The following is a 99721-nucleotide window of genomic DNA, read 5'->3' on the forward strand; positions in this document are numbered from 1 at the left end:
CACCATTGATGAGCGCGCCTGGCAGGCCTATGACGCAGCGGTGTACTGCAACGGTAACGGCGCCTGCTACAACTACGACGTGGACGACCCCATGTGCCCGTCGTGGAAGGCGACCCGCAACCGTATTCACTCGCCCAAGGGGCGCGCCAGCCTGATGCGTGAATGGCTGCGCCTGCAGTCCCAGGCGGGCATCGACGTGGTCGAGGAGTCGCGCAAGAAAAAGGCGGAAGGCCAATGGGGCTTTGTTAAACACTTCCCGAAACGCCTGGCGAATACGTTCAGCCGCCAGCAGCATCACGATTACTCTCATCAGGTCTACGACGCCATGGCCGGCTGCCTGGCGTGCAAGTCCTGCGCGGGGCAGTGCCCCATCAAGGTCAACGTGCCGCAGTTCCGTTCGCAGTTCTTGGAGGTGTATCACGGACGCTATTTACGCCCCCTGCGCGACTACGTAATAGGCAGCACAGAATTCATGCTGCCCACTCTTGCCCGGGCAGCACCGCTGTATAACGCCGTGATGGGCCAGCGCTGGGTGGAAACGCTGATGCGCCGTAGCGTGGGCATGAGCGACTCGCCATTGCTCTCCCGCGCCAGCGTGAAAAAGCAGCTGCGTGCCTGGGGCGTGGCGGAAGCCACGCCTACCTCGCTTGCTCTGCTCACCGACCAGCAGCGCGCCAATAGCGTGATTGTGGTTCAGGATGCGTTCACCACGCACTTTGAAGCCAAACTGGTCATGGACGTGGTCGAACTGCTCTCACGGCTCAACCTGCGCGTGTTGGTGATGCCCTATAGCGCCAACGGCAAACCGCTACACGTCCAGGGCTTTTTAGGCGCATTTGAGCGTACGGCCGAAAAGCAGGCGAAACGCCTGCGGGCGTTGCGCGAGTTTGAGGTGCCCATGGTGGGGATCGACCCGGCGATGACCCTGACCTACCGCCAGGAGTACGTAAAAGCGCTGGGACCCGACGCCGTGCCCGAGGTATTGATGCTACAGGAGTGGCTGGCTATCCGGCTGCCCACCCTGGCACCCCGACAGCTAGCGCCCAATGCCCTTGGCTTTAAGCTGCTTTCGCACTGCACCGAAAAAACCAACGCGCCCGGAAGCCCGAAGGCGTGGCAGCAAGTATTTGCCGCATTTGGCCTACCGTTGGAGTTGGTTAATACCGGCTGCTGTGGAATGTCCGGCACCTACGGCCATGAAACGCGCAACGCCGAAACGTCCAAAACGATTTACGCCCAATCCTGGCAACCCCAGGTCGAGGCAGAGGAAAACACCGACAGGCTACTGGCCACGGGGTATTCGTGCCGCAGCCAGGTGAAGCGTTTTTCAGAACAAACGCTTCACCACCCGCTGCAAGCCTTGCTTTATGCCTTACGCAGCGCGGGCGAACACCCCAAGGATTAACAAGGCTTAGAAAAATAGCTTTTTAAGCGCCAGGCCAGGGTCGGCTTGGCGCATAAAAGCCTCCCCAACCAAAAACCCATTAACGTGGTGATCCCGCATTAACTGAACATCCGCCTGAGTATGGATACCCGACTCAGTAATAACGGTTACGTTTTCAGGAATATGCGCCAGTAAATCCAGCGTCGTGTTGAGGCTGGTATCGAACGTGTGCAGGTTACGGTTGTTAATGCCTACCAACGCCAAATCAAGCTTAAGCGCACGCGTTAGCTCATCGGCATCATGGACTTCCACCAACACATCCATTCCCAGTTGATTGGCCTGCTGATGCAAGTCAAGCAGCCTGGCATCATCCAGTGCGGCGACAATCAGCAAAATACAGTCGGCTCCAATGGCGCGCGCTTCAGAGACCTGGTAACCGTGGGTAATAAAGTCTTTGCGAATAACCGGCAGCTCGCAGACGTCCCGCGAGACGATCAAATAGTCTTCATGTCCCTGGAAAAAGTCCGCATCGGTCAGTACGGACAAGCAGGCTGCACCACCTTGAGCGTAGCTTTTGGCGATATCCGCCGGATGAAACTCTTCTCGAATGACGCCTTTGGAGGGCGACGCCTTTTTAACTTCTGCAATAATCGCCGGGTCACCGACCGCAATACGCTGATTAAGCGCGTTGATGAACCCGCGCGGAGCACTCTGCTGCTTGGCAAGCGCGAGCAAATCCGTCTCGGATACCGCCTGCTGGCGCTCGGCGACTTCCTCATCCTTGCGGGCAAGAATTCGCGTCAAAATAGTGGGTGTTGCCTGTTGGTTCATAGCGGTCACTTACTCTTTGAAAACGCTGGTGAAGTGTGAAAGCTCTCTGAGCTTCTCAAGCGGCAGTTTAGACCCCTGAGCGTCCTGAGCGATCAGAACGCCCTCTTTCAGGCTGTCAGCCACACCCGCACAGTAAAGGGCGGCACCTGCGTTCAAGGCCACCATGTCGGATGCGGGGCCTTCACCGCTCAATGCCGCCTTTACCAACCGCAGGCTATCTTCTGCGTTAGCGGCCTTCAGCGTTGCCAGGCTCTGGCGCTCAATGCCAAACGCTTCAGGGGAAACCGTGTACTGAGTAATCTCGCCCTCTTTAAGCTCCGCCACTTGCGTAGAAGCTGCCAGCGATATTTCGTCTAAACCATCTTCTGAATGAACCACCATGACATGGCGGCTGCCCAGCTTTTTAAGCACTTCGGCCATCAGCGGCACCAGTTCTGGCGAGTACACACCGACCACCTGGTTGGGCGCCCCAGCAGGGTTAGTCAGCGGGCCCAGAATATTGAAGAGCGTGCGCACGCCCATCTCACGGCGCGGGCCAATGGCATAACGCATCGCCGGGTGGTGATTCGGCGCAAACATAAAGCCAACCCCCACCTGCTCAATACAACGGGCGACCTGCTGAGGCTTAAGATCGAGGTAAATACCGGCAATATCAAAAAGATCGGCGCTGCCGGAAGACGACGATACGCTGCGATTACCGTGCTTTGCGACATGCGCACCCGCCGCTGCAGCCACAAAGCTGGACGCGGTGGATACGTTAAATAGATTAGCGCCATCGCCGCCGGTACCCACGATATCCACGACATTTTCAGCGTTTAGCTCAACACGGCGCATTAAATCGCGCATGACCTGGGCGGCAGCGCTAATTTCCACCGCGCTCTCCCCTTTCATGGCAAGCCCGACCAATAAGCCGCCTACTTGAGCATCGGACGCTTCACCCGTCATTATCTGGCGCATCAGGGCATGCATAACGTCAAAAGGGAGGTCTTCACGGTGTATCACCGCATTAATTGCATCTCGCATTTGCATGAACAGAGGAGCCTCTAAAGCGTGTGAACCAGGCAATCAGCCACGTTTTAAAAAATTTGCCAATAGCTCATGGCCTTGGCGAGTCAGTATTGATTCAGGGTGAAATTGCACCCCTTCTACATCCAGTGTGCTATGGCGCAGTCCCATGATCAAACCAGGCGTCACGTCATTGTCTATTGTCCAGGCCGTTATTTCCAGGCAGTTGGGGAGCGTTTCCCTTTCCACCACTAACGAGTGATAACGGGTTACTTCGAGGGGGTTATCCAACCCGTCAAAAACGCCCTGATGGGTATGTAAAACAGCCGATGTTTTACCATGCATCACCTGGGGTGCACGGACCACCCGAGCACCGTATACCTGACCAATCGCCTGATGCCCCAAACAAACACCCAATATAGGCAGTTTACCGGCAAAGTGACGAATAGCGGCCATTGAAACCCCCGATTCGTTGGGTGTGCATGGCCCCGGGGAAATAACCAGATGCGTAGGCGCCAGGGCTTCAATCTGTTCAAGGGTAATGGCATCGTTTCGGTGCGTTACCACCTCTGCACCCAATTCATTCAAGTATTGGACAATGTTAAAAGTGAAGCTGTCGTAATTGTCCAACATCAAGACTTTTTTCGGCATAGCCTATTGATTACCTTAATTATTGCATGGCAATCAGCGTATCGTTACCCAGACTATTAGCCAGGTATGCCATTGCTAGCGATTTTACGTAAGTGTGCTGGATTGTATCGCCAGACGAGGTTAATCGCCACGACAGTTGCGCGCAGTTACGTTTTCGTCGCACTGGGCTATGCTGGAAAATATGCAGGAAAGCATGCTGAAAAGTACGCTGAACAATATGCTCAACAGCATGTTCAACAAAATTGCGATCAAAAGGAGCGCGCCATGGATAAGGCCATCATTGACGTTATTCGAGAAAATGAACAGCTACCCGACCACATGACCGATAGCGAGATCGCCAAGCAGTACAAAGGCACCTATACCGCAGCGAGAGCCGCTATCAGCCTGGACCATACGCCGCTTGATCAGCAGCTCGCTGACGCCACGGCCAAGGTTCTCCCCTTTATGAAAAAAAAGAAGTAATACCAGGCACGGTATAACCTTATACAACAAGCCCCTAACAGCAAGCCTTTGGGCTTTCTGTTAGGGTACGAAACGATATTTCCTCAACCGTTAACCAAGTGAGTTTTCATTGAGGCGCTTTGCCTCGCTCTCGGCTTCCTGGCGGGTAGCGTAGGAGACAACAGAGGTGTTATCGGCCTGAGTGAGCCTTCCCAAGTGCTACTGTTAGCAACTTTCGCCGTTAAGGCTATATTTTGCTATTACAGCGCGAAAACGGTTGTAATGGTCAAGTAACACTGGCCAGCACTCTATTTTAACGTTAGTTATCTAAAGACAGCCGCACCGCTAGCGACATTGCGTTTGCACAATGCATACGCCAAAAAGAACAACAACTTATATCCATTTTTTTTAGCCGGGAGGAACTAGCCACAGAGCGTAGCAGTCTTTATTATCTTGAGCCTTCAAACGAGTGGGAGCGTGAAATGCAAAAGCAAGTGAGCTGGGTAAGCACGCTCTTGCTAGGAATTTTGGTAAGTGTGTCACCGCTAGCAGGCGCTTCGACACTCAACGTTATCGCTTCTTTTTCCATACTTGAAGACCTGGTCAAGCGCATTGCCGGCGAAGATATTGACGTAAACGTTATCGTTCCCCCCGGTGAGGATGTCCATACGTGGGAACTGACGCCGCCCAATGTGCTGTCCATCGAAGAAGCCGACATCATGTTTTATAACGGCTTTGGGCTAGAGCCTTGGCTACGCCATGTAGAGGCCATCGCAAATGATTCGCTTACCCTAAAGGCCGTGGCTGAAAACGCTGACTTTGCGCCGCTCCCTATTATTACAGGGCAGTATCAAGGCACAAATGACCCGCATATGTGGATGGATCCGAAAGGTGCGGCCGCCTACATCAAGGTGATTGCTGAAACGCTGGCCGAGCACTACCCCGAAAAAGCGGGGGCGTTTTATGCCCGTGCGGAGGACACCTATCGCGCGCTGGATACGTTAGACCAGGCCATCAACGAGCGCTTGGAAGGTATCCCCAAAACGAACCGCTCCCTGGTGACCAGCGAGGCCGGATTTAGCTACTTTGCGCACGCCTATGGTTTTGAGTACGACGCTATTTGGGGGCTGAATAACGAAACACAGGGTAACGCCCGGGCAATGGCCGAGATGAACGAATGCTTGGCCAAAACACGCCCCCCAGCGCTCTTTTATGAAAGCACTGTTCCCTGTATCCACATGGATGCGTTGTCACGCGCCACCGGCATCTCACTGGCTGGCCCGCTCTATATTGACTCGTTTAGCTCACAAGACGATCAAGCCGATGACTACCCCGCCATGCTGCACTATAACGCCGAGCTTATTCATGGTGCATTAGGTGGCGCTCGCCCGGAATAGCCTTTTTGCAGCCAGTCAGTCAATCTTAAGTGACAAGCGCCAGCAGCGACGCCATCACACAATCAGGCTGGCTGAGTTCAATAGGATCGCCATGGTTATAGCCATAAGGCAGTGCGAGGGTGGCAAACCCGGCTGCCTTGCCCGCGGCAATATCATGACGAGAATCGCCGACCATTAGGCACTCACTTGGCAAAAACTGGCGCGCCTGCGCGGCATGTAAAAGGGGTAAGGGGGAAGGCTTCTTCTCCGTCAAGGTGTCTCCTCCTACCCATAGCGTAAACCATTGACGAATCCCGAAGTGATCAAGAATGGGCACAATAAACCGCTCTGGCTTATTGGTGATGAGCACCAGCGTAAAGCCCGCGCCATGCAGCGCTTCAAGTGCTGTTTTTACACCGGGATAGAGCGTCGTTAACGCATTCGGTGCCGCACCGTAATACGCCATAAAAGCATCAAAGGCGCGCGCTTGAAGCGCTTCCTCAGGAGACCGGCCCAACGCCCAGGTAAGTGCACGCTCCACCAGGATCGGCGCACCATTGCCCACCCAGTCGCGCACCTGAATACCGTCAGGTGTGGGCAAATTAAGCTCGCCTAACATTTTCTGCACCGCAACGGCCAAGTCAGGTACGGAATCAACCAGCGTGCCGTCTAAATCGAACGCGACTAATCGTTTTCCCGTGAGTATTGAGTGCACTGCCCTGCTCCCTTAACGCTGACTTATGTAGGCATTGGCAATGACACGCCTACCATTTTCAATGTCTTAACCTGCCAAATTGCTCAGCATCTTACTGCGTCCATGGCGCTAGCGCATTAGTCAGAAGAGAGAGAAGCTTCTATGCTAAAGCCAGATTAGCCAAGGAGAAACTAATGGCCATACCCAGGATTGTTATTGTCGGTGGCGGCGCAGGCGGTTTAGCGCTTGCGACTCGGTTAGGGCATACGTTAGGAAAACGCAAGCGCGCTGAAATTGTATTGCTTGACCGCAATGCAACCCATGTATGGAAACCGCTGCTTCATGAGTTAGCGACGGGGGTTTTAAACTCCAGCATGGATGAGGTGGATTATCGCGGGCATTCATCTGCGCATTTCTACCGCTACCAACGCGGCTCACTGCATGGCCTGGATCGCGAACAGAAAGTACTACACTTATCGCCTATTTATGATGAAGACGGCAATGAAGTGCTTCCCGAGCGCGCGCTAAAATACGACTTCCTAGTGCTCGCCTTGGGCAGCGTTTCCAACGACTTTGGCACTCAAGGGGTGGCCGAGCACTGCCACTTCATCGACTCCCCCCAGCAGGCCAAGCTGTTTCAACGAGAGATGATCAATACGTTTTTGCGCTATACCGACCCCTCATTACGTCAGCATACCATGCTGACCATCGGCATTGTGGGCGGAGGCGCCACAGGGGTCGAGCTTGCTGCCGAGCTTTTCGACGCTTCGCGCTTACTTAACGCTTATGGGGTAACCGCGCTGGACCATCAGCAAATTAGCGTGCATATCCTTGAAGCGGCCCCTCGACTACTGCCTGGCCTTTCCGAACGTATTAGCCAGACCGTGCAACAAGAACTGGAGACAATGGGCGTAACGGTGCATATCGGCACGGCGATTAAAGAAGCCCACGCCAACCAACTCATTACAGCCGACGGCGACACCATTGAAACCGACTTAAACGTATGGGCGGCAGGCATTAAAGCCCCCGAGTTTTTAACCAAACTGGGGCTTTCAACCAACAAGAAAAATCAGATTAACGTTGAAAAAACACTGCAGAGTGTTGATGACCCCAGCATTTTTGCCTTGGGTGATTGCGCCAGCTGCCCGCAGGGTGAAGATGGCACCGTACCTCCACGCGCTCAAGCGGCTCATCAGCAGGCGAAACTGCTAGCCAAAAATATCAACCATTTGCTGGAAGGCAAAGCACTTAACGAATTTCACTACCGCGACCACGGCTCGCTTGTTTCGCTGGCACGCTACGACGCGGTGGGTAATCTGATGCGCAGCTCAGCGTCGCGTGGCCTCTTTTTAGAAGGCTGGTTTGCTCGCCAGTGCTACGCATCGCTTTATCGCATGCATCAAGTGTCGATCCATGGCGTCCCGAAAACCGGACTTACGTGGCTAGTCGATAAGATTAACCGCTACCTCAGGCCTCGCATGAAGCTACATTAAGCGTCTTAAACCTTGGCCAGCGCCGCACGCATTTTCTTGATAACCGAGTCATAGCCGTGTGGGTCGCTGGCCTGATGCGCGTTAAAAATAGCGGAGCCTGCCACAAAGGTATCCGCCCCTGCCGCTGCGATCTCGGCAATATTGTCGGCTTTTACGCCGCCGTCAATTTCCAAACGAATCGCTTTACCGGATGCATCAATACGAGCACGCGCCTCGCGCAGTTTATCCAGTGTGCCAGGAATAAACGACTGGCCACCAAACCCTGGGTTAACGCTCATTAGAAGCACCATATCGACCTTATCCATCACATAGTCAAGATAAGAGAGCGGCGTTGCCGGATTAAATACCAGCCCTGCCTTGCAGCCACCATCACGAATCAACTGAAGCGAGCGATCGACATGCTCAGACGCTTCCGGGTGAAACGTAATATAGCTGGCCCCTGCCTCAATAAAATCGCTAATCATGCGATCAACCGGCTTCACCATCAAATGGACATCAATAGGCGCCGTCACACCATGATGTCGCAATGCTTTACATACCATGGGACCAATCGTCAGGTTCGGTACGTAATGGTTGTCCATTACATCAAAGTGGACAATATCAGCGCCCGCGGCCAGCACGTTATCCACTTCCTCCCCTAGTCGTGCAAAATCAGCGGAGAGAATAGAAGGGGCAATTAAAAAATCATGCGCAGCGGTCATGGGCACTCCTGACTAGCCATTGAAATGAGGGATTACCAAGTGGCGCAGCGACAACCTGGTGATGCCCTTGGATAAAGGGCATTTTAACAGAGCAATTGAAAAAACGGCGCGGTTTTGGCTACCCATTGCAGTTAATCATTTCCAACCATGTGTCTGCCCCCTTTATCAATCAGGCACACCGTTATTTCCAAAAAGAATAACAATCGCAATTGTAATTCCACAATGTCAGGTTTAATCTTATGCCAATTGCGATCTATATCGTTTACCGCTTTAAGAAGGAGCTAGCCATGTCTCTGCCACTCTTTTTCCGTCGCAGCCTGCTTGCCATTACGCTAGGCGCTAGCATCGCTAGCCCTGTCATGGCGCAAGAGCGCGAAATGCTTAATTCCTCCTACGATATTGGGCGCGAGCTATTTAGCGCGATCAACCCTGAGTTTATCGCTTGGTGGCAAGAACAGAATGACGAACAAATCAGCGTTAACCAGTCCCACGGCGGCTCTTCTGCTCAGGCGCGTGCCATCCTGCAGGGTCTGCGAGCAGACGTCGTCACATTTAACCAGGTAACCGACGTTCAGGTACTAGCGGATGCTGGCTTGGCGAATGAGGATTGGCAGAGCGCGTTGGATAACAATGCATCGCCTTACTACTCCACGACGGCCTTTCTGGTTCGCAAGGACAACCCCAAAGGAATTGAAAACTGGGATGACCTGGTAAAAGAAGATGTTCAAGTCGTCTTCCCTAATCCAAAAACGTCCGGTAATGCGCGCTACACCTATTTAGCGGCATGGGGATTCGCCGACAAGGAATTTGACGGTGATGAAGAGCAGATCCAAGATTTTATGCGCACGTTCTTGGGCAATGTGGCCGTTTTTGACACTGGTGGCCGCGGCGCGACCACCAGCTTTATAGAGCGCGGTATCGGTGATGTGCTGATCAGTTTTGAATCCGAAGTGAATAACATTCGCCAGGAGTATGGCAGCGACGACTACGAAGTGGTCGTTCCTCCCATGAGCGTTTTAGCCGAATTCCCCGTCGCGGTCGTTACTGAAAATGCTGAGCGCAACGGCAATACCGATTTAGCGCAGGGATATCTTGAGTATCTCTACACTGAAGATGCCCAGCGACTGCTGGCGAACTTTAACTATCGCGTACATAACGAAACCGTGGTTGAAGAGTTTTCCGACCACTTCCCGGAAACTGAGCTGTTCAGCGTAGAAGACGTATTTGGTAGCTGGGACGAAGTAATGGAAACGCACTTCGAGGGTGGCGCGCTGCTCGATCAACTACAGCGCCGTTAACAGGACATCAGTCGTTATCAAAACATTATGAATCAACGCGCTTTACGACTAACCGGCAGCACGCGAGTGCTGCCGGGTTTTGGCCTTTCAATGGGCATCAGCGTGCTGTTTATCTCGTTGGTGCTGGTACTACCTATCACTGGGCTTTTCGGGCAGCTTGCCGAGCTAAGCCTTGCCCAATACTGGTCAATTATTACCGAAGGCCGAGTGGTCGCAAGCTATATGGTCACCATGGGCGCAGCGGCGGTGGCAGCATTAATTAATGCGGTCTTCGGTCTGCTACTCGCTTGGGTATTGGTGCGCTACGAGTTTCCCGGCAAGCGACTGCTGGATGCTTTAATGGACCTGCCGTTTGCTCTCCCCACAGCGGTGGCGGGCATTACGCTGGCCACTCTCTATGCCAGCAGTGGCTGGATGGGGCGCCTGCTTGAGCCTTTGGGGCTTCAAGTGGCCTACACCTGGGTCGGTATCGCGCTGGCCATGGCATTTACCAGTATCCCGTTTGTGGTACGCACCGTGCAGCCCGTACTGGAAGACTTACCCGCTGAGGTTGACGAAGCCGCCATGTCTCTGGGCGCAACCGACTGGGTGGCCTTTCGCCGGGTGATCATGCCGCACTTATGGCCCGCTCTGGTGACAGGAACAGGCCTTGCGTTTGTGCGCTCGCTTGGCGAGTTTGGCGCGATTATCTTTATCGCAGGCAATATGCCCTACGAAACGGAAATTACCGCGTTAATGATCTTCGTCAAGCTGCAGGAGTATGACTACGCAGGCGCCTCCGCAGTGGCCTCCGTGGTGCTGTTTGTTTCGCTCGCGCTGCTGCTTGCCATCAACATTTGGCAAGGCCGTTTTGTCCGCCGCCTGCATGGAGGTAAGGGATAATGCGTAGGATTGGTGATGCACCGGGCGTCAAGCGCCTGTTAATTGGCGCGGCGTTAATCCTTTCGGCACTGTTTTTATTGCTGCCGCTTGTCGCCATTTTCGCTCAGGCCTTTTCTCAGGGCGTTGCGACTTTCTGGGTCAATGTAAGCAATTACTTTACCCTGCATGCGATTGGTCTAACGCTGGTCATCGCCCTACTCACCATTCCTATCTGTCTGGTGTTTGGCGTGGCCCTGGCGTGGCTTGTTACGCGGTTTAGCTTTCCAGGTCGACGCATTCTGCAAACCTTGATTGATATCCCCTTTGCCGTTTCCCCTGTTGTTGCCGGGCTTATTTACCTGCTGCTTTACGGCCGCAATGGGTGGATCGGCAGTTGGCTGGATGGCCATGATATTCAGCTGATGTTTGCCTGGCCTGGAATTTTGATGGTGACCGTGTTTGTTACCTGTCCCTTCGTTGCCCGCGAGCTGATTCCGCTGATGCAGGCGCAGGGCTCGCGTGAGGAAGAGGCAGCCGCCACGCTAGGAGCCAAAGGGTGGGCAACCTTTTGGCGAGTCACACTGCCGAATATCCGCTGGGCACTGCTTTACGGGATTATTTTAACCAACGCCCGCGCCGTCGGTGAATTTGGCGCAGTATCGGTAGTCTCAGGCTCGATACGTGGTCAAACCAATACACTTCCTCTTCACCTTGAACAGCTTTACCAGGACTACAATGCGGTTGGTGCATTTGCATGCGCGGCACTGTTAGCACTGATTGCCCTGCTTACCCTGGCGGCCAAGGCTAGCCTGGAATGGCGCGCATCGCGCCGGGAGGCGCTCTTATGAGCATTCGCTTAGAAAATATTGCAAAACACTTTGGCAACACGCAGGCCCTTGAACCTGTCAATCTGGATATCCATGAGGGCGAATTAGTCGGCCTTCTGGGGCCCTCGGGGTCGGGCAAGACCACGCTTTTGCGGATTATTGCTGGCCTTGAAAGTGCTGACCACGCTACCCAGTCGGCCAGGATCATGTTCGGCGAACGCGATGTCACAAATGTGCATGTGCGCGACCGGCGTATCGGCTTCGTATTTCAGCACTATGCGCTGTTTCGTCATATGAGCGTTTACGATAACGTCGCGTTTGGCTTGACGGTGATGGCCAAAAAAGAGCGCCCTTCCAGCGGTGAAATTCGCGCACGCGTGTTTCGCCTGCTTGAAATGGTTCAGCTTGAACACCTGGCCAAGCGTTACCCCGCCCAGCTTTCAGGCGGCCAGCAGCAGCGTGTTTCTCTCGCCCGTGCGTTAGCGGTAAAACCCGACGTACTGCTACTTGATGAGCCGTTTGGCGCGCTGGATGCCAAGGTACGCCAGGACTTACGCCGCTGGCTTCGTCGCCTACACAGCGAGCTGAACTTTACCAGCGTTTTTGTTACCCATGACCAGGAAGAAGCGCTGGAGCTTTCCGACCGGGTCGTGGTGATGAGCAACGGGCGCATTGAGCAAATTGATGCTCCGGACACACTCTATCATTCGCCAAAAAATCGCTTTGTCTTCGAGTTTTTGGGTGACGTCAACCACTTGGAAGGCAGCGTTCGTAATGGCATTTTGACCTGCGGCGATGCCTATTTGCACGTTGACCTACCCGAAGGTAGCGAAGAACTGCTTTTGCGCCCTCACGAGGTACGCCTGGCAGAACAGCCCAGCGACACCTGCCATCTACCGGTAGTGATAACGGCGATCTCCCCCGTAGGTGCCGAAGTGCGTGTAGAGCTGGAAGCTGACTGGCTGGAGAAGCCCTGGCTTGCGACCGTGCGTCATGCGGATTTTGAACGTTTAGCGATGAAGCGCGGGCAACGCCTTTATGCCCACCCGCGCCAGTGGCACCGGTTTAAAGACGGGGTAACGGACTCAGCAAAACAGGCACGAGCCGCTTAACTAGCCAACAGCGCCCACCCTTTATCCTGCTGGCGTTTTGCGCATAACAGCGGCATAGTTATTCAGAGAGCTCTGTGAAACCAGCTCTTTGAAACAAGTGCTTTGAAACAAACTATCTGAAACAGGTTATTAGAACCAGTTATTGGAACAAACCGTTACTGCGGGGAATAAAATATGCTTCGGCGCCATTTTTTACGTCTTTCAGGAGTGCTGTTGGCAGGCCTCTGGTTAGCAGGCTGCTCAGGGCCTCAATACCTTCAGCTTAGCCCGGAGCGTAGTACGAATGTGCCGCAAGCCGGGTCAGGCCAACACGTCACGGTCGTCGCCGTTGATGCTCGAGAAAGCGAGGTTATTGGTACAAGGGCTGGCGGCAGTATGTCAACGGCTCAGATTACCGTTAGCAGCCATGAACTGATTCCCCAACTGCAAGCAGAAGCCGAGCGTGCGGTTCACGATATGGGCTTTAACCCCACCACCGAGCAGGCCCAAGGCCGACCTACCCTTACCCTGGAGCTTGTTAGCCTACAGTATGGGCGTGGCGACAGCGGTCAGCCTTTGGTAGACGAGGCGCGTATTGAGGGTGTTTTCCGGGCCATTGCCCAGAATAAAGGCACCACGTATACCGGCACCTACACCTCGCGCCGCACACAAGGCTATGCCGTTAGGCCGGGTGAAGACGCTAATACACGTATGCTGAATGACCTGCTCAGCGACGGCCTTAACCGGGCCTTCAACGACCCAGAGCTTGGTCAGCTACTCGCCCGCTGATATACATTGAGCACGCTGATACCGCGCTATTTGTGTGGTCCGCGCCGCTCTAATGACCAGACAGACTCCGTTCGGCCCCGTTCATCGGGGCTTCCTTGCTCAAGCAGCGTGACGCGAAAATTGGGTGTGAACAGTTGAGTCACTTCCTGGTCAGGCACGCTATACGGTGGGCCCGCACCCTCATCCTCGTGCGTTATGCTCACCAACAGCCCAGCGGCTCCGGGCGGAACCAGCTGGGCCAAGTGGAATGCATAGCGCTCGCGCGTGGCAGGCGGTAACGCAATCAGTGCTGCACGATCATAAAACGCGCCTACTTCGGCAGCTTGGCGTATGTGCAAATGAAAAAAATCCCCACACCAGAGTTCCACACTACCTTGACGTGATATTTCAAACCCTGCTTGGGTATAGCGCGATACAGGCGTCTGGCGTTGGGCCAGGAATTGCGCTATTGCCTCAGGCGCCAACTCAATGCCTAGCACCGGATGTCCCGCATCAGCCAACCAGCGCATGTCCAGGCTTTTACCACACAAGGGCACCAGCACTTTAGTGCCCTGCTCAACGCCCAATGTGGGCCAGTACTCAAGCAGCGCTGGATGCGGCTGAGACAGATGAAAACCAATCCGACCCTCTTGCCAGCGCTGCCGCCAGGAAGTGCTCATTAGACGCCCTTTTACCCTTGAATCCAGAACCTAAAAAACAGGTCCTGATGCTGAGAACCTAGAACTTAAAACCTGGAGTTTAAAACCTGAAGCTTAAAACCCGGAACCTAGAACCAGCGATCACGCTTTTTACGCCGACGCGGCAAGTGCGGAACGATAAGCCCCACTAACAGCCCGGCACCCGCCACACCGCCGCCATACATGAAGTAGCGCATTAACAGGTCTTCTTCCTGGGTATCCAGCCGAGCCTGGAGCGCGCGCACCTGCTGGCGCGACTGCTCGGCCTCGTTATCAAGCTCGTTATTGCGCGCTTCAAGGTCAGCAATGCGCTGCTCGCGCAGTTCAAGCGTCTCTGTCGTCGAGGAGGTGCGCTGCTCCCAGGTATCGTTAATACCATCAAGCTCTGCGGTGAGCTCATCGACCCGGGCCTGGAGCACCGGCAACTGCTCGCGAGCACTAGGCGTTTCCTGGATTTCGTTCGTCAATACCCACACGGTGTCGCCGCTTTGGCCGCGCACCCGGGTGTAATCACCGCTCTCTTCCAGTACCTCTACCTGCTCACCGGCATTTAACGTGCCAATAATGCGGTATCCATCCGTAGGCCCGCTGCGCACGTAAGTGCTCAACTCATCGCTCACCCACGCTTGACCGTCGGTTTGTGCCATTGCTTGTGCGCTGGCCACACTTAATAAAACACCGGCCGCGATATAAGAGAAACGAAATTTATCTGCTTGCATAACGTCATGTCCTGATTAAAAAAAACGCTGCATAGCGGACGAGGCCACCAGCGCTTACAGCGTCGCGCCTGTCTTGAGCGCTTATCCTTCGCTACGTGGTGGTAGGGGGAAGGGACGAGGAAACTCAGCAACGCGGGCATCGCTTTTTACTGCCTTCAAAGGGCCTTCACGCTCCACCTCATCAATACGCACAATCGCATTAAGAGGCAGGTAACTACGTTTGACACCCTCGAAGGTTCGCTGCAATTTTTCAGTTGCAGGATCAACAACTACCCGTGACGCGTCGTCAAAGACAAACTCCTCGACTTCAATAAAGCCCCAGAGTTCGCTTTGAAATATTTCTCGAACGTATAAATCCCAAATTTCACCCTGTTGGTGAACCACTACTCGATAAATCGGCTTGGCCGCCATTTTGGCCTATCCCTCTTGCCCTATGAACATAAAATTTTCCGGCCTAGCGTACCATAACCCTATCAGCAGAGCCTTAGCTGACCTGACTCAATGCGTTAATAAACGCTAACTGCCCACTCTACGATCTACTCATTAGCCGATATAGCGGGCGTCGTGTAGGGTGAAGAGAGCGAATGGGAATACTCTCACCCTACAGGAGTAACGGTCATGCAAAAGAAGAGGCCCACGATAAAGCAGGCCGCTTGGGGCACCCGTTATCCGCACCGCCTTTGGCACCCACTGGGGGCTGATTTATTTTAAAGGCGATGATGCCCATCCCCTGCGCGACCTTCTAAAACGACAGGAAGGCCTCGACTTCTATGTATAATCCCCGTGACCACCGGGACAAGGAGTCATTGTGACGCCTCATAATGGCGCTATTGTGAGTACCACAGGTATCGAATGAAGAGCTTGATAGCGTCAAACAGTCTTTATATCGCAGTTGGGGAGCCTCTCGCTTGCCCGATACCGAGTTACAGGCCCTTGAAGGGTCTCACTCGCCACTTAACCCGTTATAGCCACGTGTTTAATTAACCATGTCATCAATGTTAAGACTCGATCAACTACTGGTCAGCCAAGGGTTAGCCAGTTCGCGTACACGTGCCCAGCGGCTTATTCGCCATGGGCGTGTGCGTTTAGAGGCGCCTTCGCGCGTGCTTACCAAACCCTCTGAAAAGTGGCCTGAGGATACACCGCTATTGGTCGACGACGACCCTGAGGAGCGTTATGTCTCTCGCGCCGGTTTAAAACTTGAAAGCGTATTAACGGTTTTAAATAAGCGCCTGGATGACCATGTCATTTTGGATGTAGGACAGTCCACGGGGGGCTTTACCGATTGCGCGTTGCACTTTGGCGCACGCCACGTGATTGGCGTAGAAGTTGGCCATAGCCAGCTCGCGGAATCGCTACGTACCCACCCGCGTGTTATGTGCCTCGAAGGCCTTAACGCCAGGCACATGAGTTCATCCGTAGCACTGCAAGAAGCGATTACCGCGACTCCTATTGATACCGCAGTGATGGACGTCTCCTTTATTTCTCAGACCCTGATTTTGCCGGAGATCGCCGCACTGCTGCCAACAGGAGGAGAGCTAATTTCGTTGGTTAAACCTCAGTTTGAACTCACCCCTGGAGCGCTGGATAAGCGGGGCATCGTTCGACGCGCGGCCGACTACCACACAGTGGAAGAAAAGATTCGCAAGGCCTGTGACGCTTGTGGGTTAGCGGTGCAGCACTGGCAAGAGAGCCCGATTACCGGAGGAGACGGTAATCGGGAGTTTCTTCTTCATGCCCTTAAGCCTGCCCCCTGACATACGCCTAACTATGCGTAGACGGCGGTAACTTATTAATTGACTGCACTTTGACCGACTCCCCCCGGTCACGGTGCAGCCATACATCCATCTGCTCAAACGCCACACGAACACCTGCTTTTTGAAACAGCTCATTTACCCGACAATTGATTTCATCCGTCGCAGGCAAGCGCTCCTTGATGTCATCAACAAAAATGCGCAGCTCAAAATTGAAGCTATGGTTGCCATAGCTCAAACAGAACACCTGAGGCTCCGGGTCAATCAACACCCGCTCGTTTTCATCTGCCGCTTGGCGTAAAAGCTGATGCACTTTGGCCAGGTCCGAGTTATGCGCAACGCCATACGTCAGCACGACCCTGGTCACGTTATCTGAAAGAGACCAGTTAATAAGCTGATCCGTCACAAAGGTTTTATTGGGAATAATAATTTCTTTGCGATCGAAGTCAGTAACGGTTGTCGCTCGTATCCTTATACGGTTCACGGTCCCGTGCAAGTTGCCCAGCGTAATCGTATCCCCAATGCGGATAGGCCGTTCGAACAGGATAATCAAACCTGAAATGAAGTTGGCAAAGATTTCCTGTAACCCAAAGCCCAGCCCCACACTGAGCGCCGCCACCAGCCACTGTAACTTGTCCCAGGAAACGCCCAGGGTGGCCAGCGCAATCAGCATGCCTGTACCCACAATCGCATACGAGAGCAGCGAACTGATGGCATAGGCACTGCCCTGCTTTAGTGCCAAGCGAGACAAGACCATTACCTCTAAAAGGCCAGGCAGGTTACGCGCCATAATAAAGGTGACCGCGACCACCAGCAGCGCGGTAATAACATCCGTGACAGACAGTTCACTGCCAATCAAATCCTCGTCACCAGAATCCCACAGGGAAACGTGATCCAGATATCCCACCACGGATAAAAGATCCGACCAGACAAGATATAAAAGTAAGCTGAAGCCGATTAATAAAATCAGCTTGGAGAGGCGTAGCGACTGAGTATTGATTTTCTCCATATCCAGCGGCGGCTCTTCCACCACCTCAAGCCCCCCTTCAGCTTCCTCCTGCGCTTGAGCACGTCGGGCAAGCGCTCGTCGGTAAGCCAAGCGTCTGGCGGCCACAGCCAAACTACGTACTACCGTCGCCTCAACAACCACCCACAGCCCCAATAAATAAAGCGTGATCGCAAACCGCCCCGCCAAACGCAGTGCGGTGTATTCATACCCCCACACGATCAAGCCCACCAATACGAGCGGGATGGCGGCCATGGCGAGTCCCAGCACCAAACGGAATAAGCGAAGCCCAAAAAAAGGAACATGTGCCAAAATCAGCTTCGTTAGCCACCAGCTCATGGCTAACAGCCCCGCGACCATCAGGCCCAGTGCAATAGGACGCAAGGCTAGAGGTGCTTGCACCTGCCCCGATATTGTCGCAATCGCTATCACCGGCACCAGCGCAAACCCCAGCCAACGTAATAGCTTACGAATCTGGGCGTTATAACGAGCAGGCCAGGTAAAGTGCCGTTCGGCAACGCCATCAGGTGCGAGCAAACGTCGCCCCCACGCGACCACCCCCCAGCTTAACGCGAGCTGCATTAACGCAGGCGCAATACTGTGGGTTAATGCATCGTCTGTTTCGCGAAGCCCTACTCCAACACCGGCTAGCATCAACGGCCCCGGAATAGCCAATAGCGCGTTTAACAGCACTGCTTTTGGTGTGTGTAACTGAGTATCGCTTTTTAAACGACCAATCTGAGAATGGATAGTCGCCAAGCGCTCTTTTATCCGCGCGCGTAACCCGATGAGCAACAGGCCAAGTAGCATCCATGGCAGCCCAAACACTATTTTCCAGGAAAGCGCCTGCCAGTGGTTTGAAAAAATGACTCGCCACTCGCCTTCTCGCCACTCCAGGCGAATGTTGTTGGGCAACTGGCGCAGCCAGTTAATATCCACAGGCTGACTGTTAGCGACCCAAAATAACTGCTCATAAATGGTGGTACGTAGCTCGCGTGTCGTGGTGAGCAGCTGCTTCTGATTAAGCTGTAGCTCAATCGCAGAACTTAAAAGGCTGCTGTAGGATTGCTCCAACTGCTCTACCAGCTCACGACGCTCTCTATAAATCTGGTTCAATGCGTCGATCACACTTGGGGTTGCCTCAAGGCCTGCCTCCTCCACGCGCTGAATGGCTAACCGTCTGCCGTGGCGCAAATGGTCACTCTGGCGGGTTAAATCAAACTGTCTCAATCGAAGATCCGCAATTTCATCCTGCAAATGTCGATGCGGAACTGGCGTAGGCAATGATTGGCGCTGCTCATTTAAAATAAGTGATAACAAATGACTCCCACGCATGGCATCAATCTGTTCATTGAGGCTACGCTGCAATTGGAGTACATAGTCCAGATCACGCTGCGCCTCAAAATTCTCACGCAAGATAGTATTGCTGCGGTCAGTTGCCTGCAGCAGTTCCTGGCTTATGCGTTGATTAACTTGCTGGGCATCAAGTATGACAGGGTTGCCCTCAGCCAAAAGCGAATTATCCACGATGGCCTCGGCCGCCACTTGCTCAGACTCAAGGGTACGCTGAAGGTCAATGGCATCCTCAAGTAAACCCAAACGCTTTTCCTGGTAATCAATTTGCAACGAAAAGAGGTCGCGCCGTTGTTGCGCGAGTTCACGCAATCGGCTATTAACACTTAACTCTCGTTGGTTATAAGCGGCATCTCGTTCCGCCAAGAGTCGTGCCAAGCCAAGCTGTATGAGCTGCGCATCCTTTGAGAGTGAGAGCTGGCTATCCGTTAATAGCGCTTCGCGATCATCGTACTCGCGGCGTAGCGTTTCAGCACGTTGCAGGGCATTGGAGATTGCCTGCTGGGCTCGCTCGGGTAACGTAATCGAGGCCAGTAACTGCGAGTTCACATCGGTCAATTCCCCTTGCAGCTGCTGCAGTTCAAGGACAGCATCTGCCTGCTGTGACGTTAAATCGTCCAACGACATATCGGCGAATGTTTGGGCAGTTAACTGCTGAAAACTCTCCTCCACCTCACCCAACGCAAGCTCTAACTGGTACAACTGTTCAGGCGCCTCATCAACCCGCTGGTTAAGTACCTTTAAACGTTCATCATTAGCATCCAAACGTTGGTAAATTTCCAGCGCGGCCCTTAAATTGGTCTGCTCGCTAACCTGCTGCGCGGTTAGCTCACTGTCTACTGAATCGAGCGCTGCCAAGCGCGCCGCTATTGTCTCTTGTGAGGGTACTTGATCAACGTCAAAGGCGCCCTGAACGCTAACGCACACCGTCATCAAATAAAGCGCCAATAGCACCTTCAAGGTATAATTACAGATACATCTAACCACGGTTGATATACCCTCAGAAAAAAAAGATAGTGGTAAAAATTAAATACCAGCCATTGTCAGGGGTTCCATTGACCTGCGCAACGAAGAGGTTGACTTACTCTCTTGGCATGTATAGAAACGACTCTGATAATTGATCCTTCCCCTTTATTATTTGCGAGTCGCTTCAATGGTCACCCGAAAACTGCTGTATGCAAGCGTAATAGCCTTGCTAAGCACAGTAACGTACAGTAGCCCTGCCTTAGCCGACTCCCAGGAAGAAATTGAAGCGCGTATTCGTGAGCTCAATAGTGAACTCTACCAGCTTCAACAACAACTAAATAACCAGACAGCACTTGGCGACACGCCTGCAAAAGTGACGGTAAAGCAACCACCCGAAGTCGCCGCTCGTGAAGATATCATCGAACGCCGGCTGCTTGAGCAAGAATCGACACGCAATCCCTTTTCGATCACCACACACCGCCTTAACTATTTGTTCCCTGTCAGCTATAACGCAAAACCGAATGCCGAGAATTTTCGGGAAATCACCACTGATTCAGACGCGGATCGCTACGAAATCAAGTTCCAATTAAGCGTTAAAGCCAACCTGGTAGAAGGTGTTTTCGGCGATGCAGGGGATCTCTATTTTGGCTATACCCAGCGCAGCTGGTGGCAGGCTTACAATACCGATGCCTCCTCCCCGTTTAGAGAAACCAATTACGAACCCGAGCTGTTTATCGACTTCGATAACGCCTGGGATGCGCTTGGCTGGGTAAATACACGCAATCGCGTTGCATTTAATCACCAATCGAATGGCCGCTCAGACCCTCTCTCGCGCAGCTGGAACCGCGTCTACCTGGAAAGCACATTCCAACGTGGCGATTGGGCAGTGACGTTCGCTCCTTTTTGGCGCGTTCCTGAGTCTGCCAGTAATGATGATAATCCTGATATTGAACGTTATATGGGCTATGGCGATATCCATATTGCCAAGCGGCTCAATAACAATCATGAAATCAGCGCGTTATTTCGAGGTAACCCGGACGCAGGTAACTACGGCACTCAAATTGACTACAGCTGGCCTACGTTTGGCAACCTGCGCGGGCACATCCAGTATTACTATGGCTATGGTGAAAGCATGATTGACTACGATGATCGTGTTAACCGTCTAAGCATTGGTTTTAGTTTAAATCCCCTGTTTAGTGCGACGGGTTTGAACCGCTAAAAAATGGCCTTGTCTATCATGTGTCGGCTGCTATGCTGATATAGATTAATTATTTCATTCATTCGTCAAAGGAAGACAAAATGGCTAAGCGTCAATTCGATACTGAGCACCGCACTGACCAGTGGAAAGAAGATCTGCGCCACTTAAGCGACACCATAGAAGAACTGGTTAACGCAACGTCCAAGGATGCCAGCAGCGAAATGCACGACCTTCGTGCTCGTGCTGAAAGCCGCCTTAAAAACGCTCGTGAACGCCTGGAAGCTCGCGGCGAGCGAATTTATGATGAAACTCGTGAAACGCTTTCAAATCAAGTTGACTGCTGTGATCGTTATGTACGCGAAAACCCGTGGTCCAGCATCGGTATCGGCGCAGCCGTCGGTCTATTGGTAGGTATGCTGCTCGGACGCCGCTAATGTCTTTGGGGCCAACCCAACGCGTATTTTCTGCCTCCAAGCGCTTGGTAAGGTCACTGGTTGCTAACAGTGAAACCCGACTGCGTTTGGCGGTTTTAGAACTCGAAGAAGAGCGCGCTCGTTTAGTCACCCTGTTTCTTTTGACCGGCGCCAGCTTATTACTTTTATTGCTGGGTGTAATAACGCTTACCGCGCTAGTCATCGTGTTTTTTTGGGACTCTTACAGGCTGCTGGCGATTGGTGTCAGCGCGGGTGTTCTAATAGCAGCCAGTTTATTATTGGCAGCCATTGCTATTCGTCAGGCCAAACGGCATACGTTTTTAAAAGAAACGCTTAAACAACTAGCAGCTGATCGTGCTCTGCTTGAGGTGAAAGGCGATGAAGCAAACCAACAAGAGCGTTAAGCCGCCCAACCGCTCTGAGCGTATAAGCCGTGCTGAGCGCAAAGCAGCATTACTTGCACAGCTTGAGCAGCAGCGCATTGATATTCTGGTATGCAGCGACTATCTACAGCGTTCGGCCTCCCCACTTGATCAAAAGTGGCGCAGCATCAAGTTACCGCTTTACGCCGCTGGCGGTCTGCTCGCCTACAAATTTGTACGCAGGCCGGGCGGAGTAATGGCAGCCGGTAGAAAAGCGCTTGCAGGCTATATGCTATTTCGCAAACTGAAGCTGCTTTCTAACGTTGTTACTTAATTGCCGGGCCGCATCACGCGGCCTAGCAAGCTTGCCCACAAGCAACCCCACTCGCCCACGCCCACTGAAAGTTATACCCTCCAAGCTCGCCAGTCACGTCCAGCACTTCTCCTATAAAGCGCAGTTGAGGCACACCTTTCACCTCAAACGATTTCGATGAGATAGCGTCTGTATTGACCCCGCCCATGGTTACCTCTGCCGTACGCCACCCTTCAGTGCCCGCTGGTTTAAGCTGCCATTGGTTAAGCCGATAGGCCCATTGATCTACTTCATCGTTACTGTATTGAGCTAGCGGCGCTGCCTGATTCGAGTCTGGGTACCACTCTAAAAGTGCCTGAGCAAAGCGTTTGGGAAAGCGCTCTCCCAACCAGGTGGATAGCTGACGTTTGGGCGTTGTTTGACGCGCCTCACGCAGTGACGCGGCGGCATCCTCGCCCGGCAATGTATCAATTTCTATGGATGAGCCGGGTTGCCATACGCTGGATATCTGTAGCATAGAGGGGCCCGACAAGCCCCGGTGCGTGAACAGCATCGGCTCAACAAACCGCCGCCCTGCACAGCTCACCGCGACAGGCAAGCTGAGTCCGGAAAGCGCAGCACTGCGCTCCTTCCAGAAATCACTCAGGGCAAAAGGCACTAGCCCAGGCCGAGTAGGCAACACGTCCAAGCCAAACTGGCGTGCCAGTTCATAACCAAACCCGGTGGCGCCCATCGTGGGAATCGACAAGCCACCGCTCGCCACCACTACAATCCCAGCATCAATGCTCCCCATGGATGTCATCAGGCGCATGGCGTCGCCTTGCCTGGCGACTTTATTGATCTGGGTATTTAGCGCTATTTCCACACCCGCCCATTCGCACTCTGTCCATAGCACTCGCACAATCTCTTTAGCCGACGTTGCACAGAATAGCTGCCCAGGGGCTTTTTCCACGTACTCGACGCCATGCCGGTCAACCAGCTCTACAAAGTGTTCCGGCCGATAGCGCTTAAGCGCGGAAATACAAAAATACGGATTTTCAGAGTAAAAATGCTGAGGTGTGGTGCCAAGATTGGTAAAGTTGCAGCGGCCACCGCCGGACATCAGTATCTTCTTACCTGCCTTGTTGGCGTGGTCGAGTACCAGCACGCGTCGGCCTGCATAGCCAGCCTGTGCAGCGCACATTAGGCCTGCGGCACCGGCGCCGATAACCACGACATCATAAACCATAGAGAATTGCTCTTGGGGGGAGAAGACACGCATTTTAACAGTTCAAGACCAAGAGAAAATGTTTCTTCACGTTTCATGACATCATATAAGAGTGCTAACCAGGATTACCCCCACGCCTGATACCGAGAAACCCATGTCCGCGTATACCCGACCGTATTTGCTTGTTTTGCTCTTTGTTTTACTCTCAAGCCCCGCCCAAGGGCAAACCGCAGCGCAGCCTGCACCTTCTGTAATTGGCAGCCGCGCAGAAATAATGACGTGGTCTGACCCACTGGAAGCCTTGGGCACCCTGCGTGCCGATGAGAGCGTTACGCTTTCTGCGACGGTCACCGATATTGTGGCCGAGATCAATTTTGAGGATGGCGCCCAGGTTGAACAGGGGCAAGTACTGATTCGTCTGGACGATGCCGAAGAACAAGCCCAGTTGCGCTCAGCTCTAGCCATCAGTGACGAACGAAGTAACACGCTTGGTCGTACCATCCAGCTACAGGAACGCAACCTGGCCGCTCGGGCGGACCTCGAAGACTTTCAAGCACAGCTTCGTCAAGCGCAAGCCAATACACAGGTTATCGAAGCGCGGCTTACCAACTACCAAATCAAAGCGCCGTTCAGCGGCCGCGTGGGGTTGCGTACCCTTAGTACCGGCACACTGGTAACGCCCGGCATGGAATTGGTAACGCTCGACAAGCTGGATGTGATGAAGCTTGATTTTAGCGTTCCTGAACGCTTTCTAAGCCGCCTTTCAATTGGGCTACCGCTCAGTGCTACGACAGCCGCCTACCCCGACGATAGTTTTACTGGCGATATTGCCAGTATCGATACACCCATTGACCCTGTCTCGCGAAGCGTTAACGTGCGAGCCGTGCTTGAAAACCCCGATATGCGCCTTCGGCCGGGTATGTTGATGGAAGTGGTCGTTCAACAGCGCGTACGCGATGCCATCGTGCTGCCCGAAGCGGCACTCGAACCCAGTGGCGACCAACACTATGTCATGGTGATTGACCAAAGTGGCCCTACCCCGCGCCTTGAAAGGCACAGCGTAGTGATAGGTGAACGGCGCTACGGGCAGGTAGAAATTCTTGAAGGCATTGAAGCAGGCGACCTAGTGGTGGTTCACGGCTTGCAACTGGCAAGAGACGGGCTGGAAGTACGTTTACTGGGCATCGTGGACGATGAAACGAGTATTCGCGCCTTATTGGAGGCCGATCGCTAATGCGTCTATCGGACATTTCCGTACAACGACCCGTGCTTGCCATGGTCATCGCCGCACTGATCATTGCCTTTGGCTTGCTGGCGCTTAATCGGCTTCCTCTGCAAGAGTATCCCACCGTGGATCCTCCCATCGTCAGTATTGATACCCGCTATCCGGGCGCGTCCGCCGATGTCGTCGAAACGCGCATTACCCAAGTATTGGAAGACCGAATTGCAGGCGTCGAGGGCATTGAGTTAATTACCTCGCAAAGTGAGGATGGCCGATCACGCATTGAAATTGAGTTTGGCATTGAAATGGATATTAACGCGGCGGCGAACGATATCCGTGACCGAATTTCGGGTGCCTTGCGTAACCTGCCCGACGATGCCGACGCTCCGGAAGTCACCAAGGCCGATAGCAGCGAAGAGATCGTGGTATGGCTAAGCCTCTCGGGCGCCGACTACTCAATTACCGAGCTTACGGATTACGCCAACCGCTTTCTGGTTGACAGTTTGTCTGTGCAACCGGGCGTTGCCCGCGTTCGTATCGGCGGTGGCCGGGATTACGCCATGCGCGTATGGCTGGACCGCAATGCGCTTGCCGCTCGCGGCCTGACCGTCGGCGATATTGAAGATGCCCTGCGCGCCGAAAACGTTGAGCTACCGGCTGGCTCCATTGAATCACAAGACCGCCAGTTTATCGTTCGCCTCCCGCGCAGCTTTGCAACCGCCGATGACTTTAAACGCCTGGCTCTAAATCAACATGATAATGGCTATCTAGTACGACTGGACGACGTTGCTCGGGTTGAGGTCGGCTCGGTAGAAGATCGCTCCGTATTTCGCGCCAATGGTATTCCCATGGTCGGGCTTGGCATCGTGATGCAGTCGACCGCTAATGTCGTTGAGCTTTCAAGTGCAGTGCGGCATGAGTTGGAACGTCTTCAAGAGACGCTACCCGAGGGAATGACGCTTGGCCTAACCCATGATGCCTCGGTCTTTGTTTCCGGTGCCATTAAACAAGTCGTGATGACCCTGTTTATTGCCATGGGCCTGGTCGTCGTGGTGATCTTTTTATTCCTCGGTAACCTGCGGACCACGCTGGTGCCTGCCGTTACCGTTCCTATTGCGGTCATTGGGGCTTTTACCGCGCTTGCCGTAATGAACTTTTCAATCAACTTGCTCACTCTGCTGGCGTTGGTGTTGGCGATTGGTTTGATTGTTGATGATGCCATTGTGGTACTGGAAAATATCAATCGCCGCATGCACGACTATGGTGAAACGCCGCTGGTAGCCGCTTTTAGAGGAACACGCCAGATTGCGTTTGCGGTTATTGCCACCACGCTGGTGTTGGTCGCGGTATTTGTTCCGTTAAGCATGCTGCAGGGCGACATTGGTCGGCTCTTTTCTGAGTTTGCCCTCACGATGGCGGCAGCCGTTGTTTTCTCGACACTCCTAGCGCTTACCCTAACCCCCATGATGGCGTCCAAGATTCTTAAACCCGGCATGCACGACAGCGCTGTGGGTAAAGGTGTCCAGTGGCTACTGGGTATTACTCAGCGACGTTACCAGCGTATCCTTGAGTGGCTGCTTGCACGCAGTTGGATAGTTGTCGGGGTATTTGCGCTGTTGATCGCCATGACGGCATGGCTAACCACCGAGCTACCCAATGAGTACACCCCACAAGAGGATCGTGGCAACTTTATCGTATTGGTGAATGGCCCTGAAGGCGCCACCTTCGATTACATGATGGACTACATGGATGAAATCGAAGCACGACTGGCTCCCCTGATAGAAACGGGTGAGCTTGAACGTGTGGTCGTACGTGCGCCACGCGGCTTTGGCAATATCGAGAATTTTAACGGCGGTTTTGTCATCATCAATATGGCCGACTGGGGCAGCCGCCGCAGCGCATGGGAGGTGATGGATGACGTGCGAGCGCTGCTAAGGCCGCTGCCTGGCGTTCAAGCATTCCCCGTTATGCGTCAGGGCTTTGGCCAACGCACACAAAAGCCTGTGCAGTTTGTGATTGGCGGCGGTAATTACGCAGAGCTCGCTCGCTGGCGCACCCTGCTGATGGACTATGTGCGGGAGGATAACCCACGCATTACGGCGCTTGAAAGCAACTATAACGAGACCCAGCCACAGCTCAGTGTCGAGATTAACTATGAGCGGGCAGCAGCGTTGGGCGTAACGATTACCGAAATAGGCCGTACGCTTGAAGTGCTGTTAGGCGGTCGCAACGTTACCCGCTACGTGGATAACGGCGAAGAGTACGACGTGATTATCGAAGGTGATCGCGATCGGCAGAACAGCCCCCGCGCCCTGGATAATATACAGGTACGCTCGGCACGTTCTGGTGAACTAATCCCTCTCGCAAGCCTCGTGACGCTTACCGACGTTGCTGGCGCCAGCACGTTAAACCGCTTTGACCGTATTCGAGCCATTACCATCGAGGCCAACCTGGCTGACGGCTACCCGCTTGGGGAGGCGCTTACATATCTACAAGCTACCGCCGACACGCTGTTGCCCGAAGAAGCACAAACCAACGTGGCAGGCCCTTCACGTGATTTTCAGCAGGCAAGTGGCGCGACCACCTTTCTGCTGATATTAGGCGCTATCGTGGTATTTCTAGTGCTAGCCGCACAGTTTGAAAGCCTTATCCATCCCTTGGTCATTATGTTGACCGTACCGCTCGCGATGAGCGGCGCCCTATTGGCGCTTTTGCTAAGCGGGCAGTCGCTTAACATTTATAGTCAGGTTGGCCTGGTGCTATTGATTGGTCTGGCTGCTAAAAATGGTATTTTGATCGTCGAGTTTGCCAACCAGCTACGTGATGAGGGCAAAGCCTTTCGTACAGCGCTCATTGAAGCCTCCGTCACCCGGCTACGACCTATTTTGATGACCGCAATCACCACCATGGCCGGAGCCATACCACTGATTATTTCAAGCGGGCCAGGCGCTGAATCCCGCCTGGTGATTGGCACGGTGATAATGGCAGGCGTTGGTGCGGCGACACTGTTCACGCTGTTTGTAGTGCCGGTTGCATACGACCTTTTGGCACGTCATACCGGCTCCCCCGGTGCGGTTAAACGGCGTCTGGAAGAGGAAATTTCCGACTCCGCCGGTTAGCGACGTGTTGCTGCTTTTCTTTCTAGAGGTAAAGAAAGGCTATCGGTCAAAAAAAGGGCGCCTCTTCAAAAAGAGGCGCCCTTTTCAGGCATCAACGCAAGTGATTATTCACACTCACCTACACGCTGACCTTCAATAGCGGTATTCATGGTCAGCTCGCCCATTGGCGACTGAGTGAGAATATCAACGCTGCCGCTGATTTGCTCGCCCATAAAGCTCATATCGCCATCAATATTGGCTTCACCACCCTCTGCGCGACATACCATGCTGTAAGAGAGACCGTCAGCACTCATTTCCTGATTGAGAAGCTCGCAGCCATCTTCTTCTTCGATAAACCCAAACTCGGCGCCTTCAAGGTCATCCTGAGTAATACATTGACGCTCGGTTTCCGTTTGGTCCGGAATATCCATGTCGCCACTGATGCTGGTCACGCTGACGAACTCCCACTCGCCTGGGGTAACATTCGGTGTTTCCGCCAAGGCGACCATCGGGAAGGCCAAAGTGGCCGCTACTACCATGTTTCGTAACATCATCGTTTCTCTCTTTAGCACGTTGAAAAACAGTCCGTGGAAAACCGCGTATATCCTACCTGATTCATCACCGCCATGCCCGACTTCGCGCAGACTGCTACACTGCCGCCAAGCTCCAAACTTTTAAAGGTAGCTGCTTATGCACGATGATGCCCTGGTAAACCACGATTTTAACTGCCCCTATTGCGATGCGCCTCTGACGTTTGTCATCGACACCTCTCAAGGCAGCCACGCCACGTGGGAAGATTGCCATCAATGCTGTGCGCCTATTCAGCTTGAAATCATCATCTCGCCCATGACCGGCGAACTTGAAGCCGTGTTAACCGGCCGAGACGATGACGTTTTCTAGCCAAACGCCTCCTTGTTGCTAATTTATTTGCCGCTTGGCTTCGCTACGACGCATCAGGTACCACGCCAAAAACGTCACCAGCGATACCGTCAAAATAATCAGCGTCGCCAGCGCATTAATTTTAGGCGATACGCCCATGCGAACAGATGAAAACACCACCATGGGCAGCGTATTGGCGCCAGGACCAGACACGAAGCTTGCGATGACCAGGTCATCCAACGACAGCGTGAAGGCAAGCAGCCAGCCCGCCGCCAGCGCAGGGGCAATAATGGGTAGCGTGATAAAAAAGAATGTTTTAAGGGGTGGTGAACCTAAATCCATTGCCGCCTCTTCTATCGAGCTATCCAACTCGCGCAGCCGTGCCGCCACTACAATGGCAACGTAAGCGCTGCAAAAGGTGGTATGCGCAATCCAGATAGTGCCTACACCACGGTCGGCGGGCCAGCCTGTCAGCTGTGCCATTTGAACAAATAACAGTAGCAACGACAGCCCGGTAATGACCTCGGGCATGACAAGGGGTGCCGTTACCATGCTGGAAAGCGCCGTTTTTCCACGGAAGCGTCCAAATCGCGTCATTACAAACGCCGCGACCGTTCCCAAACATACCGCCATGCTCGCGGCAAAAAACGCGATTTTTAGACTCGTCCATACTGCCGAGAGAATTTGTTGGTCCTGGAACAGCGCCCCGTACCACTGGGTTGAAAAGCCCGCCCACACGGTAACGAGCCTGGAAGAGTTGAAGGAGTACACCACCAACACCGCCATCGGCAGATAGAGGAACACCAGGCCGAGTATCAGCATCAAGGTTGAAAAATGCGGCCGCCGTCGTACTACGCTCATTCTTCAAGCCCCCGAGACTGGTAACGGTGAAACCAAACAATCGGTATTAACAGCAGCAGTAACATCACCATTGCCAGCGCCGAGGCAACGGGCCAATCGCGATTAAGGAAAAACTCCTCCCAAAGTACCTTACCAATCATCAGCGTATCCGGGCCGCCCAATAGCTCGGGAATAACAAACTCGCCCACGGCCGGGATAAATACCAACATTGACCCCGCAATAATTCCCCCCATCGAAAGGGGCAGCGTTACCTTGATAAAAGTATTGAGTTTACGTGACCCAAGGTCCGAAGCGGCCTCCAGTAGTGAATTATCCAGCCGGGTTAGATGGGCATAAAGCGGCAACACCATAAAGGGAAGATAGGCATAGACAATACCTATCACCACGGCAAACTGCGTGTTCATCATTCGTAAAGGCGTATCGATCAGACCCAACCCTATCAGTAGATTATTGATAAGGCCGCTGTTACTTAAAATCCCCATCCAGGCATACACGCGAATCAAAAACGAGGTCCAGGAGGGCAACATTACCAGCAACAACAACAGAAGCTGCCAGTGTGCTGGGGCACGGGCCATGGCGTATGCCATCGGGTAGCCGATCAACAAACAGGCCACGGTTGAGATAAACGCCGTTTTTACAGACCCCCAATAGGCAGCTGCATACAGCGAATCGGAGAGCAAAAACAGATAGTTGCCCACGTTTAGAAAGATATGCAGGGTCTGGTTGGTATACTCAAGCAGCGGCCCATAAGGAGGGATCGCCACAACCCCTTCCGACAAACTGATCTTCAGTACCAGGGCAAAGGGCAGCAAAAAAAACAGCAGTAGCCATACAAGCGGCAAGGCAATCACCGCCCGACGCCCTAACTGTAAGCGTTTGAACAGGGCAGTGAGTTGAGATGGCATCATCGCAAGCAATCTCCCAAGTAGCCAGAAAGGGCCATTAGCGGTTCAACACGATGGCACTGTGGTCTTCCCAGTAGACATACACACTGTCTTCCCAGGTTGGCCGGTCACCTCGCCGTTCGGTATTCGCCATGCTGACCTTAATCAACTGACCCGAGGCGGTGCGTACGTAGTAAAGCGAAAAACCACCCAGGTAGGCGATATCGTGAACTTTACCCTCTGCCCAGTTGTAATCAGACGAGGGTTTCTCACGCGTTAGCCAGATTTTTTCCGGACGCAGCGCGGCCCACACCCGCCGATCAACCGCTTGAGTGGTAATGCCGTGGTCGATATAAATGGGGCGCTCAAGCTCAGGCGATACGATTTGGCAGTGGTCAGCGGCATCTTCCACAATCTCGCCTTCAAACAGGTTCACCGTACCGACAAATTCCGCCACCATACGGCTGGCTGGGCTTTCGTATACATCGACCGGCGAGCCAACCTGCTCAATCCAGCCATCGGCCATAATGGCGACACGATCCGCCATGGTCATGGCCTCTTCCTGATCGTGGGTCACCATAATGCAGGTCACGCCTACCTGCTCAATAATCTCGACCACTTCCAACTGCATTTCAGTACGCAGCTTTTTATCCAGCGCGCCCATGGGCTCATCAAGCAGCAACAGTTTTGGCCGTTTGGCGAGGGAGCGCGCCAGCGCCACCCGTTGACGCTGGCCACCGGAAAGCTGATGCGGCTTACGCTTGGCAAAGCGTTCCATATGCACCAGTTTCAGCATTTGCGCCACGCGCGCATCTACTTCCGCCTTGGCAAGCTTGTCCTGCTTTAGCCCAAAGGCAATATTTTGCGCCACCGTCATGTGTGGAAATAGCGCATAGGATTGAAACATCATGTTAATCGGGCGCTTGTAGGGCGGGATCGCAGTAATGTCTTGACCGCCCAGCAAAATATGCCCGTCCGTGGGAGTTTCAAACCCGGCGAGCATACGCAACAGCGTCGACTTCCCCGAACCCGACCCGCCTAAAAGCGCAAAAATCTCACCACGCTTCACCTGTAAATTTACATTATCTACCGCCAAGGCCTCGTCAAAGCGCTTACATAAGCCTTTAACTTCTAGCACGATGTCTTCTGCAAACCGCGGTGTCTTGCCTTGTGGGCGTTGTATCGCCAAGCCAGACGCTGCCGTTTCGTTCACTGAAGGTTCGTTTGCCGAGGGTTCGCTCGCCGAATTTCCGTCCGACAGGGGCGTAGTGACCATTCGCCACTCCCATCAAAAGACCCGGAAAACCGGGCATTAAAAGATGAACAGCGAGACAGGCAAAAGGCCTGGCTCGCTGTCGGATGAGGTTAGCTTAACGGCCAGACTTTACACGGTTCCACACACGTGTACGGATACGTTGTACCGGCTGTGGCATGTCAAGCGCCACATACAGGTTTTGCATAACCTCGGCTTCGGGATAGATCGCCGGGTCATTCAGAATTTCTTCCGGAAGGTAAGCATCGGCCGCCGCATTGGGGTTGGCGTAGCTGACGTAATCGGTAATTTCTGCGGCAATTTCCGGGTCCAGGATAAAGTTAATAAAGGCATGGGCGTTTTCAGCATTGGGCGCGTCCGCCGGGACCGCCATAACATCAAACCACAAGGCGGCGCCTTCTTTAGGAATGCTATAGCCAATGTCAAAATCACGCCCTGCTTCCTCGGCACGCTCAGCAGCCTGGAATACATCGCCTGAATATCCGCCTGCCACACAAATATCGCCATTGGCCAAGTCGGATACGTAGCGTGAAGAGTGGAAATAGGTAATATCATCGCGCACGGCGCTAATCACTTCACCGGCGGCTTCAAAGTCTTCCGCGTTTTCGCTTAGCGGGTTCAGGCCCAAGTAAGCCATGGCCGCGGGCAGCATTTCCTCACCCGTATCCAGCATTGAAATACCGCAACCCGCCTTTTTTAACGCGGAGGTAATTTCAGGGTCAAATAGCATTGCCCAACTATCGACCGGCGCATCATCGCCCAGGATCTCTTTCACGCGCTCAACATTGTAGCCAATACCGTTAGTGCCCCACATGTAAGGCACTGAGTAGTCGCCATCAGGGTCAATCGCGTCTAAATTTTCCATCAACTCGGTATTGAGATTTTCCAGGTTTGGTAACTGCTCTTTATCAAGCGCTTGATAAACGCCCGCTTGGCGTTGACGCGTAAAAAAGTGCGTAGAAGGCACCACTACGTCATACCCCGAACGGCCTGCCAGCAAGGCAGCGTCAAGCGTCTCATTACTATCATAAACATCGTAGGTAACATCAATGCCGGTACGCTCGGTAAATTTTTCAAGCGTTTCCGGTGCTATATAATCTGACCAGTTATATACCCGTACCTCATCGGCATGGGCGACTGTCGCCGCTGCGGCTAAAGAAACGGCCGCAACGGCCCCGGAAAGTTTGTGAATGTTCCCCATTTCGTGCTCCTCATTATCCAAAAACAGTTATTCAGCAACGGTTATTCAAAAACAGCTCTTCAAAACAGTACCATCTAGATTAACGCCAGCCATCAGCCACTCGCCGTTAGCGTGGGCTTTTCTACTGAACGCGAATTTTGCGGCGCAGCGGTCTCTATCGCAAGTCAATGTGAAAGATTCTTGCATTATAGTGGGCCTGCCCCCACTTCAAGGTCTGCGGAGCGTAGATAGGCTGCTGCATAATAGTAAAAGACTATACGCTAAATGGTGTTTTTCAATTTTAGCTATCAGGAAAATACCCCTACTATAGTCCTCAACATTTTCACCTTCATTCACAAGACACGGAGATAATCTGGATGTCCTTGATCAACACTGAAGTAAAACCGTTTAAAGCTACCGCCTATCTAGATGGCGAATTTATTGATGTCACCGAAGCTGACCTGAAGGGAAAATGGTCCATCTTCTTCTTCTACCCGGCTGACTTTACGTTTGTTTGCCCAACGGAGCTTGGCGACCTGGCCGACAACTACGAAGCCTTCAAAAAGCTGGGCGTTGAAATTTACAGCGTTTCAACCGATACCCACTTCACCCATAAAGCATGGCACGATAGCTCCGAAACGATCGGCAAGCTTCAGTACCCAATGCTGGCTGACCCCACGCTGCAAATCTCGCGTAACTTTGAAGTCCTGATTGAAGAAGCAGGCCTTGCAGAACGCGGCACGTTTGTTATCGATCCCGACGGTAAAGTTCAGATCGTTGAAATCAACGCGGGCAACATCGGCCGTAATGCCGAAGAGCTACTGCGCAAAGTTAAAGCTGCCCAGTATGTTCGTGAAAACCCCAACGAAGTATGCCCGGCCAAATGGAAAGAAGGCGAAGAAACACTCGCGCCCTCTTTAGACCTCGTTGGCAAAATCTAAACGGCGAGTGCTGCCATCTTCGTTATCTTAATCGCTCTTGAAGCGCCGCTTACGATAACGGCTTAACCAGATGGCAGCCTAACACCCGGGCTTTTTTCACCCGGGTGTTCTCTTTACATCGCGCTATATGTTCTCCCTTTTATACCGACTTCGCTGTGATTTTCACTAGCGAGGGCTAAATGTGGCTAAGGGTTGAGAACACCTTTTACAGATTACGAGGAATTCACTGTCATGTTGGACGCTAATTTAAAAAATCAGTTGAAAGCTTACTTGGAAAAAGTGACTCAACCGTTCGAGATCGTTGCGTCCCTTGATGACGGTGACAAGTCACGTGAACTTCACGGCCTGTTGGAAGATATCAACGGGCTGAGTGACATGATCACCCTGAAAACGGATGGTCAGGATAGCCGCACACCCTCTTTTGCGATCAACCGCACAGGTGAAGAGACGGGTGTTGTATTTGCCGGTATTCCCATGGGCCACGAGTTTACGTCGCTGGTTCTGGCACTGCTGCAAGTAGGTGGACACCCACCGAAAACCTCTGACGAGGTGCTTAACCAGATTAAAGCGCTCGAAGGCGATATGCTCTTTGAGACCTACTACTCGCTGTCCTGCCAGAACTGCCCCGATGTGGTTCAGGCGTTAAACCTGATGGCGATCTTTAATCCCAACGTCCGCCATGTGGCGATTGATGGGGCGCTCTTCCAGGACGAAGTTGAAGAGCGTGAAATTATGTCAGTGCCCAGTATTTATCTAAACGGTAAGCCGTTCGATCAGGGCCGCATGACCCTTGAGCAAATTCTGGCCAAAGTGGACACGGGCGCCGCCGACCGCGAAGCCAAAAAGCTAAGCACCAAAGCCGCATTCGATACACTGGTGATCGGCGGTGGCCCCGCGGGTGCTGCAGCTGCCATTTATTCTGCCCGCAAAGGCATTAATACCGGTGTTGCGGCTGAGCGTTTTGGTGGCCAGGTAGCGGATACCATGAGTATCGAAAACTTTATTTCGGTTACTCATACAGAAGGTCCCAAGCTTGTTAGCGCGCTTGAAGAGCACGTCAAGGATTACGACGTTGATATAATGAACTTGCAAACGGCAGCTGCCTTTAAAGCCGCTGAGGCCGAAGGTGGCTTGCACGAAGTGACCTTTGAGTCAGGTGCAAAACTCAAGAGCAAAACACTGGTTCTAGCGACCGGCGCCCGTTGGCGCGAAATGAATGTCCCCGGCGAGCAGCAATACCGCAACAAAGGCGTTGCTTACTGCCCGCACTGCGACGGCCCGCTATTTAAAGGCAAGCGCGTCGCGGTTATTGGCGGCGGCAACTCTGGCGTTGAAGCTGCCATTGACTTGGCGGGCATCGTTGCTCACGTCACCCTTTTCGAATTTATGGGTGAAATGCGTGCCGATGCAGTACTGCAGAAAAAACTTAAGAGCCTGCCCAACGTGGACATTATCTTAAATGCTCAAACCACCGAAGTAACCGGTGACGGCAGCCGCGTTAATGGCCTGACCTACAAAGACCGCAACACCGATGAGACTAAAAACATCGCGCTGGAAGGCATCTTTGTCCAGATTGGCCTGGTGCCAAATACCGAGTGGCTGAAAGGCTCGCCCATCGAAATGACGCCGCGCGGGGAGATCATTGTCGACTCTCACGGCATGACCTCGGTACCCGGCGTATTTGCCGCGGGTGATGTTACCACGGTGCCTTACAAACAGATTATTATTGCCATGGGCGAAGGCGCTAAAGCCTCACTTGGCGCGTTTGATTACCTGATCCGTAACTAATCGCCAAGCACCAACACCAAAAAGCGGGTAGTGGTTTTCCACTACCCGCCTCCCCTATCCCTTTGACGTATAAGACCGTGACGTCATAACCGCTGCTGGCGGTTTTTTTGTCTTCCCTTTACGCGTAATTTGCCCTTCGTCACTGCTCAACACTGAGCCGTCTGATAAACGTATAAGCCGTACAGTGTCTAGCGCCGTATGGTGAAATCTGCCCGCCATCAAAGCACGTGAACAATACTGCGTCATCCTGGTGATTGCCAGACTCAGCCTCTCTGTATATCTTAACCATTGTTAGCAGAAGGTAATGCTGTTCAATGAATCAAGGACTGCACACAATGACCTCAATGAAAAAGGCATCTGCTTCACCGGACCCATCATCCTCTTCTAAACCCCGCTGGCAGTGGGGCCGAGCAATCCGTGCTGCCGTCAGTATTTTTTTACCTCTTATGGCAGGACTCATGCTTGGCCATATCATGACGGGAATGTGGATAGCCATGGGATGCTTGATGATGGTTACCGGGGAGGTATCAGGCAGCTATCGTGACGTGTATCGAGCAATGTTTATTTCTGCTTGTATCGGATCAGTAGGATATTTAGCCGGGTATTTGCATATATTGCCCTGGAGCGCGGTTATTATCATAATGATGTGTGCAGGAGCTGTGGCCCAACTGCTTAGCAACGTTAGCCATACGTTATCAATTGCAATGTTACAGATTTTACTCTTGGCATCTATCGCCCTGGGCGTGCCTTCGATTAATAACTTCTGGATGCCCGCTCTTTTATATCTTGTAGGCATGGTTCTTTACGCGCTTTTACTGGGCATCGAAATTCTTTTCTGCCGCTATCTGGCAAAAAACAGAGATGCAACGCTTAACGCAGCCAGCCAAAGCACCCCAACCAAACCAGTAGCCATAGTAGCGAGCCACCACTACGCGCAAGCGTGCGCTCTGGCCGTATGCTTAGGCGTTGCCTATAGCGCACACCTGGTTGATGATAATCCGCACTGGTTTTGGATTCCGTTAACCGTCGGATTAATCATGAAGCCTGACTTGGGCTCAATCCACAAGCGAGCTCTTCAACGTATAACGGGCACACTGCTGGGCGTTATACTGGGTGTATTAATCTTGCTTTTTGTTCCTAAAAACGTTGCCTTTGTTCTGCTTATGGCTATTTTAGCGGGCATCCTACCTTGGGCAATGAAATACTCCTATGCGCTACAGGCAGTCTTTCTCACACCATTGATACTGATGCTCATTAACATCATTTTGCCTGGTAGTGCGGATATTAATTACGCCACACAGCGATTACTAGACACAGTCATTGGAAGTTTCATTGTTATTGTATTTGGCTACCTGCCATTAAAATACTATCAGTCGAAATATTTTAAAAATCAGCCAGACACTCTATAAGCGGTTACTTTTCAGGCAGGCTGGATAGATCTTTCTGCGAAACATCGCCCTATTTAGGTATCACACTGCACACAGTGCAAGCCGGATCACGCGGTACATTGAAGTGTCGCCACTGGCCTCGTAGGCCATCAAAGGTTGCAAGCCCTTGGTGGGCTTGCCCGGCGCCGCTTAGCAATTTGAACGCCTCAACTGCTTGAAAACATCCGATCAACCCCACCAACGGTGCCATCACACCACTTTCTGCGCAGCCAAGTGCCTCATCGCCCATATCGTCCGGTGGGTAAAGGCAAGCATAGCAGGGGCAGTTTGGGTCACGGGGGCTAAACACCGCAAGCTGACCAGAAAAGCGAATGGCAGCGCCTGACACCAACGGAACACCTACCTTTTGCGTGGCAGCATTGATGGCATAGCGGCTGGAAAAACGATCCGTACAATCCAGCACCACATCGGCAGCAGCAACGAGCTGCTCCAGGGCTTCACCCTCCGCATGCGTTTCAAGTGCTGTAATACGGCAATCCGGGTTTAGCGCCTGCATACTGGCCTTGGCAGAAGCCGCCTTATTCTGCCCAATGCTTGCCTGCTGATGAGCAATTTGACGCTGAAGGTTAGACAACTCGACATGATCAGCATCTACAATCGTTATCCGCCCGACACCCGCAGCGGCCAGGTAAAGTGCCGCCGGCGAGCCCAACCCACCCGCACCGATGATCAGAGCATGGGCACTACGCAAGCGCTCTTGCCCTTCAATATCCACTTCAGGCAGCATAATGTGACGGCTGTAGCGCAGCAGTGTCTGATCATCCATCATCGACTTATTTGTCCTCAAAGTGCTCAACGTCGGGTACATGCAGGCTAAAGCTTTCTTTCACCTCTTCCATAACCACGTAACTTTTAGACTCTTTGACGCCGGGGAGCGTAAGCACCACGTCGCCTAATAGCTGACGGTAGGCGGCCATTTCTGGAATGCGGCATTTCAAGATGTAATCAAACTGACCAGAGACCAGATGGCACTCCTGGATTTGCGGCAGCTTTTCAACGGCTCGACGAAATTCATCAAATACGGCTGGCGATTGAGTTTCCAGGCTAATTTCAACAAAGACCAGTAAATTGGCTTTTAGCGCCTGGGGGTCAAGAATCGCCTGGTAACCACGAATAATGCCCGCGCGCTCCAGGCGTTTGACACGCTCCAAACAAGGCGTTGTGGATAAACCAACCTCTGATGCCAAATCAACATAGGAAATACGTGCATTTTCCTGCAGGCAGCGCAGAATTTTAAGGTCGATACGGTCTAGCGTTCTATTTTTAGGTTTCATAGCAGGATCCACTACAGATAAGCCAGACGAGCTAGTAGCGCCCAAGGGTAATACGCTCATGCCCACCGAGGTCGCAAATACTTTCAACGTTTTGATAACCCGCATCCACCAGCGCTGCGCGCACTGAGGCTGCCTGACGATAGCCATGCTCTAGCAACAGCCATCCTGAGGCTGTTAAGTAGCGCCGCGCCGTGGCCACTAAATGTATCAAATCGGCCAGCCCATCGCCCCCTGCCACCAGCGCACTCAGCGGCTCAAAGCGCACATCCCCTTGGTGCAAATGCGGATCGTCAGCGGCAATATACGGCGGATTACTCACAATAAGATCAAACCGCTCTACGGGTGTCGCACCCTGCTCAAAGGCAGCAAACCAATTGCTTTGCATGAACGCTACGTTATTGATCCCTAACGCGGCTGCGTTTCGCTGTGCCAAAGAAACCGCTTCTGAGCGAAGGTCGACACCAACCACCTGCCAACCAGGCTGCTCACTGGCAAAGGCCAGTGCAATGGCTCCGGTGCCCGTACCTAAATCCAGCAAGCGCCCGACGGGAGAGGCAACGTGGTTGAGCGCTGTTTCTACCAGCGTTTCGGTATCCGGCCGTGGTATTAGCGTCTCTTTTGAAGTGACCAACCGCAACCCCCAAAACTCTCGCTCACCGGTCAGGTAGGCCACTGGCTGCCCCTGAGCACGCGCCGCCACTAGTGCATCAAAGCGCGCATGCTCCCACCCGGAACAAGCACGGTCGCCCCAGGTATACAGCCATGTGCGGTCCCGTTGAATTACGTGGGCAAGCAGGACGTCGGCATCCAGGCGCGGCGAGGCTGAGCCGGCGGCTTTTAAGCGCTCTGCTGCGGCCTGTAAAAGCGCATCAAACGTCATTACGTGTCCTGAAGCGCCGATAGCTGTTCGGCTTGATACTCGTGGATCAAGGGCTCAATGACCTCATCCAACTGCTCGCCGCTCACCACTTCATTGAGCTTATAAAGCGTCAGGTTGATACGATGATCGGTAATTCGCCCCTGAGGGAAGTTGTAGGTACGGATACGTTCGCTACGATCACCAGAGCCTACCAGCGAGCGACGGGCATCCGCCTGCTCCTGACGTTGGCTATCGACCGCATTACGCTTCAATTTCGCGGCAAGCAGCGACATCGCCTTGGCCCGGTTTTTATGCTGACTACGCTCTTCCTGGCACTCAACCACTACGCCTGTCGGTATGTGGGTAATACGAATCGCTGAGTCGGTGGTGTTAACGTGCTGGCCACCGGCTCCACTTGAACGGTAGGTATCGACGCGTAAATCCGATGAATTAATATCGATATCGCCAACATCATCAACTTCAGGCATCACCGCCACGGTACATGCCGAGGTATGAATACGCCCTTGAGATTCAGTAGCAGGAACGCGTTGCACTCGGTGAGCACCCGACTCAAATTTCAAACGCGCATAGACGCTATCCCCCTTAACGCGGGAAATAATCTCTTTATAGCCGCCCTGCTCGCCATGGTTGGTACTCACTACTTCGACGCGCCAGCCACGTTTTTCCGCATAGCGTGAGTACATACGAAACAGATCACCTGCAAAAATCGCGGCTTCATCACCACCGGTACCAGCACGTACTTCCAAAAACACGCCTCGACCATCATCGGGGTCTTTAGGCACCAGCAAACGCTTTAGCTCAGTATCCAGTAGGTCTAGCTGCTCGCGCCCTTCACTGACTTCCATCTCGGCAAGCTCACGCATATCAGGATCATCGTCCCGACTAAGCTGCTGGGCTGCCTCAATATCGTTTTCAACGCTGCGATAGCGCTGCCAAGCCGCTACCAGCTCATCCAGCTCGGCGTACTCACGTGAATAGTCGCGAAAGCGCTGCTGATTATTAATGACCTCAGGGTCAGACAGCAGCATCGCCAGCTCTTCAAAACGTTCGGTAAAGCTATCGAGGCGTTGGCGCAAGGTATCTTTCATGCGGGCGTATTATCCTTCTGGCGGTTAGCCGTGGGCGCGGGCTTTTCAAAGGCGGGTTTAACAGGCAATAGTAAGCGTGGCGCGGCCTCCAGCAAGTCATGCTGCTCTTGCGAGGCGGCATCGCGTATTGCTTGCGTGGGCTGGTGCATTAAGCGATTAGCCAGTTGGTGAGCCAGCCGTTCAATCACTTTGGTTGGGTCTTCACCGCGCGCCAAGCGCTCCAACGCCTGATCGCGCGATTGATCGCGCAGGGTTTCGGCGTGCTGACGGTAATCACGAATCAACTCGCCACCGTTACGAATACGTTTTTCATGCTGCCAACTACTGACACCGTGTTCAATCAGTGACTCGGCCTGGTCAGCAGCCACTTGGCGATAGCGACGATTCTCTTCGATCACCTCTTCCAGATCATCAACCGTATAAAGGAATACATCGGCAAGCTCGCCTACTTCGGATTCAATATCCCGCGGCACGGCGATATCCACCATAAAAACCGGGCGGTGGCGACGCTTTTTAAGTGCGCTTTCAACCATCCCCTTGCCTAAAATCGGCAGGGGTGATGCGGTGGAAGAAATAACGATATCGGCCTCTTCCAGCGCGGCCGGAATTTCAGACAGCGTAATCGCCTTACCACCCAATCGCGAGGAGACAAGCTCAGCACGCTCACGTGTGCGGTTAGCCACGGTTAATTGACGTACACCGGCTTCATGTAGATGACGCGCGACCAGCTCGATGGTTTCACCCGCACCGATTAACAACGCCCGCGAGCGACTAAAATCATCAAAAATTCGGCTTGCCATGCTCACCGCAGCATAGGCCACCGAAACCGGATTTTTGCCAATCCCGGTTTCGGTACGTACCTGCTTGGCAATTGCAAAGGTATATTGAAAAAGACGCTCAAGCTCGCCGCCTAACCCCTGCATTTGGCGCGCCTGTTGATAGGCATCTTTCAATTGCCCAAGTATTTGCGGCTCACCCAAGACCATCGAATCCAGACCAACGGCCACACGCATTAAATGGCGCGCAGCGTCGTTGTCTAAATAGTGGTACGCGCAGCGGGTCAGCTCCTCAACACTCAAGTTATGAAAACGCCCTAGCCACTCAAGCACGGCTTGCTCGCCAGCAGCGTCCGTTACGCAATATAGTTCAGTACGGTTGCAGGTGGAGAGCACCGCTGCTTCGCTAATATGTGACAGACCACGCAGTTGCTCCAGCGCGTGTTCTAACTGCGTCGGAGTAAAGGCTACCTGCTCGCGTACGGCCACACTGGCAGTACGGTGATTGATTCCCAAGGCAAGAAGCGTCATACGGTATGCGTCTTCGCTAGTGGTTCGGTCATCACGTTGCTATCGGTCTTGAAGTCTCAATGGTTTACGTCTTACGCTTAATTAGCGCAAGTCTGGGCAACGGCTGATCATTACTCAATTGCGCTTATCTGCCAGCCTTTCAAGGCCGACTATTCTATCACAGCAGACTAACATCTGGCGTACATCACTTTGCCGCAGCCAGCCAAGCCGCTATGCTGAACGCTCGGCCACTAAAATGAGAGACGCATGCCCCTTCGCTCACTACAATTGGGTTCATCCCTACTGCCCTTGGCCGCCACCGTGGTATTCCTGAGCGGCTGCCAGTCAGCACCCTCTTATAAAGGCGGCTTGCCAGACCTGATAGCTTCTGACCCCATGCAGTCGGCCCCACCTATTACCCGAGGCCTGGACGCCGATGGTCTACGTACGCTGCTTACGGCGGAATTAGCGGGCCAACGTGGCGATTACCGCTCTGCCAGCCAAGGTTACCTGGAGGCATCGCAACGCTATAGTGTTCCGGCGCTGGCTGAACGCGCCACTTTTGCGGCTCGGTTTGGTGACGATGTAGCGTTAATGGAGGCATCCGCACTGCGTTGGCGTGAGCTGGCCCCCTCGGCAGAATCACCCAACCAGCTACTGGCCGCGATCTCTTTGCAGCGCGGTGACTGGCTGGACAGCCTTGAACAGCGGCTAGCGATCACTCAAGCAGGCGGCAATGGCGAGCTTGCGGCCTTCGTCGACATCGCTATCACGGAAGGGAGCGCACCGCTCAACTTACTGGCCCAATTGATGCGCGCCCACCTGGCTCAGCCCAGTGCAGAGCAGCTTGAGTATCATAGCGATGCCTTGCTTGCCACTGCGCTACTTGAATCAGCGCTTGGCAATACCCGCCAAGCGCAAGCGTATCTGGACGACGTTGCAAAGCAAGCGCCAGAATCGGCGACGCTTTGGCTTGCCCAAGCACAACTGGCGCTCGAAGCTGGCGATCTACACACAGCCAGGCGAGCCGCGCAACACGGCGCCAGCATTGCCCCCGATGACGTACGGTTTACGCTGCTGCTGGCTCAAGCCGAAATTCGTTTGAATAATATTGCCGCCGCAGAAGCACAAACGGATGCGCTACTGGAAAGCCATGACGGAAACCAGCGCTTACGCTTGGCCCTAACGCAACTCTACCTTGAGGAAGGCTACAGCGAGCCTGCTTACCGCCTGCTGCAGCCACTCACAAGTCAGGACAATGTTCCCGACCTTGCCTACTACCTGCTGGGCGCTATTACGCAGTCCCAGGGCGATACCGATAACGCACTGCTTTACTACCGCCAGGTAGGCGAGGGAGAGGAGTTTTTACCCGCCCGTGCGGCAGCCGCTCGCATGTTGATTGACGATGACCGTGTAATGGATGCGCGGGCTTTTTTACGCATTGAGCGAATGCGCTATGAAAATTACTTTGACGACCTGGTCGCCCTTGAAGTGCAACTGCTGGACGAACTGAACGCGCCCGATGAAGCATTAGCGCTACTTGACCGCGAATTGGCGCGCACACCGGATGACGTTAACCTGCTTTATTTACGCGCCATGCGCTCCTGGCAGAGTGGCAACTTCCCAGGCATGGAGCAAGATTTACGTCAGCTTTTGCGTGTTGAACCCAACAACGCAAATGCCTTAAATGCACTGGGCTATACCTTGGCAGACCTTAACTTGCCAGGACGCATGGAAGAAGCCCGCGAGCTGATTGAGCGCGCCTACGAAGAAGACCCCAGCAACCCAGCGATACTTGATAGCATGGGCTGGGTATATTTCCGGCTGGGCCAAAATGAAGAAGCGCTTGTCTGGCTTGAAAGTGCCTATAACCAGATGCCCGACCAGGAAGTGGCCGCTCATTTGGCCGAAGTCTTACATGCCCTTGGTCGTAGCGATGAGGCTCGCATGTTAATCCAACGGGTGCTTGATAACACAACGCACCACCCCCAGGTTGACGAGTTACTTGAACGTCATCCTGGACTAACCCCGTCAGGTGCTCCCTAACGGGGCTGGCGCCTCTCTTTATGCTCGGTACGCCATTAAGACGCTGCCATTACCCTTTCAACACATTGACATGGAGCCTGTTATGTTGAACACACTGCCCACTTTTATGCGCTTTACCAGCACCGCACGCGCCCCTCGCCTCTTGCTTGCCAGCATAGCGTTACTGCTACTTGCCGGGTGCGCGACGCAAGGCCCGATGGAAGAAGGTGGCCGCCAAGCAGGTCAATGGGAACGCCAGCAAGCGGATGTTGAAGCCTTTGATACCTGGACGTTGATCGGCAAGGCAGGCCTTCGCACACCACAAGAGAATCAGAGCGCCAACCTGGACTGGAGCCAACACCCCCACTATTTCCGCATGCTGATCAGCGGGCCGTTTGGTGGGGGCCGCAGCGTACTTGAAGGTCGTGAAGGTCGCTTCTCGCTAACCACGGGTGATGGCCGCTTTGAAGCAGAAACACCGGAAGCACTGATGGAAGAGCAGTTAGGCTGGTCACTTCCGGTTAGCGCCATGCCTGACTGGGTGCGCGGCCTGCCCGGTGAACATGCAAGCTATCAGTTGGAAACCGACGAGCTGGGCTTTCCGCAGCACATGCAGCAGGATGGCTGGGAAATTGATTACCGCGACTGGGAAGAGGTTGAAGGTATGTGGCTACCTCGCCGCCTGGTGATGAACTATGACGATGTACGCATCACCCTGGTCGTTAACCAGTGGCGCTCTCAATAACGGTGTATGCGCCCGTTGAGTTGTCGCGCCTAATTCAAGTCACGTGAGAGCGTTAATGCCTGCTTCTTTAACACTACCCGCACCTGCGAAGCTCAATCGTATGCTGCACATTGTGGGCCGTCGTGACGACGGCTATCACGAACTACAAACCCTGTTTCAAATCGTTGATATCAGTGATCAGCTCACACTCACCCTGCGCGAAGACGGCGATATCACGCTCGCCACTCCGGTAAACGGTGTGGCTCACGATGACAACCTGATGGTTCGCGCAGCCCGCCTGCTTCAGCGCGCGGCAGGCACGTCACCAAAAGCCATGCCAGGGGCTACGCTAACCATTGAGAAGAAGCTTCCCATGGGAGGCGGACTGGGCGGGGGCAGCTCGAATGCTGCCACCGTATTACTGGGGTTAAACAAGCTGTGGCAATTAGGACTTTCAATGGAGGCATTAGCCAGGCTGGGCTTACAGCTTGGCGCCGATGTACCGGTCTTTATTTATGGACACAGCGCCTGGGCCGAAGGGATTGGTGAAAAGCTGACCTCCGTGACGCTGGATACGCCCTGGTTTGTGATTATTCACCCGAAAGTGAGCGTCTCAACCCCCCTAATCTTCCAGGACCCGGAATTGACACGCGACAGCCGCCCCATTACTATGGCGCGCGCACTGCAGGGGGGAGCGTCTGAGTGGCGTAACGACTGCGAGGCCATCGTAAAAAAACGCTATCCGCTGGTGGCGGAAGCGCTTGATTGGCTCGCGCAGTATGCACCTGTTCAGCTGACCGGTACTGGCGCTTGTCTGTTTGCGACGTTTGAGTCTGAACAAGCCGCACGTACAGTCGCTGAATTGGCAGGTCAACGCTGGCCGACATGGGTCGCACGCGGCCTGAACACCTCTCCCCTACAAGATGCTCTGGGCTGCTGAAAGCGCCCGGTCATCGCATTAGGTTATTGCTGGGGTATCGCCAAGTGGTAAGGCACCGGTTTTTGGTATCGGCATTCCCAGGTTCGAATCCTGGTACCCCAGCCAACCTGACATGATCTGCGTTTTCTCCCCTGATTCCAAACACTGCAAAGGTGGCTGCGCGTGTCAAAATTGATGGTTTTCACCGGGAACGCCAATCCCGAACTCGCTCAAAAGATTGCCGAGAGCTTGGACAGCCGTATGGGTAATGCCACGGTTGGCCAATTTAGCGACGGCGAAATCGCAGTCGAGATCAATGAGAACGTGCGCGGTAAGGACGTGTTTATCCTCCAGTCCACCTGTGCACCGACGAATGACAACCTGATGGAGCTGATCCTGATGGTTGATGCTCTGCGTCGTGCCTCAGCGGCGCGGATTACGGCGGTTGTGCCGTATTTCGGCTATGCCCGTCAGGATCGCCGCGTACGCTCTGCTCGTGTCCCTATTTCCGCTAAAGTGGTGGCGGACATGATGGTAAAAGCGGGTGTTGATCGCGTAATGACGATGGACCTGCACGCCGACCAAATCCAGGGGTTCTTCGATGTCCCGGTAGACAACGTCTACGGTTCGCCGATTCTTCTGGATGATATCGAGCGCCAAAACTACGCTGACTTGGTCGTGGTTTCACCCGACGTAGGCGGTGTCGTTCGTGCTCGTGCTATCGCCAAACAGCTGAATGCTGACCTTGCGATTATCGACAAGCGTCGCCCCCAAGCCAATCAGGCTCAGGTGATGCACATCATCGGTGAAATTGAAGGCCGTACTTGCGTAGTCGTTGACGACATGATCGACACCGCTGGTACGCTTTGCAAAGCCGGTGAAGCGCTGAAAGATCATGGCGCTGCACGCGTAGTGGCCTATGCGACACATCCGATCTTGTCCGGCCCTGCCGTTGACAACATCACCAACTCTGTACTGGACGAAGTTGTCGTGGCCGACACTATTCCGCTTGCTGACCATGCGCGTCGCAGTGGAAAAATTCGTCAGTTGAGCGTTGCCGGTTTGATTGCAGAAGCTATCCGTCGGGTTAGCAACGAAGAATCTGTTAGCGCGATGTTCCATTGATCGCCTAACGATATAGCCCCCTTCTGGGGCCTTGGAAACGTCGTCGTCTGGTCGCGGACAGCGGCGTTTTCTTACTTAAACCAAGAGGCAAATTACATGTCTGATTTTATCCTGAAAGCCAGCGTTCGTAACGACCTGGGGAAAGGTGCGAGCCGCCGCCTGCGTCGTGCGAACCAACAAGTACCGGCCGTTGTTTACGGCGGTGAAAAAGGCGCGCAATCAATCTCTGTAGAAAAAACTGCTTTCTACAAAGCGATTGAAGACGAAGTCTTCTTCTCCTCAGTAATCAAGCTGGTTATCGATGGTAAAGAAGAGCAAGTAGTGGTACGTGATCTTCAGCGTCACCCCTACAAGCCGCTTCTGACTCACGCTGACTTCCTGCGTGTTGACGCTACTCATGAAATCACCATGAACGTACCGCTTCACGTAATCAGCGAAGAAAAGTGTGTGGGCATCAAAGACCAGGGCGGCGAACTGCACGTACTGGCTAACGAAGTTGCCATCAGCTGCCTACCGAAAGACCTGCCTGACTACCTGGAAGTTGATATTTCCGAGGTTGAGCTGGGCACGATCCTGCACCTGTCTGACCTGACACTGCCGAAGGGCGTTTCCTCCGTTGACCTGTCTCACGGTGAAGAGCACAACCACGCCATTCTCAGCATTACGAAAGTTAAAGTACGTAATGACGAAGAAGCAGACGAAGGCGAAGAAGGCACCAGCGCTGAGTAAGGCCGATAAGGGTGCGCATCGCCTTAATGGCTGAATACGTACCTGGCCCGGGCCATGCTCGTATGGCCCGGGAATGATAAGATCAAGCGCTTCGGCGCTTGATTTTTTTTGCGACTTGCCTTTTTGCAACTGCACCTCAAGCCGCCAATGACGCACGACGTCAAGAATACGCCCGGATTTTTTTGGAGGTAGGTCAATGAGTCAGGTAACGGCCCTGATAGGACTAGGCAACCCCGGCGCCGAGTATGATACCACCCGGCACAATGCGGGTTTCTGGCTAGTCGATGCCATTGCGCGCAGCGCCCATACCGAACTGCGCCCGGAAAAGAAGTTCCTCGGCCTGTATGCCAAGGCCCGCGTGGGCGACCACGAGCTTCATCTGCTCAACCCTACCACCTTCATGAACCGAAGCGGCGCCTCTGTGGCAGCGCTTACCCAGTTTTTTAAACTTGCCCCCGAGAATTTACTGGTCGCTCATGATGAGCTAGACCTCCCCCCGGGGCAGGCGCGCTATAAAACAGGCGGTGGCCACGGTGGTCATAACGGCCTGCGCGATATCATCAGCGCACTTGGCAACCAAAAGCAGTTCCACCGTCTACGCATAGGCATCGGTCACCCAGGTGAGGCACGTCAGGTCACCCACTACGTGCTTGGTCGGCCCGGCAAAGACGAGCAGGCGGCCATTGATCATGTGCTTAACGAGTGCGAAGCCACACTCCCGCTTGTACTTGATGGCGATTGGGCGAAAGCCATGAATCGCCTGCATAGCGTAAAATAGTTACTATCGATTTTTTTTCACTTTAGACCCGCGCTGAACACATCCTTTCGTTAGCGCGCGCCTAGCGGCCAGGAATGAACTTATGGGCTTTAACTGCGGTATCGTCGGCCTACCCAACGTAGGCAAATCCACGCTCTTCAATGCGTTGACAAAATCAGGCATTGATGCGGAAAACTTCCCGTTTTGTACGATAGAACCCAACGTAGGCATCGTTCCCATGCCTGACCCGCGTTTGGACAAGCTGGCTGCGATCGTCAAGCCTGAACGAGTCCTGCCTACGACCATGGAGTTTGTCGATATCGCAGGCCTCGTAGCAGGCGCCTCCAAGGGTGAAGGTCTGGGCAATAAATTTCTTGCCAACATTCGCGAAACCCAAGCGATTGCCCACGTGGTGCGCTGCTTTGATAACGACAACGTTATCCATGTTGCCAACCAGGTTGACCCTCGCGCCGACATCGAAACGATCAACCTCGAGCTTGCCCTGGCGGACCTGGATACCGTTGAGAAGGCCAGCCAGCGGCTCTTGCGTTCGGTCAAAGGCGGCGATAAGGAGGCCATCGCGACCAAAGCCATCCTCGACAAGATTGAGCCACACCTGGCCGAAGGCCACCCATTGCGCAGTTTTGGTCTGGATGAGGACGAAAAGCGTCAGGTGAAAAGCTTTGGTTTTTTAACCCTAAAGCCCACCATGTACATCGCTAACGTCAATGAAGACGGGTTTGAGAACAACCCTTACCTGGACATCGTTAAAGAAATAGCTGCCGAAGAAGGCGCCGTCGTGGTGCCCGTCTGCAACCAGCTGGAAGCTGAAATCGCTGAGCTGGAAGATGAAGAACGCGCCATGTTCCTGGGTGAGATGGGCATGGAAGAGCCCGGCCTTGACCGCGTTATTCGCGCAGGTTATGCCCTACTGGGCCTGCAAACCTACTTCACTGCAGGTGTAAAAGAAGTCCGCGCATGGACAGTAAAACAGGGTGCTACGGCCCCAGAGTCTGCTGGCGCTATCCATACTGACTTCCAGAAAGGCTTTATCCGCGCAGAAGTGATCGCCTATGACGATTTTGTCTCACTGGGCGGTGAGCAAGGTGCTAAAGATGCGGGCAAATGGCGTCTGGAAGGCAAAGAGTACATTGTGAAAGATGGTGATGTGGTGCACTTCCGGTTTAACGTTTAATTGACCACCCCGTAATCTGCTAGCTCCTGCCATGGGCGCACCCCTGCGCTCATGGCAATTTGTCTCTTCATCTGCCACCTTCAGGCAACGCCCCTCCCCCTTTTTTCTTAATTTTTCAGTGGCATCCTACGCCCAGCCGACTAATACTGAGGCATCCGAGCTTATTCAACCGGAAGCTGATACCTATGGAAACACTGTACAAAGTGCTGTTACTTGGCAGCCTGATGCTTATGATCATTGCGCTGGTGCAACGGCTCTCTGCGCGTACGGCGTTTCCTGAAGCGACGCTGCTGGCGTTAACAGGCATCACCCTGGGGCTCTCTTACGCGACCCTGTCGACATTGTGGCCTGCCATAGATCTCTTTGATCCTCTCTTATCAGCATCCTTGCCTGCTGAAATATATCTGTGGATCTTTCTCCCCCCGCTGTTGTTCCAGGCAGCGCTTAGTGTCGATGTTCGTGAAATGGTGCCTGATGCAGCGCCTATTTTACTCCTTGCGGTAGTGGCTGTTTTCGTTGCTACAGGTATGGTGGGCCTGTCTATATGGCTGCTAGGCGCAGCAGCGCTGCCTGTTGGGCTGTTACTTGGCGCCGTCATCGCGACAACTGACCCATCCGCCGTCATTGCCATTTTCCGTAACGTTGGAGCACCTCCACGGCTAATCCGTCTAGTGGAAGGCGAGAGCCTGCTAAATGATGCGGCCGCAATCGCGATTGTCAGCGTGCTACTCGCCTCACTTACCGACCATGTCGCTACCACTGCGCTACAGGTGGCCGGAATGCTAGCGTTATCCCTGGGTGGCGGTTTGATCCTTGGCGCCATCATCGGGCGTATCGGTGCAGAGGCGCTCGCTCTTATCGGTAACGATGGCAAAGCGCAGATAGCCATCACGCTTTCTCTGCCATACCCCACCTACCTGCTGGGCGAAAGTTTCGGTGTTTCGGGGGTTGTCGCCGTCGTAGCCGCGGGCCTGGTGCTCAACGGTTTAGGCAGAACGCGGACGTCGCCCGCCAATTGGGAATACCTGCAACTTCTCTGGGTGCAAATTGCCTCCGTCGCGGGTGCCATGGTGTTTTTGCTCGCCATGCTGCAAGTGCCAAAAATGCTGGAAGGGATGACTCTTGCGTGGCTACCGTTACTCGTAGCGATTATTCTGGCGACCTTACTGGCACGCCTCCTCGTTCTATTTGGCTTTCTGCCACTGTTGAATCGACTCAAGCTTTCAACCCCGATCAGCGCAAGCTATAAGCTGGCTATCACCTGGGGAGGACTACGTGGCGCGGTCACACTCGTACTTGCGCTTGGCGTTGCAGAGCAAACAGCGCTTTCAGCAGACGTTCGCCATTTTGTCGCTATCCTGGCCACCGGCTTTGTACTATTCAGCCTACTGGTTAATGGAACCAGTCTTCAGGCGGTCATTCGCAAGCTAAAACTTGATCAGCTAAACCCTTACGATAAAGCGCTTCAGCAACAGGCTATTCATCTTTCGACCATTGAGGTTGAAAGCGCGCTACAACGCACAGCGCAAAACTTCAACATTGCCCCCTCCATCACCGATGATGTCATTGCTAAATTTCGTCGTGATATGGCCATCGAGACGGCCCCTTTCGCGCTTGACCAAGCGCTACCTGAGCGAGACCGTATGGCAATTGCGCTGGTGACGCTGGCTGTTCGAGAGCGCGATCTTATTCCGCGTTACGGAAACGGCGTCACCAGTATCCATAACCTGGATACGATGATGCGCGCCAGCGGCAGAACCATTGATGCGGCTCGCTCAGAGGGCCGCTTGGGTTATAACAGAGAAACACGGAAAATAACCTCACACACTCGCTGGATTAAGCTGTGCACCTTTCTTCACCAGCATATGAGGATTCGCTGGCCGCTGACACGTCTGCTATCTAACCGTTTTGAGCTATTAATTTGCCACAGGGCGGTACTAGAAGAGTTGCGCCATTACACGACACAGCGGCTAACCCCGCTATTCGGCCAGCGCATGGCTGAATTACTTGATGAGGTGCTCAATATAAGGATCAGCGCTGTCGATCAAGCAATACGTGAGACGGAAGCAAAGTTCGGTCGTCACGCCTACCAACTTGAGCAGCGCATGTTACGCCTTTATGCGTTGCGCCGAAGTGCTGAAAGCATGGAAGAAATGGTAAAAGACCGCTTAATCTCTCAACAGGTTTTCGACGATATACAGCGTGGTTTACATCGCATTTGGCACAAGGCAACTGACCGTCCCAGCCTTTCCGGGCACGATTACGAGCACTTTCCTAAACACTCTCCTAAGCACTCCCCCAAGCCCCCTCACAAGTTCACTGACAAACCACCTCAAAAAGGCAACGAGTAACTACCTGGGCATCGCGCTTATTACGTTAAAATATTGACGAGCGGAAAAAAGCTGTTAATATACGCCCCCGTTGAAAGGCTACGTAGCTCAGCTGGTTAGAGCACATCACTCATAATGATGGGGTCCCCTGTTCAAATCAGGGCGTAGCCACCAACACCGAATAGCGAAAGGCCCGCTGACTAAGTCAGCGGGCCTTTTTCGTTGTTGGGCGTTATCTAGTGCGCATCAACCAAGCGCCGGCCGATTCAGAAACACTTTCAATGCTCGGGTTAGGTATTCCACGTCACGCGTACCCGCCGTTTCACGGATAGAGTGCATGGCCCACTGTGGCACGCCGATATCCAGCGTAGGCACGCCAAGCTCCGTCGCCGTAATCGGTCCAATGGTACTACCGCAGCCCATATCCGCCCGCGTCACAAATGACTGTACCGGCACGTCGGCTTCGCGACACACATCACGAAATAGCGCACCGGTTACGCTATTGGTGGCGTAGCGCTGGCTGGCATTCACCTTGATAACCGGGCCGCCGTTAATGGCGGGGCCATGCTGCTCATCATGCTTATCGCGAAAGTTAGGATGCAACGCATGCGCATTGTCACAGGAAATCATCAGCGATGACTGAATCAACTGAATCAGCGACTCCTCGCTGCCCTCTCCTACCTGCGCATTGATGCGCTTAAGCACATCGCCCAGGAACGGCCCCTGCGCACCACAAGCGCTCGCACTACCCACCTCTTCGTGATCATTCGCCACTAACAACGCCCCCTGGCGACCATCACTTTCGAGCAAGGCCTCCATGCCAATAAAACAGGAGAGCAGATTGTCCAGCCGCGCACTGGCGATGAGCTCTTGCTTAACCCCTACGAGCGAAGGCGGCTGCACATCGTAAAAGCCCAGTTCAAAATCCACCACCTCAGCGGAGCGCACACCGTGCTGCTCCTCAAGCCAAGCGGCTAGCAATTCAGAAAGCTTGGTGCTATCGCTTTGCAGCAGTACCGGCGCCATTTGCGTTTGCGGATTAATAGCACGGCCCGAATTCACGTCGCGATCCAGATGGATGGCCAGGTTCGGCACCATCGCAATAGGCCGGTCAACATTCAGCAGCAGGCTTTCCAGCCGCCCGTCTGCATGGCGCACTTGTACGCGCCCGGCTAATCCTAAATCACGGTCAAACCAGGGCGCCAACAGTACGCCCCCATACACCTGCACGCCAAGCTGCAACCAACCTGCAGAGTGCTGAGTGGCGTTGGGCTTTAAGCGCAATCCGGGGCTATCCGTATGCGCGCCCAGCATACGCAAGCTTTTAAGCGTATCGCTTGGCAACTGAAAGGCGATAATGGAAGAATCATTGCGCGTAACGTAATAGCGCTGCCCAGGCGCCAGCTGCCAATTAGCTGTCTCGTGGAGGCGCTGAAAACCTGCTTTCTCCAAGCGTTCGGCCATTGCCTTCGTTGCATGCCAAGGTGTGGGCGACTGGCGCAGAAAATCACATAACCGCGTTAGCCGATCGGCGTTGAAAGCTTCGGACATGGAAATCCTCATAACAGTAATGATTGAGTCTCATAGAGCAAACGACCTGCTACAATGCCCCCTGGCCTATGCAACACATAGGTCACAAGCAGGTCTAGGGAAGAATGAGTGTACACAAATCCGGGAGAGCTTGACTGATGAGCTTGTTTGCAACGCTTTCGCGCTCGGTCGCCCTTGCCGTGATGCTGGTCGTTACCAGCCCGGCAGTTATGGCGCAAATTGCGCCGACCGACGAACAACGCCAAGCGGCAGTAGAAATTGCGGATGCGCTCCGCTACGGCCACTACGCCAACATAACGTTTGATGAGCAGTGGTCACAGGAGGCCTTCCAACGCTACCTGGATATCCTCGATGGTCAACGCGCTTATTTACTGAATCGCGATATAGAGCCCTACCGCCATTATGAAAATGATATGGCTGAAGCACTCTTTAACGGCGATTTGGATGATGCTTACGCGCTTTATAACCAGCTAAGCGAGCGTAATATTGCGCGGGTTGAATGGCTGCTTGCACGTCTTGATGAAGGCCTATCGTTTAGCTTTGATAGCGATGAGCGCCTGGAAGTTGATCGTGAAAATGCTCCCTGGGCCACCCGCGAGAGCGAACTTGATGAGCTATGGCGCAAGCGGTTAAAAAATGACGCGCTAACGCTCGCGCTTACCGACCAGGATGACGAGCAGATAGTCGACAACCTGCGCCAGCGCTATGAAGGCCAGCTTAGTCGCCTACGCCAAACCGAATCAGAAGATGTCTTCGGCTTGATAATGGCAGCGGTCACCAGCACGATTGATCCGCATACTGGCTACCTCTCACCACGCCAAAGCGAATCTTTTGACATCCAGATGAGCCTCTCGCTGGAAGGCATTGGCGCGCTGCTACAGGCCGATGGCGAATACGTGAAAGTAGCAAGCCTGGTGCCCGGCGGCCCTGCTGACCGTGCAGATGTCCTGGAACCTGCCGACCGCATCATTGCGGTTGGCCAGGAAGAGGGCGAAATGGTCAACGTTGTGGGCATGCGCCTGGACAACGTCGTTGACTTGATTCGTGGCCCCAAAGGCTCCGTCGTCCGCCTGGATATCGTGCCCGCCCAAGCGGTGGACATGACCCGCTCGCATATTGTCGAGATCACCCGCGATACCGTAAGCCTTGAAGACCAGGCGGCCCATGGCGAAGTGATCAACGTTGAGCGAGACGGCGAACCCCATCCCATTGGGGTCATTAACATTCCTACTTTCTATGTTGATTTTGACGCCTGGCAGGCGGGCGAAGAGGAGTATCGCAGCACCACACGCGATGTCGCCCGTGAAGTTGAGCGTTTAAAAGAGCAAGGCGTAGAAGGCATTGTGCTGGATCTGCGTAATAACGGCGGCGGCGCGCTTCAAGAGGCTAACTCGCTGATTGGCTTGTTTATTGACCGAGGCCCCACCGTACAGGTACGTGACGCTCAAGGGCGCATTCAGCTATACGGCGATACCGACGCAGGCACACTCTACGATGGTCCGCTGACCGTGCTGGTTAACCGCCTTTCCGCCTCTGCCTCAGAAATCTTTGCAGGCGCTATTCAGGATTATGGTCGCGGCCTGGTAGTAGGCTCATCAACCTTTGGCAAAGGTACCGTACAAACGCTGAACGACCTAAGCCATGGGCAGATCAAGCTGACCCGCGCCAAGTTTTACCGCATCACCGGTAAAAGCACGCAAAATCGTGGGGTTGAGCCTGACATTAGCTTCCCGAGCTTAATCGACCCAGAACGGATCGGTGAAAGCAGCCTGGATAACGCCCTTGGCTGGGATACTGTTCAAGATGTTCAGTATCGTCGCTACGGAACGCCGGAAACCTTTATAGACGCACTGAACACCCAACACGCAGCGCGCGCCAAAGAGAACCCCAACTTCCGCTATGTTGAGCGCCAATCCACGCTGGCCCGCCAGCTACGTGAGCAGCACACCAGCGTGAGCCTGAACCGCGAGCAGCGCCAGCGTGAGCTTGAAGCCCAAGAGGCCGAGCAGCTTTCGCTAGAGAACCAGCGTCGCCGGGCACTCAAACTGCCAGAACTAGACGAGTGGATGGATGCACGCCTGGAAAGCAGCGAACCCAGTGACGATGCTGACGAAAACGGAGAGGATGAAGGCATGCCCGCTGATCGCGCTCCCGTACTAGAAGCCGCAGAAATCCTGCTGGATTACGCGCAATTTCAACAGGCCCAGCGAATGGCGACACGCTAAATAACCATTGATCGCTGTATGACGCCGACCTTTTAGGTCGGCGTTTTTTTACGCGTGACTTTTGACCCGCCAGACACACGAAATCAACCCAATACCGTTAGGCAGCGGGGCCAATAATTTTACAGGGGTTAATAACGTCCTGGAGACGATAAAGGTTTGAAGAGGTAATAAAGGTTTGAAGAGGTAATAAAAATCAGGGGAGCTAGAAAGCAGCACGCTTTTCAGAACCAGGCACAGAAGCACACTGTGAATCTAAAAAGGCAAGTAGATGGCTCCTCGAACAGGACTCGAACCTGTGACCCAATGATTAACAGTCATTTGCTCTACCAACTGAGCTATCGAGGAATAACGCGCTACCTATAGCAGGCTATGCCGAAACAGGTAGTAAAATAGTCAGCTTGGCTCCTCGAACAGGACTCGAACCTGTGACCCAATGATTAACAGTCATTTGCTCTACCAACTGAGCTATCGAGGAACATCTTAAGCTATTGTGTTTTAAGCAGAACCAACCTGTAAAGTGTTGGCTCCTCGAACAGGACTCGAACCTGTGACCCAATGATTAACAGTCATTTGCTCTACCAACTGAGCTATCGAGGAACTTCTCAAACACGGTGCGTAGTATACTGATTTAGGGATTAAGGTCAAGTATCGATTATCGGGGAATGCTAGCCCCCGGTTTCTTGTGCCCGTATAATAGGATTATTCAACAGTAGCCTACGCTGCTAAAACGATACCCCATTCATTCCTCGTCCCCCGACGACCCATAGACGACAGGTACCGATGGCGAAGAAGCTCTTCATCAAAACGCACGGCTGCCAAATGAACGAGTACGACTCCTCCCGTATGGCGGATCTACTCGGTGAATCTCACCAGCTTGAACTCACCGACAATGAGAAGGAAGCCGATGTCATCCTTCTTAACACCTGTTCAATTCGTGAGAAGGCTCAGGAGAAAGTGTTTCATCAGCTGGGGCGCTGGAAAAAGCTAAAAGACGCCAACCCGGACCTGGTAATTGGCGTAGGCGGCTGCGTGGCAAGCCAGGAAGGCGATGCGCTGCGTAAGCGTGCGCCCTTCGTGGATATGATTTTCGGCCCGCAGACGCTGCACCGTGTGCCCTCCATGCTGGATGCGCGCAGCAACAATCAAATTGCCGCCGTAGACGTAACGTTCCCGGAAATCGAGAAGTTTGATCACCTGCCCCAGCCCAAGTCAGATGGCGCCACGGCCTTTGTCTCGATCATGGAAGGCTGCTCCAAATACTGCACCTTCTGCGTGGTGCCCTATACCCGCGGAGAAGAGGTCTCGCGTCCGTTTGAGAAGGTGATGGATGAAGTTATCCACCTGGCCGATCAAGGGGTGCGCGAAGTCAACCTGCTGGGCCAAAACGTTAACGCCTACCGAGGCGACAACGACGACGGTGATGAAATTGATCTTGCCGAGCTGATTGCCTGCATCGCTGCAGTAGATGGCATTGACCGCATACGCTTTACCACCTCGCATCCGGTTGAGTTCACCGACAGCCTGGTGGATGCATTTGCAGACATCCCGGAACTGGTCAGCCACCTGCACCTGCCGGTGCAATCGGGTTCCGACCGGATTCTCAGCGCCATGAAGCGTGGCCATACTGCCGAAGAGTACATTGAGAAGATGGAGCGCGTGCGCGCTAACCGTCCGGATATCAGCTTCTCATCGGACTTCATTATCGGCTTCCCAGGTGAAACCGAGGAAGACTTTGAAGCCACGATGAATCTGATCCACCGGATTGGCTTCGATCACTCGTTTAGTTTTGTGTACTCGGCGCGCCCGGGCACCCCCGCCTCAGGCCTGCCGGATGACACCCCAGAAAGCGTCAAGAAGCAGCGTCTGGCGATTCTGCAAGAGCGCATTCTGCAGAATGTGGCCCAGATCAGCCGCCGCATGGTGGGGTCTACCCAGCGCATTCTGGTCACCGGCTTTTCACCTAAAGACCCCGGCCAACTCTCTGGGCGTACGGAGAATAACCGCGTGGTTAACTTCCGTGCGGCTAACCCTACCGAGCTAATCGGCTACTTTGTGGATGTTGAGATCACTGAGGCATTCCCCAACTCGCTGCGCGGCGAGCTCGTCTCCCCCGAGCGTTACTGATCGCTATCTTATCTTAGGTAATTGCCCCAACCCCGGTTGGGGCAGTAAGCTGGGTGTCTACACACATTAACTGACGGATTTCCTACTCTTGAGCCAGCCATCACCTCAGGCCAACCGCATTATCACCCTAAGCCTTGAACCCAATGACCCACAGCGGCTTGCCAGCTTAAGTGGCCAGCAGGACGAGCATCTAAAGCTGATTGAGAGCCGCTTGGACGTGACTTTGCGCAACCGGGGCAATATGTTTCAGCTGGCCGGTGCTGCCAACCGCATCAAAGCGGCGGCTAACGTGCTTGAGCACCTCTACCGCGAAACGGCGGTGGATGATCTTTCGGCAGATACCGTGCACCTGTTCCTGCAAGAGTCTGGCCTGGAAGCACTAGAAGACGAGCAGGACGGAGAAGGCAGCCCCGATGACGTGGTAATGCGCACGCCGCGCACCATGATTAAGCCGCGCGGCTTGAACCAGCAGCGCTACGTCACCAGCATTCGCGAGCACGATATTAACTTCGGTATCGGGCCAGCCGGCACCGGCAAAACGTATCTGGCGGTAGCAGCAGCGGTTGAAGCGCTTAACCAACAGGAAGTGCGCCGCATCTTACTGGTACGCCCAGCGGTTGAAGCGGGTGAAAAACTCGGCTTTTTGCCTGGTGATCTAGCCCAAAAGATCGACCCGTACCTGCGCCCGCTGTACGACGCGCTGTACGAGATGATCGGTTTTGAACAAGTGGCCAAGCTCATCGAGCGCCAAGTGATTGAAATAGCGCCGCTGGCCTATATGCGCGGTCGCACGCTGAATAATTCGTACATCATTTTGGACGAAAGCCAGAACACCACGCCGGAGCAGATGAAAATGTTCCTGACCCGGATCGGTTTTGGCTCAACGGCCGTGATCACCGGGGATATCACCCAAGTCGACCTTCCTCGTGGGCAGCGCTCTGGCTTGTCCCAGGTACTTGACGTACTGAAAGATACGCCAGGCATCGGCGTTACCCACTTTGCCGCCAAGGATGTCGTACGCCACCCCTTGGTGCAGCGCATTATCGAAGCCTACGACGAATTCGAGTCGCAGCAGGAAGTGGAAGAGCGTGCCCGCCGTGAAGTACGCCAGCAAGAGCGCGAGGCACGCCTTCAGGGGCGCGAACAGTCTCAGGAACGATGGGGAGATACATCACGTTGAACAATATCGTGATTGATCGACAAGCCGCTATTGATGAACCGCTGCTGCCCACGCTTGAACAGCTCACCCACTGGGTGGGCTGTGTGTTTTCTCATTACCCGGATGATGAGCGCCAAGAGCTTACGATCCGCTTTGTGGACGAGCAAGAAAGCCAAGCCTTAAACCGCGATTATCGCGGCAAAGACAAGCCCACCAATGTGCTATCGTTCCCATTTGAAAACCCGCCGGGGCTCACGCTACCGCTGCTCGGCGATTTGATTATTTGTCATGCCGTTGTGGTAAAAGAGGCGGACGAGCAACAGAAGCCGTTAGCGCATCACTATGCGCACATGGTCGTCCATGGCACGCTTCATTTAATGGGCTATGACCATATTGAAGATGAGGAGGCAGAAGAGATGGAGCAGCTAGAGCGTACGTTGCTTGCTGAGCTGGGCATCTCTGACCCTTACCATGTGCCATGACACTGACAACGCGCAGGGAAGAAACCATTCATTGATGCAAGGCAAGAGGCATAGTGCAACATAGCGCCCCGTACCAGGGGGACACCGCCTTGTTGGCACCCTGTTTTTTGTTGATACTAGATTTTAGGCACGTTACGACACCTGTCTGCCCCGTAAACAAGAGATTTGACGCATGAGCGAAGACCGATCGAGCAATCCTAATCAAAAATCCTGGCTCGAGAAACTCTTTGGCGCCCTTACCGGAGATACCGACGAACCCAGTTCACGCGCTGAGCTGATGACGTTTTTACGCCATACCGCTGGGAAACTGAAGCTGGATCAGGACGCCATCATGATTATTGAAGGTGCGCTTGAAATTAGCGATCGACAGGTTCGAGAAGTATTAATACCCCGCTCTCAGGTATCAGCCATAACGCTGGACCAAACGCGTGATGGCTATTTACCGCTTATCCAGGAAACCGGTCACTCCCGCTATCCTGTGATTGGCGAGAATCTGGATGATGTTAAAGGGATATTGCTGGTAAAAGACCTGCTTCCTTTACTGTCGCAAACCCAGGAAAGCCGGGACGCCTTCAAACTGGAAGATGTTCTCCGTCCGGCCATGTTTATTCCAGAGTCGAAACGGCTTAACAGCCTGCTCAAAGAGTTTCGTGATACGCACAACCACATGGCCATTGTGGTAGATGAGTATGGCGGTACTGCCGGCATTATTACGATTGAAGACATTCTGGAACAAATCGTGGGTGATATTGAAGACGAGCACGATACCGACGAAGAGGACGATATCCGCACGCTGGAAAACGGCCACTTTGCTATTCGCGCCCTCACCCCCATCGAAGACTTTAACGAACGCTTTGGCACCGAATTCTCTGATGATGAATTCGATACCGTGGGCGGCCTGGTGATGCAGCAATTTGGTCATTTGCCCGGGCGCAGCGAGCATACTCGCTTCGGCGGCTGGCACTTTGTCATCTTGAATGCTGATAACCGGCGCATCCGCTTATTAGAGGCCTATCGTGAAAGCGATGGCGAGAGCCTCGAACCTCAAAAAAACGACTAGCAGCTTACCGATTAACCACGTATTGACAGGATATTTCATGGGGCCAATACCCGCCTTTATGCTTCAACTGTTACTGGCCCTGGTTGCGGGCGGCTTTACCACGCTAACCGCTTCACCATTTGAACTATGGTGGCTTGGCCCGGTAGCGATTGCCCTGCTTTACGTAGGGATTCATACCTTAACGCCCGCCCAGGCAGCGCTTAAAGGCTGGCTCTATGGCATTGCACTCTTTGGCAGCGGCGCCTCATGGGTCTATATCTCCATTCATGATTACGGCTATACCGGCGTGCCGCTGGCAGCGTTGCTGACCGCACTTTTTGTCGCCGTACTGGCCCTTTTTTATGCGGGCACCTTCTGGCTTTACCGGCGTTTTACCACCCCGCGATTGGCATGGCTAACGTTTGCCGGTGCCTGGGTGCTGGGTGAAGTGCTGCGCACCTACCTGTTCACAGGCTTCCCTTGGCTACTAATGGGCTCAGGCTATGTCGATTCACCCTTGGCAAGCTGGGCACCAATTGGCGGTGTCTACCTACTTTCCCTGCTGGTGGTGCTTAGCGGCACACTGGCAGCTAACGTGCTTCTGCGCCGCCAGTGGTGGGCACTGGCCCCGTTACTGGCAATCTGGCTGATACCGCTGGCCTTGCCTGCACAGTGGACCACCCCTTCCAGCACTCCGACTCGGGTTGCTTTACTTCAGGGCAACCTCCCGCAGTTGCTAAAGTGGACGCCAGACGGCCAGCGCATCGCAGCGAATACCTACAGCCGACTGACCGCTGAAGTCGCCGATGAGGCTGACATAATTATCTGGCCAGAAACCGCACTTCCCATGACGGAAACTCAGGCACGTCCGGTCCTGGAGCGCGTTCAGGCTAACCTTCCGCCAGGCGTTGCCTTGGTGACAGGCATCGTTCAATTGGATGTGGCTAACCGCTACTACAACAGCGTGGTGGGCATTGGCAACGTTGAAGGCAGTTATCAAAAAGAGCACCTGGTGCCCTTTGGCGAATACCTACCGCTTGAAAGCGTGCTGCGCGGTGCTATCGACTTTTTTGACCTGCCGATGTCGAGCTTTACCAAAGGCGCATCGCATCAGACGCCCATGCAGGCCTCCGGCATTCGCCTGGGCAACGCGATCTGTTATGAAATCATCTATCCGCAGCTTGTGGCGCGTCGCGCTCAGGACAGCGATGTGCTGCTGACGGTTTCCAACGACACCTGGTTTGGCGCCTCCATTGGCCCTTTCCAGCATTTGCAAATGGCACGACTTAGAGCACTTGAAAATGGTCGCTATGTAATACGCGCCACCAGTAACGGCGTTACAGCGATTATTGATGCCCACGGAAGCATCGTTGCTCAAGCGCCCCAGTTTGAAACGACAGCGTTAGTGGGTGAGTTCTATGCGATGGAGGGGTTAACACCTTTTACCCGCACCGGGAGCTGGCCTGCATGGCTACTAGCGGGGCTAATGCTGCTACCTGGCCTTCGCTTGACACGTTGTCGCGGTCGATAGGAACCTTCAACATGACACGCTACAATAGGGCACTTTTTTGATTCTGGCTGGCATAGGAGTACCACTATGTTAAAATCTCGTCCTTTTTTACTACTTGTCGTGATGCCGCTGGCGCTTACTGTCGTGTTGGCGGGCGCTATCTTCGGTGGCCAGGTTATGTCTGACAGCCATGTTGGCGATGACATTCAACACGCTCTGGCAAATAAGCTGGGGACATCCCATGATATTGAGCTCTCGCAGCTGCAGGAAGTGCAGTATGGTTATGGCATCTGCGGCCTCTATCGCACAGCCTCTTCTGACAATGGCTATGCCTCCTTTTTCTACGATAAAGACAGTGAGAATATCGAACTGGATATTAACTCTCGTCTGTACAAGTCGCGCTGCGGCCTCTCTGCCGTCTGCTAAATCGCTTTCGTTGCCAGGTATTAGCCAAGTAAACGGCATATAAAAAGGGGCGACTGATCATCAGTCGCCCCTTTTTTGCTACAGACTTTTTCTACCTACGTCTACTACCTGTTTAGCTCCCTGGGGCTACTCCAAGCGGCGTTAGCTTTTTTCTATCAGCCGTTTGATATCCGCCTGAACATCCGTTATCGGGTGGCTATCCCGCACCAGGAACTGTGCATTCCCCTCTCGATCAAAGGCAAAAACAGCGCTGGAGTGTGTTACCAGGTAGTCACCATTCTCATTCTCTTCACCGTATTCGTAAGCAACGCGGTAACGGTTGGTGATCGCATCAATGTCGGCTTTATCGCCGGTCAAGCCAGTAAACTCAGGGCCAAAGGCATTGGTATAGCGTTTTAGCACCTCGGGCGTGTCACGCGCCGGGTCGACCGAAATAAACAGCACCTGAACCTCGTCGCGCGTCTCATCATCCAGCTGTCTGATCGCATCGCCTAATCTTGCCAGGGTAATGGGGCAAACATCGGGGCAAAACGTGTAGCCAAAATAGACAAGCGCTGGCTTACCCAGATATTCATCCGCTTGGACGCTGTCGCCGTTATCATCCACCAGTGAAAAATCAAGCGACGGCATAATGTCGGCAACGTCGGTGGTACGCCAGCTCTGATCACTACAACCAGCCAGTAAAAGAGACGCCAACGCGGCGAACAACAACTTGTACATATAGGGTTCCTATTCCTGGCCTTTACATCGATGCTGGAGAGACAATATTAAAGGTAACGGGCAGTTGCTGTTCATCGCTAAACTCAAGCACCACGTCAACGTCATCACCTACGTTTAAGGGCTCAACGCGGCGCATAAACATCAGATGATGACCTTTGGGCGCAAACTCAAAACGCTCGCCTGAGGCAATTTCAAGCGATGTAAGCTCGTGCATATGGGCCATACCGTCGTGCTCGGAGCTAACATGTATTTCAACACTATCAAAGGCAGGGCTTTGAGCGCCCACCAGCGTGACGGTTTCATCTCCCGTATTATAAAGCTCAAAGTAACCCGCACCGGGCGTGTTACCAGGCAGCAGGCTTAACCGAGCATTGCTTACTTCAAGCGTCTGCGCCTGCGCAACACCTGCCGTTAATAGCAGTGCTAACGCGCTTAACGCCAGCCGCTGAGTCACTCGTTGGGCCATGACATTCAGTGCCTTGTTCGCCATTACTTCGATGCTCCCTTTAAATAAACACGGTTAAACGGCACACGCGCCAAGCTCGCACGTACTGGCCTATCGCATGTCGTTATGAATCTTTGGCTACCATAGCGCCATCCAGGTGTTCTACAACCCTCCTGCGACATTATGACAGCACCCTCGGCCTGCCGATATTAGGCGAGAACGCGGCGCGGTTTGTGTTTGCCACAAAGGGGGCGCCCAGAAGCATAGGAACGGCGGTTACGAATAGCCCCCTAAAAAGAGTTCAACGCCTATCTCCTTAAGCCCGGAAATAGACGTGGGGCCTGCTGAAATCCCAACTACCGCGTTAAAAACATTTAAACCAGCAAGGTTGTCCTAAAACCAACACTTCTATTAATGGCCGGAAAAGCGGTCAGTGCATGATTGATTCAACATAAACAAACAACCGATCAAGCACTTAAAATCGATATTTATAAACGATCTTGCCAAGCTATTGCTGCAAACAATCTTTATAAACACGCCCAGCTTTCATAATCATGCGCAAGTTACGCTCTGGATCTTTAAGAAAATCAAGATCTTTGCTTGGGTCACCATCAACGACCAGCAGGTCGGCTAGCGCACCAGGCTCAATACGCCCAAGCACTCCCGGATACGGGTTACGCGGCCCCGAGAGAGAAAGTAGCTCCCCGTTACGCCCCGTCGCCATTGCCAATGCGGTCAACGGGTCGTAGAAACGCGTTAGCTTAGCCAAGTGATGCAGCTGGTTGGGGGTATTTTGGGGATTAAAAAGAATATCCGTTCCCCAGCCAGTTTTAACGTTAAATCGCTGGGCCATTTCATACGCGCGAACCGTTCCTTCGGCAACTTGCCGCTGAGACTCTCGGCGTGCCGCATCCGGGTAAACGTTGGAATCTTCATCCTGCAGAAAAGGCTGAAGGCTCCACCACACATCTTCACCGGCCATCATTCGAACGGTCTCTTCATCTGCCAACTGACCATGTTCGATTGAGCGTACGCCTGCCCGCAGGGCACGCTGAATACCCCGGGAGGTGTAGACATGAACCATGACATACGTGCCCCAGTCACCGGCTGCCTCAACCGCTGCGCGAAGCTCGCGCTCGCTAAACTGCGTACTGTCGAGCGGATCATAAAATGACGCGACGCCACCACCCGCAATCAGCTTTATTTGAGAAGCCCCCAGCATCAACTGCTCACGCGTGCGCCTAAGCACTTCCGCTTCACCGTCAGCAATCATGGCTACCCCTTGCTGCTCCGTGTAACTTAGCGGGGTTGTACTACCACGAGGCAATTCGTGCCGCATTCGGAAATCACCGTGCCCGGATGTCTGGGAAATCATGGCGCCTGCGGGAAATATCCGCGGTCCGTTCACGATGCCTTCGTCAATGGCTCTCTTCAGTGCAAATGACGGCCCTCCCACATCCCTGACCGACGTAACCCCTCGCATCAGCGTTCGCTCGGCCTCTTTTGCGGCGACCAAATGGATATAACCAATATCCGCGCTCATGGCTTCCATCTGTGTAATAGCGGCTAGCGTGGAGTGCCAATGCGCATCGATTAAGCCAGGCATCAACACGCGCCCATCACAGTCGATAACGTCCCCGGACTCGGCGCCAGCATTACCTTCAAGAATAGCGCTGACCCGCCCATCCTCTACCTTAACGGATACGCCATCGCGCAACGGGCCACCACTTCCATCAAAAAGCGTTAAGTTGGTGAGTAGCACAGGGCCGTCATGCGCTTTTGAGGGCTGGTCAACCACGTGTGGCGTATGTACACCTGCAAACAGCGCCATGACCGCTGCCGGCCCACCCAGCATTTCGCGGCGAGCAATCTCTGCCATAACGCGCTCATGAAAATGCTGTAAGACGGGTGAACCACAGCAGCAAGCGCCATGGTTATTGCCAGGACTGTTTCCAGGACGGTGTTGTGCGCTAAACGCGGGGGCTAATGAGTAACGGGTAGTGGGCGGCATTGTTAGCACCTCGCTTAAACATGAGAAGGATAGTTTTTTTGTAGAATACCCGGATGATCGGAGCAGCCTTTACAGGCTGCCCTGTTCGCTTAGCACGTCAGGAATGGTCATTTTTACATAGCGCCCTGGTGCTGACTCAATCACCTCAAGCTTACCGTCGCCGGGTGTGCGCGAGGGCACCATTTTCTGGGTATCCGCATAACCATTCTGTGTCATCCATGCCTGCCAGTGCGGCCACCAGGACCCCTCATTAAACGCCGCTGTTTCAAGCCACGCTTCATGGCTTTCTGGCAGTGCGTCGTTACTCCAATAACCGTACTTGTTCTTTTGCGGTGGATTAACGATACCGGCGATATGCCCCGAGCCACCTAATACAAACGTGACGGGACCTTTAGGCAGCAACGCCCCATAATAGGTGCTGTTCCACTTGGCAATATGGTCCTCTTTGGTCGACACGAAATAACTAGGGGTGGAGATTTTGCGTAAATCAATTTTTACACCATCAAGCTCAATCCCCCCCGGCGCGACCAAACGGTTTTCAAGATACATGTGGCGTAAATACCAGGCATGCGTGCCCGCCGGTAGGTTCGTGCCATCCGTATTCCAGTGGAGAAGGTCAAAGGCGGCGGGCATCTCTCCTTTCAGGTAGTTATTGATATAAAACGACCAGAAAAGATCATTTTCACGCAGCAGGTTAAAGGTGTAAGCCATCGAGCGACCATCCAGATAGCCCTTTAGCTGCATGGTTTGCTCAAGTCCTTGCACCACGGCTTCGTTCAGGAAAACACCGATATCGCCGGGGTCACGAAAATCCTGCAGCGTGGCCATGTAGGTGACCGACTTCACCTTTCGCCCCTTGCGGGTACTCGTCAAATAAGCAACGGTCGAAGCCGTCAAGGTGCCGCCTACGCAGTAGCTCACCAGGTTGACCGACTTCTCACCGCAGGCATCCTCAATGGCGCTAATCGCGCTGATCGGCCCCATTTGCATGTAATCGGCCCAGGTAATGTCACGCTGTTCAGGGCCAGGATTGCGCCATGAAATTAAAAATACGGTGTGGCCCTGGTCCACCACCCACTTGACCATGGAATTGTCCTGGCGCAGGTCAAGGATGTAATACTTGTTGATCCAGGGCGGCACGATTAACAGCGGCGTTTTAAAGGTCTTCTCAGTGGTGGGCGTGTACTGAATCAGTTGAATTAACTCGTTTTCATACACGACAGCCCCAGGGGTAACCGCGATGTTTTCCCCGATGCCAAACGCATTGCGCTCGGTCATACACACATTGATGCCTTCCGCTGAGTTGGCAAGGTCTTCACGCAGCCGAGATAGCCCTTCTACCAGATTTTGCCCACGGGTTTGCAGCGTTCGCCGCATCACCTCAGGGTTAGTAGAAACGAAATTGGTGGGCGACATGGCATTGACGAGCTGACGGGCATAAAACCCCAGATTTCGTTTCTGGAGGTCATCCATACCTTCAAGGCTTTCGATCAGTTCTTCTACTACCTGCGAAAACAGCAGGTACTGCTGCATGATCGCCGCATAGTGAGGGTCTTGCGTCCAGGCATCGTCTTTAAAGCGCCGGTCGCTTTTGGAAGGAGTAATCAGCGGTGTGACCTGCTCACCAGACAAAGCACGCATGCTTTGCTGCCATAGCAGCCACTGATCTTGCAGCAGGCGCGCTTGGGTTTGCCACAGCAAGGTTGGGTTATTCATTAATGCCTGCGCACCCGCCTCGAAGCTTTTGCGCATATCGCTATAGACCGAGTCGGCCGCCTCGCTTGGGGCCATGCGTGCCAGCAGATCCTGCATAAGCCCCTGGTACTGCTCAGCGGCCTCTTTCAGTTGCGTATTCCATGCCTCAATGTCTTCTTGAGACACTCCCTGCTGAAACATGTCGTGCAATGGTCGTTTCCACCCCTGCATACTGAATCCCCTTATAACAATACGGCGCCTAGAGGCGCCGTGAGTTAGCCGACTTCTTATTTTTTCCGTGAAGACTGGCTCGAGGCGGATCCAGAAGCACCAGGCTGTTGGCCTTTTGCGGCGGCAGTCGCCTGCTCGGTCATTTGCTGCCCGGCATCACTGAAGAGTTTTTCCATTTCCGTTTTGAACTGCAGGCTCATCTCACCCATAGCACGGGCGTCTTCCTGCATTTGCTGGGAAAGCTCGTTCATGATTTCAGCCTGCTGGGTGCCGAAATCACGCAGGCTTTCTGCATCCTGAATGCTGGTGGCACTGCGGATGCGCTCGGTGCCCATTTGGCTATAGCGCTTCATGGCTTCCAGTTGATACTGGGTCATTTTTTCCATGTTGTTGAGCATCAGCGAGTTAATTTTGCGCATGGGCTCAAACATTTGGCGGGTCTGGGCGTTAAAAGCGTCCATCATATCGTCTTGCATAGTGTCCAATCCTCTTCCGTTTCAGAGTGTGGGCGCTTTCGCGCCCCCCCCTACGAACGTGATTTGCTGCACTGCAAAAAGAGTAATCCTTGACCGGGTGCTTTGCAATAACACTGTTTTCAAGAGCCTTGTTTTCAATAACACTGTTTTCAAGAGCCCTGGATGACGGCGCTCATTAACTGGCCGCTATGCACCTCGCCGCATTACTCGGTTTTTCCTTTACCACGCGAACGCGAGGACGCCGTTGCTTTGGCATTAGGCGCTCCCCCGCTGCTCGACGCATCACTGTCCGCCGCTTGATCATCAGGGGCGGTACTGCTGGCGTTGCCTGCCTGGCGCAACATATCCAACATCATCTGTTGGTAAGTTCCAAAGTTGGCCAACCCTTGAGAAAGCCCCTGCTGCATCATGGGCTGCTGCAAAAAGGGGCGCATCAAACTCATGGGGTCATACCCTTCTGCACCCGACTCCATTTGCCGCTGAATATTTTCCAGCAGGCTTTGCTGGAATGCCTCTACATCAGGAAGCCCCAATGCTTGACGAAATTCATCCGGGGTCAGATCAAACTCAACGTTAATCTTCATGGGTTACTCCTCAGCCATCTTCCTTGAGTGTAGCAGCGTTACGCCAAGCCGTACGCCGCTTTAACGCTGCGCTAAACGGGGTGTATCAACGCTAACCTCACCGTTTTGCCCACGCTGGCGCAGCCAGTGGTCAAGCAATGTAATCGCCATCATGGCTTCGGCAATCGGCGTGGCGCGAATCCCCACACAAGGGTCGTGGCGACCTTTGGTAATCACCTCGACCGGCTGGCCGTTAACATCAATGGAACGCCCAGGCGTCGTAATGCTGGAGGTCGGCTTAAGCGCCAGCCTGGCCACAATCGGTTGCCCACTGGAAATACCGCCCAATATGCCACCGGCATGATTGGACAAGAAGCCTTCCGGCGTCATCTCGTCGCGGTGTTCGCTACCGCGCTGGGCAACGGATTCAAAACCCGCACCAATCTCAATACCTTTTACCGCATTAATACTCATCAAACCGTGCGCCAGCTCAGCATCCAGGCGATCAAACACCGGCTCACCCAGCCCGACCGGAACGCCCTCAGCGACTACGGTAATCTCGGCACCGACGGAATCCTGGTCACGGCGTAGCTGATCCATATACGCTTCAAGCTCGGCTACTTTGGCGGGATCGGGGCAGAAAAACGCATTCTGCTCGACGGCCTCCCACTGCTTAAACTCAATCTTGATGGGGCCCAGCTGGCTCATATAGCCACGAATTTGTACGCCTTGGGCGGCCAAGTACTTCTTGGCGATAGCACCCGCGGCTACCCGCATGGCCGTTTCGCGGGCGCTTGAGCGGCCGCCGCCCCGATAGTCACGGTGGCCATATTTATGGTGGTACGTGTAGTCCGCATGGGCGGGGCGGAACTGCTCCTTGATTTTCGAGTAGTCCTTGGAGCGCTGGTCGGTATTCTCGATCAGTAGGCCAATCGAGGTGCCGGTGGTTTTTCCCTCAAACACGCCCGATAAAATCCTCACCTGATCAGGCTCTTTGCGCTGCGTGGTGTGGCGAGAGCTACCTGGGCGACGACGGTCCAGGTCGCGCTGTAAATCCTCTTCACACAGCGCAAGCCCCGGCGGGCAACCATCTACAATGGCGCCCAGCGCAATGCCGTGACTCTCTCCAAAGGTGGTAACGGTAAACAGCTTGCCAAAACTATTGCCAGACATGGGCGTTCATTCCTTACGCAAAAGACGCCGCATGGGCGTCGAGTTCATCGGCGCTCAAAGCAAATACGCCTTGGCCGCCGCGCTCGAAGTCAAGCCACAGGAAAGGCACGTCGGGAAACGCAGCCTCCACATGGCGGTCAGAATTGCCCACTTCGACAATCAGCCAACCTGTATCGCTCAAATGGCTGCGCGCCTCGCGCAAAATACGCCGCACAATATCCAGGCCATCTTTACCGGCACCCAGTGCCAGTGCGGGCTCATGGCGGAACTCGGCGGGCATGGTAGCCAAATCACGCGCATCGACGTAGGGCGGGTTGGAAACAATCAGGTCAAAGCGCTGGCCTTCCAGCCCGTCAAACACATCCGAGGCGACCGCCCGTATCCGGTCACCCACGTCATGGCGGGTAATGTTTTCTCGGGCGACGGCCAGTGCATCCTGGCTAATATCGGCAAGCGTCACTTCGCAGGTAGGCAAATAAAGGCCGGTTGCAATGCCGATACAACCAGAGCCGGTGCATAAATCCAGCACGCTCTCCGGCGGCTCTTCCGGGAACCAGGCCGAAAAACCGTCTTCGATCAGCTCGGCAATCGGCGAGCGCGGAATCAGCACTCGCTCATCAACATTGAAGGGGTGACCTGCAAAAAAGGCCTCGCCCAGCAGGTACGGCAATGGCTGGCGGCTGGCTACCCGCTTCCGGGTCAGGGCGATAATACGCTGGCGCTCAACAGGCAAAAGCCGTGCTTCCAAAACGGCGGGGTCGACGTTCCAGGGCAGGTGAAGTGCCCCCAGGCAGAGCGCAACGGCTTCATCCCAGGCAGACTCGGTGCCGTGGCCATAGTGCAGCCCAGCCAGATAGAACTCGCTGGATACCCAGCGCAGATAGTCGCGTAGTGTAAAAAGATCGCTCACCAACGCCGTATCCGGCAACGAAAGGGTTGAGTGAGAGGTCTCAGCATTGAGGTGCGTGGTCACAGCGACTCCTGATAAACGAAAACCATCCATGCAGCCACATGCGGCTACACTCATTGATAAAGAAAAGATTGTACCTGTAAAGATTGTACCTTTGACGCCGCCCGGTTCACAGCGCCGCTCAGCTCGCTATACTGTCGGCACTTTATATGCTTTCTTGTTTTACTCTTTCTTCCTTTTCACACTTTGAGCTTGATATGACGCGACGCCACCTGCCCAACGATGACGATATCAGCGCTTTTCGCCAGGCGCTGCAAGCAGCGGGCGTACGCCGTATTGCACATAATCAAGCCGACCCCGGCAAGCCCAAGCGCAATGATGAAGCCCAACAGGCACGGCGTAATGCGGCGGTTCAAAACAGCACAGTACAAGCCAGCGGCCGCACATCGGATGGCCGGGTCGAGGCCGTGCGCCCGTCTGAGTACCTTGAGTTTAGCGTGCCCGATTTACCCTGGCGTACCTTCAGCCAGTTAAAGCGTGGCCAAACCGAGTGGCAGGCGGGGCTTGACCTGCACGGCTACACGCTTGAAGAAGCCCGCGCGGAGCTTGAAAGCTTCTTGCGCGATGCATCAAGCCAAGGGCTACGCTGCGTGCTGGTGGTTCACGGCAAGGCGTGGGGCACCACTTCAGATTTTCCGGTGCTTAAGAGCCACACCAATACCTGGTTACGCGAATGGCCGGGGGTGCTGGCCTTTTGCTCGGCCATTGATATTGATGGCGGCACCGGAGCGGTCTATATATTGCTGCGTAAGCGCGGGGCGTAACGCCGCTCAACCGCTCTCTTCACTGCTCTACTGGCACTTTTCCAGTGGCTCGCTGCCTCACTCTGTCGCATCCGAGGCAATGCTGGGCATGCGCCGCTCCAGCGCCTCATCGGCCAAATGCCGCCCCAGGCGGATCAAGTCTTTGGCGCGATGAAACTCATACGTGCTGCATACCGTCTTGGGAATCTCGATCAATATATCTGGCGGATAACCGGCAATTTTGTATTTTGCCAGGGCCGCTTGGGTAATATCAAACGACTCTAAAATCATATCGAGCTTGCTCCACTCGCGCTTGCCTCGCGTCTCAACACTCTCTTCAGCGCCAGCTTCCACGCCGCTGTCTTCTTCACTGCTGCCAAGCCCCTCCCATAAACGCAGGGTGGCTTGGCGCACGTCGCTCATCCAGCCGCCAATTTTTTCATCACGGTCACGCTCTTGCGCCGTTCTGCTATCATTTTCCTCGTGCTCACGGGGCAGGAGTTCTTCCAGTGATACCGGCTGCGGGCTATGTGCCGTTACGTTAATCGCAATTACCAGGTCTGCTTCGTGGGCAGAAATAACCGGCATGATAGGCAGCGGGTTAAGCAGCCCGCCATCGACCAACACCTGGTCACCAACATTGACCGGCGTAATGACGCCTGGAATGGCGATAGAGGCGCGAATGGCGCGCAGTAACGGGCCATTTTGAAACCACACTTCGCGCTGGCGAACCAGGTCAGTCGCCACCGTCGTCACCGGAATAGGCAAATCCTCAATGAGCACATCGCCTACCAACGCCTCCAACTTACTCATCACCTTATTGGCACGCATGGCACCCATCGGGCTCCAGGTCACATCCACCAGCTTTAGCACATCCAGATAATCGAGATTACAGACCCACTCCCGATACTCGGGCAGTTTGCCAGAAGCGTAGATGCCACCAATCAGGGCGCCCATGGAGCATCCCGCCACTGAAATAATCTCAAAGCCTCGTGCCTCCAGGGCTTCAATGACACCGATATGGGCATAACCGCGCGCCCCGCCACTGCCCAACACCAAAGCCACTTTTTTCCCGCTACCCGCGTGCGTCAGTTGATTCATTGGCTATTCCTATTGCTCTTGAGCCGACCGTATAAGCGTTTTACACGGCTGCCTCCCAGTGAGCGGTGGCGAGTTCCGCCACAGCGGCAACCGCTTTAGATTCCAAATGTAGATGATGCCCACCAGGCAACACATGGCGGGTCAGATCATTAACCGCCAAGCGCGCCTGCTCGGCCCAGGCACGCTTTCCTAAAATACCCTGCTCGCCTTCAATCAGTAGTACCGGCGCCTGAATACACGCTAACAGAGCCAGTACCTGCTCAGGGGTAAAGCGCACCAGAGAGGGTTTTAGCAGTCGACTATCCGTACGCATTTGTAGATAGCCATCGGCAGTTGCTTGCGTATTACGCTCAACCAACGGCATCGCCGTTACGCTATCCAGCGTGGTGACGCCACCGGCTACCCGCGCGGCAACCGCACTTTCGATATCAGCATAGCGTGGTGGGCGGGAAAGCGGGCGACGATGGGCAATAAGCCCTTTGCGCAACTGGCTGGCGGTTTCTTCCGCAGGCGTATTCAATGCCCCCAGCCCGTCAATCAAGGTTAACCGGGCAATACGCTCCGGCATAGCAGCGGCCAATAGGCAGGCAACCGCTGCGCCCATGGAGTGGGCCAGTAAAGAAGCCTGTTCAATACCCAGTGCGTCCAGCGCATCAAGCACGTCGTGGCAGTAATCCCACAACGCATAGTCGCTTCCGAAAGCGGCATGCTGGGAGTGCCCATGGCCGCGAAAATCAATGGCTACCACGCGGATATCCAGCGCATCTGCCAAAAGCGGTGCCAAGCGGCTAAAGCTTGCCGCGTTATCCAGCCAGCCGTGTAGCGCCAGCCAGACAGGTGCATCCACGCGGCCCCAGCCCAGTGCGGCCAAGCGCCCTTGCGCAAGCACCAGCGGCTGCGCGAAGTGTCGAGACGCGGGTTGGAGGGTTGGTTCACACATAGGTTGTTTTCCTGATGAAGCGGCCATCTCGTTGGCAAATAACGCGACGCCTTTAATGTTCCTGAATTCAGCGTTCAGGCAATGTCTGGATGACGGTATCAGTAACAAACGTTACCATGCCAGGCGCAATTCTTCCGTCGCTTTTACCCAACTCTTGCTAATGGTGCTGCCATGAAACCACGCCGCGATACACGCGCCCGTAACCTTGTTTTTTTTATTGCTGTTGTTAGTGCCATCGTCGTGGGGTTGTGGCTAGCGCGCTAGGCTTGCCTAATCGCCGCTCAACGCTTGCAATTTAAACCTCACGAATAAATACTGTATATACATACACATTACATTCAGTGAGGATGCCGACGATGTCGTTGCCTCCATCGACGCTCGTGCCCACCTTGCCGTTAACGTCTCAGCCGTTGCCTTTTTCATCGTTACAAGGCCGTGCGGGCTTTAGCGGCTTTCCATCACCAGCGCAGGATTACGAACCGCGTACGCTCGATCTCAACACGCGGTTAATAAAAAACCCTACCCAGACGTTCTACCTTTCCGCCGCTGGTGACAGTATGGAAGGCTGGGGGATTTTTGATGGCGACCTGCTGGTCGTTGACCGCAGCATTAAGCCTCGGCTAGGGCACATTCTGGTTGCCATGTTTGAAGAGGAAGTGCTGATTAAGCGCTACGCCCTCTACCAAAATACGCCGCATCTCTGCTCCGCGCATCCTCACTACCCGCCGCTTCCTTTGGAAGGCACCGAGTGCCAGCTATGGGGAGTAGTGCGTGCCGTCATTCATGAGTATGTCCGATGATTGGCCTGGTCGATGCCAACAACTTTTACGTCAGTTGTGAGCGTGTGTTTGATCCTGCGCTGGAAGGCAAACCGGTTGGCGTTATGTCGAACAACGACGGCTGTATCATCGCCCGCTCTGCCGAGATGAAAGCCATGGACATCCCCATGGGCATGCCATCGTTTAAGCTCGAAAGCCTGCGTAAGCGTGGTGACATTTACCTCAAGTCATCCAACTATGAGCTGTATGGCGATATGTCGGCCAGGCTGTGCCAGCTACTGCGTGATACCTGCCCAGCCGTGTCGCCGTACTCCATTGATGAAATGTTTATTTACCTAGAGGCGTTCAGCAACCAGCAGTGCCAAACCCTGGGCGAATGGCTGCGTCGGCGGATTCGGCGTCATTTAGGCCTGCCGGTATGCGTCGGGCTGGCCCCTACGCATACGCTGGCGAAGCTTGCCAACCACTTGGCCAAGCAGGCGACTCACTATCAAGGCGTGTGCCTGCTGACGGGAAAAGATGCGGCAACGACCGCCCTGCTTAAACAGACACCGGTGGGCAGCGTATGGGGCGTTGGGCGCCGGATTGCTGAGCGGTTAGCGATCAGTAATATTAATACCGCTTGGGACTTACGTGAGGCTGACCTTCGGCTACTGCGCAAACATTTTTCGGTAGTGCTGGCCCGCACGGCGCTGGAGCTGCGCGGTACGCCCTGCCTGCAGATGAATGCGCTGGATCAACCGCGCCACCGCATTATGACGTCGCGCTCATTCGGCCAATCAACCGGCAGTAAAACAGAAGTACATAACGCGTTACGCCAACATGCCCAGCGCAGCGCCGAAAAACTCCGTCAGCAGCGCAGCCTAACGCGAGCCGTGATGATTTTTTTAAACACCAACCGCCACCGCCGAGACCAACCCCAGTATTCTCCTCACGCCATGGTGCCCCTGCCCTCACCCAGCGATGATACGCGCACAATTCTTGAGGCCGTTCACCAAGGGATTGAACAGGTTTACCGGCCAGGCTACCGGTTTATGAAGGCAGGTGTGATGCTGCTGGATCTGGTTGATGCCGAGCAGCACCAGCTCTCGTTGCTACATCAACCACCGCGGAACCGATACCCTTACTTAATGGCCACCCTGGATAATATCAATCAGCGCATGGGGCAAGGCACCATCAGCTTTGGTATGACGGATGCCGATGCCGCCTGGCAGCTACGCTGCGGGCACCGCTCAGGCCGCTACACCACACGCTGGGATGAGTTGATGAAGGCAGGCACCCATCCTGGTGCTATCAAGCAATCTGCTTTACGCAAGTAACCGCTGCTATCTCAATTACGATCTCAACTACTGTCTCAGCTCCTGTCTCAGCTCCTGTCTCAACTACGATCTCAGGAAGAGACTCAAATCACCTGCCAAACGCCGCTGGATGAGCCGTCACTCATTGCTCAGCAGCAGCGTTGGCTGGAGAGAATCCGTTAGCGTGTCGTTAACGCCTGACGCAGGCGAGGGCTCAACCACTCGCCCAGCGCCATCATGATCAGCAGGATAGCCAACAACCACGGCCAATGAACTGAAAAGGTAACGGTAAACAGCCCTAATGCATCAGCGAAAATAACCAAAATACCCAGCGGGCTGACATAACGCACCATGGCAAGCCATAGCGTATAGGGCAGAGGCGAGAGCCCTAGCTCGTCGCGGAACGTTTCACTCTTCAGGACAAAGCCTGCCAGTATGACGGTGCCTAACCCACCCAACGGCATCATCCAGCGTGAAGTGATGTAGTCCAGCCAGTCAAAGAAGGTCTTGCCTGCCAACGTCCAATCAGCGCCCAGGTTAAAGGAGAGCATGGCAGCGGTACTAATCAGCCAAAGCACAACCCCCGTGCTCCACGCAGCACTGCGGCGTGAGAACCCTTTGTTGTCGCAGAGCCAGGAAACGGTCGCCTCAACCATCGAAATGGACGATGTCAGCGCGGCCATGGAGAGCATGGCGAAAAACAGAATCCCAAACAGCGTACCCAGCGGCATGGCCTGGAACGCCAGCGGCAAGCTCATAAAGATAAGCCCGGGGCCTTCACCTGGGTCCATGCCATTGGCAAAAATTACCGGGAAGATCGCCAGCCCCGCCATCAAGGCAACGGCCGTATCGGCAATGGCGACGCTAATGGTGGTACGCCCAATGGAGGCGCCTTTGGGCAGATAGCTTCCGTAAGTAAGAATGGCACCCGAGGCAAGCGATAAGGTAAAGAACGCATGGCCAAGCGCGGCTAACATCCCTTCACTGGAGAGGCTCCCCGCCTTGAAGGAGAACAAAAAGCGTACCGCATCACCAAAGCCACCGGAAAACACGCCGTACACAATCAGCAGTATCAGCATGATGACCAGGCCTGGCATCATCCAACTGACGTTTTTCTCGATCCCCTCCTGAACGCCTTTGCCCACAATAATCATGGTCACCAGCGTAACAAGCGTGCTCCAGAAGCCCAGGCTGAGCGGGTTGGCGTTGTTTTCCCCAAAAACGGCGGCCATGTCGTCAACGCTGGTGCCCACCAGACCACCGGTTAACATCTTCCACAGATAAGAAAACGACCAGCCTGCCACGACCACGTAGAACGACAGAATCAAAAAGCCGCACAGCATGGCCATCCAGCCAAGCAGCGACCACGCCGATGAGCGACCGGACTCGTTAACCACTCGACGAATCGCATCAATGGGGCTGCCGCGCCCTCGCCGCCCGAAAGCGATTTCGCTCATCATTACCGGCACGCCCACCGCAAAAATGCACGCCAGATAGACAAGCACAAACGCGCCACCGCCATACTCGCCGGTGATATACGGGAATTTCCAGATGTTGCCCAGCCCTACCGCCGAACCGGTAGCGGCGAGCACGAACCCCCAGCGGCCCAGCCACTGGATGCGAGGTTGCTCGGAAGACGCCATGACTATCCTTCTGGTGTAAAAAAAGCGTTTATCCTAGAGGATTTCGGCTCAAAAGCACAAAACTCGTTAACTCTTTTCTGAAAACGGCCGCCCGACGCCCCTGGCTTCTTCCTGACCTGCCCCATTCGCTCATCACTTAGCGCTTCAATTAGCGCATTACAGACAGCGCTTGCGCCTCGGCATCCAGCCGCTGAGCAGTTTGGTCCACGCATCGCAGCCACACCAATAGCACCGCCCCCAACATGACAAAGCCACCGGCCAGCCAAAGGCCCACGGTATAGTGGCCCGAGGCCTCAGCCAGCATGCCGGTTAAGGCGGGTGCAAAGATCTGCGCGGCGCCATACGCCAGCGTCATTTGGCCCATTAAACGCGCAGGGCTTGCCGGGTAAAGCCTGCCAGCCATGGTCAGCACCAAACTCACGCAGCCTAGAAAAGTGCCGCCGTATAGCACCGCGCTGAGCAACACCACCACCAGGTTTGAGGAGATAGCAGGCAATACAATTCCCACGGCCTGGATCGACATGGCCACCACCAGCGCCCCCAAATAGCCAAGCCTCCGCGCCACCAAATCCCACAGCATAACGGCAGGTGCGGCCGCTAAACCGACCACAGCAAAGGTCCAGTTACCCGCGCCCGCAAGCAGCGGCTCGCGCTCCACGATGGTGACAATAAACGTGGCGTTAATCACATAGCCATACCCGGCACAAAAATAGGCGGGCAACATTAAGCGCATAAAGGTACGCGAAGGCGGCTTGGCGGCAGGCAATGCTTTGTGATGCGCACCTGCAACCGGCCTTACCGGGCGTGGCAGACATCGCCAGGCAGGCACCAACAGCACCGCGCCCAATACGCCAAAAATCCACCACTGGCTTTGCCAGTCAAGCGAGAACGCCAGCATTAACTCTACCGCCACAGCAGCCAGTACAATGCCTAACCCCAGCCCCGCAAAATGAATCCCCAGCTCTCCCCGCTGGTGATGGTTCATCAACCAGTGAAGGATCAGCCCAGACGCCAAAAGCATGGCCGCACTGCTGGAAAGCCCCGCCAAAAAACGCAGCGCCGCCCATAGCCAGAAGTTCTCCGTAAGAGCCATGCCCACGGTTGTCAGCACCGCCAGCACCAGGCCAATACGGTAAAGCGTGTCTTTGATGTAAATACTGCGAATCGAGGCGGCCAGCACCGCGCCCAGCATATAGCCCGCGTAATTAAGCGCCGCTAGCCAGCCACCATCCGCGTCGCCCATCCAGGTGTGCTGCTGCATGATCGGCAGCAATGGCGTATAGGCAAAGCGGGCGATGCCAACACACAAAAGCTGACTGCAAACGCCCGCCAGTAGCACTTTAAATCGTTGGGAACCTAGCGTGGCTGGGGTCATCAAACGACTCCATTAATGCCCATTACTCACCATTACATTGATTAGCATGCATACATTAGCAGCATAGTAAGGGATTTCAGTTAGCCCGTCATGACCACTTAGGTCGGGGTCTTGCTATCTTCTGCTATCGATTGATCTCCAGGCTAAGCAACAAGAAGGACAGCGTTTTGCCATGCCCGTCCAAATTAAGGGCGCCATTAACCCCTCCCTGGAGCACGTCATCAATCACGAAGTTCATGCCTGCCAAGTTGGGTAGTGGGTAGCGTCGCACACGGCTGGCCCCGCGGTGGGAAAAAAGTGACAGCACGCGCGCCTCTGTCACCTGTTCCAACAAAGTTGCGTAGTCATCAATGTCATAGGCAAACAGCGCCACATTAAGACGTTCACCCTTGTCACCAGCACGGGCGTGGGCTAATTGATGGAGCATCACAGAAGTAGGCGCATGCTCCATGGATAAAGGGCTTTCAGCTTGCAACATAACGTTCACTCCTAATTTGGCCGAGCGCCGACGACTCAAATAGACTGGCATGAGCGTGGATATCGCTACGCTTTACTAAATAGGACGCAGTAAAAACCCGCCGCTGAAACTGACGACGTACACCGCCACCACCAGCGGGCCCGGCGCAGTAAAGCGCTAACAACTCTTGCGTGGCCCGCGTTACCCAGCGGCGCTCGCTATGCTCGGCCGCGAGCCGCAACCGGTAATCACCACCGGAGATACCTGCTGCATTACGCTGCAAGTTACCGCTGTCACTATCAAACACGCTGGCCAGACCAATAATATCCAGACGCGTACGTAGCTCCGCAGGAGCGCGAAATACCAACCGTTCACGCAGCACCTGTGCTGCCAACTGGGCCCGCGCCAGCGCATTTGGGCCTGCATAGGAAATTTCCGCCTCGCCTTGCCAACCGCCATCGTAGCAAACGGTAGTTTTCAAACGCTCAGGTGCAGGCTTACCTCGAATTCCGGTTACCGCGACACGATTTTCTCCCAGTTGGTGCACCTCAGCACAAGAGAGATCCACCGTGACATCCGGGGTCAGGTAGTTAGCCGGATCGTGAACCTCGTAGAGCAGCTGCTCTTTCACCGTTTGTTCCGTGACGCAGCCACCGGTGCCCGTGGGCTTAGTAATTATCAGGCGGCCATCCTGCTCTACTTCGATGATCGGGTAGCCCACCGTGGCGAGCCCTTCCACGTCTTTAAATCCGGGGTCAGCAAAATAGCCCCCACTCACCTGAGCACCGCACTCGGCTAAATGCCCGGCCATCATGCCGCAAGCCAAGCGGTCCCAATCATCCCAGCGCCAGTTGAAGTGATTCATGAGCGGCGCTAAAAACAGCGCAGGGTCCGCGACACGCCCGGTAACGACGACATCCGCCTGCATCGCCAATGCCTCCGCCAGCGCCTTAGCGCCCAAATAGACATTGGCGGAAATCAAGGCGTTATCGTCCGGCATATCAAGGCGTTCAGCTTCCCATCGTTGCAAGTCCAGGCGATGCAACTGGTCACGAATATCGTCGCCATGTACCTGGGCAATTCGTACATTACGACGCCCCAGCTGCGCGGCTAAGTCAGCAATCACTTGGCAGGCACCCTGCGGGTTCGCAGCACCAAAGTTGCCTAAAATCTGGATATTATGATCCAAGCAGTCGCGCAGCACCGGGGCCAACAGCTCATCTAACAGAGGTTCAAACCCGCTCTCTGGATCCTCACGCATGGCCCGATGGGCGGCGGCCAAGGTGCGCTCACCCAGGGTTTCAAACACCAAGGCGGACGGCTGCTGACGCTTGATCAACTCCACTACCACTGCCACAGCCGCGTCGGTACGGTCACCAGAAAATCCCGCGCCGCTACCTAGTAAAAAACTCATCGGTGTGTCTCCTTGGTTTGAAGAGTTTGATGCCTACTGGCAACAGACCCAGGCGTATCATCAAGCAGGGAACGGCGGCGAAGAAATAGCCCGACAATGAGTGCTAACGCCGCAAGCGTTGAGAGCCAGCCCGGCGTCAGCGCAAGGCCAATGACCACCACAAGCGCTACAACATCAATAAAGCGCTTGCCTGTCATTGCCACGCGCGACATAAGCGCCGCAAAAGCCACCACAAATACCATCCCCTGACAGCTCGCCAGAACGATATCCAAGGCCGAGCCAAACCCTGCCAAGGCGGGATAAATCAGCAGCAAGAAAGGAATCACATAAATAGCCGCCGCCAAGCGCACCGACTCACCGGCTGCCGGTAGCCAGTTGGTACCAGCAATACCTGAAGCTACAAACACAGCAATACAGACAGGCGGGGTAATGACCGAAAGGGTTGCGAAATAGAAAACAAACAGATGAGCAATGAGCGGCTCAACACCAATGGCCGTTAGCGCAGGTGCCAATACCGAAGCCACCAGTACGTAAGCGGCAGTTGTTGGAATGCCCATGCCCAAAATCAGGCACACGCCGCCAACAATAAAAGCGACCAGGAAAAGCGATTCGCCACCCACGTTGACAATCAAGCTTGCCAGCGTCACACCAATGCCCGTCATCCCAATCATCGCGACCAGTATCTGCGCACCTGCCAGTAGTACGCCGATAATCACCATGCCCTTGCCCGCATCAACTAATCCGCTGATGAGTTTGCTAATAATTTCACGCAGCGGCCGCTTGGCAAGCAGTGCAAATGGTACAAAGGTAAGTACTGTCATCAAGATGCCGTAGAACGCTGCCATCTGGATCGAGCGACCACTCAGCACACCGTAAAACAGTCCACCTAAAGCGGCCAAGATAGGAATAATACGCTCAGGTCGCAGCACATCTGACCAGCTCGGTAGCTCTTCACCAGGCACTACCTGCAACTGGCGGCGCTTGGCCACTAAATGGATAGTAATAAACACGCCCAGATAAAACAGAATGGCCGGCAGCAAAGCGGCTAGCGCAATCCGCAGGTAACTTTCACCTAAAATCTCGGCCATGATAAACGCTGCTGCGCCCAAAATAGGCGGCGCAATTTGCCCGCCGGTTGAGGCGACTGCTTCGACACCGGCCGCAAACGGTCGGGGGTAGTTCAAACGCTTCATCATGGGAATCGTGAAATTTCCCGTGGTGGCCACATTAGCCACCGCACTACCGCTAACCATGCCGAATAGCCCGGAAGCAACGGTAGCGACTTTGGCAGCACCGCCCGGCGAGCGACCGCTAATACGCAGGGCTAAATCCATAAAGGTCGTACCGCCCCCGGTATGCAGCAGCAAGCAGCCAAACAGAACGAAAGCCGCAATCGTTGTGGCGGCCACCCCTACCAACATGCCCCAAACGCCTAAATCGCCGAGGAAGATGGTTTCCGTCATGTAGTAAGGATCAAACCCACGGTGACCAAGTGGCCCAGGAATGGCAGACCCTAACCATGCGTAAGCTAATCCCGCTATCACCAATAATGGAAAGATAACCCCGATCGCCCGGCGCGAAAGTTCGAGAATAGCCACCAGCAGTACGCTGGTCAGCAGCATATCGCGGGGCGTAGCCCAGGGCAGCTCGACCAGAATTTGCTCATAGTTCATTGCTACGTAACTGCAGGCTGCCACTACACCGACCGCCAGAAAGATATCTACCGCAAGCCCTAGGGGGCGCCAGCGTTTCCCTTCTCCTAACGGATAAACGGCAAGTCCAAGCAGAATAACCAGCGCGAGAAAGATACTCCGCTGAATCAAACTTTCAAACGGCCCAGTGGCGGAGGTGTAAAGGATTAGCCCACCCAGTATAAGTGCTAAACCTTTGGTAACTGTCTCGCGCATGATCATGCTCTCCGATTAGCCTTATTCAACAGGCTGCAAGGCATCGGGGAGGTCATACCCCTGTTCTTCAAAATAGCGGGCAGCCCCTGCATGCAACGGCACGGTGCCCACCTCCAGGGTCATCTTGGCGATATCAGCGTCGCGCATAGCTGAAAATGCGTTGACCTGCGGATCAGGATTTTCCATTACCGCCTTAACAATTTGATAGGCCGTCTCTTCATCCATATCCGGGTGGGCATGGACGGCGACACCAAATGCCCAAGTGGTATAAGCAGAAATACCGTCTGCCGCTCCTTCAGGAATATCGACAATCGCAATGTCGAGCATTTCACTGCGCAACATGTCGGCTTGTTCTTCATCAAGCGACAACACGTTGATGGGTGTGAACGTAGCGATATCCATGGTCGAGCCATCAAGCCGTTCGCCAACACCTGACTTGACGGAACCCATGACCCGGCCGTCTTTCATGGCATCTACCATATCGGTAGTGGAGCCACGCACGTACTCTGGTTCAATACCTAACGTGCGCATAACGGCTTCGGTGGTTTTCTCTGTTGCTGAGCCGGTGATACCGGGATTGAAACGCACACCGTTTAGGTCAGAAAGCGTGGCTACATTGGCATCTTGACGCATAACGGCGTTTTGCGGCGCCACGGTGTATACCCATAGCAAACGGCTATCGACAGGGCGACCTTCAAAATCTTCTTCACCGGCATAGGCGTGATACCCGATGTTGGTAGTCACTAAGCCCATATCAATCTGATTGCGGCCCAAGCGGCGCAGGTTATCCACCGCTGCACCTGTCTCCGCGACGGAGGAGCTCACCCCTTCGACCTGGTTATTAATGATCTGGTTAATCGCGACAAAGTAACTGTAGTGGCTGGAAGAGCTAGAAGTAGAGCCAATCAACAAGCGTTCATCGGCGTGTGAAGTAGCAGCAGTCAACACAGCGGCGCTGGCCACTATGGCGGTAAGTAGCGTTTTCATTGCGTCTCCAAGGCCCGCTTACGAGCCGTTGTTATTTTAGTGTGGATTGTCTTTCTGCCGTGCAGTGGTTAGCTGCGGCTAATTCAAGAATGGCGCTGGCTTTCAGTTTTGTATATTGAATATTTTTTGCCTTTTGTTTTGTTTTATAAAACCTTTTAAGCAGGCTTGTTAATACGCGCTAGTACCATGGCGGCGTGATTTAATCGGGTATGGTTACGTGCCCCTCGCGAGTATGAATAATATCGCCTGCTTGAGGCTGCATAAGAATTCCGGGCTGCTGCAGGTTTCCTGATCCGCTATTTTCGCCCGGCACAGGCCGAATCACCTGACTAGGTGGAAGCGGTGTACCATGGCGAAGATGGTCATACATTATTTCTAACGCCTCTATATGGTACGGCTGAATCGGCACAAAATTCTCGGCATAACCAGGTAGCTTTGCGCCAAAATGCTCAACGTTGGTTAGCTCGTAAAGGTGCACGTTAGGCTGAGGATCCGTTAGGGAATTGAGTGCCAGATAGGGGCGCGAAGTAAAGCCAACGGGCACACGCGCATCAGACCTACCATGCACGATAATTGTACTAATTCCTCCTAAATTAGCGCTGCCTTGAACATCTGCGATGCCCGCCTGTACACGTAAAGCATCCTCAGAGTCGCCTACTATCAATTCACGTAGACAAAGGGCACCATCCAAATTGTAATCCTGACGTCCGCTGCTTGGAGAGCTCGATAGCGAATCCTTCATAGGGCCGCCGGGGTTTGCATCGTTTATGATATCAACCGATCCAGCGGGAGCACCGCCCGGCGCCGTGGAAAAAATAACCGCTAGCTCCTCCCGCGGTACTGCTCGGGGCGTGCCATGTTCATCAACAGAGGCAAAGCTATACCTACATAAGCGTTCTTCCACCCCAAAGCGCCCATGGGAGCTTGCATATTTAACGGCGGTGGCGGTAGGCGCTATTGCATAGTGCGATGCGTGTAGAAGGCCGGACTCGGGCTCCCAGCCGTACATCTGCAAGTTTTCCAACGCCTCATACCCTTGTGCCGACAGTGTTTCGGCATGCAGTAGCCCGCGTTCTTTCAAACTTTGGCAGCGCTGTTCCGCTTGCGTAATAGTCTGCCTCATGGGGGCGTCAGGCGTTGCGACTGCCGCACAAGGCTGATAGAGAATCGCGTAAGTAAAGTAGTCCATTAGAGAACGCCCTGTTCCCGTCATCGTTCGCTCCCCCCTGACGACTGAAACACGCTCATCGGGTTGAAGCTGCACTTGCGGTTGGGCTGCCACAATGCCGTCGATCAACCCTTCCCGGTCGCTCTCGCCGGCATATAAAGCAGCACCGCCGCCATTTGAATTACCAGCAACCATTACCATGGTATTAGCAGCGTCCAGCTCATTTGCTTCGTCAGGTCTTATCTGATTTAACTGAAAAAGGGCAAACTGTATGGAACGCAGCACATCCTGCCCCCAAGAAGCATCAGGGTTCTGGCGCGAATGCGCATGCTTGAATGCAATTCTATGGGGGTAATCACTCAAGAAACGGTGACGTTGATCAGATGTCATGTCAGCGGTAAAAAGCGAATCCTGCCCTGCCTCGTTCGCAGGCAAATGAATGCCGTCAAAGCGTGTCACGGTATCAGTTTCAAGATCATGAAAGCCGTTTCCCAGCCCTTTATCGGTATAGGTCACCGCACATTGCTTTTGCAGCCCCCAATAGCCAATGGTCGCGACATCGCGAAACAGGCTCGCGGAGCCTGCCACTGGTACCGCCAGAATACAGGGTGTTTGCCAATCGAAATGTTCAGGCACTTGAAGTAGCAGAGAAACGTTTTCGCCTCCGCTGCCATCGTCGGCATAGGCAATAATTTCAGAGCCACCTATCAACTCTTGATTTAACAGACTGCCCGTAGAGGCATCGACGTTGGGTCCATAGGTGATGCCAAAACCCGCGGTACCTTTGGTGAAAAGCGAGCTACGCCTCAATTCTTCAGCAGTGGGCGCCAACGGATCTAGAAACTTAGGTGCATTTTCATTGATCAACGCGCTGATACCCAGCCCCGCCGTTACCAAATCATCACTTTCGCCATCGTAGTTTTTTTCACTCACGATTCTTAACCAGGGAAGCTCACTTGCGTTATTAGCCTCGACTACGCCAAGGGTCAACAGACAGAAACTTAGCAATCCAGCGGCACTCAATAACGTGTTTTTACTATTCATATCTTTCACTTCCATTTATTTTTATTGAAAAAAAGATAATAGGGCTGGCTTTCATTTTTGTTTATTGAATAGTTTTTAATTTGTGTTTTACTTTATAAATGAATCCAAGCATCCAGCAGCTTCGCGTATTTGTTGCCGTCGCTCACTCTCGCAGCCTGGCAGAAGCCAGCGAGCGAGTTCACCTTTCCCAACCAGCTATTTCCATTGCCCTGCGCAAACTGGAAGATAACGTGGGCGGCGCACTGTTTGCCCGTACGGCGCGACAGCTTACTCTGACACCGGAAGGCGATGCCTTCTTGCCGGTCGCTATCCGGTTGCTGAATGATTGGAATGAGGCATTTGAAGATCTTAGTGATCAGTTTTCCAAACAGCGCGGCAAAGTGACGGTAGCAGCACTGCCCACGTTGGCAGCTGGCCTGTTCCCTTGTGTTCTCAAGCGCTTTCATGAGACTTACCCACGCATTAATCTGAGTCTTCATGACGTACTGGCAGACCAAATCAATCAGATGGTACGCGAAGGCCGCGCTGATCTGGGCCTATCAGTGCCTCCTGATGATGCGGATGACCTGACTTTCGAGCCTATCCTCGAAGATAGTTATGTAGCAGTTTTCCCCAAAGGCCACCCGCTGCTCGCTCAGTCATCAGTCGCATGGAGCCAACTGGCGGCCTACCCTTTTATCGGCATTAACCGTCTATCCAGCTCACGTCAGGATATTGATCGCATTATGCAAAGCGTGGGGGAACGGCTGGATATTTTATGCGATGCGCGCCAGATCGCGACGGTGGGCCGTATGGTGGCGGCGGGCTTAGGAATCAGTGTTCTCCCCTCATTAAGCTTCCGGCAAATTGCTACCGACGGCATTGAGCATCGCCCGCTAATCGAGCCAACTATCCGCCGTGAACTGGGCATTATATTAAGCCGGCGGCATCCACCATCTGCGGCAACCAGTGCACTACGCCAGCTGATTCATCGCCACGAATAAGTGTTTTCAGTATGGCTTTCTCTACACACTGAGCGTGAATCTGGCAGACTAGAGATGATTAACACCCACCTTAGTAAGTGAGCGATACGATGAGCGATACTGCAAAACCCTGGACACAACCGATGCCCGAAGCGCAGTTCAAGCTGATGCGCGACATCCTGGCCGCGCCTAGCCCGGTTGGCCTTGAAGGGGCCATGACCTACGGCGTCTTAAAGCCCTACTTCGAGACATTTGCCCCCAAAAGCTGGCACCTTCACCAGTTTAAGGGCAACGCAGGCGTGGTGCTGGATACCCACCCTAACCGCGATGATATGTTCAAGGTCATGATTATCGGCCATGCGGACAAGATCCGTATGCAGGTACGCTCTATCGGTGAAGACGGTAAAATCTGGATCAACACCGACTCCTTTTTACCTTCCGTGCTGATCGGCCATGAAGTGAAGCTGTTCAGTGAAGACCCCGAAAAACCGGGCAGCTATCGCTCGATTGAGGGCGGCACCGTTGAAGCACTCGGCGCCATTCACTTTTCCGACCCAGCAGCGCGCACCGGTGACAAAGGCATTAAGAAAGAACAGATCTACCTGGACCTGCAAATTCACGGCGAGAATAAAAAGCAGCAAGTGCTTAATTTAGGCGTGCGCCCGGGTGACTCGATTATTTTTGACCGCCCTATCCGCCCCGGCTTCAGCCCCGACACCTTCTACGGCGCCTACCTGGACAACGGCTTGGGCTGTTTTGTAACGGCTGAAGTAGCGCGGTTAATCGCCGAAGCAGGCGGCACTGACAACGTACGCATTATGTTTGCGATTGCAAGCTACGAAGAGATTGGCCGCTTTGGTAGCCGGGTAATGGCCGGTGAGCTAAAACCCGATGCGCTGATTGGCGTGGACGTTAACCACGACTACGTAGCCGCGCCGGGTATCGGCGATAAACGCATGCAACCGCTGGAAATGGGCAAAGGCTTTACCATGTCGGTAGGTTCGATTGCCAGTGAGCAGTTAAACCGCATCATCGCCAGCGCCGCCAAAGAGCAGGATATTCCGATGCAGCGCGATATGGTGGGCGTCGATACAGGCACCGACGGCATGGCAGGCGTGCTGGCCTCTATCGACAGCGCCGCGACCTCCATCGGTTTTCCGATCCGCAATATGCACACCATTTCGGAAACCGGAAACACCCAGGACGTACTGGCCGCTATCCATGCGCTCACGCATACCCTACAAGCGCTGGACAAACTGCCCAACCTTGAGCGTGATTTTTTGGATAACCATCCGCGCCTTGACCAAGCAAGCGCACTTAGCCACCAGGGACATGCAAAACCGGAGAACAACGAGGACAAATAACCGCGCTGTTCATTTTCATTAGTATGTTTTATTAGCACGTTGCAATAAGAAAGCCCCAGGCATCACTGCCTGGGGCTTTATCGGTTCCTCCGTAATCTTTCCTCGCGAACGTCCTGTTCGTGCATCCTTGGCGACCACAAGCACTCCTTGCTTGTTCTTCCTAACCACGTTTCCGTTTGTGGTACTGCCTACCTTGAACCTTAAATGTGTCAAATACATTAACCTGAGGCAGGAAAAGTTTAAAAGTCCTTAATCTCTAAAAGATGGTTGCCAATAGCCAACGTAGGCACCGGCATTATGCGCTGCTTATACTTAAAAATAGTTAATCTTCATGCACAATAAGAGCCAAATAAAAAATTAAACGCCAATAACTCTGACAATACGACATGTTACTTTTTATGCTTCCCGCCAAATAACGCCCCAACCCTTGCACCCTCTCAATTTGCTATTGATTACCACGCTGAGTGAAAGCAGCGCTGGCCGGCACTCCACATCCTTATACCAAAGTCTAAAAATCTACAACCAACGGCGTATAAACGAAAGTGGTAGCATGCCCGCTTCTTATTGTTAGCAAACTATCAATAAATTCATGCAATAGCGTCAGGAGACGAGTATGCGAATGTCATTGTCAAATTGGCGCCACTGGGTACCACTGTTAGCGGGACCACTTCTTTTTGTACTAATACAGGTACTGATGCCAGACACGCTGATTGATCCAGCCCCCCGCACGGTGCTGGCATTAACCGTATGGATGAGCGCCTGGTGGGTGACAGAGCCGGTTCCTATCCCTGTTACTTCTTTTCTACCCATGTTGGTACTGCCGCTTAGCGGTGTGATGGTGTTGGACGAAGCCGTTGTGGGCTACGCCAACCCGGTTATTTACATGTACATGGGTGGGTTTATTCTGGCCATTGCCATTGAGCGCTGGAATCTGCACCGACGCATCGCCCTGTCTATCGTCAACCGCATTGGCAACAGCCTGCGCAGCATCGTATTAGGCGTTTTGATTGCCTCGGCGTTTTTATCCATGTGGATATCCAACGCCGCCACAGCGCTTATGATGCTGCCTATTGCCGTCGCGCTAACCAATGAATTAGACGAACGCGACCAGTTTGAACGTCATCATCGCGATAGCTTTGCACGTATTTTGCTGCTAACCGTTGCTTATTCAGCCTCGATTGGCGGGCTGGCAACCATTATCGGCTCAGTGCCCAATGCCATCGTAGTGGCCATGATCCCGCAGTTTTTTGAAGGGGTAGAAATCAGCTTCTTGCAGTGGATGATTTTCGCGCTGCCACTCACGCTGATCTTACTGGCGATTTTGTACGTCTATCTCACTCGGATATACACCAAAATACCCAATACGCCGCTTGAGATTGATTTTGTGGCCCAGGAACTTGCGGCTCTTGGCCCCATGAGCCAGGAAGAGAGGCGTGTCTTGGGCGTATTTGTGGCAACGGCACTGGCCTGGGCGTTACGCGGCTGGCTGGCACCGTTTTTTGATCTGCCCATTAACGATACGATTATTGCGGTAACCGCCGCCATTGCGTTGTTTGTCATTCCTGCCCACAACGAAAAACGCGCCCTGCTGGTTTGGGACGATATGAAGGGCTTGCCGTGGGGCTTGTTTATACTTTGGGGCGGGGGTATGACGCTCGCTGCTGCGTTCATCGCCAGCGATTTGACCGGTTGGATCAGCGAGCAACTGCAGTTACTGGATGGCGTCAATTACTTCTGGCTACTGTTAATTATGGTGCTGTTAATGCTGTTCTTGACGGAAATCATTTCCAATACCGCAACGGCAAATATGGCACTGCCCATTACCGCAGGCATGGCTGCAGCCATCACGACCGGCAACCCGCTCGGATTAATGGTGGCGGTTGCTCTCGCCACTACGTGTGCCTTTATGTTGCCGATATCCACCCCGCCTAACGCCGCTGTATTTTCCACAGGGCGTATTTCTATTAAACAAATGGCCAAAGCGGGATTTGCCATGAACCTCGTAAGCGCTATTGCGATTACGCTGTTTGTTTATTTTATTATGCCGCTGCTGTTACCCACACCTTAATTAGCGAACTATCTTTTCAAAAGAGTATTAAAAAAACCCCGGCCATTGCTGGCCGGGGATGATTAGTTCCTCCATAATCCTACACCACGAACATCCTGTTCATGCTTCCTTGTGTACCACAAATATCCTTATTTGCTCTTCCTTAATACGCTGTCCTTGCGCTATATGGCTACAATGGACCCTAAAGCGCCTGAGTTATCTAACCCAGGTTATGAAAAGATAAAACAAGCGCTTTTTTTACAAACATTTAATACACCCTGCAAATGTTTTATTTCAAAGCAAAAGCACCTGCCAAACAAGGTTAATAATTACCGAATAAAACAAAAGCTAAACTTTAGACCTTTTCAATCTTAGCAAATTATCAAATAAACTTTATTAAACATTAAACAACTTGACTATAAAAACGGCGCCAAATTACCAACAAAAGCTTTGGGGACCACTGATTAAGACAATTACGTTAAGTATAACTCAAAAATATATACTAATTTCTTCGTACTATTACTGATAAATGGGTAATACGGACAACTCGCCTTTCAACCTCAAGCCTGGTATCGCCCTACGCCACAACGAGCCAACCCTGAATTCAGCCATTAAGCACAGCAGAAGGCCAACCCGCAGGCAAGCATTGGCCATTTTTTAAACAGAAGTTTGCCTCCATTGCGCATCGGATCAGTTCTGAAACGTTTTCGTACAATATCTTTACAATAATTATTTGTACACCAATTAACTTTTAGCTATGGTCTGTAGTGTTCGCGGCAAGGAAACCGCTAGCAAGGAAGCGATCGCTCAGGATGAGCTGCAAGATGTCATGGATGGTCAAGGAGACGAAAAGAAGCCCTCGCATCGAGGGCTTCTTTTCGTCTGGTTCCATACCCAGCATTTATTCCTCCCCCACCCATGACGCTTCACTCCTATGCGCATATCCACCTGTTCGAAAGTCCATCTATTCGCAAGTTCATTGCGCCTGAAATAGAATAAAGTTAGCAGAAAGCCACTCGCTTAGCGCCAACGCCTTAGCGATTTTCGTTCAAAGCCTACAGCGACCATGGATAACCAATGGAACTGAGCAGACAACAACAGTGGATCTTCTCACGCCTTGCGCGTTTTTCAGGCGTGGGCCTGGTACTGGGCACGCTCTTCTTTGCGTTTTCGCTAACGCCAAGCCTTATACCTCGCCCACTCATCGCGCAAGGTATCGTGTCGGGGCTAAGTTTTACCGCAGGCTATGCGTTGGGAGTGATGGGGCATGGGCTTTGGCGTTACCTCCATTTACCTGCCCCCAATGCGCGGCTGGAAACGTATTTTCACTGGTTAGCCGCCGCTGTATCCCTGAGCATCGCCGCTCTTTTTTTATGGCGAGCCGCCGAATGGCAAAATAGTATTCGCCAACTAATGGAGATGGAACCCGTTAGCGGCACACATCCCTTCTCCATTGCCTTAATTGCCTTGGGTGTGTTTGCGTTTTTAATGCTTATGGCGCTGCTTTTTAGGCGTACCTTCCGGCTACTTTCACGTAAGTTGGCTTATATTTTGCCCCGCCGAGTAGCCTATGTGCTGGGCACGATCGCCGCTATTGCGCTGTTTTGGCTCGTTATCGAAGGCATTCTTTTTTCGTATGCGCTAAAGGTGGCCGACCGCTCTTATCAGCAGGTAGATGAGCTTATGCAAAGCGACCTTTCTCCGCCTGAAGACCCACTAAAGCCCGGCAGCGCAGAGTCGTTAATTAGCTGGGAAGCGTTAGGCAGCCGTGGCCGGCGCTTTGTGACCGAAGGCCCGAGCGGCGCGCAAATCGGTGACTTTCTGGGCGAAGAAGCTCCTGACCCTGTCCGCGTTTATGTGGGTCTTAATGCTGCTGAAACGCCTACCGAGCGAGCCGAACTCGCGCTGGAAGAACTGATCCGAGTGGGCGGTTTCGAGCGTTCTGTCTTGGTATTAGCAACACCAACAGGGCGTGGGTGGATAGACCCGGGGTCGCAGGATACAGTGGAATACCTACACCGCGGCGACATTGCCACGATAGCAGCCCAATACTCCTATCTGCCCAGCCATCTATCGCTAATTTCTGAAGCCGATTATGGCGTCGAAAATGCCCGGGCGTTATTTGCAGTGGTCTATGATTACTGGTCCAGCCTTCCCAGTGACGAGCGCCCTCGGCTGTACCTGTTTGGGCTCAGCCTGGGCGCACTTAACTCGGATCTTTCGTTTGATCTCTACGATATTATTGATGATCCCTTTAATGGAGCGCTATGGGCCGGCCCGCCTTTCCGAAGCGACACATGGAAACGCATTACGGCTGACCGTGATCACGGCTCGCCAGCTTGGCTACCCAGGTTTCGCGATGGCTCGGTAGTGCGCTTTATGAACCAAACGCAGGGGCTTCAAGAAGTACCGGGAGAATGGGGAAATTTTCGTATTGCCTACCTGCAATATGCCAGCGACCCCATTACGTTTTTTGAACCCGCTTCTTTCTGGCGTGAACCAGACTGGATGCACACACCGCGTGGTCCCGATGTTTCACCCGATCTGCGCTGGTATCCTGTGGTAACAATGCTGCAATTATTGGTAGACCTTACTACCGAAAGCGCCCCGCCAGGCTTTGGCCATGAAATTGCGGCGGAAGACTATATTGATGCCTGGGCCGCGCTTTCCGAACCGCCCGGCTGGGATGAAGAGTCTCTGAAACGTTTACGTGACTTCTTTATTCACGCCAGGGAGGCAAGGATTCAGCACTAATCCTCAGGCTGTCTAGCTTGAATACTTTTACCGATAGCCAACAGGTAAGCGCGCCGTGAGTATCGACGCTCGAACGTTTTATCGCAACGGGCCGTCTCATCGCCAGCAGGAGCCCAGTAGCTTTGCGCTTATTCGGCGCCAGTTCGATTTTCGCTCCATCGAAATTGGCCGCTGGGTGACTCCTGCTGAGCGCGACCGTGCAGCGGAGCTGTTTCATGATGCGCTGTGCGATTTGATGTTGATTCTACAAGGCCCCGAAACGCTGGTGTCATTACGCGGCTCACTGGCATTGCAGTATGGCAGCGGCGGGCGGCCCGGCGTTGCCGCCCATTACGACCCCGCCCAGCGCAGCTTTGCGCTGGCTAAGAACGTAGGCCCTGGCAGTATCGCTCACGAGTGGTTTCATGCCTTTGATCACTACATTGCGCAAAAATGTTTCACAGGGCTATCTCGCGATATATTTGCATCAGCCGCCTGGCTAGCTGATGCGCCGCCTATTGTGCACCCACTTAACCTGCGCCTAATGGAGTGCTTTACGGCCATTCTGCTACAACCCGACGGCAAGCGGCCCAGCGAGCTTTTTCAGCACTCGGTAGCCATGGACCGCAAGCTGGGACAAGTGTATTACAGCAAACCGGAAGAGCTATGCGCCCGCGCGTTTGAAGCCTTTGTGCAGGACGCGCCGATCAAGAATCAATTTTTGGTTAAAGGCACCAAAGCCACCCCAGAAGCCGAACTTGGCCTTTACCCCCAGGGCAGCGCCCGCCAGCACATCAATACTGCTTTTCAACGCTATTTCAGCCAGTTAGGCCTCGCCTTAAGCCGCCCCCTATAACCCCTGGTTATCAGGTACCAGGCCGTTCATCGTCTCTCTGTTGGTGCAAAACCGTTCGTCTATATATCGGCGTTTACAAGACGACTAAGCATAAAGTCTAGGTTGTGCAGCCAAAACAGAGTCACCATAATCCGCGCGACTTTAGTTTATTAACCATTAGTTTAATTCAGGAAATAGTGAAATATCCTGGATTGAAAATTCACGCTCAAGGAGCTGAAAATGTCGCTAAGCCTAGCGGGCCTGACCGCTATCGCTGCTATTGTAGCCATGCTGTTAAGCGGACGCGTATCGCCCCTGGTGGCCTTCGTCCTTGTGCCTATTGTTGCCGCCATAGTTACCGGTTTTGGTATTGATGATATCGCGATGTTTTATGAGCAAGGCTTCGCACGCGTTATCCCTGTCGCTGTCATGTTTGTGTTTGCCATTCTGTTCTTCGGTATCCTTCAGGATGCGGGGCTATTTGAACCGGTTATTCGCAAGGTGCTCTCAGTATCCAAAGGCAATGTGGTTAGCATTACCGTAGCCACCGCGCTTGTTGCCAGTATTGCCCACCTGGATGGCTCCGGAGCCACCACTTTTCTACTAACCATTCCTGCACTTCTACCTACCTACCAGCGCCTACGCATGAGCCCTTACCTGCTGTTACTGCTGGTCGGTTTGGGCGCCAGCATTATGAATATGCTTCCCTGGGCGGGCCCGCTCGCCCGAATTGGTTCCGTACTCGGCATGAGCCCAAGCGAGCTATGGCGCCCGCTTATTCCCCTGCAGATATTTGCACTGGTCCTTCTACTCGCACTGGCAGTGGTATTAGGCCTGCGTGAAAATCGTCGTATCAAGCGCCTGCCTTCACTCGACGCTGACGCTGCCTTGAATGACACCGCTACCGCCAATATTCAGGAAACCTTCAAAACACAGCCAGCCGCCGACAAGGTGCCCGGCTGGAAAATGGCCTTTAATGCGCTGCTGTTATTCGCGGTTGTCGTTGCGCTTACCATGGACACTTTGCCGCCCGCGCTGATCTTTATGATCGGTGTTGCCTTGGCACTACCGGTTAACATTCCCCAAATGGATGGGCAGATGCAGAGCATCAAACGCCATGCGCCCAATGCCCTTGTTATGGCTACCATTATTATTGCCGCGGGCACCTTCCTCGGGATTCTTAATGGCTCCAATATGCTGAGCGAGTTATCGGCGGATATCGTGGCAATTCTACCGGCAGCCGTGGTGCCCTATATGCATATATTGATCGGCATTTTTGGCGTACCGTTTGATCTTATTCTGAGCACCGATGCGTACTTCTTCGCCTTTTTGCCTATTGTGATTGAAGTGGTCGGCAATGCAGGGGTTCCGGCGGTTTCAACCGCGTACGCGATGGTGATCGGTAATATTATCGGCACCTTTGTTAGCCCGCTTGCCCCGGCCGTTTGGTTAGCGTTACAGCTTGCCGGGCTGGAAATGGGCAAACATATCCGGTACTCCTTCGGCATTATGTGGGTCTTCAGCTTGGTATTACTGCTTTTTGGCTACCTTATCGGTGTCATCACTCTGTAACCCAAAGCTGCGCGATAGCCGCTCGTAAAACGCTGTGAAAAAAGCTCGCTGAGGTATTCCCTCATGCGAGCTTTTTTATGCTTTTTTTCAAACGAGGTAGAAAGTAGTCAGGTCTTTAATTACCCGGCTGGCCTGGGAAAGGAACAAATTCGCTATTGTCGTCAGGTGGCAGTTGGAAGCGGCCATGTTCAAAATCGCCTTCAATCCATGCTTCCTTGGCGGCTTCAAGCTTCTCTTTGGAAGAGGCGACAAAGTTCCAGGACACGTAGCGCGGGCCGTTAAGCGTCTCGCCGCCCAGCAGCATTAAACGCGCGCCGCGCTCGCCTGCCGTAACGGTAATCGGGTCGCCTGGGCGGAACACCATCATCCGGCCCTCCTCGAACACTTCACCGGCGATAATCACGCTGCCCGAGGTAATATAAACGCCTCGGTCTTCATGGTTATCAGGCAGTGGCAATTTAGCGCCCGGCATCAAGCTAGCATCGGCATAAAACATGTCCGAGAAGGTCTGTACGGGCGCTTTCTCACCCCACGCCGTGCCTAGAATCAAGCGCACCTCTTTGCCTTCACCCTGCAGTAGCGGCAGTGCGTCCTGGCCCTGGTGCTCAAAAGTGGCGGGTTTATCTTCGTGTTCTTCAGGCAGCGCTACCCAGGTTTGAATGCCAAACAGCGAATGGGTTGGCTGCCGACGGGTAATGGGGCTGGTGCGCTCTGAATGCGTCACGCCATTGCCGGCCACCATCCAGTTGACCTCTCCTGGATAGATCATTTGGTTGGTGCCCAGGCTATCACGGTGCTGAAATTCCCCCTTATAAAGGTACGTAACGGTGGCCAGGCCGATATGCGGATGAGGGCGAACATCGATTCCACCTTCCGTTAAGAACTCGGCAGGCCCCATTTGATCGAAGAAAATAAACGGGCCGACCATCTGCCGCTTGGGCGCAGGCAATGCGCGGCGCACTTCAAAGCCGCCCAAGTCACGCGCACGGGGAATAATCAGCGTCTCGATATCCTTCAGACCACCCGCTGATGGGCATTGGGGTTCAATCGTCGGCATCCAACTCATGTGCTGCACTCCTCAAAAATAGCGTAGGCAAGGCGGCCCGGCTTTATCGTTATGTTTTATGGCGTAGTAACCGTTATCGATGAAGATAAACATGCCTTGCTGCCCTAGGTGAGAGAAGCCACTGGCGACAGATTCAGCCGCCAGTGGTTACTCGTGATTACTTGCTTGTCAGCGTGCTGTAGCTGTTCATCAGGTTGCGATAATCGGGGATGTGGTTAGCGAACAAGGTACCTAGGCCTTCAACATCATTGCGCCAGTCGCGGTGAAGCTCACACGCCGCGCCAAACCAGCTCATCATTTGCGCACCGGCGCCTGACATACGGTCCCAGGCAGCATCGCGCGTCATGGCATTAAAGGTGCCGGATGCATCGGTGATCACGAACACGTCAAACTCTTCTTCCAGGGCAGAAAGTGCCGGAAAGGCAACACACACTTCGGTAACGATGCCCGCGATAATCAGCTGCTTTTTACCGGTCGCTTTAACGGCCTTAACGAAATCTTCGTTGTCCCACGCGTTAATTTGGCCAGGGCGAGCGATGTAAGGCGCGTCGGGGAAGCGCTCTTTTAACTCAGGCATTAACGGGCCGTTAGGGCCATTTTCAAAACTGGTGGTCAAGATAGTGGGCAAACCGAAGTACTTTGCTGTATCAGCCAGGGCCAATACGTTATTTTTGAAACGGTCAGGTTCAATGTCGCGCACCAGTGAAAGCAGGCCCGCTTGATGATCAACCAACAATACGGCGGCATTATCTTTATCTAGACGAACGTAAGGTTTTGACATGATCCACTCCTAGCACTCAGTTAATGGAGCCATCACCATTGGTAGCTCCGGTTGGCCTTGCGACTTACAAAACTGAGTGTAGACGGTCGTCTGCTCGGTGATTAGATGGGAAAATCACAACACACCGTTTCAATTTGAGAACGATGATGACAATCCCCAATCTCAACGACCTGTACTATTTTGTCCAAGTGGTGGACCACGAAGGCTTTGCACCCGCTGGGCGCGCCTTGGGCATCGCCAAGTCAAAGCTTAGCCGACACGTTGGGGAGCTCGAAAAACAATTAGGAGTACTGCTTCTCCACCGTTCAACGCGGCATCTGCGTATGACCGATATCGGCCAGCGCTATTACCTGCACTGTAAAGCCATGCTGGAAGAAGTTGAGGCTGCCCAGCAGGTGATTGAAGAGAGCCAGTCTGGGCCTTGCGGCATCATACGGCTTAGCTGCCCCACCGGGTTACTTAACTTTCATGTCAGCAAGATGCTGGCGGATTTCATGAGACTCTACCCCCAGGTACATATTCACCTGGAAGCCACCAACCGCCATGTAGACCCCCTGACGGAAGGTATTGATATTGCTATTCGTGCCCGCCCTCTACCGTTTGAAGATAGCGATCTGTTCCACAAGGTGCTGTCAGCAAGCAGCCAGTGCCTGGTGGCCAGCCCGAAACTGCTCAGCCGCTATGGGAAGCCGAAAGCGCCCAGCGACCTTACCCACTTTCCCAGTATCAGCCGCGCAAGGCCCATGGAGCAGCACATTTGGCGATTACAGCGCAACGAACACATCGAGGTTATTGAGCATACGCCACGCTTTATTACCACCGACATGACCGCCCTTTACCATGCCACGCTAGCAGGCATTGGTATTGCGCAAATGCCCAAGCTGGTGCTGCCGGGCGCCATTGATTCCGGCCAGCTGACGCTTGTCTTACCGGAATGGGAACTACGCCAAGAAGTGATTCACGCGGTTTACCTTGCACGCCGCGAGTTGCTTCCCTCAGTGCGCGTGTTGCTGGACTTTATGGCGGAACGCTACGCCGAGCTGGAACTATAAATCACTAACGCAATTACATAACACTGGGAGCCGGGTCTATGCTGACGTTACCAACACAGGAGGTGCAATATGGCTCAACAACAGTGTGCTTGCCCGAAATGCGATTGTTCCGTGGACGACCAATCCATTGAGAAAGATGGTCAGAAATTCTGCTCCGAGGCGTGTGCTATTGCCCATACAGACGGCTCCACGGGCTGCGGTCACAACTGTAGCTGCGGAAAACCAGCATAGCCTTAACGTGCCTACAGTAGTCATCATAGCGCCCAGCACCTCTGCTGGGCGCTAATGGGTTAAGTCTCTGCTTTCCTCTGTTCGTTGCTACGCTTAATTTCTACTTTCAGCTTCTACTTCAGTTCCTAATTGGCTTCAGCCCCTTAATCAGCCCACCGGGTAATCATTCCGTATCGGCATGTTCGCCTCGCCACGTGCGAAAAAGCCACCCATGCACTAGCCTTAAAGGCTCTCCACCCTTACAAGGAATGTAATTATGCCTTCTACTACCGTTATTGTTGTCGTGGTTGTCGTGATCGCCGTACTAGGGATTGGCTTTAGCGGCGTTCTGCCGTTTTAAATAGTTTTGCTATTCTAACTACGAGACAACTCAACGACTGCTGGCTCGAATATTGGTAACGTGCGAACAGGGAAGATTAAACTTCCGAACGCTACACAAAATGCCCGCTGAGCCATCAGCGGGCATTTTTCTGTGTGGCCATTTTGTAAGATTATTCGTTCAGCTTTTCGGGCTTGGGCGGGCTGCCTACTTTCACTTTGGTAAGGTCCTCATGAGAAAGGCCGCGCAGCAGCGATAGCATCATGACAAACACCAGGATAAACATGGGCAAACCGACCACGGTAATTACCTCTTGGAGTGCGGTAAGCCCCGCATCACCCGCCAGCACAATCAGCATAGCGGCCAGCATGCCTTCCGAAACACCCCAGAATACGCGCTGATGCCAAGGGCCAGGGTCGGCGCTGCCGGTACACAACATATCGACCACCAACGACGCAGAATCTGACGAAGTAGCGAAGAAAATTGCCACGACCACCACCGCCAAGCCCTGGATTAACGTAGCCGCTGGGAAGTTCTCAAAAAACGCGAACATGGCGAGCGGGATGCTTTCAGCCACGGCGGCGGACAAGGCACCCGCCTGGTCCCCCATTGCCTCGCGAGCCGCTGCGCCAATGCCATCAATCTCCATGGCCGACCAACCAAAGATCGCAAACCACACCAGCGTAAACATGGAAGGCGCAAACAGCACACCCAGCACAAACTCACGGATGGTGCGCCCGCGAGAGATACGTGCCACAAAGATGCCGATGAAAGGCGACCATGTCACCGTCCAGGCCCAATAGAACACCGTCCAACTGCCCTGCCACCCCCAGCCACTGCCGTCGGTGCTGGCGTAGCGAGCCAGGGTGTCATTCCAGAACGCCATCGGCAACAGGTTAGTGATATACAGGCCAAAGGTTTCAACAACCGCACGTAACAAAAACACGGTTGAGCCAGTAAAGAGCACAAATAGCAGTAAGCCAACCGCCATACCAATATTTAGATTGGAAAGCAGTTTCACGCCTGAATCCAGCCCGGCCACGATTGACCCAACGGCAATGGCGGTCAGCACCGCGATGATAGTCACTTTGGTAAACACCGAATCCGGCACACCCAACAGCTCGGTTAGCCCCGCATTGATCTGCTGGGTGCCCAAGCCAAGGGAAACCACGACACCAAACAGCGTGCCCAGAATGGCAAAGATATCGAGGGTTTTGCCGACAGGGCCGTAAATGCGCTCGCCCAGCAACGGGTAGAACACGGAGCTAAAACGCATCGGCAAGTTGTAACGATAGATAAAGTACGCAAACGCCAACCCCGGCATCGCGAAAATCGCCCAAGTATGCAGCCCCAAGTGATAGATCGAAAAGCTCATGGCATCGTCGGCGGCTTCTACCGAAAAGGGTTCGACACCCGGCCTTGGCGGCGTAGAGAAGTGGGAAATAGGCTCGGCAACCCCCCAGAACATCAACACCGTACCGATACCGCCCGCAAACAGCATGGTGAACCAGGAAATGTTGCTATACGCAGGCTTTGCGTCGTTACCGCCCAAGCGAATTGCCCCGTAACGGCTAATCGCCACCCACAGCAAAAACGCCACCCAACTGGTCACCCCTAAAATAAAAAACCAGCCAAGGTTAGTAACCACCCACTCCCGCCCCGTACCAAAGGCGCTCCCTATCGCGTTTGGTGCAATCAACAGCGCCACCAGGAACAGGACCATGATACCTGCAGAGGTGAAAAAAATAGTCGGATCCGTCCGAAGG

The 99721-nt window shown here is 53.8% G+C and carries 87 protein-coding genes and 5 tRNA genes; 48 read left to right on the forward strand and 44 right to left on the reverse strand.

The window, feature by feature from the left end; all coding sequences use genetic code 11:
- Positions 1-1405 (forward strand): (Fe-S)-binding protein (locus ACT3T6_RS12135; RefSeq protein ID WP_444625951.1); only part of this gene is annotated, 1405 nt, incomplete at its 5' end.
- Between the two features lie 6 nt (positions 1406-1411).
- Here the strand turns inward: ACT3T6_RS12135 and trpC are convergent.
- Genes trpC through ACT3T6_RS12150 form a run of 3 tightly spaced genes read right to left on the reverse strand, consistent with a single transcriptional unit; the run spans position 1412 to position 3871 of the window.
- The gene (trpC, locus tag ACT3T6_RS12140; RefSeq protein ID WP_193054944.1) at positions 1412-2215 is read right to left on the reverse strand and encodes an indole-3-glycerol phosphate synthase TrpC; all 804 of its coding nucleotides are present in this window, start codon (positions 2213-2215) and stop codon (positions 1412-1414) included.
- Between the two features lie 9 nt (positions 2216-2224).
- Positions 2225-3244: an anthranilate phosphoribosyltransferase gene (gene trpD, locus ACT3T6_RS12145; RefSeq protein ID WP_172117095.1), complete on the reverse strand. Its 1020-nt coding sequence runs from the start codon at positions 3242-3244 to the stop codon at positions 2225-2227.
- 36 nt (positions 3245-3280) lie between these two features.
- The gene (locus tag ACT3T6_RS12150) at positions 3281-3871 is read right to left on the reverse strand and encodes an anthranilate synthase component II (RefSeq protein ID WP_226912228.1); all 591 of its coding nucleotides are present in this window, start codon (positions 3869-3871) and stop codon (positions 3281-3283) included.
- Positions 3872-4135: 264 nt separating this feature from the next.
- On the opposite strand from ACT3T6_RS12150, the gene ACT3T6_RS12155 reads away from it, so the two are divergent.
- Both ACT3T6_RS12155 and ACT3T6_RS12160 read left to right on the forward strand, forming a co-directional pair.
- The gene (locus ACT3T6_RS12155) at positions 4136-4333 is read left to right on the forward strand and encodes a hypothetical protein (RefSeq protein ID WP_087106715.1); all 198 of its coding nucleotides are present in this window, start codon (positions 4136-4138) and stop codon (positions 4331-4333) included.
- A gap of 461 nt (positions 4334-4794) precedes the next feature.
- Positions 4795-5709, forward strand: coding sequence for a metal ABC transporter solute-binding protein, Zn/Mn family (locus tag ACT3T6_RS12160; protein WP_193054945.1), 915 nt, complete (start codon positions 4795-4797; stop codon positions 5707-5709).
- A 25-nt stretch (positions 5710-5734) separates the two neighbouring features.
- On the opposite strand, the gene ACT3T6_RS12165 is transcribed toward ACT3T6_RS12160, so the two are convergent.
- Positions 5735-6403 carry a phosphoglycolate phosphatase gene (locus tag ACT3T6_RS12165; protein WP_193054946.1) on the reverse strand — a complete coding sequence of 223 codons (669 nt, stop codon included), beginning with the start codon at positions 6401-6403 and terminating at the stop codon, positions 5735-5737.
- A gap of 173 nt (positions 6404-6576) precedes the next feature.
- Between ACT3T6_RS12165 and ACT3T6_RS12170 the strand changes: the two genes are divergently transcribed.
- Positions 6577-7875 carry an NAD(P)/FAD-dependent oxidoreductase gene (locus ACT3T6_RS12170; protein WP_193054947.1) on the forward strand — a complete coding sequence of 433 codons (1299 nt, stop codon included), beginning with the start codon at positions 6577-6579 and terminating at the stop codon, positions 7873-7875.
- Positions 7876-7880: 5 nt separating this feature from the next.
- Here the strand turns inward: ACT3T6_RS12170 and rpe are convergent, their stop codons facing one another.
- Positions 7881-8576, reverse strand: a complete 696-nt coding sequence (gene rpe / locus ACT3T6_RS12175) for a ribulose-phosphate 3-epimerase (RefSeq protein ID WP_172117100.1) — start codon at positions 8574-8576, stop codon at positions 7881-7883.
- Between the two features lie 287 nt (positions 8577-8863).
- Here rpe and cysP point away from each other — a divergent pair, with 287 nt between their 5' ends.
- From cysP to ACT3T6_RS12200, 5 genes are all read left to right on the forward strand, one after another.
- On the forward strand, positions 8864-9874 hold the full coding sequence (gene cysP, locus ACT3T6_RS12180) for a thiosulfate ABC transporter substrate-binding protein CysP (RefSeq protein WP_193054948.1): 1011 nt from the start codon (positions 8864-8866) through the stop codon (positions 9872-9874).
- A gap of 27 nt (positions 9875-9901) precedes the next feature.
- Positions 9902-10756 carry a sulfate ABC transporter permease subunit CysT gene (cysT, locus tag ACT3T6_RS12185; protein WP_087106725.1) on the forward strand — a complete coding sequence of 285 codons (855 nt, stop codon included), beginning with the start codon at positions 9902-9904 and terminating at the stop codon, positions 10754-10756.
- Positions 10756-11583 carry a sulfate ABC transporter permease subunit CysW gene (gene cysW / locus ACT3T6_RS12190; protein ID WP_193054949.1) on the forward strand — a complete coding sequence of 276 codons (828 nt, stop codon included), beginning with the start codon at positions 10756-10758 and terminating at the stop codon, positions 11581-11583. Before cysT ends, cysW begins: the two co-directional genes overlap by 1 nt.
- Complete coding sequence (locus ACT3T6_RS12195; RefSeq protein ID WP_193054950.1) at positions 11580-12674, forward strand: sulfate/molybdate ABC transporter ATP-binding protein; 1095 nt, start codon at positions 11580-11582, stop codon at positions 12672-12674. Before cysW ends, ACT3T6_RS12195 begins: the two co-directional genes overlap by 4 nt.
- A 174-nt stretch (positions 12675-12848) precedes the next feature.
- The gene (locus tag ACT3T6_RS12200; RefSeq protein ID WP_193054951.1) at positions 12849-13442 is read left to right on the forward strand and encodes a YajG family lipoprotein; all 594 of its coding nucleotides are present in this window, start codon (positions 12849-12851) and stop codon (positions 13440-13442) included.
- A 26-nt stretch (positions 13443-13468) separates the two neighbouring features.
- Here the strand turns inward: ACT3T6_RS12200 and ACT3T6_RS12205 are convergent, their stop codons facing one another.
- From ACT3T6_RS12205 to ACT3T6_RS12215, 3 genes are all read right to left on the reverse strand, one after another.
- A complete protein-coding gene (locus ACT3T6_RS12205) occupies positions 13469-14101 on the reverse strand; it encodes a thiopurine S-methyltransferase (protein ID WP_193054952.1) in 633 nt (210 codons plus the stop codon).
- Between the two features lie 107 nt (positions 14102-14208).
- Positions 14209-14838, reverse strand: coding sequence for a TIGR04211 family SH3 domain-containing protein (locus ACT3T6_RS12210; protein WP_193054953.1), 630 nt, complete (start codon positions 14836-14838; stop codon positions 14209-14211).
- 81 nt (positions 14839-14919) lie between these two features.
- A complete protein-coding gene (locus tag ACT3T6_RS12215) occupies positions 14920-15249 on the reverse strand; it encodes a DUF1820 family protein (protein ID WP_018916745.1) in 330 nt (109 codons plus the stop codon).
- Positions 15250-15833: 584 nt separating this feature from the next.
- Here ACT3T6_RS12215 and ACT3T6_RS12220 point away from each other — a divergent pair.
- On the forward strand, positions 15834-16595 hold the full coding sequence (locus ACT3T6_RS12220; RefSeq protein WP_193054979.1) for a TlyA family RNA methyltransferase: 762 nt from the start codon (positions 15834-15836) through the stop codon (positions 16593-16595).
- Between the two features lie 7 nt (positions 16596-16602).
- Here the strand turns inward: ACT3T6_RS12220 and mscK are convergent, their stop codons facing one another.
- The gene (gene mscK / locus ACT3T6_RS12225; RefSeq protein WP_287078603.1) at positions 16603-19905 is read right to left on the reverse strand and encodes a mechanosensitive channel MscK; all 3303 of its coding nucleotides are present in this window, start codon (positions 19903-19905) and stop codon (positions 16603-16605) included.
- 199 nt (positions 19906-20104) lie between these two features.
- Between mscK and ACT3T6_RS12230 the strand changes: the two genes are divergently transcribed.
- The 4 genes from ACT3T6_RS12230 to ACT3T6_RS12245 all read left to right on the forward strand — a co-directional run bounded on the left by ACT3T6_RS12230 (position 20105) and on the right by ACT3T6_RS12245 (position 22245).
- A complete protein-coding gene (locus ACT3T6_RS12230; RefSeq protein WP_193054955.1) occupies positions 20105-21136 on the forward strand; it encodes a phospholipase A in 1032 nt (343 codons plus the stop codon).
- 80 nt (positions 21137-21216) lie between these two features.
- Positions 21217-21549: a DUF883 family protein gene (locus ACT3T6_RS12235; protein ID WP_193054956.1), complete on the forward strand. Its 333-nt coding sequence runs from the start codon at positions 21217-21219 to the stop codon at positions 21547-21549.
- A complete protein-coding gene (locus ACT3T6_RS12240) occupies positions 21549-21953 on the forward strand; it encodes a phage holin family protein (protein ID WP_193054957.1) in 405 nt (134 codons plus the stop codon). The genes ACT3T6_RS12235 and ACT3T6_RS12240 overlap by 1 nt, the downstream gene beginning before the upstream one ends.
- Complete coding sequence (locus ACT3T6_RS12245) at positions 21928-22245, forward strand: YqjK family protein (RefSeq protein WP_193054958.1); 318 nt, start codon at positions 21928-21930, stop codon at positions 22243-22245. The genes ACT3T6_RS12240 and ACT3T6_RS12245 overlap by 26 nt, the downstream gene beginning before the upstream one ends.
- Before the next feature lie 22 nt (positions 22246-22267).
- Here ACT3T6_RS12245 and ACT3T6_RS12250 read toward each other — a convergent pair whose 3' ends face one another.
- A complete protein-coding gene (locus ACT3T6_RS12250) occupies positions 22268-23452 on the reverse strand; it encodes an NAD(P)/FAD-dependent oxidoreductase (protein ID WP_193054959.1) in 1185 nt (394 codons plus the stop codon).
- 133 nt (positions 23453-23585) lie between these two features.
- On the opposite strand from ACT3T6_RS12250, the gene ACT3T6_RS12255 reads away from it, so the two are divergent.
- Both ACT3T6_RS12255 and ACT3T6_RS12260 read left to right on the forward strand, forming a co-directional pair.
- A complete protein-coding gene (locus tag ACT3T6_RS12255; RefSeq protein WP_193054960.1) occupies positions 23586-24665 on the forward strand; it encodes an efflux RND transporter periplasmic adaptor subunit in 1080 nt (359 codons plus the stop codon).
- Entirely contained in the window at positions 24665-27772 is a 3108-nt protein-coding gene (locus ACT3T6_RS12260; RefSeq protein ID WP_193054961.1) for an efflux RND transporter permease subunit, read from the forward strand. Before ACT3T6_RS12255 ends, ACT3T6_RS12260 begins: the two co-directional genes overlap by 1 nt.
- Positions 27773-27876: 104 nt before the next feature.
- On the opposite strand, the gene ACT3T6_RS12265 is transcribed toward ACT3T6_RS12260, so the two are convergent.
- Positions 27877-28305: a DUF3617 domain-containing protein gene (locus ACT3T6_RS12265; protein ID WP_172117113.1), complete on the reverse strand. Its 429-nt coding sequence runs from the start codon at positions 28303-28305 to the stop codon at positions 27877-27879.
- Positions 28306-28441: 136 nt separating this feature from the next.
- Between ACT3T6_RS12265 and ACT3T6_RS12270 the strand changes: the two genes are divergently transcribed.
- Positions 28442-28651 carry a CPXCG motif-containing cysteine-rich protein gene (locus ACT3T6_RS12270; protein WP_087106752.1) on the forward strand — a complete coding sequence of 70 codons (210 nt, stop codon included), beginning with the start codon at positions 28442-28444 and terminating at the stop codon, positions 28649-28651.
- Between the two features lie 18 nt (positions 28652-28669).
- On the opposite strand, the gene ACT3T6_RS12275 is transcribed toward ACT3T6_RS12270, so the two are convergent.
- From ACT3T6_RS12275 to ACT3T6_RS12290, 4 genes are all read right to left on the reverse strand, one after another.
- Positions 28670-29491 carry an ABC transporter permease subunit gene (locus ACT3T6_RS12275; RefSeq protein WP_193054962.1) on the reverse strand — a complete coding sequence of 274 codons (822 nt, stop codon included), beginning with the start codon at positions 29489-29491 and terminating at the stop codon, positions 28670-28672.
- Positions 29488-30399: an ABC transporter permease subunit gene (locus ACT3T6_RS12280; protein WP_193054963.1), complete on the reverse strand. Its 912-nt coding sequence runs from the start codon at positions 30397-30399 to the stop codon at positions 29488-29490. Before ACT3T6_RS12280 ends, ACT3T6_RS12275 begins: the two co-directional genes overlap by 4 nt.
- Positions 30400-30433: 34 nt before the next feature.
- Entirely contained in the window at positions 30434-31651 is a 1218-nt protein-coding gene (gene potA, locus ACT3T6_RS12285) for a polyamine ABC transporter ATP-binding protein (RefSeq protein WP_193054964.1), read from the reverse strand.
- Positions 31652-31745: 94 nt separating this feature from the next.
- Positions 31746-32849, reverse strand: coding sequence for a polyamine ABC transporter substrate-binding protein (locus ACT3T6_RS12290; RefSeq protein ID WP_193054965.1), 1104 nt, complete (start codon positions 32847-32849; stop codon positions 31746-31748).
- A 356-nt stretch (positions 32850-33205) separates the two neighbouring features.
- On the opposite strand from ACT3T6_RS12290, the gene ahpC reads away from it, so the two are divergent.
- From ahpC to ACT3T6_RS12305, 3 genes are all read left to right on the forward strand, one after another.
- The gene (gene ahpC, locus ACT3T6_RS12295; protein ID WP_193054966.1) at positions 33206-33769 is read left to right on the forward strand and encodes an alkyl hydroperoxide reductase subunit C; all 564 of its coding nucleotides are present in this window, start codon (positions 33206-33208) and stop codon (positions 33767-33769) included.
- Positions 33770-34000: 231 nt separating this feature from the next.
- Complete coding sequence (gene ahpF, locus ACT3T6_RS12300) at positions 34001-35557, forward strand: alkyl hydroperoxide reductase subunit F (protein WP_193054967.1); 1557 nt, start codon at positions 34001-34003, stop codon at positions 35555-35557.
- A gap of 335 nt (positions 35558-35892) precedes the next feature.
- On the forward strand, positions 35893-36966 hold the full coding sequence (locus ACT3T6_RS12305; RefSeq protein ID WP_193054968.1) for an FUSC family protein: 1074 nt from the start codon (positions 35893-35895) through the stop codon (positions 36964-36966).
- Positions 36967-37015: 49 nt separating this feature from the next.
- Here the strand turns inward: ACT3T6_RS12305 and ACT3T6_RS12310 are convergent, their stop codons facing one another.
- The 5 genes from ACT3T6_RS12310 to hemA are packed head-to-tail and all read right to left on the reverse strand — an operon-like array spanning position 37016 to position 41554.
- Positions 37016-37774 carry a HesA/MoeB/ThiF family protein gene (locus ACT3T6_RS12310; protein ID WP_193054969.1) on the reverse strand — a complete coding sequence of 253 codons (759 nt, stop codon included), beginning with the start codon at positions 37772-37774 and terminating at the stop codon, positions 37016-37018.
- 4 nt (positions 37775-37778) lie between these two features.
- The gene (locus ACT3T6_RS12315) at positions 37779-38279 is read right to left on the reverse strand and encodes an Lrp/AsnC ligand binding domain-containing protein (RefSeq protein ID WP_087106768.1); all 501 of its coding nucleotides are present in this window, start codon (positions 38277-38279) and stop codon (positions 37779-37781) included.
- Between the two features lie 31 nt (positions 38280-38310).
- Positions 38311-39159, reverse strand: coding sequence for a peptide chain release factor N(5)-glutamine methyltransferase (gene prmC, locus ACT3T6_RS12320; protein ID WP_193054970.1), 849 nt, complete (start codon positions 39157-39159; stop codon positions 38311-38313).
- Positions 39159-40247 carry a peptide chain release factor 1 gene (gene prfA / locus ACT3T6_RS12325; protein ID WP_172117122.1) on the reverse strand — a complete coding sequence of 363 codons (1089 nt, stop codon included), beginning with the start codon at positions 40245-40247 and terminating at the stop codon, positions 39159-39161. Before prfA ends, prmC begins: the two co-directional genes overlap by 1 nt.
- Positions 40244-41554 carry a glutamyl-tRNA reductase gene (hemA, locus tag ACT3T6_RS12330; RefSeq protein WP_193054971.1) on the reverse strand — a complete coding sequence of 437 codons (1311 nt, stop codon included), beginning with the start codon at positions 41552-41554 and terminating at the stop codon, positions 40244-40246. Before hemA ends, prfA begins: the two co-directional genes overlap by 4 nt.
- A gap of 246 nt (positions 41555-41800) precedes the next feature.
- On the opposite strand from hemA, the gene ACT3T6_RS12335 reads away from it, so the two are divergent.
- From ACT3T6_RS12335 to ACT3T6_RS12380, 10 genes are all read left to right on the forward strand, one after another.
- Positions 41801-43579: a tetratricopeptide repeat protein gene (locus tag ACT3T6_RS12335; RefSeq protein WP_193054972.1), complete on the forward strand. Its 1779-nt coding sequence runs from the start codon at positions 41801-41803 to the stop codon at positions 43577-43579.
- A gap of 82 nt (positions 43580-43661) precedes the next feature.
- A complete protein-coding gene (gene lolB / locus ACT3T6_RS12340) occupies positions 43662-44303 on the forward strand; it encodes a lipoprotein insertase outer membrane protein LolB (RefSeq protein ID WP_172117125.1) in 642 nt (213 codons plus the stop codon).
- A gap of 55 nt (positions 44304-44358) precedes the next feature.
- Positions 44359-45222, forward strand: coding sequence for a 4-(cytidine 5'-diphospho)-2-C-methyl-D-erythritol kinase (ispE, locus tag ACT3T6_RS12345; RefSeq protein ID WP_193054973.1), 864 nt, complete (start codon positions 44359-44361; stop codon positions 45220-45222).
- Between the two features lie 30 nt (positions 45223-45252).
- Positions 45253-45327: transfer RNA gene (locus ACT3T6_RS12350), tRNA-Gln, on the forward strand.
- A 57-nt stretch (positions 45328-45384) separates the two neighbouring features.
- On the forward strand, positions 45385-46326 hold the full coding sequence (locus ACT3T6_RS12355) for a ribose-phosphate pyrophosphokinase (protein ID WP_172117127.1): 942 nt from the start codon (positions 45385-45387) through the stop codon (positions 46324-46326).
- Positions 46327-46422: 96 nt separating this feature from the next.
- Complete coding sequence (locus tag ACT3T6_RS12360; protein ID WP_172117128.1) at positions 46423-47055, forward strand: 50S ribosomal protein L25/general stress protein Ctc; 633 nt, start codon at positions 46423-46425, stop codon at positions 47053-47055.
- Between the two features lie 196 nt (positions 47056-47251).
- Entirely contained in the window at positions 47252-47833 is a 582-nt protein-coding gene (pth, locus tag ACT3T6_RS12365; protein WP_193054974.1) for an aminoacyl-tRNA hydrolase, read from the forward strand.
- 82 nt (positions 47834-47915) lie between these two features.
- Entirely contained in the window at positions 47916-49007 is a 1092-nt protein-coding gene (gene ychF, locus ACT3T6_RS12370) for a redox-regulated ATPase YchF (protein ID WP_172117130.1), read from the forward strand.
- 185 nt (positions 49008-49192) lie between these two features.
- Positions 49193-51358, forward strand: a complete 2166-nt coding sequence (locus ACT3T6_RS12375; RefSeq protein WP_193054975.1) for a cation:proton antiporter — start codon at positions 49193-49195, stop codon at positions 51356-51358.
- A gap of 76 nt (positions 51359-51434) precedes the next feature.
- Positions 51435-51511 (forward strand) — tRNA-Met (locus ACT3T6_RS12380).
- A 72-nt stretch (positions 51512-51583) separates the two neighbouring features.
- Here the strand turns inward: ACT3T6_RS12380 and ACT3T6_RS12385 are convergent.
- A complete protein-coding gene (locus ACT3T6_RS12385) occupies positions 51584-52888 on the reverse strand; it encodes a M18 family aminopeptidase (RefSeq protein WP_193054976.1) in 1305 nt (434 codons plus the stop codon).
- Between the two features lie 137 nt (positions 52889-53025).
- Between ACT3T6_RS12385 and ACT3T6_RS12390 the strand changes: the two genes are divergently transcribed.
- Positions 53026-55113 carry a carboxy terminal-processing peptidase gene (locus ACT3T6_RS12390; RefSeq protein WP_193054977.1) on the forward strand — a complete coding sequence of 696 codons (2088 nt, stop codon included), beginning with the start codon at positions 53026-53028 and terminating at the stop codon, positions 55111-55113.
- A gap of 269 nt (positions 55114-55382) precedes the next feature.
- Here ACT3T6_RS12390 and ACT3T6_RS12395 read toward each other — a convergent pair.
- The 3 genes from ACT3T6_RS12395 to ACT3T6_RS12405 form a co-directional block, all read right to left on the reverse strand.
- Positions 55383-55458, reverse strand: a tRNA-Asn gene (locus ACT3T6_RS12395).
- Positions 55459-55512: 54 nt separating this feature from the next.
- A tRNA-Asn gene (locus ACT3T6_RS12400) sits at positions 55513-55588 on the reverse strand.
- A 46-nt stretch (positions 55589-55634) separates the two neighbouring features.
- Positions 55635-55710, reverse strand: a tRNA-Asn gene (locus ACT3T6_RS12405).
- A gap of 183 nt (positions 55711-55893) precedes the next feature.
- Between ACT3T6_RS12405 and miaB the strand changes: the two genes are divergently transcribed.
- From miaB to ACT3T6_RS12435, 6 genes are all read left to right on the forward strand, one after another.
- Complete coding sequence (miaB, locus tag ACT3T6_RS12410) at positions 55894-57237, forward strand: tRNA (N6-isopentenyl adenosine(37)-C2)-methylthiotransferase MiaB (RefSeq protein ID WP_193053077.1); 1344 nt, start codon at positions 55894-55896, stop codon at positions 57235-57237.
- A gap of 88 nt (positions 57238-57325) precedes the next feature.
- On the forward strand, positions 57326-58417 hold the full coding sequence (locus tag ACT3T6_RS12415; protein WP_172117135.1) for a PhoH family protein: 1092 nt from the start codon (positions 57326-57328) through the stop codon (positions 58415-58417).
- On the forward strand, positions 58414-58878 hold the full coding sequence (gene ybeY / locus ACT3T6_RS12420; RefSeq protein ID WP_193053078.1) for an rRNA maturation RNase YbeY: 465 nt from the start codon (positions 58414-58416) through the stop codon (positions 58876-58878). The genes ACT3T6_RS12415 and ybeY overlap by 4 nt, the downstream gene beginning before the upstream one ends.
- Before the next feature lie 172 nt (positions 58879-59050).
- A complete protein-coding gene (locus ACT3T6_RS12425; protein WP_193053079.1) occupies positions 59051-59938 on the forward strand; it encodes an HlyC/CorC family transporter in 888 nt (295 codons plus the stop codon).
- A gap of 37 nt (positions 59939-59975) precedes the next feature.
- The gene (lnt, locus tag ACT3T6_RS12430) at positions 59976-61448 is read left to right on the forward strand and encodes an apolipoprotein N-acyltransferase (protein ID WP_193053080.1); all 1473 of its coding nucleotides are present in this window, start codon (positions 59976-59978) and stop codon (positions 61446-61448) included.
- Positions 61449-61514: 66 nt separating this feature from the next.
- Positions 61515-61853, forward strand: a complete 339-nt coding sequence (locus ACT3T6_RS12435) for a hypothetical protein (RefSeq protein ID WP_172117139.1) — start codon at positions 61515-61517, stop codon at positions 61851-61853.
- A 141-nt stretch (positions 61854-61994) separates the two neighbouring features.
- Here ACT3T6_RS12435 and ACT3T6_RS12440 read toward each other — a convergent pair whose 3' ends face one another.
- From ACT3T6_RS12440 to prmB, 8 genes are all read right to left on the reverse strand, one after another.
- Positions 61995-62573: an SCO family protein gene (locus tag ACT3T6_RS12440; RefSeq protein WP_193053081.1), complete on the reverse strand. Its 579-nt coding sequence runs from the start codon at positions 62571-62573 to the stop codon at positions 61995-61997.
- A gap of 22 nt (positions 62574-62595) precedes the next feature.
- Positions 62596-63063 carry a copper chaperone PCu(A)C gene (locus ACT3T6_RS12445; RefSeq protein ID WP_193053082.1) on the reverse strand — a complete coding sequence of 156 codons (468 nt, stop codon included), beginning with the start codon at positions 63061-63063 and terminating at the stop codon, positions 62596-62598.
- 463 nt (positions 63064-63526) lie between these two features.
- On the reverse strand, positions 63527-64897 hold the full coding sequence (locus tag ACT3T6_RS12450) for a metal-dependent hydrolase family protein (protein ID WP_226912154.1): 1371 nt from the start codon (positions 64895-64897) through the stop codon (positions 63527-63529).
- Between the two features lie 201 nt (positions 64898-65098).
- Entirely contained in the window at positions 65099-66925 is a 1827-nt protein-coding gene (gene phaC, locus ACT3T6_RS12455; protein ID WP_193053102.1) for a class I poly(R)-hydroxyalkanoic acid synthase, read from the reverse strand.
- An 86-nt stretch (positions 66926-67011) separates the two neighbouring features.
- On the reverse strand, positions 67012-67431 hold the full coding sequence (locus tag ACT3T6_RS12460; protein ID WP_172117143.1) for a phasin family protein: 420 nt from the start codon (positions 67429-67431) through the stop codon (positions 67012-67014).
- A 203-nt stretch (positions 67432-67634) separates the two neighbouring features.
- Positions 67635-68015, reverse strand: a complete 381-nt coding sequence (locus ACT3T6_RS12465) for a hypothetical protein (protein ID WP_193053084.1) — start codon at positions 68013-68015, stop codon at positions 67635-67637.
- 60 nt (positions 68016-68075) lie between these two features.
- Positions 68076-69167: a chorismate synthase gene (gene aroC, locus ACT3T6_RS12470; protein ID WP_172117145.1), complete on the reverse strand. Its 1092-nt coding sequence runs from the start codon at positions 69165-69167 to the stop codon at positions 68076-68078.
- Positions 69168-69180: 13 nt separating this feature from the next.
- Complete coding sequence (gene prmB / locus ACT3T6_RS12475; protein WP_172117146.1) at positions 69181-70140, reverse strand: 50S ribosomal protein L3 N(5)-glutamine methyltransferase; 960 nt, start codon at positions 70138-70140, stop codon at positions 69181-69183.
- A 194-nt stretch (positions 70141-70334) separates the two neighbouring features.
- On the opposite strand from prmB, the gene ACT3T6_RS12480 reads away from it, so the two are divergent.
- The gene (locus ACT3T6_RS12480) at positions 70335-70901 is read left to right on the forward strand and encodes a Smr/MutS family protein (RefSeq protein WP_087106822.1); all 567 of its coding nucleotides are present in this window, start codon (positions 70335-70337) and stop codon (positions 70899-70901) included.
- Positions 70902-70958: 57 nt separating this feature from the next.
- Here the strand turns inward: ACT3T6_RS12480 and ACT3T6_RS12485 are convergent, their stop codons facing one another.
- Both ACT3T6_RS12485 and ACT3T6_RS12490 read right to left on the reverse strand, forming a co-directional pair.
- Positions 70959-71981, reverse strand: a complete 1023-nt coding sequence (locus ACT3T6_RS12485; RefSeq protein WP_193053085.1) for a patatin-like phospholipase family protein — start codon at positions 71979-71981, stop codon at positions 70959-70961.
- A gap of 40 nt (positions 71982-72021) precedes the next feature.
- The gene (locus ACT3T6_RS12490) at positions 72022-72921 is read right to left on the reverse strand and encodes an alpha/beta fold hydrolase (RefSeq protein WP_193053086.1); all 900 of its coding nucleotides are present in this window, start codon (positions 72919-72921) and stop codon (positions 72022-72024) included.
- Between the two features lie 356 nt (positions 72922-73277).
- Here ACT3T6_RS12490 and ACT3T6_RS12495 point away from each other — a divergent pair, with 356 nt between their 5' ends.
- Both ACT3T6_RS12495 and ACT3T6_RS12500 read left to right on the forward strand, forming a co-directional pair.
- Positions 73278-73721 carry a LexA family protein gene (locus ACT3T6_RS12495; protein ID WP_087106828.1) on the forward strand — a complete coding sequence of 148 codons (444 nt, stop codon included), beginning with the start codon at positions 73278-73280 and terminating at the stop codon, positions 73719-73721.
- Positions 73718-75019, forward strand: a complete 1302-nt coding sequence (locus ACT3T6_RS12500) for a Y-family DNA polymerase (RefSeq protein ID WP_193053087.1) — start codon at positions 73718-73720, stop codon at positions 75017-75019. The genes ACT3T6_RS12495 and ACT3T6_RS12500 overlap by 4 nt, the downstream gene beginning before the upstream one ends.
- A 158-nt stretch (positions 75020-75177) precedes the next feature.
- On the opposite strand, the gene ACT3T6_RS12505 is transcribed toward ACT3T6_RS12500, so the two are convergent.
- The 7 genes from ACT3T6_RS12505 to ACT3T6_RS12535 all read right to left on the reverse strand — a co-directional run bounded on the left by ACT3T6_RS12505 (position 75178) and on the right by ACT3T6_RS12535 (position 84993).
- Positions 75178-76641 carry a sodium-dependent transporter gene (locus ACT3T6_RS12505; RefSeq protein ID WP_193053088.1) on the reverse strand — a complete coding sequence of 488 codons (1464 nt, stop codon included), beginning with the start codon at positions 76639-76641 and terminating at the stop codon, positions 75178-75180.
- A 148-nt stretch (positions 76642-76789) separates the two neighbouring features.
- Positions 76790-78016: a YbfB/YjiJ family MFS transporter gene (locus ACT3T6_RS12510; RefSeq protein ID WP_193053089.1), complete on the reverse strand. Its 1227-nt coding sequence runs from the start codon at positions 78014-78016 to the stop codon at positions 76790-76792.
- Between the two features lie 124 nt (positions 78017-78140).
- Positions 78141-78494: an AtuA-related protein gene (locus ACT3T6_RS12515; RefSeq protein ID WP_193053090.1), complete on the reverse strand. Its 354-nt coding sequence runs from the start codon at positions 78492-78494 to the stop codon at positions 78141-78143.
- Complete coding sequence (locus ACT3T6_RS12520; protein ID WP_193053091.1) at positions 78481-79887, reverse strand: acyclic terpene utilization AtuA family protein; 1407 nt, start codon at positions 79885-79887, stop codon at positions 78481-78483. The genes ACT3T6_RS12515 and ACT3T6_RS12520 overlap by 14 nt, the downstream gene beginning before the upstream one ends.
- Positions 79884-81794, reverse strand: coding sequence for a TRAP transporter permease (locus ACT3T6_RS12525; protein ID WP_226912155.1), 1911 nt, complete (start codon positions 81792-81794; stop codon positions 79884-79886). The genes ACT3T6_RS12520 and ACT3T6_RS12525 overlap by 4 nt, the downstream gene beginning before the upstream one ends.
- 21 nt (positions 81795-81815) lie before the next feature.
- On the reverse strand, positions 81816-82781 hold the full coding sequence (locus ACT3T6_RS12530; protein ID WP_193053093.1) for a TAXI family TRAP transporter solute-binding subunit: 966 nt from the start codon (positions 82779-82781) through the stop codon (positions 81816-81818).
- 199 nt (positions 82782-82980) lie between these two features.
- Positions 82981-84993, reverse strand: a complete 2013-nt coding sequence (locus ACT3T6_RS12535) for a 3-hydroxybutyrate oligomer hydrolase family protein (protein WP_193053094.1) — start codon at positions 84991-84993, stop codon at positions 82981-82983.
- A gap of 98 nt (positions 84994-85091) precedes the next feature.
- Between ACT3T6_RS12535 and ACT3T6_RS12540 the strand changes: the two genes are divergently transcribed.
- The 6 genes from ACT3T6_RS12540 (at position 85092) to ACT3T6_RS12565 (ending at position 94506) form a co-directional block, all read left to right on the forward strand.
- Complete coding sequence (locus ACT3T6_RS12540) at positions 85092-85976, forward strand: LysR family transcriptional regulator (RefSeq protein ID WP_193053095.1); 885 nt, start codon at positions 85092-85094, stop codon at positions 85974-85976.
- Between the two features lie 89 nt (positions 85977-86065).
- Positions 86066-87319 (forward strand): M20/M25/M40 family metallo-hydrolase, encoded by a 1254-nt coding sequence (locus ACT3T6_RS12545; protein ID WP_193053096.1) that lies wholly within the window; start codon positions 86066-86068, stop codon positions 87317-87319.
- 619 nt (positions 87320-87938) lie between these two features.
- Entirely contained in the window at positions 87939-89387 is a 1449-nt protein-coding gene (locus ACT3T6_RS12550) for an SLC13 family permease (RefSeq protein WP_226912156.1), read from the forward strand.
- 1056 nt (positions 89388-90443) lie between these two features.
- Complete coding sequence (locus ACT3T6_RS12555) at positions 90444-92120, forward strand: alpha/beta hydrolase (RefSeq protein WP_193053098.1); 1677 nt, start codon at positions 90444-90446, stop codon at positions 92118-92120.
- 55 nt (positions 92121-92175) lie between these two features.
- The gene (locus ACT3T6_RS12560) at positions 92176-92955 is read left to right on the forward strand and encodes a CLCA_X family protein (protein WP_193053099.1); all 780 of its coding nucleotides are present in this window, start codon (positions 92176-92178) and stop codon (positions 92953-92955) included.
- 219 nt (positions 92956-93174) lie between these two features.
- Positions 93175-94506: a CitMHS family transporter gene (locus ACT3T6_RS12565; protein ID WP_192528636.1), complete on the forward strand. Its 1332-nt coding sequence runs from the start codon at positions 93175-93177 to the stop codon at positions 94504-94506.
- A gap of 115 nt (positions 94507-94621) precedes the next feature.
- Here ACT3T6_RS12565 and ACT3T6_RS12570 read toward each other — a convergent pair whose 3' ends face one another.
- Together ACT3T6_RS12570 and ycaC are read right to left on the reverse strand one after the other, a co-directional pair.
- The gene (locus ACT3T6_RS12570; RefSeq protein ID WP_192528637.1) at positions 94622-95572 is read right to left on the reverse strand and encodes a pirin family protein; all 951 of its coding nucleotides are present in this window, start codon (positions 95570-95572) and stop codon (positions 94622-94624) included.
- A gap of 157 nt (positions 95573-95729) precedes the next feature.
- A complete protein-coding gene (gene ycaC, locus ACT3T6_RS12575) occupies positions 95730-96353 on the reverse strand; it encodes an isochorismate family cysteine hydrolase YcaC (RefSeq protein ID WP_193053100.1) in 624 nt (207 codons plus the stop codon).
- A gap of 146 nt (positions 96354-96499) precedes the next feature.
- Between ycaC and ACT3T6_RS12580 the strand changes: the two genes are divergently transcribed.
- Both ACT3T6_RS12580 and ACT3T6_RS12585 read left to right on the forward strand, forming a co-directional pair.
- Positions 96500-97405, forward strand: coding sequence for a LysR substrate-binding domain-containing protein (locus tag ACT3T6_RS12580; protein WP_226913377.1), 906 nt, complete (start codon positions 96500-96502; stop codon positions 97403-97405).
- Between the two features lie 69 nt (positions 97406-97474).
- Complete coding sequence (locus tag ACT3T6_RS12585; protein WP_193053101.1) at positions 97475-97636, forward strand: metallothionein; 162 nt, start codon at positions 97475-97477, stop codon at positions 97634-97636.
- 491 nt (positions 97637-98127) lie between these two features.
- On the opposite strand, the gene ACT3T6_RS12590 is transcribed toward ACT3T6_RS12585, so the two are convergent.
- A partial coding sequence (locus ACT3T6_RS12590; protein ID WP_444625952.1) for a BCCT family transporter occupies positions 98128-99721 on the reverse strand: 1594 nt, incomplete at its 5' end.

Source organism: Halomonas sp. 72, assembly GCF_052379785.1.
GTDB lineage: Bacteria > Pseudomonadota > Gammaproteobacteria > Pseudomonadales > Halomonadaceae > Vreelandella > Vreelandella citrativorans.

Excerpts from the sequence above, each read along its gene's own strand:
- ACT3T6_RS12270 (WP_087106752.1), top strand. The coding sequence starts at position 28,442 with ATGCACGATGATGCCCTGGTAAACCACGATTTTAACTGCCCCTATTGC.
- phaC (WP_193053102.1), bottom strand. The coding sequence starts at position 66,925 with ATGTTTCAGCAGGGAGTGTCTCAAGAAGACATTGAGGCATGGAATACG.
- trpD (WP_172117095.1), bottom strand. The coding sequence starts at position 3,244 with ATGCAAATGCGAGATGCAATTAATGCGGTGATACACCGTGAAGACCTC.
- ispE (WP_193054973.1), top strand. The coding sequence starts at position 44,359 with ATGCCTGCTTCTTTAACACTACCCGCACCTGCGAAGCTCAATCGTATG.
- ACT3T6_RS12570 (WP_192528637.1), bottom strand. The coding sequence starts at position 95,572 with ATGAGTTGGATGCCGACGATTGAACCCCAATGCCCATCAGCGGGTGGT.
- ACT3T6_RS12150 (WP_226912228.1), bottom strand. The coding sequence starts at position 3,871 with ATGCCGAAAAAAGTCTTGATGTTGGACAATTACGACAGCTTCACTTTT.
- ACT3T6_RS12170 (WP_193054947.1), top strand. The coding sequence starts at position 6,577 with ATGGCCATACCCAGGATTGTTATTGTCGGTGGCGGCGCAGGCGGTTTA.
- ACT3T6_RS12240 (WP_193054957.1), top strand. The coding sequence starts at position 21,549 with ATGTCTTTGGGGCCAACCCAACGCGTATTTTCTGCCTCCAAGCGCTTG.
- ACT3T6_RS12450 (WP_226912154.1), bottom strand. The coding sequence starts at position 64,897 with ATGGCAGAGATTGCTCGCCGCGAAATGCTGGGTGGGCCGGCAGCGGTC.
- rpe (WP_172117100.1), bottom strand. The coding sequence starts at position 8,576 with ATGACCGCTGCGCATGATTTTTTAATTGCCCCTTCTATTCTCTCCGCT.
- prfA (WP_172117122.1), bottom strand. The coding sequence starts at position 40,247 with ATGAAAGATACCTTGCGCCAACGCCTCGATAGCTTTACCGAACGTTTT.
- ACT3T6_RS12480 (WP_087106822.1), top strand. The coding sequence starts at position 70,335 with ATGACGCGACGCCACCTGCCCAACGATGACGATATCAGCGCTTTTCGC.
- trpC (WP_193054944.1), bottom strand. The coding sequence starts at position 2,215 with ATGAACCAACAGGCAACACCCACTATTTTGACGCGAATTCTTGCCCGC.
- cysW (WP_193054949.1), top strand. The coding sequence starts at position 10,756 with ATGCGTAGGATTGGTGATGCACCGGGCGTCAAGCGCCTGTTAATTGGC.
- ACT3T6_RS12360 (WP_172117128.1), top strand. The coding sequence starts at position 46,423 with ATGTCTGATTTTATCCTGAAAGCCAGCGTTCGTAACGACCTGGGGAAA.
- ACT3T6_RS12280 (WP_193054963.1), bottom strand. The coding sequence starts at position 30,399 with ATGATGCCATCTCAACTCACTGCCCTGTTCAAACGCTTACAGTTAGGG.
- ACT3T6_RS12520 (WP_193053091.1), bottom strand. The coding sequence starts at position 79,887 with ATGAGTTTTTTACTAGGTAGCGGCGCGGGATTTTCTGGTGACCGTACC.
- hemA (WP_193054971.1), bottom strand. The coding sequence starts at position 41,554 with ATGACGCTTCTTGCCTTGGGAATCAATCACCGTACTGCCAGTGTGGCC.
- ACT3T6_RS12195 (WP_193054950.1), top strand. The coding sequence starts at position 11,580 with ATGAGCATTCGCTTAGAAAATATTGCAAAACACTTTGGCAACACGCAG.
- ACT3T6_RS12275 (WP_193054962.1), bottom strand. The coding sequence starts at position 29,491 with ATGAGCGTAGTACGACGGCGGCCGCATTTTTCAACCTTGATGCTGATA.
- ACT3T6_RS12215 (WP_018916745.1), bottom strand. The coding sequence starts at position 15,249 with ATGGCGGCCAAGCCGATTTATCGAGTAGTGGTTCACCAACAGGGTGAA.
- ACT3T6_RS12585 (WP_193053101.1), top strand. The coding sequence starts at position 97,475 with ATGGCTCAACAACAGTGTGCTTGCCCGAAATGCGATTGTTCCGTGGAC.
- ACT3T6_RS12425 (WP_193053079.1), top strand. The coding sequence starts at position 59,051 with ATGAGCGAAGACCGATCGAGCAATCCTAATCAAAAATCCTGGCTCGAG.
- ACT3T6_RS12465 (WP_193053084.1), bottom strand. The coding sequence starts at position 68,015 with ATGAAGATTAACGTTGAGTTTGATCTGACCCCGGATGAATTTCGTCAA.
- cysP (WP_193054948.1), top strand. The coding sequence starts at position 8,864 with ATGTCTCTGCCACTCTTTTTCCGTCGCAGCCTGCTTGCCATTACGCTA.
- ACT3T6_RS12255 (WP_193054960.1), top strand. The coding sequence starts at position 23,586 with ATGTCCGCGTATACCCGACCGTATTTGCTTGTTTTGCTCTTTGTTTTA.
- ACT3T6_RS12445 (WP_193053082.1), bottom strand. The coding sequence starts at position 63,063 with ATGGCGAACAAGGCACTGAATGTCATGGCCCAACGAGTGACTCAGCGG.
- ACT3T6_RS12290 (WP_193054965.1), bottom strand. The coding sequence starts at position 32,849 with ATGGGGAACATTCACAAACTTTCCGGGGCCGTTGCGGCCGTTTCTTTA.
- ACT3T6_RS12305 (WP_193054968.1), top strand. The coding sequence starts at position 35,893 with ATGACCTCAATGAAAAAGGCATCTGCTTCACCGGACCCATCATCCTCT.
- cysT (WP_087106725.1), top strand. The coding sequence starts at position 9,902 with ATGAATCAACGCGCTTTACGACTAACCGGCAGCACGCGAGTGCTGCCG.
- ACT3T6_RS12495 (WP_087106828.1), top strand. The coding sequence starts at position 73,278 with ATGTCGTTGCCTCCATCGACGCTCGTGCCCACCTTGCCGTTAACGTCT.
- ACT3T6_RS12250 (WP_193054959.1), bottom strand. The coding sequence starts at position 23,452 with ATGGTTTATGATGTCGTGGTTATCGGCGCCGGTGCCGCAGGCCTAATG.
- ACT3T6_RS12490 (WP_193053086.1), bottom strand. The coding sequence starts at position 72,921 with ATGTGTGAACCAACCCTCCAACCCGCGTCTCGACACTTCGCGCAGCCG.
- ACT3T6_RS12535 (WP_193053094.1), bottom strand. The coding sequence starts at position 84,993 with ATGAATAGTAAAAACACGTTATTGAGTGCCGCTGGATTGCTAAGTTTC.
- ACT3T6_RS12235 (WP_193054956.1), top strand. The coding sequence starts at position 21,217 with ATGGCTAAGCGTCAATTCGATACTGAGCACCGCACTGACCAGTGGAAA.
- ACT3T6_RS12310 (WP_193054969.1), bottom strand. The coding sequence starts at position 37,774 with ATGATGGATGATCAGACACTGCTGCGCTACAGCCGTCACATTATGCTG.
- prmC (WP_193054970.1), bottom strand. The coding sequence starts at position 39,159 with ATGACGTTTGATGCGCTTTTACAGGCCGCAGCAGAGCGCTTAAAAGCC.
- ychF (WP_172117130.1), top strand. The coding sequence starts at position 47,916 with ATGGGCTTTAACTGCGGTATCGTCGGCCTACCCAACGTAGGCAAATCC.
- ACT3T6_RS12580 (WP_226913377.1), top strand. The coding sequence starts at position 96,500 with ATGACAATCCCCAATCTCAACGACCTGTACTATTTTGTCCAAGTGGTG.
- ACT3T6_RS12485 (WP_193053085.1), bottom strand. The coding sequence starts at position 71,981 with ATGAATCAACTGACGCACGCGGGTAGCGGGAAAAAAGTGGCTTTGGTG.
- ACT3T6_RS12200 (WP_193054951.1), top strand. The coding sequence starts at position 12,849 with ATGCTTCGGCGCCATTTTTTACGTCTTTCAGGAGTGCTGTTGGCAGGC.
- ACT3T6_RS12390 (WP_193054977.1), top strand. The coding sequence starts at position 53,026 with ATGAGCTTGTTTGCAACGCTTTCGCGCTCGGTCGCCCTTGCCGTGATG.
- ACT3T6_RS12500 (WP_193053087.1), top strand. The coding sequence starts at position 73,718 with ATGATTGGCCTGGTCGATGCCAACAACTTTTACGTCAGTTGTGAGCGT.
- ACT3T6_RS12205 (WP_193054952.1), bottom strand. The coding sequence starts at position 14,101 with ATGAGCACTTCCTGGCGGCAGCGCTGGCAAGAGGGTCGGATTGGTTTT.
- ACT3T6_RS12335 (WP_193054972.1), top strand. The coding sequence starts at position 41,801 with ATGCCCCTTCGCTCACTACAATTGGGTTCATCCCTACTGCCCTTGGCC.
- ACT3T6_RS12210 (WP_193054953.1), bottom strand. The coding sequence starts at position 14,838 with ATGCAAGCAGATAAATTTCGTTTCTCTTATATCGCGGCCGGTGTTTTA.
- miaB (WP_193053077.1), top strand. The coding sequence starts at position 55,894 with ATGGCGAAGAAGCTCTTCATCAAAACGCACGGCTGCCAAATGAACGAG.
- ACT3T6_RS12435 (WP_172117139.1), top strand. The coding sequence starts at position 61,515 with ATGTTAAAATCTCGTCCTTTTTTACTACTTGTCGTGATGCCGCTGGCG.
- ACT3T6_RS12510 (WP_193053089.1), bottom strand. The coding sequence starts at position 78,016 with ATGACCCCAGCCACGCTAGGTTCCCAACGATTTAAAGTGCTACTGGCG.
- ACT3T6_RS12260 (WP_193054961.1), top strand. The coding sequence starts at position 24,665 with ATGCGTCTATCGGACATTTCCGTACAACGACCCGTGCTTGCCATGGTC.
- aroC (WP_172117145.1), bottom strand. The coding sequence starts at position 69,167 with ATGTCTGGCAATAGTTTTGGCAAGCTGTTTACCGTTACCACCTTTGGA.
- ACT3T6_RS12245 (WP_193054958.1), top strand. The coding sequence starts at position 21,928 with ATGAAGCAAACCAACAAGAGCGTTAAGCCGCCCAACCGCTCTGAGCGT.
- ACT3T6_RS12460 (WP_172117143.1), bottom strand. The coding sequence starts at position 67,431 with ATGCAAGACGATATGATGGACGCTTTTAACGCCCAGACCCGCCAAATG.
- ACT3T6_RS12160 (WP_193054945.1), top strand. The coding sequence starts at position 4,795 with ATGCAAAAGCAAGTGAGCTGGGTAAGCACGCTCTTGCTAGGAATTTTG.
- ACT3T6_RS12385 (WP_193054976.1), bottom strand. The coding sequence starts at position 52,888 with ATGTCCGAAGCTTTCAACGCCGATCGGCTAACGCGGTTATGTGATTTT.
- ACT3T6_RS12565 (WP_192528636.1), top strand. The coding sequence starts at position 93,175 with ATGTCGCTAAGCCTAGCGGGCCTGACCGCTATCGCTGCTATTGTAGCC.
- pth (WP_193054974.1), top strand. The coding sequence starts at position 47,252 with ATGAGTCAGGTAACGGCCCTGATAGGACTAGGCAACCCCGGCGCCGAG.
- ACT3T6_RS12440 (WP_193053081.1), bottom strand. The coding sequence starts at position 62,573 with ATGTACAAGTTGTTGTTCGCCGCGTTGGCGTCTCTTTTACTGGCTGGT.
- ACT3T6_RS12505 (WP_193053088.1), bottom strand. The coding sequence starts at position 76,641 with ATGGCGTCTTCCGAGCAACCTCGCATCCAGTGGCTGGGCCGCTGGGGG.
- ACT3T6_RS12230 (WP_193054955.1), top strand. The coding sequence starts at position 20,105 with ATGGTCACCCGAAAACTGCTGTATGCAAGCGTAATAGCCTTGCTAAGC.
- ACT3T6_RS12540 (WP_193053095.1), top strand. The coding sequence starts at position 85,092 with ATGAATCCAAGCATCCAGCAGCTTCGCGTATTTGTTGCCGTCGCTCAC.
- ACT3T6_RS12530 (WP_193053093.1), bottom strand. The coding sequence starts at position 82,781 with ATGAAAACGCTACTTACCGCCATAGTGGCCAGCGCCGCTGTGTTGACT.
- ahpC (WP_193054966.1), top strand. The coding sequence starts at position 33,206 with ATGTCCTTGATCAACACTGAAGTAAAACCGTTTAAAGCTACCGCCTAT.
- ACT3T6_RS12265 (WP_172117113.1), bottom strand. The coding sequence starts at position 28,305 with ATGATGTTACGAAACATGGTAGTAGCGGCCACTTTGGCCTTCCCGATG.
- ahpF (WP_193054967.1), top strand. The coding sequence starts at position 34,001 with ATGTTGGACGCTAATTTAAAAAATCAGTTGAAAGCTTACTTGGAAAAA.
- lnt (WP_193053080.1), top strand. The coding sequence starts at position 59,976 with ATGGGGCCAATACCCGCCTTTATGCTTCAACTGTTACTGGCCCTGGTT.
- ACT3T6_RS12155 (WP_087106715.1), top strand. The coding sequence starts at position 4,136 with ATGGATAAGGCCATCATTGACGTTATTCGAGAAAATGAACAGCTACCC.
- ACT3T6_RS12220 (WP_193054979.1), top strand. The coding sequence starts at position 15,834 with ATGTTAAGACTCGATCAACTACTGGTCAGCCAAGGGTTAGCCAGTTCG.
- lolB (WP_172117125.1), top strand. The coding sequence starts at position 43,662 with ATGTTGAACACACTGCCCACTTTTATGCGCTTTACCAGCACCGCACGC.
- ACT3T6_RS12545 (WP_193053096.1), top strand. The coding sequence starts at position 86,066 with ATGAGCGATACTGCAAAACCCTGGACACAACCGATGCCCGAAGCGCAG.
- ycaC (WP_193053100.1), bottom strand. The coding sequence starts at position 96,353 with ATGTCAAAACCTTACGTTCGTCTAGATAAAGATAATGCCGCCGTATTG.
- ACT3T6_RS12525 (WP_226912155.1), bottom strand. The coding sequence starts at position 81,794 with ATGCGCGAGACAGTTACCAAAGGTTTAGCACTTATACTGGGTGGGCTA.
- ACT3T6_RS12515 (WP_193053090.1), bottom strand. The coding sequence starts at position 78,494 with ATGTTGCAAGCTGAAAGCCCTTTATCCATGGAGCATGCGCCTACTTCT.
- ACT3T6_RS12550 (WP_226912156.1), top strand. The coding sequence starts at position 87,939 with ATGTCATTGTCAAATTGGCGCCACTGGGTACCACTGTTAGCGGGACCA.
- ACT3T6_RS12555 (WP_193053098.1), top strand. The coding sequence starts at position 90,444 with ATGGAACTGAGCAGACAACAACAGTGGATCTTCTCACGCCTTGCGCGT.
- potA (WP_193054964.1), bottom strand. The coding sequence starts at position 31,651 with ATGGTCACTACGCCCCTGTCGGACGGAAATTCGGCGAGCGAACCCTCG.
- ACT3T6_RS12315 (WP_087106768.1), bottom strand. The coding sequence starts at position 38,279 with ATGAAACCTAAAAATAGAACGCTAGACCGTATCGACCTTAAAATTCTG.
- ACT3T6_RS12375 (WP_193054975.1), top strand. The coding sequence starts at position 49,193 with ATGGAAACACTGTACAAAGTGCTGTTACTTGGCAGCCTGATGCTTATG.